The organism is Nocardia sp. NPDC023852, assembly GCF_040639505.1.
Classification (GTDB): Bacteria; Actinomycetota; Actinomycetes; order Mycobacteriales; family Mycobacteriaceae; genus Nocardia.
Map to the genome: position 1 here is coordinate 127,047 of NZ_JBFAAB010000004.1, position 115,343 is coordinate 242,389.

The 115,343-nt window shown below is 67.8% G+C and carries 89 protein-coding genes and 2 pseudogenes (1 of these 91 only partly in view); 48 read left to right on the forward strand and 43 right to left on the reverse strand.

The genetic code is table 11. The annotated features are described in order from the left end of the window. The 3 genes from AB0H00_RS10080 to AB0H00_RS10090 all read right to left on the reverse strand — a co-directional run. Positions 1–1,554 (reverse strand): hypothetical protein (locus AB0H00_RS10080; RefSeq protein WP_357263821.1); only part of this gene is annotated, 1,554 nt, incomplete at its 3' end. Positions 1,555–1,560: 6 nt separating this feature from the next. Continuing rightward, a complete protein-coding gene (locus AB0H00_RS10085; RefSeq protein ID WP_357263824.1) occupies positions 1,561–1,860 on the reverse strand; it encodes a hypothetical protein in 300 nt (99 codons plus the stop codon). Beyond that, a complete protein-coding gene (locus tag AB0H00_RS10090; RefSeq protein ID WP_357263827.1) occupies positions 1,857–3,536 on the reverse strand; it encodes a hypothetical protein in 1,680 nt (559 codons plus the stop codon). The genes AB0H00_RS10085 and AB0H00_RS10090 overlap by 4 nt, the downstream gene beginning before the upstream one ends. A gap of 488 nt (positions 3,537–4,024) precedes the next feature. On the opposite strand from AB0H00_RS10090, the gene mgtE reads away from it, so the two are divergent. Next, positions 4,025–5,389, forward strand: a complete 1,365-nt coding sequence (gene mgtE / locus AB0H00_RS10095) for a magnesium transporter (protein WP_357263830.1) — start codon at positions 4,025–4,027, stop codon at positions 5,387–5,389. Between the two features lie 71 nt (positions 5,390–5,460). Here mgtE and nrdF read toward each other — a convergent pair whose 3' ends face one another. Beyond that, positions 5,461–6,423 (reverse strand): class 1b ribonucleoside-diphosphate reductase subunit beta, encoded by a 963-nt coding sequence (nrdF, locus tag AB0H00_RS10100; RefSeq protein WP_357263833.1) that lies wholly within the window; start codon positions 6,421–6,423, stop codon positions 5,461–5,463. 635 nt (positions 6,424–7,058) lie between these two features. Between nrdF and AB0H00_RS10105 the strand changes: the two genes are divergently transcribed. Then, complete coding sequence (locus AB0H00_RS10105; protein ID WP_357263836.1) at positions 7,059–7,457, forward strand: hypothetical protein; 399 nt, start codon at positions 7,059–7,061, stop codon at positions 7,455–7,457. A gap of 58 nt (positions 7,458–7,515) precedes the next feature. Here the strand turns inward: AB0H00_RS10105 and AB0H00_RS10110 are convergent. Then, positions 7,516–7,689 (reverse strand): annotated as a pseudogene (locus tag AB0H00_RS10110) (dioxygenase); the annotation flags it as partial. A 266-nt stretch (positions 7,690–7,955) separates the two neighbouring features. Here AB0H00_RS10110 and AB0H00_RS10115 point away from each other — a divergent pair. Continuing rightward, a complete protein-coding gene (locus tag AB0H00_RS10115) occupies positions 7,956–11,297 on the forward strand; it encodes a hypothetical protein (RefSeq protein WP_357263838.1) in 3,342 nt (1,113 codons plus the stop codon). A gap of 64 nt (positions 11,298–11,361) precedes the next feature. After that, positions 11,362–13,101 carry an Isoniazid-inducible protein iniA gene (locus tag AB0H00_RS10120; RefSeq protein WP_357263840.1) on the forward strand — a complete coding sequence of 580 codons (1,740 nt, stop codon included), beginning with the start codon at positions 11,362–11,364 and terminating at the stop codon, positions 13,099–13,101. A gap of 120 nt (positions 13,102–13,221) precedes the next feature. Here AB0H00_RS10120 and AB0H00_RS10125 read toward each other — a convergent pair whose 3' ends face one another. The 7 genes from AB0H00_RS10125 to AB0H00_RS10155 form a co-directional block, all read right to left on the reverse strand. Then, the gene (locus AB0H00_RS10125) at positions 13,222–14,040 is read right to left on the reverse strand and encodes an ABC transporter permease (protein WP_357263843.1); all 819 of its coding nucleotides are present in this window, start codon (positions 14,038–14,040) and stop codon (positions 13,222–13,224) included. Continuing rightward, positions 14,040–14,858, reverse strand: a complete 819-nt coding sequence (locus AB0H00_RS10130; protein ID WP_357263846.1) for an ABC transporter permease — start codon at positions 14,856–14,858, stop codon at positions 14,040–14,042. The genes AB0H00_RS10125 and AB0H00_RS10130 overlap by 1 nt, the downstream gene beginning before the upstream one ends. Continuing rightward, complete coding sequence (locus tag AB0H00_RS10135) at positions 14,855–15,841, reverse strand: ATP-binding cassette domain-containing protein (protein WP_357263849.1); 987 nt, start codon at positions 15,839–15,841, stop codon at positions 14,855–14,857. The genes AB0H00_RS10130 and AB0H00_RS10135 overlap by 4 nt, the downstream gene beginning before the upstream one ends. Next, complete coding sequence (locus AB0H00_RS10140) at positions 15,838–29,124, reverse strand: amino acid adenylation domain-containing protein (protein ID WP_357263852.1); 13,287 nt, start codon at positions 29,122–29,124, stop codon at positions 15,838–15,840. The genes AB0H00_RS10135 and AB0H00_RS10140 overlap by 4 nt, the downstream gene beginning before the upstream one ends. A gap of 199 nt (positions 29,125–29,323) precedes the next feature. After that, on the reverse strand, positions 29,324–29,779 hold the full coding sequence (locus AB0H00_RS10145) for an AMP-binding protein (RefSeq protein WP_357263854.1): 456 nt from the start codon (positions 29,777–29,779) through the stop codon (positions 29,324–29,326). Between the two features lie 149 nt (positions 29,780–29,928). Beyond that, complete coding sequence (locus AB0H00_RS10150; RefSeq protein ID WP_357263857.1) at positions 29,929–31,020, reverse strand: ABC transporter substrate-binding protein; 1,092 nt, start codon at positions 31,018–31,020, stop codon at positions 29,929–29,931. 21 nt (positions 31,021–31,041) lie between these two features. Continuing rightward, entirely contained in the window at positions 31,042–31,839 is a 798-nt protein-coding gene (locus AB0H00_RS10155; protein WP_357263860.1) for a VOC family protein, read from the reverse strand. 379 nt (positions 31,840–32,218) lie between these two features. Here AB0H00_RS10155 and ctaD point away from each other — a divergent pair, with 379 nt between their 5' ends. From ctaD to AB0H00_RS10200, 9 genes are all read left to right on the forward strand, one after another. Continuing rightward, positions 32,219–33,961: a cytochrome c oxidase subunit I gene (ctaD, locus tag AB0H00_RS10160; RefSeq protein ID WP_357263863.1), complete on the forward strand. Its 1,743-nt coding sequence runs from the start codon at positions 32,219–32,221 to the stop codon at positions 33,959–33,961. A 289-nt stretch (positions 33,962–34,250) separates the two neighbouring features. After that, positions 34,251–35,468, forward strand: coding sequence for a phosphoserine phosphatase SerB (serB, locus tag AB0H00_RS10165; protein ID WP_357263866.1), 1,218 nt, complete (start codon positions 34,251–34,253; stop codon positions 35,466–35,468). A 33-nt stretch (positions 35,469–35,501) separates the two neighbouring features. After that, a complete protein-coding gene (locus tag AB0H00_RS10170; protein WP_357263869.1) occupies positions 35,502–35,909 on the forward strand; it encodes a protease inhibitor I42 family protein in 408 nt (135 codons plus the stop codon). After that, on the forward strand, positions 35,909–36,715 hold the full coding sequence (locus tag AB0H00_RS10175; protein WP_357263872.1) for an aminoacyl-tRNA hydrolase: 807 nt from the start codon (positions 35,909–35,911) through the stop codon (positions 36,713–36,715). The genes AB0H00_RS10170 and AB0H00_RS10175 overlap by 1 nt, the downstream gene beginning before the upstream one ends. A 158-nt stretch (positions 36,716–36,873) precedes the next feature. Then, positions 36,874–37,707: an ABC transporter ATP-binding protein gene (locus tag AB0H00_RS10180; protein WP_357263875.1), complete on the forward strand. Its 834-nt coding sequence runs from the start codon at positions 36,874–36,876 to the stop codon at positions 37,705–37,707. A gap of 117 nt (positions 37,708–37,824) precedes the next feature. Further along, a complete protein-coding gene (locus AB0H00_RS10185; protein ID WP_357264371.1) occupies positions 37,825–38,595 on the forward strand; it encodes an NUDIX hydrolase in 771 nt (256 codons plus the stop codon). A gap of 34 nt (positions 38,596–38,629) precedes the next feature. Continuing rightward, a complete protein-coding gene (locus AB0H00_RS10190) occupies positions 38,630–39,406 on the forward strand; it encodes an enoyl-CoA hydratase-related protein (protein WP_357263878.1) in 777 nt (258 codons plus the stop codon). Between the two features lie 37 nt (positions 39,407–39,443). Further along, positions 39,444–40,421, forward strand: coding sequence for a class I SAM-dependent methyltransferase (locus tag AB0H00_RS10195; RefSeq protein WP_357263881.1), 978 nt, complete (start codon positions 39,444–39,446; stop codon positions 40,419–40,421). Continuing rightward, positions 40,421–41,617 (forward strand): class I SAM-dependent methyltransferase, encoded by a 1,197-nt coding sequence (locus AB0H00_RS10200; RefSeq protein ID WP_357263884.1) that lies wholly within the window; start codon positions 40,421–40,423, stop codon positions 41,615–41,617. Before AB0H00_RS10195 ends, AB0H00_RS10200 begins: the two co-directional genes overlap by 1 nt. Positions 41,618–41,664: 47 nt before the next feature. On the opposite strand, the gene AB0H00_RS10205 is transcribed toward AB0H00_RS10200, so the two are convergent. Then, on the reverse strand, positions 41,665–42,996 hold the full coding sequence (locus AB0H00_RS10205) for a PQQ-binding-like beta-propeller repeat protein (protein ID WP_357263887.1): 1,332 nt from the start codon (positions 42,994–42,996) through the stop codon (positions 41,665–41,667). A gap of 258 nt (positions 42,997–43,254) precedes the next feature. Here AB0H00_RS10205 and AB0H00_RS10210 point away from each other — a divergent pair, with 258 nt between their 5' ends. Together AB0H00_RS10210 and AB0H00_RS10215 are read left to right on the forward strand one after the other, a co-directional pair. Then, on the forward strand, positions 43,255–44,004 hold the full coding sequence (locus AB0H00_RS10210) for an acyltransferase (protein WP_357263889.1): 750 nt from the start codon (positions 43,255–43,257) through the stop codon (positions 44,002–44,004). Positions 44,005–44,056: 52 nt separating this feature from the next. Beyond that, a complete protein-coding gene (locus tag AB0H00_RS10215; protein ID WP_357263892.1) occupies positions 44,057–44,602 on the forward strand; it encodes a DUF1697 domain-containing protein in 546 nt (181 codons plus the stop codon). A 176-nt stretch (positions 44,603–44,778) separates the two neighbouring features. Here AB0H00_RS10215 and AB0H00_RS10220 read toward each other — a convergent pair whose 3' ends face one another. From AB0H00_RS10220 to AB0H00_RS10230, 3 genes are read right to left on the reverse strand one after another with little or no spacing between them, the layout of a single operon-like run. Beyond that, a complete protein-coding gene (locus AB0H00_RS10220) occupies positions 44,779–46,032 on the reverse strand; it encodes a glycosyltransferase family 4 protein (protein ID WP_357263895.1) in 1,254 nt (417 codons plus the stop codon). Beyond that, the gene (locus AB0H00_RS10225) at positions 46,029–47,675 is read right to left on the reverse strand and encodes a glycoside hydrolase family 57 protein (protein WP_357263897.1); all 1,647 of its coding nucleotides are present in this window, start codon (positions 47,673–47,675) and stop codon (positions 46,029–46,031) included. The genes AB0H00_RS10220 and AB0H00_RS10225 overlap by 4 nt, the downstream gene beginning before the upstream one ends. Continuing rightward, on the reverse strand, positions 47,672–48,490 hold the full coding sequence (locus AB0H00_RS10230; RefSeq protein WP_357263900.1) for a class I SAM-dependent methyltransferase: 819 nt from the start codon (positions 48,488–48,490) through the stop codon (positions 47,672–47,674). Before AB0H00_RS10230 ends, AB0H00_RS10225 begins: the two co-directional genes overlap by 4 nt. A gap of 294 nt (positions 48,491–48,784) precedes the next feature. On the opposite strand from AB0H00_RS10230, the gene AB0H00_RS10235 reads away from it, so the two are divergent. Both AB0H00_RS10235 and AB0H00_RS10240 read left to right on the forward strand, forming a co-directional pair. Further along, positions 48,785–49,570 (forward strand): electron transfer flavoprotein subunit beta/FixA family protein, encoded by a 786-nt coding sequence (locus AB0H00_RS10235; protein WP_357263903.1) that lies wholly within the window; start codon positions 48,785–48,787, stop codon positions 49,568–49,570. Between the two features lie 110 nt (positions 49,571–49,680). Then, a complete protein-coding gene (locus tag AB0H00_RS10240) occupies positions 49,681–50,637 on the forward strand; it encodes an electron transfer flavoprotein subunit alpha/FixB family protein (protein ID WP_357263906.1) in 957 nt (318 codons plus the stop codon). Between the two features lie 151 nt (positions 50,638–50,788). Here AB0H00_RS10240 and AB0H00_RS10245 read toward each other — a convergent pair whose 3' ends face one another. Then, positions 50,789–51,646, reverse strand: coding sequence for a LysR family transcriptional regulator (locus tag AB0H00_RS10245; RefSeq protein ID WP_357263909.1), 858 nt, complete (start codon positions 51,644–51,646; stop codon positions 50,789–50,791). A 111-nt stretch (positions 51,647–51,757) separates the two neighbouring features. Between AB0H00_RS10245 and AB0H00_RS10250 the strand changes: the two genes are divergently transcribed. From AB0H00_RS10250 to AB0H00_RS10260, 3 genes are all read left to right on the forward strand, one after another. Continuing rightward, positions 51,758–53,050, forward strand: a complete 1,293-nt coding sequence (locus tag AB0H00_RS10250; RefSeq protein ID WP_357263912.1) for an NAD(P)/FAD-dependent oxidoreductase — start codon at positions 51,758–51,760, stop codon at positions 53,048–53,050. Positions 53,051–53,537: 487 nt separating this feature from the next. Next, the gene (locus tag AB0H00_RS10255) at positions 53,538–54,365 is read left to right on the forward strand and encodes a GNAT family N-acyltransferase (protein ID WP_357263915.1); all 828 of its coding nucleotides are present in this window, start codon (positions 53,538–53,540) and stop codon (positions 54,363–54,365) included. Then, the gene (locus AB0H00_RS10260) at positions 54,362–55,456 is read left to right on the forward strand and encodes a lysophospholipid acyltransferase family protein (RefSeq protein WP_357263918.1); all 1,095 of its coding nucleotides are present in this window, start codon (positions 54,362–54,364) and stop codon (positions 55,454–55,456) included. The genes AB0H00_RS10255 and AB0H00_RS10260 overlap by 4 nt, the downstream gene beginning before the upstream one ends. A 147-nt stretch (positions 55,457–55,603) precedes the next feature. Here the strand turns inward: AB0H00_RS10260 and AB0H00_RS10265 are convergent, their stop codons facing one another. From AB0H00_RS10265 to AB0H00_RS10300, 8 genes are all read right to left on the reverse strand, one after another. Beyond that, entirely contained in the window at positions 55,604–55,975 is a 372-nt protein-coding gene (locus AB0H00_RS10265) for a hypothetical protein (protein ID WP_357263921.1), read from the reverse strand. Positions 55,976–56,137: 162 nt separating this feature from the next. Next, the gene (locus tag AB0H00_RS10270; RefSeq protein WP_357263924.1) at positions 56,138–57,850 is read right to left on the reverse strand and encodes an ABC transporter ATP-binding protein; all 1,713 of its coding nucleotides are present in this window, start codon (positions 57,848–57,850) and stop codon (positions 56,138–56,140) included. Then, complete coding sequence (locus AB0H00_RS10275) at positions 57,847–59,676, reverse strand: ABC transporter ATP-binding protein (protein ID WP_357263927.1); 1,830 nt, start codon at positions 59,674–59,676, stop codon at positions 57,847–57,849. Before AB0H00_RS10275 ends, AB0H00_RS10270 begins: the two co-directional genes overlap by 4 nt. After that, positions 59,673–60,629: an alpha/beta hydrolase gene (locus AB0H00_RS10280; protein ID WP_357263930.1), complete on the reverse strand. Its 957-nt coding sequence runs from the start codon at positions 60,627–60,629 to the stop codon at positions 59,673–59,675. The genes AB0H00_RS10275 and AB0H00_RS10280 overlap by 4 nt, the downstream gene beginning before the upstream one ends. Positions 60,630–61,067: 438 nt before the next feature. Continuing rightward, a complete protein-coding gene (locus AB0H00_RS10285; protein ID WP_357263933.1) occupies positions 61,068–61,745 on the reverse strand; it encodes a response regulator transcription factor in 678 nt (225 codons plus the stop codon). Continuing rightward, on the reverse strand, positions 61,742–62,962 hold the full coding sequence (locus AB0H00_RS10290) for a sensor histidine kinase (protein ID WP_357263936.1): 1,221 nt from the start codon (positions 62,960–62,962) through the stop codon (positions 61,742–61,744). The genes AB0H00_RS10285 and AB0H00_RS10290 overlap by 4 nt, the downstream gene beginning before the upstream one ends. Before the next feature lie 321 nt (positions 62,963–63,283). Continuing rightward, complete coding sequence (locus tag AB0H00_RS10295; protein ID WP_357263939.1) at positions 63,284–64,075, reverse strand: SDR family NAD(P)-dependent oxidoreductase; 792 nt, start codon at positions 64,073–64,075, stop codon at positions 63,284–63,286. 179 nt (positions 64,076–64,254) lie between these two features. After that, positions 64,255–65,118 carry a helix-turn-helix domain-containing protein gene (locus AB0H00_RS10300; protein WP_357263942.1) on the reverse strand — a complete coding sequence of 288 codons (864 nt, stop codon included), beginning with the start codon at positions 65,116–65,118 and terminating at the stop codon, positions 64,255–64,257. Positions 65,119–65,309: 191 nt separating this feature from the next. On the opposite strand from AB0H00_RS10300, the gene AB0H00_RS10305 reads away from it, so the two are divergent. The 4 genes from AB0H00_RS10305 (at position 65,310) to ligA (ending at position 71,096) form a co-directional block, all read left to right on the forward strand. Continuing rightward, on the forward strand, positions 65,310–66,539 hold the full coding sequence (locus tag AB0H00_RS10305) for a cysteine desulfurase family protein (protein WP_357263945.1): 1,230 nt from the start codon (positions 65,310–65,312) through the stop codon (positions 66,537–66,539). After that, positions 66,539–67,654, forward strand: a complete 1,116-nt coding sequence (gene mnmA, locus AB0H00_RS10310) for a tRNA 2-thiouridine(34) synthase MnmA (RefSeq protein ID WP_357263948.1) — start codon at positions 66,539–66,541, stop codon at positions 67,652–67,654. Before AB0H00_RS10305 ends, mnmA begins: the two co-directional genes overlap by 1 nt. Positions 67,655–67,814: 160 nt before the next feature. Beyond that, the gene (locus tag AB0H00_RS10315; RefSeq protein WP_357264374.1) at positions 67,815–68,849 is read left to right on the forward strand and encodes a methionine synthase; all 1,035 of its coding nucleotides are present in this window, start codon (positions 67,815–67,817) and stop codon (positions 68,847–68,849) included. Between the two features lie 135 nt (positions 68,850–68,984). Then, entirely contained in the window at positions 68,985–71,096 is a 2,112-nt protein-coding gene (ligA, locus tag AB0H00_RS10320; RefSeq protein WP_357263951.1) for an NAD-dependent DNA ligase LigA, read from the forward strand. A gap of 69 nt (positions 71,097–71,165) precedes the next feature. Here the strand turns inward: ligA and AB0H00_RS10325 are convergent, their stop codons facing one another. Together AB0H00_RS10325 and AB0H00_RS10330 are read right to left on the reverse strand one after the other, a co-directional pair. Next, positions 71,166–71,519, reverse strand: a complete 354-nt coding sequence (locus AB0H00_RS10325) for a hypothetical protein (protein WP_357263953.1) — start codon at positions 71,517–71,519, stop codon at positions 71,166–71,168. Positions 71,520–71,619: 100 nt separating this feature from the next. After that, complete coding sequence (locus tag AB0H00_RS10330) at positions 71,620–72,168, reverse strand: Uma2 family endonuclease (RefSeq protein WP_357263956.1); 549 nt, start codon at positions 72,166–72,168, stop codon at positions 71,620–71,622. Between the two features lie 241 nt (positions 72,169–72,409). Here AB0H00_RS10330 and AB0H00_RS10335 point away from each other — a divergent pair, with 241 nt between their 5' ends. From AB0H00_RS10335 to AB0H00_RS10345, 3 genes are all read left to right on the forward strand, one after another. Further along, positions 72,410–73,636, forward strand: coding sequence for an ATP-binding protein (locus AB0H00_RS10335; RefSeq protein ID WP_357263959.1), 1,227 nt, complete (start codon positions 72,410–72,412; stop codon positions 73,634–73,636). Between the two features lie 21 nt (positions 73,637–73,657). Further along, a complete protein-coding gene (locus AB0H00_RS10340) occupies positions 73,658–73,981 on the forward strand; it encodes a hypothetical protein (RefSeq protein ID WP_357263962.1) in 324 nt (107 codons plus the stop codon). A gap of 137 nt (positions 73,982–74,118) precedes the next feature. Beyond that, on the forward strand, positions 74,119–74,613 hold the full coding sequence (locus tag AB0H00_RS10345; RefSeq protein ID WP_357264377.1) for a GNAT family N-acetyltransferase: 495 nt from the start codon (positions 74,119–74,121) through the stop codon (positions 74,611–74,613). A gap of 99 nt (positions 74,614–74,712) precedes the next feature. On the opposite strand, the gene AB0H00_RS10350 is transcribed toward AB0H00_RS10345, so the two are convergent. Beyond that, positions 74,713–75,363, reverse strand: a complete 651-nt coding sequence (locus AB0H00_RS10350) for an amino acid-binding protein (RefSeq protein ID WP_357263965.1) — start codon at positions 75,361–75,363, stop codon at positions 74,713–74,715. Between the two features lie 344 nt (positions 75,364–75,707). Here AB0H00_RS10350 and gatC point away from each other — a divergent pair, with 344 nt between their 5' ends. Together gatC and gatA are read left to right on the forward strand one after the other, a co-directional pair. Next, a complete protein-coding gene (gene gatC / locus AB0H00_RS10355) occupies positions 75,708–76,007 on the forward strand; it encodes an Asp-tRNA(Asn)/Glu-tRNA(Gln) amidotransferase subunit GatC (RefSeq protein WP_357263968.1) in 300 nt (99 codons plus the stop codon). After that, positions 76,004–77,530, forward strand: coding sequence for an Asp-tRNA(Asn)/Glu-tRNA(Gln) amidotransferase subunit GatA (gene gatA, locus AB0H00_RS10360; protein ID WP_357263971.1), 1,527 nt, complete (start codon positions 76,004–76,006; stop codon positions 77,528–77,530). The genes gatC and gatA overlap by 4 nt, the downstream gene beginning before the upstream one ends. A 282-nt stretch (positions 77,531–77,812) precedes the next feature. Here gatA and AB0H00_RS10365 read toward each other — a convergent pair whose 3' ends face one another. After that, positions 77,813–78,697, reverse strand: a complete 885-nt coding sequence (locus tag AB0H00_RS10365) for an SDR family NAD(P)-dependent oxidoreductase (protein ID WP_357263974.1) — start codon at positions 78,695–78,697, stop codon at positions 77,813–77,815. Positions 78,698–78,806: 109 nt separating this feature from the next. On the opposite strand from AB0H00_RS10365, the gene AB0H00_RS10370 reads away from it, so the two are divergent. Continuing rightward, the gene (locus AB0H00_RS10370) at positions 78,807–79,397 is read left to right on the forward strand and encodes a TetR/AcrR family transcriptional regulator (protein WP_357263977.1); all 591 of its coding nucleotides are present in this window, start codon (positions 78,807–78,809) and stop codon (positions 79,395–79,397) included. Here the strand turns inward: AB0H00_RS10370 and AB0H00_RS10375 are convergent, their stop codons facing one another. From AB0H00_RS10375 to AB0H00_RS10385, 3 genes are read right to left on the reverse strand one after another with little or no spacing between them, the layout of a single operon-like run. Next, positions 79,398–79,841: an SRPBCC domain-containing protein gene (locus tag AB0H00_RS10375; protein ID WP_357263980.1), complete on the reverse strand. Its 444-nt coding sequence runs from the start codon at positions 79,839–79,841 to the stop codon at positions 79,398–79,400. Between the two features lie 56 nt (positions 79,842–79,897). Then, positions 79,898–81,328, reverse strand: a complete 1,431-nt coding sequence (locus AB0H00_RS10380) for an alpha/beta-hydrolase family protein (protein ID WP_357263983.1) — start codon at positions 81,326–81,328, stop codon at positions 79,898–79,900. Between the two features lie 43 nt (positions 81,329–81,371). Further along, the gene (locus AB0H00_RS10385) at positions 81,372–82,157 is read right to left on the reverse strand and encodes a hypothetical protein (protein WP_357263986.1); all 786 of its coding nucleotides are present in this window, start codon (positions 82,155–82,157) and stop codon (positions 81,372–81,374) included. A gap of 165 nt (positions 82,158–82,322) precedes the next feature. Between AB0H00_RS10385 and AB0H00_RS10390 the strand changes: the two genes are divergently transcribed. Both AB0H00_RS10390 and AB0H00_RS10395 read left to right on the forward strand, forming a co-directional pair. Continuing rightward, positions 82,323–83,546, forward strand: coding sequence for a histidine kinase (locus AB0H00_RS10390; protein WP_357263989.1), 1,224 nt, complete (start codon positions 82,323–82,325; stop codon positions 83,544–83,546). 362 nt (positions 83,547–83,908) lie between these two features. Then, a complete protein-coding gene (locus tag AB0H00_RS10395) occupies positions 83,909–84,574 on the forward strand; it encodes a response regulator transcription factor (protein WP_357263992.1) in 666 nt (221 codons plus the stop codon). A 7-nt stretch (positions 84,575–84,581) separates the two neighbouring features. On the opposite strand, the gene AB0H00_RS10400 is transcribed toward AB0H00_RS10395, so the two are convergent. Next, positions 84,582–85,487: a hypothetical protein gene (locus AB0H00_RS10400; protein ID WP_357263995.1), complete on the reverse strand. Its 906-nt coding sequence runs from the start codon at positions 85,485–85,487 to the stop codon at positions 84,582–84,584. 214 nt (positions 85,488–85,701) lie between these two features. Here AB0H00_RS10400 and AB0H00_RS10405 point away from each other — a divergent pair, with 214 nt between their 5' ends. Continuing rightward, positions 85,702–87,552 (forward strand): protein kinase, encoded by a 1,851-nt coding sequence (locus AB0H00_RS10405; protein WP_357263997.1) that lies wholly within the window; start codon positions 85,702–85,704, stop codon positions 87,550–87,552. A gap of 25 nt (positions 87,553–87,577) precedes the next feature. Here the strand turns inward: AB0H00_RS10405 and AB0H00_RS10410 are convergent, their stop codons facing one another. Continuing rightward, entirely contained in the window at positions 87,578–87,781 is a 204-nt protein-coding gene (locus tag AB0H00_RS10410; RefSeq protein ID WP_357264000.1) for a hypothetical protein, read from the reverse strand. Between the two features lie 378 nt (positions 87,782–88,159). On the opposite strand from AB0H00_RS10410, the pseudogene AB0H00_RS10415 reads away from it, so the two are divergent. The 8 genes and pseudogenes from AB0H00_RS10415 to AB0H00_RS10450 form a co-directional block, all read left to right on the forward strand. Further along, positions 88,160–88,369: pseudogene (locus AB0H00_RS10415) on the forward strand (histidine kinase); the annotation flags it as partial. Positions 88,370–88,625: 256 nt separating this feature from the next. Further along, on the forward strand, positions 88,626–90,782 hold the full coding sequence (locus tag AB0H00_RS10420; RefSeq protein ID WP_357264003.1) for a protein kinase: 2,157 nt from the start codon (positions 88,626–88,628) through the stop codon (positions 90,780–90,782). Between the two features lie 396 nt (positions 90,783–91,178). Then, on the forward strand, positions 91,179–91,682 hold the full coding sequence (locus tag AB0H00_RS10425; protein ID WP_357264005.1) for a hypothetical protein: 504 nt from the start codon (positions 91,179–91,181) through the stop codon (positions 91,680–91,682). A gap of 90 nt (positions 91,683–91,772) precedes the next feature. After that, positions 91,773–92,081 (forward strand): DUF3467 domain-containing protein, encoded by a 309-nt coding sequence (locus AB0H00_RS10430; RefSeq protein ID WP_357264008.1) that lies wholly within the window; start codon positions 91,773–91,775, stop codon positions 92,079–92,081. 18 nt (positions 92,082–92,099) lie between these two features. Then, positions 92,100–92,258, forward strand: a complete 159-nt coding sequence (locus tag AB0H00_RS10435) for a hypothetical protein (protein WP_357264011.1) — start codon at positions 92,100–92,102, stop codon at positions 92,256–92,258. Between the two features lie 248 nt (positions 92,259–92,506). After that, complete coding sequence (locus AB0H00_RS10440; protein ID WP_357264013.1) at positions 92,507–94,447, forward strand: potassium transporter Kup; 1,941 nt, start codon at positions 92,507–92,509, stop codon at positions 94,445–94,447. Between the two features lie 109 nt (positions 94,448–94,556). Further along, positions 94,557–95,633 carry a magnesium and cobalt transport protein CorA gene (locus AB0H00_RS10445; protein WP_357264016.1) on the forward strand — a complete coding sequence of 359 codons (1,077 nt, stop codon included), beginning with the start codon at positions 94,557–94,559 and terminating at the stop codon, positions 95,631–95,633. Between the two features lie 351 nt (positions 95,634–95,984). Then, positions 95,985–96,458: a hypothetical protein gene (locus AB0H00_RS10450; RefSeq protein ID WP_357264018.1), complete on the forward strand. Its 474-nt coding sequence runs from the start codon at positions 95,985–95,987 to the stop codon at positions 96,456–96,458. A 74-nt stretch (positions 96,459–96,532) separates the two neighbouring features. Here the strand turns inward: AB0H00_RS10450 and AB0H00_RS10455 are convergent, their stop codons facing one another. Further along, a complete protein-coding gene (locus tag AB0H00_RS10455) occupies positions 96,533–98,530 on the reverse strand; it encodes a heavy metal translocating P-type ATPase (RefSeq protein ID WP_357264021.1) in 1,998 nt (665 codons plus the stop codon). A gap of 92 nt (positions 98,531–98,622) precedes the next feature. Between AB0H00_RS10455 and AB0H00_RS10460 the strand changes: the two genes are divergently transcribed. Continuing rightward, the gene (locus tag AB0H00_RS10460; RefSeq protein WP_357264024.1) at positions 98,623–98,985 is read left to right on the forward strand and encodes a metalloregulator ArsR/SmtB family transcription factor; all 363 of its coding nucleotides are present in this window, start codon (positions 98,623–98,625) and stop codon (positions 98,983–98,985) included. A 176-nt stretch (positions 98,986–99,161) separates the two neighbouring features. Here AB0H00_RS10460 and AB0H00_RS10465 read toward each other — a convergent pair whose 3' ends face one another. The 7 genes from AB0H00_RS10465 to AB0H00_RS10495 form a co-directional block, all read right to left on the reverse strand. Further along, entirely contained in the window at positions 99,162–100,781 is a 1,620-nt protein-coding gene (locus AB0H00_RS10465) for a CocE/NonD family hydrolase (protein ID WP_357264027.1), read from the reverse strand. Further along, positions 100,778–101,386: a TetR/AcrR family transcriptional regulator gene (locus AB0H00_RS10470; RefSeq protein ID WP_357264030.1), complete on the reverse strand. Its 609-nt coding sequence runs from the start codon at positions 101,384–101,386 to the stop codon at positions 100,778–100,780. Before AB0H00_RS10470 ends, AB0H00_RS10465 begins: the two co-directional genes overlap by 4 nt. An 88-nt stretch (positions 101,387–101,474) precedes the next feature. Further along, positions 101,475–102,701, reverse strand: coding sequence for a dihydrolipoamide acetyltransferase family protein (locus AB0H00_RS10475; protein ID WP_357264032.1), 1,227 nt, complete (start codon positions 102,699–102,701; stop codon positions 101,475–101,477). Positions 102,702–102,719: 18 nt separating this feature from the next. After that, on the reverse strand, positions 102,720–103,706 hold the full coding sequence (locus AB0H00_RS10480; protein ID WP_357264380.1) for an alpha-ketoacid dehydrogenase subunit beta: 987 nt from the start codon (positions 103,704–103,706) through the stop codon (positions 102,720–102,722). A gap of 40 nt (positions 103,707–103,746) precedes the next feature. Further along, positions 103,747–104,790 (reverse strand): pyruvate dehydrogenase (acetyl-transferring) E1 component subunit alpha, encoded by a 1,044-nt coding sequence (pdhA, locus tag AB0H00_RS10485; protein ID WP_357264035.1) that lies wholly within the window; start codon positions 104,788–104,790, stop codon positions 103,747–103,749. A gap of 11 nt (positions 104,791–104,801) precedes the next feature. Then, positions 104,802–106,250, reverse strand: coding sequence for a dihydrolipoyl dehydrogenase (lpdA, locus tag AB0H00_RS10490; RefSeq protein ID WP_357264038.1), 1,449 nt, complete (start codon positions 106,248–106,250; stop codon positions 104,802–104,804). Between the two features lie 144 nt (positions 106,251–106,394). Further along, on the reverse strand, positions 106,395–107,600 hold the full coding sequence (locus tag AB0H00_RS10495) for a helix-turn-helix domain-containing protein (protein WP_357264041.1): 1,206 nt from the start codon (positions 107,598–107,600) through the stop codon (positions 106,395–106,397). Here AB0H00_RS10495 and AB0H00_RS10500 point away from each other — a divergent pair. The 5 genes from AB0H00_RS10500 (at position 107,599) to gatB (ending at position 113,615) form a co-directional block, all read left to right on the forward strand. Beyond that, on the forward strand, positions 107,599–108,672 hold the full coding sequence (locus tag AB0H00_RS10500) for a hypothetical protein (protein ID WP_357264044.1): 1,074 nt from the start codon (positions 107,599–107,601) through the stop codon (positions 108,670–108,672). The genes AB0H00_RS10495 and AB0H00_RS10500 overlap by 2 nt on opposite strands. Before the next feature lie 124 nt (positions 108,673–108,796). Continuing rightward, positions 108,797–109,831, forward strand: a complete 1,035-nt coding sequence (locus AB0H00_RS10505; protein ID WP_357264047.1) for an ATP-dependent 6-phosphofructokinase — start codon at positions 108,797–108,799, stop codon at positions 109,829–109,831. A gap of 357 nt (positions 109,832–110,188) precedes the next feature. Then, a complete protein-coding gene (locus tag AB0H00_RS10510; protein WP_357264050.1) occupies positions 110,189–110,632 on the forward strand; it encodes a hypothetical protein in 444 nt (147 codons plus the stop codon). Between the two features lie 35 nt (positions 110,633–110,667). Next, positions 110,668–112,044, forward strand: a complete 1,377-nt coding sequence (locus tag AB0H00_RS10515; protein WP_357264053.1) for an alpha/beta fold hydrolase — start codon at positions 110,668–110,670, stop codon at positions 112,042–112,044. Positions 112,045–112,109: 65 nt separating this feature from the next. Beyond that, positions 112,110–113,615, forward strand: coding sequence for an Asp-tRNA(Asn)/Glu-tRNA(Gln) amidotransferase subunit GatB (gatB, locus tag AB0H00_RS10520; RefSeq protein ID WP_357264056.1), 1,506 nt, complete (start codon positions 112,110–112,112; stop codon positions 113,613–113,615). A 45-nt stretch (positions 113,616–113,660) separates the two neighbouring features. On the opposite strand, the gene AB0H00_RS10525 is transcribed toward gatB, so the two are convergent. Then, entirely contained in the window at positions 113,661–114,767 is a 1,107-nt protein-coding gene (locus AB0H00_RS10525; RefSeq protein WP_357264059.1) for a PQQ-dependent sugar dehydrogenase, read from the reverse strand. 120 nt (positions 114,768–114,887) lie between these two features. On the opposite strand from AB0H00_RS10525, the gene AB0H00_RS10530 reads away from it, so the two are divergent. Further along, positions 114,888–115,343, forward strand: the 5' portion of a protein-coding gene (locus AB0H00_RS10530; RefSeq protein ID WP_357264062.1) for a DoxX family protein. The gene runs 414 nt beyond the window's last position; 456 of the gene's 870 nt are visible here — the first part of the coding sequence; the start codon lies at positions 114,888–114,890; the stop codon falls past the right edge of the window.

The following is a 115,343-nucleotide window of genomic DNA, read 5'->3' on the forward strand; positions in this document are numbered from 1 at the left end:
TTGGGCTAGTGCATCGTGCAGTCGGGCTGCTGTGTCATCGCGTAGCCGTGTCATCGCATCGCGTAGCCGGGTTGCCTCGTCTGCGCGTGAGGTGGTCGGCGCATCGACGCGGGGCCGGGCTGCCGCATCCTCGCCTGGCTGGGTCACCACGTCGCGTAGCCGGGCTGCGGCGTCGTGGCCTGGTTGGGCTAGTGCATCGTGCAGTCGGGCTGCTGTGTCATCGCGTAGCCGTGTCATCGCATCGCGTAGCCGGGTTGCCTCGTCTGCGCGTGAGGTGGCCGGTGCATCGACGCGTGGCGGGGTCGCATCCGGGTGTTGCGGGGTCACTTCCTGGCGAGGCCCAGACGAGGTCCCGTCTTCGCCGGGCTGTGACTCCTCTTTACGTGCCACAGACGATGTCCCCTCTTCGTCTCCTCCTGCTTTGGTTCCCGGCGTCGGTTCGTCGGGTGATCGGGTGGTGCCGGCACCTTCCGGCGATGATGGCGACGAGTCGCCAGGCTGCCCGTCGTTCGGCGATCCGTTCGTTTCACCGTCCGGCGATCCGTTCGTTCCACCGTCCGACGATTCGCTTGTTGGGGTTTTGGCAGGGGCGTGTGGCAACACCGGCCGGGCGAAGACGGAGGCGGCGCCGACGAATCCACCGGCGATGCCGGTGATGAGAGCTCCCTTGATTTCCTGCTCGGACGGTATGTGGCCGGAGACCACCATCTGCGCCCCGACGCCTGCGACGCCACCCGCGACCCCGCCGACCCCGCCGATCAGTAGCCCCGCGCTGACCTGGGCGCCGTATCTCGCCCCATTCGATGTCGGATTCCGGAAGACCTTGGAGACGGCGTTGTTGATGCGAGGTGCGAAACGTGAAGCCACGCGAACACCCACACCACCGGCGATGCCACCGACGATCGCGGCGTCACCCACTTGATCCCACTCGATATCGCCGTCGCCGTGGCCGAGCACCATTTCCTGATAGAACTGCGCGCCGGCGTTGACTATCGCATTGGTCCCCGCGCCGATCGCGACGCCGATCGCCGTGACCTTGGCAAGGGGTATACCTTTGCGGTGGGCCATGGCTTGCGCCCCGGCCCCCTTGATCTTGTTGAGCAGTTCGTTGCGGCCGATCCGCATTGTCGTGTCGGCGGCGGCTTTGTCCTCAGCGGCTTTGAGCGCACCGGGGGCGAGGAGCGCGACGTCCACAGCCAGTTGCGCGAGCAGAGCGAATCCTGTGCCGATTATCAGCAGTTTGGTGAATTCGATGTTGTTCGCGTTCTCGTAGAGCTGTTGGGCCATGTTGTCGGCATACGCGGCCTGGTTACGCAAATCGTCGCCGAGCTGCGAGTTCCGACCTGCTTTGGCCTCGCCGGTGACGCCTTCGGCCGCTGCCTTCTCGGCTTGCGCCACGGTGTCGTGGCGGTGCGCGAGCTCGGTGCAGGTGTTGGACGTATCCGACCAACTGTCACCGAGTCGGCGGCAGGCATCCTCGTCGCCCTTGGGGAAATACCCGAGCACGCTGTTGACCAGCCAGTCTGGGAACTCCTGTGGAATCTGCAGCGTCACGACGGTTTACTCCGGCAGCGCGGTGCGCTCCACGGCCACGGCGGCACCCTCCGGAAGGGCATCCGAATCGTCTGCCGCCGCGACATCGGCGGCGACAGCCAGTTCCATGGCGAACGTGCGCCGCGCTGTCGCGACCAGATCACTCGGGATGTCCGGGTGGGCGAAGGCGATTGCGATCAGCGACTTGTCGGTGTTCGGTCCGAATCCCACGTGTGCGCGTAGTGGTCTGCCTTCGACCGCTGCGGCAAGTTCGGCCTCGAACGTGTCGCGCCGTTCGTCTATGGTGTATCGGTTACCGAGTCTCACGACCTCGCCCCCGAGGGTTTCCGTGCCGTGTCGATGAGTAACTGGTGCAACACTTTCGCGGGTTGCCGCGCGCCTGGTCCGTTCAGCTGGACCTCGGCGAACGCGTCGGCCAAGGCCATACCAGGGTCGAAACGGCCCTCATAGAATCCGTAGCTACTCAACTGGCCGCGCCACTGCCGGTCGCCGCCGACCGCTCCGCCCTCGTGCTCGGCACCGTGAGTTCGCGTGTAGTCGGCGATCAATACTTTCTCCGCCGTCCGGCGGGCCCCGAAGCCGCCGGCGACATCGAGCGCATGTCCGAGTTCACGGACGATCGTCGAGTACACCGGTCGTCTGTCCGATCCTGGCGCGAGCGCTCCCGATAGCGTTGCGGCACGGACATATTCTGCGAACTTCCCTGGATCGCGGGCGACAAGAGTGTTGAGTGTGATCCGGCGGGTGAACGCTTCCGGGCCGGCGGAACCCGCGACCCAATCCCACTCGAGCCGAGCGACCTCCTCGCCGCAGTCCGCGACCGCGATCTGGCGAACGTCGAGGTAGGGATGTCCGCCGAGTACATCATCGATCGCGGCGGCGATCTCGCGAACGGTGTGCTCATCGACACCGGGAGTATCGAAACCGACGACTTCCAGATCGTGCCGATCCGACAACTCTCGCGCGATTCCGGCGTTGTTGTCGTCGCCGGTGCCGTTGATCACCCACGGGTGCGGCGATACGGATTTCGGTTCGATGACACGGGATTTCGACTTCCGCGCCGAGGCGGACGGCGCGAAATTCCGGGCGGGGGAGTCGGGCATTCTCGGCAGGCCGGGATTGGACCCCTGATTATTAGGTGCGGAAACCCGCGGTGGAGTGTTGTTTTCGGGCGCGGTTTTCGACCATGGCGTATTCGCCTGTTTGCGGTCGGTCGACGCACCATCGCCCGATGCGGCAGTGATATTCGGCCGGGGCGCGGCCGGGCGTGCGGTATCGCGGGCAGCGGGTGGGGCGGTCGAGCCCGGTGCAGGCGCGAGGTTGTTCGGATTCCCACCGGTCGGGTTGTCGGCGGTGTCATCTGGTGTAGGAGCAGCAGGTTCAGCGTTCCCGGGCGCAGTCGGAGTCTGTGGCGTGCCGGATGGCTGCGAACTGTCCGGGGAACCGTTCGGCCCGCCTGTCGTACCGGAAGAGTTTGTATCGAACGGATGAGGGTCTGTATCGAACGGATAAGGGGTTGTGTCGGACGGGCTCGGAGCGGCCTCGGCGCCTGGGTCCGAACCAGCTGGAGCAGGCGTGGGTTCGGGGGAGGCGATCGGGGAATCCGGATATCCGGACCCATCGAGGCCCTGATCCGTCGGCGAGACCGAACGGAGGCCGTTTCTCTGGTCTGCCGCATCACGTATCAGGCGGCCGCCGTCCTGATCATTGTCATGGAAGTCGTCGGCGATGCCTGCGACGACCTTTCCCTCTTCCCGGAGACTCTGAACCGTCTTCTCCAGGCTCTCTACTGCTTTCTCCGCATCGGCAAGGTATGTCTCCTCGAATGAGCGACCCGGGTCGTCTTCGCCCCAGCATTTTCCCTCGCGCTCGATACTGGCTTTCAGCCGCGCGAGGGCCTGGTGCGCTAGGTCGCCGATGTTCTCGTACTCCGGGACCAGCGATCGAAGCTGATCGTCGTCGATCCGCAGAGACTGCCCCACGCTCGCCTCCTCCCTTGTCCTCAGCTCATTTTCGCGCCCGCCGACGTGGTTTCCCGAGAGTGGGAAGGCGCCGTGCGCTGCGTGATGTGGTGCCGTACCGGCAGTTGTTCGGCGCGCAGCCTGATCCGATTCCCGAGTGGGTGCGCCACGTCCCAACCCGGGGCGACGTCGCACTTGCGGTGGCGGCGACCGCCGAGCCCGCGAAATCGGTGTGCGTAACGGCGATCGCCGTGGCGAGACTGCCGCCGAAGCCATGTATCCTGCGTAGGGACGGTTCTCGTCCTTAGGGCGTTTTCTTGAATGGCGCGGGCATCCAAGTCCGCGGCAGCGACGAGAAGGAGGTGGGGTTGCGATGCGCAGCGAACCTCCCAGTCGAACGCCGCGCGGCGCCGCCCCTTCGCATTTCTAGATAGTCGCGTCGGTGGGGGCCGGCGCCCGCGGTGTGAATCTCGCGTTCTCCATTCACTCACGCATGTGCTGAGGTCCCCATGTCGCAGACCGACATCATCGAAGTACGTCCGACGCTGTCCGAATCCCTGCAGGACATCGTCGAAAGCCACCGTGTGGCCGCTGCGCTCGACTGGCTCGACAACCATCCGCCGCACGTCATCGCCGACCAACTCGCCCGCATGGACGCGGTGCGGGCCGGCATGGCATTCCGGCTGCTCGACAAAGACCTGGCGCTGGCCGTCTTCGAGGAACTCGAGCCGGTGGACCAGCAGCAGATCTTGCAGAGCCTGCGCGACCAGAGTTTCCGCGACTTGGTCGAAGGCATGGCACCCGACGACCGGGCCCGCATGTTGCGCGAAGCGCCCGCCAAAGTCGCCAAGAAGGCGCTGGCCGGGCTGAGCCCGCGCGAGCGACGGATCACCGCGAGCCTGCTCGGCTACCCGGAGGGCTCCGCGGGGCAGTACATGACGCCCGAGGTGGTGGCGCTGCCGCGCGCCCTGACCGTCGCCGAGGCGCTCGGCATGGTTCGGGCCAAGGGCGGCAACGCCGAGACGGTGTACACGCTGCCCGTCGTCGACTCCGGCCGGCGCCTGACCGGCATCGTCGAACTACGCGAGCTGGTGCTCAGCGAGCCGGACACGATGGTGTCGGAACTGGTCGTCACGGAACCGGCTTTCGCGCGCGCCACCGACTCCGCGGAGAAGGCCGCCCGGTTGATGCGCGAGACCAATGACATCAACCTGCCGGTCGTCGACAGCGAGGACCGGCTGGTCGGGCTGCTCACCATCGATGACGCGGTCGAGGTGATCGAAGCCGCCGACAGCGAGGACGTGGCTCGGCAGGCGGGCTCGGCGCCGTGGGAGGGCCACTACATGGCGGCCGGGGTGTTCCAGCTGGCCCGCTATCGCGCGCTGTGGCTGCTGCTGTTGCTGTTCGCCGCGACCCTCACGGTGAGCGTGACCGACTTCTTCGAGGGCACCCTGCGGCAGGCCGCGCACCTCGCGCTGTTCATTCCGCTGCTGATCGGGGCGGGCGGCAACGCGGGCGCGCAGGCCGCCACCGCCTGCGTGCGTGCGCTGGCCGTCGGCGAGGTCAGGGTGTCGGACCTGCTCAAGGTGATCTGGCGGGAATGCCGGGTCGGGCTGGTGCTCGGAGCGCTGCTGGCCGCCGCGGGCCTGGTGATCGGCGCCCTGTTCGTCGGACCGCGCATCGCCCTGGTCGTCGGCATCACGCTGGTCCTGATCTGTGGCTGGGCCGCCACCATCGGCGGCACCATGCCGCTGCTGGCCAAGAAGCTGCGGATCGATCCCGCGGTCGTCTCCGCGCCGATGGTCACCACTCTGGTGGACGCCACCGGCCTGATCATCTACTTCACCACAGCAAAGCTCGTCCTCGGGATCTGAGGCGAATCATCGCCGCGGACATCCGGCCCGGTCCCGAGCGGGCCGAGCCGGATGCGGTCGGTGCGGAAGGCTCAGAACTCCCAATCCTCGTCTTCGGTGTTGACGGCCTTGCCGATCACGTAGCTCGAGCCCGAGCCGGAGAAGAAGTCGTGGTTCTCGTCGGCGTTGGGGGACAGCGCCGAGAGGATGGCCGGGTTCACGTCGGTTTCGTCCTTCGGGAACAGGCCCTCGTAGCCGAGGTTCATCAGCGCCTTGTTCGCGTTGTAGCGCAGGAACTTCTTGACGTCCTCGGTGAGGCCCACCTCGTCGTAGAGGTCCTGGGTGTATTCGACCTCGTTGTCGTAGAGCTCGAACAGCAGCTCGAAGGTGTAGTTCTTCAGCTCGTCGCGCTCGGTCTGGCTGACCAGTTCCAGGCCCTTCTGGTACTTGTAGCCGATGTAGTAACCATGGACTGCTTCGTCTCGGATGATCAGCCGGATCATGTCGGCGGTGTTGGTGAGCTTGGCCCGCGACGACCAGTGCATCGGCAGGTAGAAGCCGGAGTAGAACAGAAAGCTTTCCAGCAGGGTGGAGGCAACCTTGCGCTTGAGCGGATCGTCGCCGTTGTAGTACGCCAGCACGATCTCCGCCTTGCGCTGCAGGTTGCGGTTCTCCTCCGACCAGCGGAACGCCTCGTCGATCTCGCGGGTGGAGCACAGCGTGGAGAAGATCGAGCTGTAGCTCTTGGCGTGCACCGACTCCATGAACGCGATGTTGGTGAGCACCGCCTCTTCGTGCGGGGTGAGCGCGTCCGGGATCAGGCTCACCGCGCCGACCGTGCCCTGAATGGTGTCCAGCAGGGTGAGTCCGGTGAAGACCCGCATGGTCAGTTGCTTCTCGTCGGCGGTCAGGGTGTTCCACGAGGGAATATCGTTGGAGACCGGGACCTTTTCCGGCAGCCAGAAGTTGCCGGTCAGCCGGTCCCAGACCTCGGCATCCTTTTCGTCGGGCACCCGATTCCAGTTGATGGCCGACACCCGATCGATCAGTTTCATCCTGCCTCCACGCCTTTCCCGAGCATGCTTCTGTTAGGGGATGCCTACCCTTGGAACACTACTCCTTGTGGGTGACGAGTCCATGTAGCACAACACCTTGTGTCGCCACGGTATGCGTCCGCGTGCAGAACAACGGAAGTCGTCTCCTACCCAGTCGGGTGCGGGTCTTGCGAGGGCCGCGAACACGCAGCACCGCAGGCGCTGCGAAAGCCGACACAGCGCCGCACGCGGCCCCTATTGTGCGGCATGCCGTGTGCGACGACAGCATCGGTCCCGGCCGCTCATGTCGATCGCTAAAAGTTTGCCCATCGGCGATAGTCGGCCTGATTCGACGCGCCGCCGACACCCGGCGCAGGTGCGGATGTTCCGCTCGGATCGGCCGCGAAACCGTTGCCGGACGCGATGATTTCTCGATTCGGCCTCCGCGCCGGGAACTGGCAGTGCCGGAAGTCACCCGGCCGCGATCGACGCCCCGCGACCGACCGCCGCGTCCCGGCAGACCCTGGCTTTGCGCCTCGCCGACGTGGCGACAGTACGGTCGCGCCGGTGACCCACCCCGCCACCTGCACTGATTCGGCCAAGTGAGCGGCTACGTCGGGCCGACAGGTGTACCGCCCGTTACGGAAGGAGTGGCAATGACCAGTCCCGGCCCGATCAGCACCCGTCCGGTGCTCAGCGATATGACGATCTTCGCGGGCGTGCTCATTCTCGTCGCCGGTGTCCTGCACCTGTTGACGGCCATCGCGGCGATCGCGGGGCGTGCCATCTTCGTGGTGACCGAGGACCAGGTGTTCCTGATCGACGTCGCCGCGTGGGGATGGCTCCACCTGGTGATCGCTGTGCTCTTCGTCGGTGCGGGCGCCGGCATCGTGACCGGCAAGACCTGGGGTTACCTCTCGGGCATCGTGATGGCGGCGATCAGCATTCTGGACAACTTCTTGTTCGCGTCGATCTATCCGTTCTGGGCACTGGTGATGATCGCCATCGACGTGCTGGTGATTTGGGCGCTGGCCCGGCAGCTCGCCATCGAATAGTTGTGAGTTCGAACGAGTTTCGGCCCCTGCCCCGTCGAAACCGGCTGGGGCCGAATTTCTACCTGGGCTGCGGACCGCCGGGTGCGCCGCTGCTGGACGGTCGGCCGCCGGGCTGCGGACCTGATTCGGTGCCCGACTGCGTGTTCTGCGCTCTCTCGGCGACGCCGACGGTGAGTGAGACCGTCATCCCTGTGGCGGGTGCGCCCGCTACCGCGGCCAGCTCCGCGTCCCATGTACCGGGCCACACGCCGCCACTGCTCGACCGGTCACCGCTGCTGGATTCGTTGAGGGTCGAGAACGAGCATCGGCGCCAATCCACCGGCTGAATATTCGCCGGGCAAATCTGGGGCGTCTCCTGTGTTCCGGGGAATTCACGGCCGATTCACAGCTTGCTCGGATCAAGCCACCAGATCGAATTCTGTAAATTCGCTGCTTGGGCCGGTGATTAGGTCGGTCAGAGGCAATAGTGGCGATCAAGATCAGGAAAAGGCAGCTCTCATGGCGTTCGGCACCAATTTCGGCAAAGAGACCGTCTTCGGCTTCGGCAACGGAGCGGCGAATGATCGTCCGACTCCCGACGGCCCTCATGGCGACCCGCTCGCCGAGACCGGCGCCGGCGCGCACGCGGAGGTTCACGACCGAGCCGGCTTCGGCGTCGGTGAGCACGTCGCCGTCGATGCCACGTCAGCGCCTATCGGCGGCGGTTTCGCTGACGACAGCGTTCATCTGGCCGGATCGGTGACCCCGTTCGGCTCCGACCTCTCCGACTCCGAGACTACGTACACCGAGGACGCCGGTCGCCACGTCGCGACCGGAAGCGCCTGGTTCGGCACGGGCTACGAGAACGTCGACGATTCGTACCGGGAGACCGACACCCAGGACAGCAGCCACTCCATCACCGGACTGTTCGGCTCGGCACAGCAGTCGGCGGACGCCTTCCACAGCGACTTCGACGCCAGGCACGTCGCCGAGGAGCGCGGCTTGTTCGGCAGCTCCGAGACCGTCGACGCCAGCCACCACGAGGCCGACGGCTACCACGCTATGAATGCGGTGAGCACCCCGTTCGCCTCGGCCTCGGAGACGGATGACCGCACCCACACTGTGGATGACAGCCTGCAGGTCGATCGAGGCAACGGCTGGTTCGGTACCGACTACGAGAACGTCGACGCCTCGCACAGCGAGACCGACTACCAGCAGGCGACCCACGTGGTCAACACCCCGTTCGGCGCAGGCTTCGATGCCGTCGACCAGTCGTACGCCGAATCGGAGAACGTGCACGTCTCGGAACAGACCGGCTTTCTCGGCAGCTCGGAGAGCGTTGACGTGGACCATCAAGAGGCCGACGGCTTCCACGCTGTCGACGTGGTCAACACGCCCTTCGACTCCGTCTCGGAAGTGGTGGACCGCACCCACAGCGAGCACGACAGCCTGCAGGTGAACAGCGAGACCGGCATGTTCGGCGGCTCGCAGACCATCGACTCGGCACACAGCGAGACCGACGACCGACTGGTCGCGCACGCGGTGAACACCCCATACGGCGGAAGTTTCGACGCCGTCGAGCAGTCTCACGCGGAGTCGGACAACCTGCACGTCTCGCAGGAGACCGGCCTGTTCGGATCCAGTCAGGAGACCGTCGACGCCTCGCACACCGAGACCGACAACCAGCAAGTCACCCACGCGGTGAACACCCCATTCGGCTCGGCCTACGAGTCGGTGGAGGAATCGCACTCCGAGTCCGACACCGTGCACGAAGCCGATACCTCTCTGACCGGGTTCGGGCCCAGCTTCCAGACCGTGGACGAGCAGCGGGTAACCGAGGACAGCGTCCGGGCCGGCGGCGGCGTCTCCACCCCGCTCGGCGGCGGAGACGAATCCGTCCAGGAGACCAGGGTGGAGCAGGACGACATGCATTCGTTCAGCGCGTCGCTCGGCCAGGGCGCGCCTGCGTTCTCGGCGACCGTGGAGACCAGCGTCGTCCAGGACAGCGTGTCCGCCGACGAAGGGCCGGGCGTCCCGGTCGGCGGCGCGACGGGCTTCGAGGTCGGCGTCGACATCGGCGACGTCGGTTTCGAGTTCGGCACGAACGTCGGCGGGATCGGCGCCGAGGGCCCTGGTTCGCCCGGCGTCTTCGGTGACTCCCGCGACCAGTTCGGTGTCGGCGGCTCCCGCTACGGTGACCATGCCTTGGGTGACCACCACGACAGCACCGGTTTCGACAACTCCCACCACCGCGACCACAACCTCGACGGCCACCACGACAGCACAGGATTCGGCGGGCGGCTCGGTTCCGAGGAGCACGGTAGGGCGCCGGCCGCCGACTTGGGGCATGCGGGCGTCAACCTCGGCCTCGGCGGCCAGTTCGGCGCCGGGGCAGGGCTCGGCTTCGACGGACACGACGGTGTGAGCCTGGGTGTTGGAGGCCATGCCGACGGCGATTTCGACGGCGGCCGGTCGGGCTTCGGCGACGAGGATCGCGGTGGCCGGTCGGGCTTCGGCGACGAGGATCGCGGCGGCCGGTCGGGCTTCGGCGACGAGGATCGCGGCGGCCGGTCCGGCTTCGGCGACCAGGATCGCGCCGACCACGACCGCGATCGAGACAATCGGTCCGGCTTGCACGATGGCGACAACCGCGGCGATAAGCAGGACATTCGCCATGGTTCGTACCAGGGCGGCGGTCAGCTCGGCGATTCCCGGCCTGCGCCGACCATCGGCGGCAACGCGCCGTCCGCGGGTACCGGCAACGCCCCATCGGCCGACATCCGTTCGGCGTTCTCGCAGAGCACCGCGAACAGCGCGGCGCCGAACGCCGGATTCTCGGCGAACGTGGCGACCGGCTCGTCGGCGAATCTGGGTGCGACCGGCAGCACCTCTCTCACCCAGTCCCTGGGCCAGTCCACTGGTCCGGCCGCGCACACCGCGGCCGCCGTCACCACGGTGGCGGCCGCGGGCGCGTCGGCGGCCGTGCAGCCGGTGGTGGCGACCCCGGTGGCGGCGTCGGCGTCGAACGCCGCCAGCACCTCGCTGGCATCCACGGTGTCGCAGGCGACCAGCACCGATGCCCGGGTGGCCGCGACGATCGGCGCCTCGACCACCGGCGCTTCACACACGTCGACCACCGGCCCCACCGGCCCCACCGGCACCGGCTCGGCGACCACTGGCGCTGCGCATACGCCGACCACCGGTCCCACCGGCACCACAGTTCCGACTGACACCCCCCAGACCACGGCGGCAGTTACGACGGACGGCTCGCACTCCGCCACCACCGGCACGGGGGAGACCTCGGGTTCGACGACAACCACAGGGGCCACGGTGCCCACCCACTCCACCGCTCCGACCACGAGCGGCAGCACCGGCGCGACGCCGGGCAGCTCCGGTGCTGCCCCAAAGGCGGATCTGGGCACCAGCGCCGGCGGCAACGTGAGCTCGCACACCACCGACAACGTGACCCAAATGCAGTCCGGCGGCACCGCGTCGACCTCAGCGAATCCGTCGAACTCGACGGGCACCGGGACCGACATGTCGCACAGCGGCTCGGCAGCGACGGCGCCGACCACCGCGGCGAGCGCGCCAGCGGCCGGCACGACCGCCACGACCGGTGCGGGCGCATCGGGATCGACCCCCGCCCACACCGATGTGACCAGTTCGACCGACACCGGCCACGCTGCGGCGCCCACGGCTACCCATACCGATGTCACGGCAGGCACGAGCAGTACCACCGACCACAGCGGACTGACCGACTCGCATTCGAGCCCCCTGTCCAGTGGACTGACGTCCGGCACCGAGTCGACGGTTCACCCGACCACCGACGCGAGCCACGACAGCACCCTTCTCCAGCACTGATTCATCCCGGTCTCGCAACCGCCGCGACCCGGCGGTGAGGCCCTAGAGAGGTACTTCCTTCACCGTGAGCACGCCAGCACCGGTCGCCAAAGTGTCCGACGCGACCACATCGATGACCGAAATTCTCACCGAATTGCAGTCGGCGACCGAGGCTGTCGGCCGCACCGACCTGGCCCGGCGGCTGACCACGGCCCGCCGCCGCATCTGCGATAACCACCTGCGCATCGTCGTGACAGGAGAATCCCGCAAGGGGCTCAGCTCGATCGTCAATGCTCTGGTGGCCGCGGATGTGTGCCCGGTCGGGCAACGCACGCCGGCGCCGGCGGTGATCGAGCACGGCGAGGCGTTCCGCACGGTCGCCCGGCGCGGCGGCCAGTTGACGGTAACCTCGCCGGCGCAACTACTCGCCGACGGTGTGGTCTTGGTCGACCTCCCCGGTCTCACCGGAATCGAGTTCCACTCCGGGTCGGCGATCCTGGACTTGCTCGGGACCGCCGACGCGGTGCTGTTCGTCTCCGACGCAGCACGCGAGTACAGCCCCGCGGAGATCCGCTCGCTGCAGCAGATCCACCAGGTGTGCCCGGTGGTGACCGGCGTGATCAACAAGATCGACACCAACCCGCGGTGGGGCGACGTGCAGAAGGCCAACCGGAAGCTGCTCACCGAGGCGGGCCTGGACCTGCCGCTGCTGCCGGTGTCCACCAACCTGCACCGGTCCGGTCACCGTGGCGCCCACGCGAATGGAATCGTCGAATCCGGCATCCCGCAGCTCGTCGACTACATCCGTGACTATCTGCTGGCCCGCGCCGACGTGGTGGCGCGGGAGTCGGTGATCCACGAGGTCCGGGTGGTGTCGGATCAGGTGACGCTGGCGCTGAATGCGAAGCTGTCCCGGCTGCAGGACCCGCAGCTGGGCATGGCGGCCCGCGGGCATCTGGAGCGTGCCCGCCAAGCCGCAGAGGCGCTGGGTAAGCGGACCTCCAACTGGCCGTACGCGCTCGGCGACGGGATCACCGAACTCAACGTGGCCGTCGAGCACGATCTTCGTACCCGGCTGCGCGCGCTGATCCGCGAGGCGGAGCAGGACATCGCGAAATCGGATCCGGGCAAACGCTGGGCGCGGTTCGGCACCTGGCTGGACGACCGCATCGCCACCGAGGTGGCTGAGAACTTCCAGCTGGCGCAACGCCTTTCGGTAGAGCTGGCGGACACCGTGGCGGTCAAGTTCGCCGATGAGGAGCGGCAGTCGGTGCCGCACTTCCGCATCGCCGGCACCGAGTCGGGGCTCGGCGGCTACGGGCGGCTGGAGGAAATCGACAGTGCCAAGGGCTCGGTGGCGCAGCGGGCGGTGAACGCGCTGCGTGGCTCCTATAGCGGCGTGCTCATGATCGGCGTGGCCACCACGCTGGCCGGCTTGGCGCTGGTGAACCCGTGGTCGATCATCGCCGGTGTGCTACTGGGTGGGCACACGGTGTGGGAGGACTTCAAATCAGTGCGGCAGCGTCGCCGGCTGGAGGCGAAGATCGCCGTCGGAAAGCTGATGGACGAAGTCTCCCTCCAGGTCGGCAAGGAATCCAAGCAACGGTTGCGCGAGGTGCAGCGCACGCTGCGCGACCACTTCACCGACGTCGCGGAGGCTCGCACTCGAAAGGCAAACGACGCCATCGCCGACGCCGCCCACACCGTCGACCGCCATGAGGCCGACCGCCGCGACCAGCTCTCCGCGATCGCCGCGGACCTGGAACACCTTCAGCGTATCCGTGTTCGCGCCACCGGCCTGCTGGAATCGGCGCCCGTCGGCTAGATCGTGCGCCCACTGTCTGTCCTTCCGTCGGTGGCCCCTGTCACCGCTGACGGAAGTAACGGGTGCTCGCGGTCGGGTGGGCTTTCGCCGGGAGTCCGCTGTGAGCCGGGAAATGCCTGTTCACTGCCTGCTGGCGCGGCGATACCCGATGGTCGCCGGAATGGCGAAGAGGATGATCGCGCCGAAGGACCAGGCGAAGGTGAGTGTCAGGAGATGGGCTAAGGGTCCGCCTTGGGTGAGGGCCCGCATGGTGTCGACGGCCACCGACAGCGGTTGGTTGCGCACCACCGGCTGGATCCAGCTCGGGTAGGCGAACAGCGGGACGAAGCCGGTGCTGAAGAACATCATCAGGGAGGTGAGGATGGCGATCCCTTCCACCAGCGTCGCCTTCGCCGTGAACACGGCGACCGCGGTGACGATGGTGGCGAAGGCCAAACCGAAGATGATCGGAATGAACAGGAAGACGATCGTCGCCATGACGCCCTGGTGGAAGCGGAACCCGAGCAGGTAGCCGACCAGGACGATGGCGATGGTGCCTGCGAAGATCCGGCAGCCCTCGGCGAGGATTCGTGAGGCAAGGCCGGAGGCGCGGTGCACCGGCAAGACCCAGAAGCGAGCGAGCAGACCCGCATCGCGCTCCCGGCCGAGCAAGACGCCACCGGCGACCGCACCGGACAGCGCACCGACGATGGTGACCATCGGCACCGAGCCGTAGAGCGCGCTTTCGCCGGTGAACTTCTTGATCTGGTTGCCGACCACGGTATTCAGCATGATCAGCAGCAGGCAAGGGACGATCAGCGTCTCCAACAAGGTGACCGGGGTGCGGGCCCAGCGCAGCAGAAGACGCTGCGTCTGGATCAGAGTGTGCCGCACCAGCGCCGACACCGACACCTCCGAGCCGGTGTGGGACCCCTCCGTGCGATCGGCGAGCAGCGCCATCACGCCCTCCTCGAGTTCAACCGGATGGACAGCGGGACGCAGAGAGCCAAAGTGCCGATCGCCCAGGCCAGCGGCGGACCCATCAGCGACCAGGTCACCTGCCCCGCGTTCGGCATGGTGTCACCGGCAAGCGCCCGTAACGCGATGACATACTGCGAGACCGGCTGGTTGCGCACGAACGACTGCACCCAGTCCGGAAACTGTTGCGCCGGCGCGAGCCCTGTCGAGAGCATGCCCAAGATCAACGGCGGTAACACCAGTGCCTGCGTGGTCGCCTCCGGGCTGCGCGACGCCGTCCCGATCACGTCCGCGCCCAAGGTCAGCACGATCCCGATGAGCAAGGAGAACAGCAGGAAGCCGATCGTGTGCGCGGTGTCGAGGTAGAAGCGGAAACCGATGATCTGCCCACAGATCAACGCGGTAATGAGCGCGACAACCAGACGGAAGACGTTGCCGGACATACGCGCGGCGACCGGGACGAGCGGGCCGACCGGCATGGAGCCGAACCGCCGGTTGAGCCCGGCGACGGAATCGGTGGCGGCGCGGAAGGCCGCCGAAACGGCGGTGAACGCGGCGGCCTGCATAATCACGATGGGCATCATGAACTGCGCGTAGCTGCTGAACCCGGTACCGGAGAAAGTCATCACGGTCTTCAGCGGGATGTAGAAACTGGCGGTGAACGCGACCGGCGCCAGCACGGAGGCGAGCACTTCGCCGGTCCGCACGGATGGCATGATCAGCCTTGTGGTGAGCACCCACCACTGCTGCGTGCGCATCGGCGCGGCGCGGACCTGGGTGAGCCAGGTCGCGGCCGTCATGACACGACCTCCGGCTCCCCGATGGTCTCCACCGTCGCAAGGTGCCCGGTCAGCTGGAGGAATACGTCGTCGAGCGAGGGTCTGCGCAGCGCGATGTCGACGAGCTCGACTCCTGCGCTGTCGAGTCTGCGCAGCGCTTCGGCGAGTGTTTTGGCGCCGTCCGGCGCCGGGATGGCGATCCGATCGGCATCGGCGGTCAGCGCGGCCCGATTCTCCTGCGGCAGCAGCGAGCCCAGCGCCGCCGCGATCGCGGGCAGATCCTTCAGATTCAGCGGCACCACCTCGCAGTAACTGCCGCCGGTCCGCGACTTCAGCTCGTCAGCGGTGCCCTGCGCGATCACCACACCGTGGTCGATGACGATGATCCGGTCGCTGAGCGCGTCGGCCTCCTCCAGGTACTGGCTGGTGAGCAGGGTCGTGATGCCGGCCTTCTTGAAGCCGGCGACCAAATCCCAGACCCCCTGCCTGCTGCGCGGATCCAGCCCGGTGGTGGGTTCGTCCAGGAACACCACGTCCGGCCGGACGACGAGCCCGCATGCGATGTCGATGCGCCTGCGCATGCCGCCGGAGTAGGTGCCGACCCGGCGGCCCGCCGCGTCTTCGAGATCGAACTCGCCGATCAGCTCGTCGGCGCGGGCGCGGGCGGCCCGTTTGCGCAGGCCCATCAGCCTGCCGAACATCACGAGGTTCTCGTAACCGCTGAGCACGTCGTCCAGCGCCGCGTATTGGCCGGTCAGCATGATGCTGCGGCGCACCGCCGCCGGGTCGGCGATCACATCGTGCCCGGCGACCAGCGCGCGACCGCGATCCGGCGCTATCAGCGTGGACAGGATGTTCACCGCGGTCGTCTTACCTGCACCGTTCGGTCCGAGGATACCGAGCACCTCGCCCGGTTCCGCCACGAAATCGACGCCGCGCAATGCTTTGACGGCGCCGAACGACTTCTCGATTCCCTCGACGACGACTCCTTGTTCGGAATTCATCCTCGGCCTCCCAGATGTTCGTCGAGTACACGCGCGATGATCGGCAGCGCCTGCGGCGCCGTCAGCTCGTCGTGCGTGACATCGACGTCGTGGTTGATGATCTCGCCGGTCACATACGGCCGCCAGCCGTCGGGACCGAAAATGTCCGAGGTGTCGACGGTCGCGCTGAAATACACGATGTCGCCGTCGAACACCGGGCGTCGATAGCCGGTTCTGGTCCGGGCCGACGCGTTGAACGACCCGGCCATCCGCTCCAGAGTGGTCGCGTCGATCAGTGATACGCCGCCGAGCCGCTCGCGGATCAGATCGGCCGCTTCCTGGGCCGTCGCTTCGGCGGGCACGTCGTGGATGCCGAAGACCGAGCCGAACGCGTTCACGAAGGCGCCGGGGGTGAGCCGTTCGATGCTGTCGCCGTCGATGTCGGTCGTGTCGGCGTCCAGCAGCGCGACGACGCCGACCGTGGCACCCTCCGCTTTCAGCTTGGTCGCCATCGCGTGGGCGATGAGTCCGCCGAACGACCAGCCGAGCAGGTGGTAGGGCCCCTCGGGTTGCAGGGCGCGGATCTCACGCACGTAGCGGTCGGCGAAATCCTCGATCGAGCGCGCGGGTTCGTGGCCGCTGAGGTCCGGCGCTTGCAAACCGTAGATCGGCCTGCCCGGCGCCAGCGCGTCCGCGAATCCCATATAGGTCCACGATATTCCGGCCGACGGATGGACGCAGAACAGCGCAGGCTCGGTGCCGCCGCGCCTGATCGGGAGCACGATGTCCAGTCCTAGCCCGCCGGGCGCGGTGGACACCGGGGTCGTGGCAGCGGCCTCCTCGGCGGCGGCGGTGCGCGCCGCCGCGGTCTGCGTGAAATGAGCTGCCGCGCCGAGCGTCTCGACCCACAGGTCGGCCAGCTCGGCCACCTCATCCTGCGCGAGCAGGGTGGAGGGGAAGCCGAAGCTCGCGCGCAGCCGGTCGCCGATCACCACGGCGTTCACATCGATCGCCGACTGCAAGGGCACGTCGGCATGCTCGGCGACATGCAGATCGCCGAGTTCGTCGGTCGGCAGCCAGCCGAGACCCTCCAGGCCGGCCGGAATGTCACCGGTCGAGTACCTGCCGAGGTAGTTGAAGCCGATGCGGCCCGGCAAAATCGCCGGAAGATGTTGCGCCGCTTCACGATTCAGATAGCGCAGCAGGCCGAATCCGATGCCCTTGTCCGGCACGGCGAGCAGCTGGTGCTTGACCGCGCGGATCGCCGTGCCCATCGCGGGCCCACCGGCGAGCGCATCGTCGACGTCGATGTTCGACAGGTCGAGCCGCACCGGGTAGAGGCTGGTGAACCAGCCGATGGTGCGGGACAGGTCGGCGCCGGGGACCACCTCCTCCTGCCTGCCATGGCCTTCCAGTCGCACCAGTGCCGTCGGTTCGGTGCTGTCGCGCCAGCGCACCAGCGCGAGCGCCAGGGTCGCCAGCAACGCGTCGTTGACGCCGCCCTGGAACAGCCCGGGCAATGTGGTGAGCAACGCGGCGGTGACCTCGGCGGACACCTCCCGTTCCACCATGAGCAGCGTGTCGGTCCGGTCGACCGCGGGATCCAGCTCGCGGGCGCCGATCAGCGGATCGGGTCCGGCGAGCACGTCCCGCCAGTACGCCAGCTCGGACACCCTGTGGTCGGAGAGCGCCTCCTCGGCCAGCGCGTGCGACCAGCGCCGCATCGAAGTTCCGGTCTCGGCGAGAACCGGCAGGTTGCCGGCCGATACCTGAGCCCACACGGCGACCAGATCCGGCACCAGGATGCGCCAGGACACGCCGTCGATCACCAGATGGTGGGCCACCACGATCAACCGTCCCGCCCCGGTCCGCGTACCCGCGTCACCCACCGGGTCGAGCCAAATGAATTGCAGCACGATGCCATTCGCCGGATCGAGCCGGTTTGCCGCGGCGTCCAGCTCGGTCGTCGCGTATTCGCGCAGCTCGATCGGGTCGGCCACATCGAATTCGACACGGTGCACGAGCGCGTCCACGTCGATCGAGCCGGGCGGGCCGACCAGCAGGCGCGAGCCGTCGTCGTCGGTGATCAGCCGGGCCCGCAACATATCGTGCCGATCCACCGCCGCGGTGAGGACCGCGACGATCTGCGACCGTTCGATCCCGACCGGCAGTTCCAGCACCGCGTTCTGGGCGAACCGGTCGTAATTGCCACCGCGCTCCAGCATGTAATGCACGATCGGCGTCAGCGGTAGTTCGCCGACGCCGCCACCGGGCAGTTCATCGAGTGTCACCGCCGTGCCCGCGGCGTCGGCGGCCGCCCCCAGCGCCGCCACCGTGCGGTACTCGAACACCTGCAGCGGAGTACAAGTGATGCCCTGCTGCTTCGCCCGCGACACCAGCTGGATCGCCAGGATGCTGTCGCCGCCGAGCCCGAAGAACGAATCGTCGGTGCCCACCTTCTCCAGGCCGAGCAGCTCGCCGAAGATTTCGGCAAGCACCTGTTCGGTCGGCGTGTCCGGCGCACGGTACTCGGTGCGGTCCACGGTGAATTCCGGTGTGGGTAGCGCCTTCCGGTCGAGCTTGCCGACCGCGGTGAGCGGGATCTCGTCCAGCACGACGAACGCGGACGGCACCATGTAGCCGGGCATGATGTCCGCGGCGAACGCGCGCACCCGCGCGATGTCGAGGTCGACGCCGGGCGTGGGGACCAGGTAGGCGGCCAGTGCGGTCGCCCCGGTGGGGCCGGGCACACCGAGCGTGATCGCGAAGTCCACGCCCTCGGCGCGGCCGAGCACCGCATCGATCTCGCCGAGTTCGATGCGCTGGCCGCGCACCTTGACCTGGAAGTCGGTGCGGCCCAGGTACTCCAGTTCCAGCCCCGACCCGGCGCGGATCCACCGCACCAGATCGCCGGTGCGGTATATCCGTTCGCCCGCCGCGCCGAACGGGTTGGCGTGAAAGCGGGCCGCGGTGAGACCCGGCCGCGCGTGGTAGCCGCGGGCGAGCGCGGGGCCGGCGAGATACAGCTCGCCCGCCACTCCCACCGGGACCGGGCGCAGCCGGTCGTCGAGCACCAGGGTGGCCGCGCCGTGCACCGGCGTGCCGATGGAGACCGGCGTGCCGACCGCCAGCGCGGAGCCCGTCGCCCAGATGGTGAACTCGGTCGGGCCGTACAGGTTGACCATTGTTCGATCCGCGGCCCAGCGTTCGACCAGCTCGGCGCCGACCGCCTCACCGGCCACCGAGAGCACCCGTACGCTCGTCACCTCGTCTGGGTCGAGGGTGGCCAGCGCCGAGGGGGTGATGACCAGGTGCGTCACCTGTTCGGCGTCGATCAGCTCGGCGAGTGCGCCGCCGCCGAACACCTCCGGCGGCGACACCACCGCCGCGCCGCCGGAACCGAACGCCATGATGGCCTCGAACAGCGACGCGTCGAAGCTCGGGGATGCCACCTGGAGCACCCGGGAGTGCTCGTCCAGGCCGAGCGAGGTGCGCTGCGCTGTGACCATGTCGGTGATGCCGCGGTGGGAGACCGAGACACCTTTGGGAGTTCCGGTGGAGCCCGAGGTGTAGATCATCCATGCCGGATTGTCCAGTCGTATGGGTCCGAGCAGTTCGCTCTCGCACGGCGCGCGGTCGCTCGCGGCACCCCAGCGTTCGACGAGGGCAAGGTCGTCGAGCACCAGCCACTCGGTGCTGTCGGGCAGCATCGGCCGGTACCCGGCGAGGGTGAGGCCGACCGTGACACCGGAATCGGTGAGTATGTGGTCGATGCGCTCGACCGGGTGCTTGGGGTCGACCGGAAGGAACGCCGCGCCGGCTTTCGCGGCGGCCCACATGCCGGTGAGCAGCTCCGCCGAGCGCGGAAGACCAAGAGCCACCACGGTTTCCGGGCCAGCTCCTGCTTCGATCAGCACCCGCGCCAGGCGATTGGCATGTGCGTCGATCTCCCGGTAAGTGGTGGTGTTCCCGCCGACCACCAACGCCGGGCGATCCGGATACCGCTGGGCGGTCTCGGCGAGCAGCTGCGGAAGTATTGTCGTCCCTTCGGTTTCGGGACCGCGCACCGGAATCAGTGTCGCGCGTTCGGCGTCGTCGAGGATGTCGATGTCGCAGATGCGCACCTCGGGCTGCGTGAGAACGCCCGCCAGCACCCGCAACCACCGGAACGCGAACGAGGCCACCGAGGCCTCGTCGAACAGGTCGGTCGCGTAGGTCAGCACGGCGTCCATCCCCGCCGGCCCGGACTCGGTAACATGCTCCCGCAATTCGAGGGTCAGATCGAACTGCGAGGCATTGCGGTCGAAATCTTCCACCTCGAAACGCAATCCGGGCAGTTCCAGCACCGGTTCGACGAAGTTCTGCAGGCTCAGTGTCACCTGGAACAGCGGATGGTGCGCCGTCGAGCGGTCGGGGTCGAGTACCTGAACCAGCCGCTCGAACGGGACGTCGGCGTTGGCGAAGGCGTCCAGATCCGCGGATCGGACGGTGTCCAGGAACGCCGCGAATCCGAGACCGAGATCGACGGGGGTGCGCAGCGCCAAGGTGTTGACGAACATGCCGACCAGCTCGTCCAACGCCTCTTCGCCGCGTCCCGCGACCGGCGTGCCGATCAACACGTCGTCGGTGCCGCCGAGCCGAGCGAGCAGCACCGCCAGCGCGGCGTGCACGACCATGAACGGGCTGATGTTCCGTGCGGCGGCGAATTCCACCAGAGCGCTGTGTATTTCGGAGTCGACGGTGAAGCTGAAGTCCGCACTGTGCATGGTCTGCACGGCCGGGCGCGGGCGGTCGGTGGGGAGTTCGATCACATCGGGCGCACCCGCCAGCGTCTCCCGCCAATAGTGAATCTGATGTGCTGCGGTCGATTCCGGGTCCGCTTCGTCGCCGAGCACCTCCCGGTGCCAGAGCGCGAAGTCGGCATACTGCACCGCGAGCGGGACACGCGTGTCGGGCGCACCGGTCGTGCGTTCCGCATACGCGGCAACCAGGTCGGCGGCCAGCGGCGCCATCGACGCGCCGTCGGCGCTGATGTGATGCACCACCAGCACGACGACGTGCACCGGCGTCGGCTGAGGTGCATGGTCCACCGAGTAACCGGAGGAGACCGGCGCGATTCCCGCGGCGGGGCCGGACGAGACGGGTGCGGCTCCGGTAGCGGGAGCCGACGACACCGGTCCGGCACCGGTGAGCGCCTCCGTCGCACTGTGGACCCGGAACAGACCCACCCGCAGCGGCGGTTGGGTGGTGACGTCGAACCCGCTGCCGGCGAGCGCGGTGATCCGCTCGCGCAGCGCGGCGCCGTCCTCGGTATCGAGCACCGGCATGGCGGGCGCGGCCACATCGACGCCGACCACCACTTGGCGCGGCCCCTCGGCGTCGGCGGGATACAGGGTGCGTAGGCTCTCGTGCCGGTCGACCACGTCGGCGAGCGCGGCGCGCATGGCGTCGACGTCCAGCTCGCCGGTGAGCCGCAACGCCACTGCGATGTTGTAGGCGGGCGAGGACGGATCCATGCGGTTGAGCACCCACATGCGCTGCTGCGCGGGGGACAGCGGAACGCGGTCCGGCCGGATCCGCGGCGCGAGCGCGAACCGGCCCGGCGCGTCGACGGTGCCGGGAACCACCCGGGCGGACAGCTGAGCGACGGTCGGTGCGTCGAACAGATCGCGCAGCGCGATCCGCGACCCGAGTCCCGCGTTCACCCGCGCGACCACCTTGGTAGCGGTCAAGGAGTTGCCGCCGAGCTCGAAGAACGACTGATCGACGCTGACCCGCTCACTGCCGAGCACCTCGCCGAACACGGCGGCCACCGCCTCCTCGACCGGCGTGCGCGGCGCGAGATAGGGCCGGTTCGTGTCGGAGAAGTCCGGTACCGGCAGGGCTTTACGGTCCAGCTTGCCGACCGGGGTGAGCGGAATCGAGTCGAGCACGACGAGGTAGCCGGGCACCATGTAGCCGGGCAGCTCGGCGGCAGCCTGCGCACGCAGCCGCTCGACATCCAGCCGCACACCCTCGGCGGGCAGCACGTAGGACACCAGCACGGTGCTCCCAGCCGGACCCGCGCGGCCGATGGTCACCGCGTACTCGATCTCGTCGTCGCGCGACAGCACCGCGTCGATCTCGCCGAGCTCGATGCGCAACCCGCGGATCTTGACCTGGAAGTCGCTGCGGCCCAGGTACTCCAGCTCGAGATCGCCATCGCGGCCGATCACCCAGCGCACCATGTCACCGGTGCGATACATTCGCTCGCCGGGTTCGCCGAACGCGTCGGCGACGAAGCGGCTCGCCGTCATCTCGAATCGGTTGAAGTAGCCGCGCGCGAGTGCGGGACCCGCCAGGTACAGCTCACCGGCCACGCCCACCGGCACCGGGCGCAGCCAGGTGTCGAGCACCATGATGGCCGCGCCGCGGATCGGTCCGCCGATCGTGATCGGCTCGCCCGCGACGAGCTCGCCAGGGCCGGTCGCCCAGATGCTGAACTCGGTGGGGCCGTAGAGGTTCACCATGCGCCTGCCCACCGACCACCGTTCGATCAGCTCCGGCGTGGCGGCTTCACCCGCGACCGACAGCACGCGCAGCTGGTCGAGTTCGGTGGGATCCATGGTGGTCAGCGCCGAGGGCGTGATCACCGCGTGCGTGACCCGTTCGGTGCGCAGCAGGCGTTCGAGTTCCGCGCCGCCGTAGACGTCCGGCGGCGATACGACCAGCCTGCCGCCCGCGCCGTGCGCGGTCAGCAGCTCGAAGACCGACGCGTCGAAGCTGGGCGAGGCCACCTGCAGTGTGCTCGCAGTGTGGTCGAGACCGAGCGTTTCGCGTTGGGCGGTCACGAGATTCGCGACGCCGCGGTGGCTGAGCAGCACGGCCTTCGGCTTGCCGGTCGAGCCGGAGGTGTAGATCAGGTAGGCGGTCTGGTCGATGTCGATGGGCCCGCCACGCTCCTCGTCGGTGATCGGTGCATCGGAGATGGTCAACGCTCGGCGCATGGTGTTGAGGTCGTCGAGCAGCAGCCAGTCGACGGTGCTCGGCAGCGTCTCGCCGGTCGCGGTCACCGTCACACCGATCGGCGCCTTCGAGTCGGTGAGCATGTGCTCGATCCGCTCCACCGGGTAGTTCGGGTCGAGGGGAGCGAACGCGGCGCCGGTCTTGGCCAGCGCCCACACCGCGACCACCGATTCCAGTGATCTGGTGAGCGCGAGCACGACGAACACCTCGCGCCCGACCCCGCGGCGCAGCAGTACCCGCGCGAAGCGGTTGGACCAGGCGTCGAGTTCACGGTAGGACATGGTCAGCTCACCCGCGGTGACCGCGATGGCGTCGCTGTCGATCCGCGCGCCGTCGGTGAGGATCTCGGGCAGCGTGCGCGGCGGCACCGACTGCGGGCCGCGGGCCGGAAGCAGCGCCGCGCGCTCGGCGTCGTCGCAGTATTGCAGCTGGGAGACCAGCGCGCGGGGATTGTCGGCGAGCTGGGTGAGCAGCCGGACGAAGCGATCCAGCAGCGACCGCGCCGCCTCGGGCGCGAGCTGGTCGGCCAGATATTTCACCGTGATCTGCAGCGTGTCCTGGCCGTCGGGGCCGTGCAGGGGAATCACCATGAGGTTCAACGGATACGGCGCCGCGTCGGTGACCTCGACGTCGAGCACCCGCATCCCCGCGATGTCCAATGCCTGCGACAGCGCCTCGCGATCGATCGGATAGGACTCGAAAACGGTGAGGGTGTCGAACAATTCGGCGAGTCCGACCGCCTGGTGGATGGCGGCGAGGCCGACGTGCTGGTGGTCCATCAGCCGCGCCTGCTCGGACTGCAGGCGCGTGAGCAGGTCGACCACCTTCTCCGTCGGGTCGAGCCGGACCCGCACCGGCAGCGTGTTGATGAACAGGCCGATCATCTCCTCGACCCCGGCAAGCTCTGGTGGCCTGCCGGAGACGGTGCCGCCGAACACCACGTCGGTGCGGCCGGTGAGCATCGCGAGCAGCATCGCCCAGGCGGCCTGCACCAGGGTGTTCACCGTGGCGCCCGCTTCGCGGGCAGTGGTTTCCAGCCGGACCACCGTCGCACGGGTCAGATCGGTGGAGACCATGCCGGTTTCGGTCGATTCGATGCCGGCGAGAGTGGGCACCGCTCGGGTCGGCGTGTCCACGCCGGCCAGCGAACTCGTCCACGCCGCGAGTGATTCCGCGTCGTCCCCGGACTGCAGCCAGGTCAGGAACTCGCGGTAGGAGTGCGCGGGCGGCAGCGCGGACGCGTCGCTCTCGGTGACGTAGAGAGTGAGCAGTTCGCGCACGAGCAGCGGCGCCGACCAGCCGTCCAGCACCAGGTGGTGGTTGGTCAGGACGAACCGGTAGGCCTCGGGGCCGGTGCGGATGAGCGTGCAGCGCAGCAGCGGGGGGCGGGTGAGCTCGAATCGGGTGCGGGCGTCGACGGCGATCACTCGCTCGAGTTCGCGACCGCGCTCTTCGTCGGCGAACCCGGTGAGATCCACGTCGTGCCACTGGATCTCGGCGTCGGCGAGGACGAGCTGACGCGGACCGTCCTCGGCCTCCACGAAGGCGACGCGCAAATTTTCGTGCCGCGCCACCAAAGCCTCTGCGGCGCGGCGCAATCGGGCCGAATCGACCGCGCCCACCAGGGTGAGCATGGATTGAACCGTGTAGGTGTCGGCGGTGTCGGAGTCGTAGAGGGCGTGGAAGAGCAGGCCGTACTGCAGCGGCGAGAGCGGCCAGACGTCGGTGAGGTTCGGGTAGTCGCGTTCCCAGGTGTCGACCTGCTCCTGGGTGACCGCCACCAAATCGAAGTCCGAGGGTGTCCGTCCGCCCGACCCCGCGGACCCCGCGTGCGCGGCGATCGCGCCGAGCGCCTGTGTCCAGAGCGCGGCGAGTTCGGCGAGGTCGGCCTCGTCGAGGAGGCGGGAGGCGTAGGCCCAGGTCACGTCGAGACCGGAGTCGGTGAGGACGGCGGTGACGTCCACCACGGCGGCCAACGGCGCGCGATCGTCCTGGGTCGCCACGAAACGTCGCTGCCGCCAGGGCGCAGTGTCGCCGCCGGTGGTCGCGCGGCCGAGGTAGTTGAAGCTGAGCTGCGGTGTCGGCGCGTCCGCGAGCGCCGCCGCGCCTTCGGGGTCGAGGTAGCGCAGCATCCCGAACCCGACGCCCTTGTCCGGCAGGGCCCGCAGCTGTTCCTTGGTGGCCTTGATCGCGGCGCCCGCCGCGGCGCCGCCCCCGAACGCATCGGCGAGATCGATGCCGGCCAGGTCGACGGCGGCGGGATAGAGGCTGGTGAACCAGCCGACTGTGCGTGCGAGGTCGGCGCCCGGCAGGATGGTCTCCGAGCGTCCGTGGCCCTCGAGGTTGAACAGTGTCGACGTCCGCCCGCGCCAGCGGGCCACCGCCATCGCGAGCCCGGCGAGCAGCACATCGTCGGCGCCGCAGTGGAATCGGTCTGGTGCGGTGGTGAGCACGGTGTCCGCGATCTCCGGAGCGATGACGGTTGTCAGGTGCGCCACAGTGGCCACCATGTCGACATCGGGGTCCATCGGCGCCGAGCCGAGCGCGGGGTCGGGTGTGGCGAGAACCCGTTGCCACAATGGCAGTTCCGCGATGCGACCGGCCGCGTGTGCCCGCTGGCCGTGCGCCCAGCGCCGGAACGAGGTGCCGACCGGTGCGAGTACGCCGCCCAGCGCGGCGGTGGCCAGATCCGGCAATAGGATGCGCCAGGAGACGCCGTCGGTCACGAGATGGTGCAGCACCAGCCACAACAGTGGATCGCCGTCCGCGGGCTCGATCAGCACGAAGCGCGCGACCACGCCCGACTCGGGGTCGAGCTGGTCGGCGGCGCGCTGGAACTCGCGTTCACAGGTTTGTTCGGTATCCGCGCCCACGGTGACGACCTCCAGCAGGCCGTCGGCGTCCACCGTGCCCGGCTCGCCGACCACCCAGCTCCAGCCGTCACTGGTACGCCGCAGGGTGGAGCGCAGCACGTCATGCTGGTCGAGCAGCGCCTGAATCGCCGCGACCAGCCGGCCGCGTTCGGTCCGGCCGGGCAGCCCGATCAGCGCCGCCTGGGCGAACCGTCGCCAGGTGTCGCCCTGCTCCAGCATGGCGTGCACGATCGGGGTGAGTTCCACCTCACCTACCCCGCCGCCGGGCAGTTCGTGCACCACCCTGGTCGGCACATCGGTGGCGACCGCGGCCAGCGCGGCGACGGTCTTGCGCTCGAACACGTCCCGTGCGCTGAAGCCGATCCCGGCCGCCTTCGCCCGCGACACCAGCTGGATGGCGACGATGCTGTCCCCGCCGAGCGCGAAGAAGCTCTCGTCGACGCCCACCGACTCCAGCCCGAGCACCTCCGCGAACAGCGCGGCCAGTGTCTCCTCGCGCGGCGTGGACGGCGGCCTGCTCACGATCGTGCGCGTGCCTAGATCCGGGGCAGGCAGGGCTTTGCGGTCCACTTTGCCGAGCGGCGTCAGCGGAACACTGTCCAGCACCATCACCGCCGACGGGACCATGTAGGCGGGAAGCATTTCTCCCGCCGCCGCTTTCAGCGCCTCGGGATGGACCTCGGTCCCCGGCTTCGGCAGGACATAGGACACCAGTGCGGTGGCGCCCGAACCAGTTTCGACGCCGAGCGTGAGCGCGAAATCGATGTCGGGCTGCCGCTGCAGCGCGGCGTCGATCTCGCCCAGCTCGATGCGGAAGCCGCGCACCTTCACCTGGAAGTCACTGCGGCCCTGATACTCCAGTTCGGCGCGGCCGTCCGACTCGACCCAGCGCACCAGATCGCCGGTGCGGTACATGCGCTCACCCGTCGCGTACGGGTTGGCGACGAACCGATCGGCGGTGAGTCCGTTGCGCCGGTGGTAGCCGCGGGCGACGCCGGGGCCCGCGAGGTAGAGCTCACCGGTGGTGCCCGGAGGCAGCGGGCGCAGCCACGGATCCAGGACGATGGCCGATACACCCCGCGTGAGGCCCCCGATGGTGACCGGTGCGCCGGATGTCAGCGGCGCGCTCAAGGTCACGGTCACGGTGGTTTCGGTCGGACCGTAACCGTTCAACAGGGTGCGGCCGGACCACTTGGCGACCAGTTCCGGCGGGCATGCGTCGCCCCCGACGATCACGGTGCGCAGATCGGGCAGGGTGGCCGGTTCCAGTGACCCGACGACGGTCGGAGTGACGTTGAGGTGGGTCACTCCGTGGGCGCGCAGCACCTGCGCCATCTCCTCGCCCGCGTACGCCGAGGGCGGAACGACAACCAGGGTCGCGCCTGCCGCGAGCGTGACGAGGATTTCCTCAACCGAGATATCAAAGCTGGGCGAAACAGCATGGGCGACAACGGAATCGGCGGCAACGCCGAATCCGGCGGCGGAGCCGGCGACCAAATTGGCCAGCCCGCGGTGCGCGACCAGCACGCCCTTGGGCAGCCCCGTCGAGCCGGAGGTGTAGATGATGTACGCGACTTGGTCGGGGTGCACCGCGGTCCGCCGGTCCGCATCGGTGATCGCCGCCGCGTCCTGTTCGGCCACCGCGCGCTCGGTGGTCTCGTCGTCGAGGATCAGCCAGTTCACCCGGTTCGGCAGGGACTTTCGCGCCGCCGCGATCGTGACACCCGCGACAACCCCACTGTCGCCGACCATGTGCTCGATCCGGTCGGCCGGATAGGTCGGGTCGATCGGCACGAACGCCGCGCCGGTCTTGGCCACCGCTAGCATTGCGAGCACCGATCGGACCGAACGCGGAATCGAGATCGCCACGGTGCGCTCGGGTCCGGCGCCGGATGCGATCAGCGCCCTGGCCAGGCGATTGGTGTAGTCGTCGACCTCCCGATAGGTCAGCGCGGCCGCGCCGTCGACAAGTGCGATCGCCTGTGGATCGAGCGCTGCGCCGTCGGCCAGGATGCCAGGCAAGGTCCGCGGCGCGACGCCCGCCGGCCCGCGGGCGGGGGCATAGTCGCTGCGTTCGCCGTCGGAGAGCACCGGCACCGTCGCGAGCGGCGCGTCCGGTCCGGCAGAGAGGAATCGGTGCAGGAACGACAGGAAACGCCGATGCTGTGCCGCCAGTTCGGCGTCGGTGTAGAGATTGCCGTTGGCTTGGAAGTCGATGTGTGTGCTCTCGCCGCCGACACCCGGATACAGATTGACGAACAGGTCGTCGATCGGCCCGGAAGTCAGCACGTGCAGTCGCCCGATGACCGTGCCGAGCTGGATTCTGGTGTCGACCATCATCAGATTGACCGTGGGGCCGAACGACGCGAACTCGTCCATCGGCCAGCCGAGGTCGCGGACGATGTCCTCCTGGCGGTACCGCTGCCGTCGCAGCGCCCCGGTCAGCTCGCCCTGGGCGGCCCGGATCACGTCGCCGACCGTCGTGGTCGGCGCCAAGCGCAGGCGCAGCGGGACGACGTTGGCGATCATGCCGCCGGAATGCCGCAGCGTCGCGGTGGTTCGCGCGGAAACCGGAAGACTCAGCACCACCTCCGGCGCGCCGGTCATCGCGGACAGGTATGCGCCGAAGGCCGCGACTACAGTCGGCGCGACGCCCGAGGACACCTCTTTCGCCACGCTGTCCAGCAGCTCGGCTGTATCGGCGGGCAGCGCGCCCGCGACCCGGTTCGGGTGTGCGTCCACGGCTGCGGCGCGGCCGGCGAGGCTCACCGGGTCGGCCATGCCGTCGAGGTGCTCGAGCCAGTACTCCCGGTCGGCGGCGAACCGATCCGAGCTGCGGTAGGCCAGGTCCGCATCGACGATCTTGCGCAAATCCGACGCTTTCGGCTGCGGCGGTTGTCTGCCCTCGACGGCGGCGTTGTAGAGCTCTCCGGTGCGCTGCACCACCGTCAGTGCGCCCATGCCGTCGAGCACGATGTGGTGCATGCGCGAATACCAGAACCAGTGGTTCGCGCCGATCCGCAGCATCGCGAGCCGCACCAGCCGATCGTGGGTCAGATCCAGCGGCGCCTCGTACTCCGCGCGCATCCACGCGTGCGCGGCGGCCTCCGGGTCCGGCTCGGTGCGGAAGTCGATGGTCTCCAGGCCGTCGTCGAGGGTGGTGTCGACGAACTGGAACGGATGCCCGTCGACCTCGGTCAGGCGCAGGTAGCCGGTGCCGAACTCGCGCCCGGTCTGGCGCGCCGCGCGCGCGAGCAGATCCAGGTTGATCGGTCCGGTCAGCTCGACGTATTGGGCGATCGAGATCGGGGTGTCGCCCGCGATGTGCTGCGCGAACCAGATGCCGCGCTGGGCCGCCGACAGGGCGAAGGCGCCGTCGGGGAGAACTGTGTCGGTTTCGGTCATCGAGAGGGAAGGCTGTTGCATGAGGTGTCCTACGTTCTGACCGCGCTCCAGCTACCCGCGGAAGTGCCCGCCCGTAGCCACCGCGGTAGTGGTAGTACCGGCCGCCGCACAGCATGCGACAAGTCAATTCTGAACCGGTGCGGTCCGCGCCGAGGGGTATTGCCCACACTGCGCGACCCGAACATTCCTGTCCGGGTCGCGCAGGGGGTTTCGTACTTGGTCAGGCCGCCTTCGGCAGGGGGTACAGGTCCGCGTCGCCGAGCGGTGCGTCAGAGCTGGTCAGGTAGCCCTGGAGGGTGGAGCGGCCATCCAGCGTCAGCCAGTCGATCTTGTCGGTCAGCTCGGGACGGAGGGCCTCTGTCGTGATCCCCACCGTGGTGCCCGGGGCGAAGAAGCTGTCATCGGTGACCGGGATCGTGATGGCGCCGATCTTGACGGCGGCCCGCTCGGCCACCACGGACTCGATCGGCTGGTCGATAGCTATCGCGATGCGGGAGCCGGGGCCCGCGCCGATGCCGAGCAGCAGTCTGGCGAGGCGGTTGGACCAGCGATCCAGTTCGGCGTAGGTGAGCGCGCAGTCGTCGGTGGACACCACGACCGCGTTCGGATCGACCTCGGCGACGGGCCGCGGCAGCACGAAGAGGTTGTCGGCGAGCGAGTCGGTCAGCGAGTGCATATCGTGTCCCTCGGGTCGGAGAAGAGGTGAATTGCTTACCTCTGAATCTCGTCCTCGAGAGGGACTTTCGACAGCAACCCCAGCGTTGGTCGGCGCACTCCCAGGGTGGGTAAAACCTCACCCAAGGGTGTGTTCGGCGCCGAAGTCGGTCAGTCGGTGACGAAGCCGTTGAGCGTGTTACGCAGGTCGGTGAGCAACGCGCGGGCCGCGGTGAGCCCGTTGCCGTGCCAGACCGTGTCCTCGACGGCGAACACCCGGTGATCGGTGGCGGCGCCGAGATCCTTCCACTCGTCGGTGCGTAGCACGGACTCACCGTGCTGCTTCCCCTCGGCGCCCGCGAAGATCACGTAGATCAGATCGCCCTCCACCGCGGTGGCGAACTCGCCCGCAGGCACGTCGAACGAGGTGTCGCGCTGGGCCGCGGGACGCCGCACCCCCGCATCGCCTAGTACCTGCCCGGAGAAGCTGTCGCTGCCCTGGATCCGGTTGGTATCGGCGGTGAATCGGATGACCGAGGCTTGGGTCTGGTTCGCGGCGATCGTGGTGCCGGTGTCACGCGCCTCGGTGCGGTAATCCCGCAGCGCGGCTTCCGCGGCGTCAGTGCGCCCCAAACCGGCTGCCAGCGCCATGAATTCAGCCTGCCAGCCGTTGTCCGCGCCGACCAGCACGGTGGGAGCGATGGCGCGCAGCGCATCGAAACCGGCCGCGCCGGTGGGGATGTCACCCAGAATCAGGTCGGGGCGCAGATCGGCGATCCTGGCCGGATCGGGTTGCGCGGCCGATCCGACGCCAGGAATCTTCAGCACCCCGGTGCCCAGATAGGCCGGTTGCGGGCTCGGCCCGTCGATGGTGACTGCACCGATCACCCGCTCCCACAGGCCGAGCGCGCACACCGCGTCCAGCGCGGACGTACTGAGCACGACGATGCGCTGCGGATCGGCAGGCACCTCCGAGACGCCCGCGGCGTGCGTGACAGTACGGGTGTTGCCGCTCGTCGGGTCCGGTGCGCTCGGAAGCGCGCACGCCCGTGCGGTGTCGCGTTCCAGCCCGACCACACCGGCACCGGCGATATTGGTCGTGGTGCGCACGATGGACGCGTCGTCACCGCTTTCGCCGCCGCACCCCGCCGCTAGAACGGTCGCGCACACGGCCGCGACGGCGACCACCCGACGGCCGGCCGTGGCGACGGGTGCGGAAAAGGATGTGCTGTTTCGAAGGCGAACGAAGGCGCTCAGCGACATGCGGGTGAGGGTACAGCGTTCTCAGCCGCCGATGCTGAATCGGGCGCCGGTGGGATCGGCGATCGAGGCCATCCGGCCGTACGGGGTGTCCTGGGCTGGGGACAGCACCGAACCGCCCAGATCGCCGACCCGCTCGACGGTCTTGTCCACGTCGTCGGCGCCGAAGTAGACGGTCCACCCCCCGGGTGAGTCGTCGGGCAGGAACACCGAGGCGTCCATGACACCGCCGAGCATCGGGCTCCGCGCGTGGATCGTGGTGTAGCGGAATTCTGGAGCGTCGGAGACGGTGAAGGTGTCCGACCAGCCGAATACGTCCCGGTAGAACGTCAGCGCGGCGCCGTAGGCGCGAGTGTGCAGCTCGAACCAGGACGGTGCGCCCGCGTGGTCGCGCCACTGCCCGGCCGAAACCGAACCGATCGTCTCGAACCCGCCGAACGTCCCGGCCTGCCAGATCCCGATGCCCGCCCCGCCGACGTCGCCGAGGACGGCCATGATGCCCAGCTCACCGACCGGCATCGGAGGCACGACCACCGTCGCACCGGCGGCGACGGCCGCGTCGGCGGTGGCTTTCGCGTCAGGGCTGGCGAGGTACACCGTCCACTGCTCCGGACTGTCGGTGTCGCCTTCCATCCGCGCCATGGCGCCCGCCACCGCGCGCCCGTCGTTACGGAAGGTGACGTAGCCACCGAATTCCGCGCCCGCGCGCTCGGCGGTCCAGCCGAACAGCTCGCGGTAGAACGCGATGCTGCGGTCGAGGTCGGAGGTGTAGAGCTCGACCCAGCAGGGATCGCCGGGCTGGGTGCTGTGCGGATTGGTCATCGGTGGTCTCCTGGGTGTGGTGAACCGTTTGTCATCGGTAGAGACGGTCGCCGCACGGCGAACTCATCGGTACGAGGACACACCACTCGACGCCCGCCCTCGTGCGGCGCACGAGCACCCATTCGCCGCAGACATTGCCGAAAGAACGCGTTTACTGCCCAAAACGACCGCATCGTCCCCCACTCCGGTTTCCGAGCGCAGCGAGATCGAGCATTCCCTCCAAACAAATACGACAGAGAGTAGGACCCGTTCGGCTCGCTGCCGCGGCACGGTTTACGATTCGAAGAGCGCAAGCGAACTGTCGTCTGTTCCGGCACCGGGATGGATTGCGAGCAGCGGAGCCTGCGGAGCGACCTAAAGGCACCTTTCAGGAGGATCAGTGACTGCCGTAGAGCCCCAGCCAGTCCCTCAGTTGGAAGCGACTCGGCCGTATCCGGCTCGGACCGGGCCGAAGGGCTCGTTCATCTACAAGTTGGTCACCACCACGGATCCGAAGGTCCTGGGTGTCATGTACTTGACCACCTCGATGGGCTTCTTCATGATCGGTGGCCTCATGGCGCTGATGATGCGTGGTGAGCTCGCGCGTCCCGGCCTGCAGTTCCTCTCGCCCGAGCAGTTCAACCAGCTGTTCACCATGCACGGCACGATCATGCTGCTGTTCTACGCGACCGCGATCGTGTTCGGCTTCGCCAACATCATCCTGCCGTTGCAGATCGGTGCCCCCGACGTCGCCTTCCCGCGCCTGAACGCGTTCAGCTACTGGCTGTACGCGTTCGGCGCCAGCATGGCGACCGCGGGTTTCATCACCCCCGGCGGTGCCGCGGACTTCGGCTGGACGGCGTATGTGCCGCTGACCGACATCCTGCACTCGCCCGGCGTGGGCACCGACCTGTGGATTCTCGGCCTCGCCGTCTCCGGTCTCGGCACCATCCTCGGTGGCGTCAACATGCTCACCACCGTCGTCTGCCTGCGCGCTCCGGGCATGACCATGTTCCGGATGCCGATCTTCACCTGGAACATCGCCGTCACCAGTGTGCTTGTGTTGCTCGCCTTCCCGTTGCTGACCGCCGCGCTGTTCGGCCTGGCCTACGACCGCCACCTCGGTGGCCACATCTACGACCCCGCGACCGGCGGCATCCTGCTCTACCAGCACCTGTTCTGGTTCTTCGGCCACCCCGAGGTGTACATCATCGCGCTGCCGTTCTTCGGCATCGTGTCGGAGATCTTCCCGGTGTTCTCGCGTAAGCCGATCTTCGGTTACACCACGCTGGTCTACGCGACCTTGGGCATCGCCGCTCTGTCCATCGCGGTGTGGGCGCACCACATGTACGCCACCGGCGCGGTGCTGCTGCCGTACTTCTCGTTCATGACCTTCCTGATCGCGGTCCCGACCGGCGTGAAGTTCTTCAACTGGATCGGCACCATGTGGCGCGGTCAGCTGACCTTCGAGTCGCCGATGCTGTTCTCGATCGGCTTCATCGTCACGTTCCTCTTCGGTGGTCTGTCGGGTGTCATCCTGGCCAGCCCGCCGCTGGACTTCCACGTCACCGACTCCTACTTCGTCGTGGCGCACTTCCACTACGTGCTGTTCGGCACCATCGTGTTCGCCACCTTCGCGGGCATCTACTTCTGGTTCCCCAAGATGACCGGACGCATGCTGGACGAGCGTTTGGCCAAATGGCACTTCTGGGCGACCTTCCTCGGTTTCCACACCACGTTCCTGGTCCAGCACTGGCTCGGTGCCGAGGGCATGCCGCGCCGCTACGCCGACTACCTGCCCAGCGACGGCTTCACCGGGTTGAACACGATCTCGACGATCGGTGCGTTCATCCTCGGCGCGTCGATGCTGCCGTTCCTGTGGAACGTCTTCAAGAGCTACCGCTACGGTGAGGTCGTCACCGTCGACGATCCGTGGGGTTACGGCAATTCGCTGGAGTGGGCCACGACCTGCCCGCCGCCGCGGCACAACTTCTACGAGTTGCCGCGGATCCGCTCCGAGCGTCCCGCCTTCGAGCTGCACTACCCGCACATGGTCGACCGCATGCGCGCCGAAGCCCACGTGGGTTGGGGTTCGGGCAAGCATGCCACCGAGCTCCACGAAGGCGCCGTGGCAACGAAGTAGGCGGCTGCCTCGCCTTCGCTCGGCCCGGCGCGGGGCTGGGGACGGACTTCGTCCGGCTGTGCTGAAGGTGCGGCTGCCTCGCCTTCGCTCGGCCCGGCGCGGGGCTGGGGACGGACTTCGTCCGGCTGTCGTGAAGGGCACCTGCGCCGTAGGATTCACCGTGGTGAGTGTGCACCTGCTGGTCACCAGCGGGTGCACACTCGTTTTGTGCAGAATGCAGTAGGCACCGTGGCGTTACGACAACGAGGTCCCCGCAGCGGCGGCAAACACCGAACATGGAGCGCATCAGTTGGCCGACACCACAGTCCTCGTCACCGTCACCGGACCCGACCGGCCCGGTGTGACGTCCGTGCTGCTCGCGGCGATGTCGCGGCATCGGGTGAGCCTGCTGGACGTGGAACAGGTCGTGATCCGGGGCAGGCTGACCCTAGGCGTCCTGGTCACCTGTCCACATGATCCCGAAGCGTTGCAGGACGAGCTCGAAGAGGCGATGAACACCGTCGGCATGCACGTCGACGTCGAGGTCGGCGCCGAGGTCGGCAGGCATCCGATGTCCACGCACGCGGTGGTGATCCTCGGTAGTCCGGTCACCGCGCGTGCCTTCAGCGCTGTGTCGCGGCAGTTGGCCACGCTCGGCGCCAATATCGACACCATCCGCGGTATCGCGGACTATCCAGTGACCGGCATGGAGCTGATGGTCACCGCGACCGACCCGAGCACGGACGCCGACTCGCGGCTGCGCACGGCGCTGGCGAAGGTCGCGGTGGCCGAGCAGGTCGACGTCGCGGTGGAGCGCGCCGGGCTGGCCCGCCGCGGCAAGCGGCTCATCGTGTTCGACGTCGACTCGACGCTGATCCAGGGGGAGGTCATCGAGATGCTCGCCGCGCACGCGGGCGTGGAGGAAGAGGTCGCCAAGGTCACCGAAGCCGCCATGCGCGGCGAGATCGACTTCGCCGAATCGCTGCGGCAGCGGGTCGCGACGCTCGAGGGCCTCGACGAGTCGGTGATCGAGGCGGTGGCCGACCGGATCGAGCTGACGCCCGGCGCCCGCACCACCATCCGCACGCTGCGCAGGATCGGGTTCCGCTGTGGGGTGGTGTCCGGTGGTTTCCGTCAGGTGATCGAGCCGCTGGCACATGAGCTGGAGCTGGACTTCGTCCAGGCGAACACCCTGGAGATCCGGGACGGAAAGCTCACCGGACGCGTTGTCGGCGAGATCGTGGACCGGGCGGCCAAGGCCACGGCGCTGCGCAAGTTCGCGGCGGAGGCCGGAGTGCCGATGGAGCAGACCGTCGCGGTCGGCGACGGAGCCAATGACATCGACATGCTCAACGTCGCCGGGCTGGGCGTGGCGTTCAACGCCAAGCCCGCGTTGCGCGAGGTCGCCGACGCCGCCCTTTCATATCCATACCTGGACGCGGTGCTGTTCATCCTCGGCGTCACCCGGGACGAGGTCGAGGCGGCTGACGCCAGGGACGGCCTGTTGCGCCGAGTACCTTTGGCCTGACGGCTTTTCGGACGAGGAGATCGGAGGGCTTCGATGCGGAAGTTCCTGCTCGTGCTGTTGCTCGGGTTGGCAGCGGTCGGATGTGGCAGCAACGGCTCGTCTGTGGCGAATCCCGTTGTGCGCGTCACCGACGCCGACAACGGTCAGGAGCGCGGATTGCACGCGGGGCAACGGCTCATGGTCACTCTTCCATCGAACCCGTCGACCGGGTATTCCTGGCGCATAGCGGAATTGGATGACGCACTGGTGAAGCAGGACGGTGTGGCAGACTTCGAACCTGATCCGACGGTGCCCGTGGCCCCCGGCTCGGGTGGCAGTGCCGTGTGGACCTTCGTCGGTGTCGGGACGGGCGTCACCCAGCTGACGATGGACTACGCACGGCCGTGGGAGCAAGGTATGGAGCCGGCCGAGAGGTTTTCGTTGACGCTCGAGGTGGAGTGATGACGAGCATGCCGGAATGTGGTGCCGAAGTCAGCGGCAGCGGGGAGACCGCGCGGGCCGCGACGATGTCGGACGCCGCGGGATTTCTGGTCAGGCATGCGGCGCTGGGCGAAGGCTATGGTCATGTGGGCGATCCGGACGATCCGGCCATGGTTCAGGCGATGCAGATGGTGCTACATCTTCCCAAGATCGATCCGCCACCCCGCACCTCGCTGCTCGCGGCGGCTGCCGCCGCCGCGGTGGCGCTGTGCCTGGACGAGCGGGTATCGCCGGGCGGCGAATGGGAAGAGCGCTATCTGGCGTGGAGGCGGTCGCGGATCCGTAAGGTGGCCAGACGTGCCCGCGGTGCCCAGTGGAGCGCGACCTGCGCGGTGGACGGCGTCACTGTCGAGATCGACGGCGCGCAGGCGCGGGCGCTGGTGCCCGGACCGGTGGGCCAGGTCGATCCGCGGATCAAGCGCCTGCAGATCGGCGGCACCGATCTCGACCACGACGATCCCGGCCCGCCCGACCCGAAGCTGCCCGTGCTGTGGGTGAACACATCACTCGGTATGACCCTGGGCAAAGCCGCCGCGCAGGTCGGCCACGCGAGCATGCTGCTGGCCGGTGCGCTCACCGCCCAGCACGCGTGGCGCTGGTCCGAGCGTGGATTCCACTGCTCGGTGCGCGAAGCCGACGCCGAGCGGTGGACGGCCCTCGTCGGCCAGGCGGCCGACGGCACCGCGGTCGCTGTGCGAGACGCGGGGTTCACCGAGGTGGCGCCCGGTTCGATGACCGTCATCGCGGTGCCTGCCCTGGCCTGGTGAACCAGCCGCGGCGACTGTTCGGCAATCGGAGGGGGCGAGTCGGACGCGGCTGCGCTGGCTATTCCGACCGACAGGACCGCAGCGTGCCGCGCTGATCCGACCGACCCGGCCCGGACATCCCTCCCTGCGCTGGCAAATGTCCCCACGGGTGGGCCAAGATGGACCGCGTGCCGCAACCGGATCCCGATCTGCTCATCGATTTCACCGACGTGACCATCCGCCGTTCGGGCCACACCCTCGTCGGGCCGGTCACCTGGCAGGTCGAGCTCGACGAACGCTGGGTCGTCCTCGGCCCCAACGGCGCGGGCAAGACCTCCCTGCTGCGGATGGCCGCCGCCGAGACACACCCCACCTCGGGCATCGCCCATCTGCTCGGGGAGCGGATCGGCAAGGTGGACGTCAGCGAGCTGCGCCCGCGCATCGGCCTGTCCTCGGCCGCGGTGGCCAGCCGGGTTCCGCTCGACGAGAAGGTCAGCGACCTGGTGGTTTCCGCCGGGTACGCGGTGCTGGGGCGGTGGCGGGAGCGCTACGACGACGTCGACACCGACCGTGCCATCGACATGCTGGAAAGCCTGGGTGCCGAACATCTCTCGGACCGCACCTACGGCACGCTGTCGGAGGGCGAGCGCAAGCGGGTGCTCATCGCTCGCGCGCTGATGCCCGATCCCGAGCTGCTGCTGCTGGACGAGCCCGCCGCCGGCCTGGATCTGGGCGGTCGGGAGGAGCTGGTGGAACGGCTCGGTGATCTCGCCGCCGATCCGGACTCGCCCGCGATCGTGCTCGTCACCCACCACGTGGAGGAGATCCCGCCCGGATTCACCCATGGCCTGCTGCTCAACGAGGGCGAGGTGGTCGCGCAGGGCCTGCTCGGCGACGTGCTCACCGCGGCCAACCTGAGCGATGCGTTCCGTCAGTCGATCGCGTTGAGCCGGGTGGGTGGTCGATACTTCGCGCGCCGTGCGCGCCGCGCGGGCCGGCATCGCACCCGCTGACCCGCACGCGGTGACTGCGCTCACCCAGCGCGCGTTTAGGGTGCAGAGGTGAGTGAGACACAATCGGAGGCCGACTCTCAGCCGCGGATACCGTCGCCCAAGGACGCGTCGACGGTGATGCTGGTGCGCGACGGCGCCGAGGGCCCCGAGATCTTCTTGCAGCGCAGGGTCGGGGCAATGGCATTCGCCGCGGGAATGACCGTATTCCCCGGCGGCGGCGTCGACCCGTCCGACGCCATCACGGACATCACCTGGGCCGGTCCCGAACCAGCCTGGTGGGCCGAGCGGTTCGCGACGACAGAGCCGACGGCTAAGGCATTGGTCTGCGCGGCGGTACGCGAGACGTTCGAGGAATGTGGCGTGCTGCTGGCCGGTCCGACGGCGGACAGCGTCGTCTCCGACACGACCCGGTACCGGGCCGCTCGTGGAAAGCTGGAGCGCAGGGAACTGTCGCTGGCGTCGTTCCTCGCCGAGGAGAATCTCGTGCTGCGTGCGGACCTGCTTCGGCCGTGGGCGAATTGGATCACTCCGGTGATCGAGCCGCGCCGCTACGACACCCGGTTCTTCGTCGCGGTGCTGCCGGAGGGGCAGCGCGCCGACGGCGCCACCTCGGAGGCGGCGGAGGTTCAGTGGCGCACCCCGGAGGAGGCGCTGGCGCGCTGGCGGGCAGGCACCGATGTCCTTTTGCCGCCGACGTGGGCACAGCTGGTCGCGCTCGGCGGGTTCGGCTCGACCGCCGATTTGCTGGTCGCCCGGCCCGCGATCGATCCGATCATGCCGGTGCTCGTCGACCTCGACGGCAAGCAGGTGCTGTCCTTCCCGGACAACCAGCGCTACTTCGCCGATCTCCCGGATGCCGGTCGGCTCAGGGGATCTGTGCGCAAGTGAGCGGGCACGTGGGCACCCGGTAGCGTGGCTCACCATGGCCGAATTCGTGACCCTGGATCAGTCCGAGGGCGATGCCGCGCGCCGCGTGGCCGTTCTCCGGATCGTCCGCCCGCCGCTGAACCTGCTGAACGTTCAGCTGGCGCGTGAGCTGGCCGAGGCGGCCGACGCGGTTGCCGCGGACGCGAGCGTCGCGGCCGTGGTCGTGTACGGCGACGAGCGGGTGTTCTCGGCGGGTGACGACGTGGCCGAGCTGTCCCAGCTGAGCGCGGACCAGGCGAGCGCCGTGGCGGGCGATCTGCAGCGCATCCTCGGTTGCCTGGCCCGGCTCCCGCAGCCGACCGTCGCGGCGATCAGCGGCTACTGCCTCGGCGGCGGGCTGGAGCTGGCGCTCGGCGCCGACCGGCGCGTCGTCGGTGACAACGTCAAGTTGGGTCTTCCGCAGATCAAGGCCGGCCTGATCCCGCTCGCCGGAATCCGGCGGCTCGCGCTGCTCATCGGGCCAGGCCCGGCCAAGGACCTGGTCTACACCGGCCGGTTCATCGAGCCGGACGAGGCGAAGGCGCTCGGCCTGGTCGACGAGGTCGTCGCTCCCGACGACGTGTTCACCGCGGCGATGCGATGGGCGCGGCAGTTCGTCAACGGACCGGCGCGCGCACTGGCCGCCGCGAAAGCGGTCTTCGAAGCAGGACCACACGGCCTGGACCGCGCACGGACGGAGTGGTCGGATTTGTTCACGACCGAAGATCGCCTGATAGGAACAGGTTCCTATCTCGCGGACGGCCCGGGGTCCGCCGAATTCGTGGGCCGATAGCGGGCGTCAACTGCGGATTTGGGTAGGCTTGCCGACCATGACGGTACGTCCCGACGACCCCGCGCCGAACCCGCACGCCACCGAGGCGGAGGTCGCAGCAGCGCTCGAGGATACGAAGCTGGCCCAGGTGCTCTACCACGACTGGGAAGCCGAGACCTACGACGACAAGTGGTCCATCTCGTATGACGAGCGCTGTATCGAATACGCCCGCGGCCGGTTCGACGCCGCGGTCGGCCCGGCGCCGCTGCCCTACGGCAAGGCGCTCGAACTCGGCTGTGGTACCGGCTTTTTCCTGCTCAACCTGATGCAGGCGGGCGTGGCGAAATCCGGCTCGGTTACCGACCTGTCGCCGGGCATGGTCAAGGTCGCGCTGCGCAACGCACAACATCTCGGGCTGGACGTGGACGGGCGGGTCGCCGACGCGGAGACCATCCCCTACGAGGACGACACCTTCGACCTGGTGGTCGGCCACGCGGTGCTGCACCACATTCCTGACGTCGAGCTGGCGCTCAAGGAATGCCTGCGCGTGCTCAAGCCGGGCGGCCGTTTCGTATTCGCCGGCGAGCCGACCACGGCAGGCAACTTCTACGCACGCTGGCTGGGCCGGATCACCTGGGCGGCCACCACCACGGTCACCAAGCTGCCGATCCTGAGCGGTTGGCGGCGTCCGCAGGAGGAACTGGACGAGTCCTCGCGCGCGGCTGCCCTGGAGGCTGTCGTCGATCTGCACACGTTCGATCCCCGCGACCTGGAGGCCATGGCGCGTTCGGCAGGTGCCGTCGACGTGGCCGCCACCACCGAGGAATTCACGGCCGCACTGTGGGGCTGGCCGGTGCGCACGTTCGAGGCCGCGGTGCCCGCCGAGAAGCTCACCTGGCCCTACCGGGTTGCGATGTACCGCGCCTGGCTCGGCCTGAGCTGGGTGGACGAGAAAGTCATGCGCCGTGTGGTGCCGCGCCAGTTCTTCTACAACGCCATGATCACCGGCGTCAAGCCCAGCGTTTCTGCCAAGTAGTGGGGTACGGCTTCCGCCGCGCGGACGTCGCCTTTCTCGGCAGTGCGGCGGGCGCCGCCGCGCTGGCCGAGGTGGACCGGCTGGAGCTGACCCCGGCGACGCACCTGCGCGACCTGGAGCGGGTGCGTCGCGACCACGGCGCGTGGGCGGCTGCTCTCGTCGAGACGGTGCGATTGCGCCGCAGGGCGGCCGCCAAGCTGGCCGACGCCGTGGAATGGCTGTTCACCGAGGACGCGCTGCAGCAGGCGACTCCGACAATGGTGGCCCGGCAACGGGCTGCCCGGTTGGCCGACCGGACCGTGCACGACGTCACATGCTCGATCGGTGCGGAACTTGCCGAGCTGGCGCGTGTCTGCCCCTCGGTGATCGGGAGCGATCTGGACGACGTACGGTTGTCGATGGCCGCACACAATACGTCGGGAAACCGAAACGTGTTGCTGGCCAAGGCCGACGCGCTCGTCCCGGTCAGCAGGGACACGGTTGTGGTCGCCGACCCGGCCCGCCGCGCCGACGGGCGCCGCACCCACGATCCAGCGAAACTCCAACCGCCCCTTCCAGATCTGCTCGCCGCGTACGCCGGCCGCGATCTGGTCGTGAAGTGCGCTCCCGGACTGGACTTCGACCGCATGGGCTGGCCTGGGGAAATCGAAGTGGTCTCGCTCGACGGCGCCGTCCGCGAGGCATGCCTGTGGTCGCCCGGTCTCGCCGAGGCCGGCGTCACCCGCAGAGCGACCGTGCTCACCGCCGGCGAAGCGGCCCGCACCTATACCGGCGCCGATCCGGACGACATCCCGGAACGGGACCCGGGCGAGTGGATCATCGACCCGGACGGCGCCGTGGTCCGCGCGGGCCTGGTTCGCCACTACGCCGCGAAACATGGCCTGTGGCAACTCGATCCGCGAATCGCCTACCTGACCGGCGACCATCGCCCCGGCGGAATCCGCGGGTTCCGTATCGTTGATCGCCTCGAATTCCGCGAGAAGACCCTTCGTTCGGAACTGCGCCGCCGTGACTGCGGCGCACTCGAGATCCTGGTGCGAGGAGTCGACGTAGACCCCGATCAGCTCCGCCGTCGCTTGAAACCCGCTGGCACCCAGCCCTACACGTTGGTGATCACGCGAATCGGCCGTGCGGCAACCGTATTTCTCTGTGTTGCTTTCGCGGACCAACTGTCCGCTTCTTCGGCAGTGCGGTGACGGTCGACGAGTCGGTTCGACGCGGAAGACACCGGAAATATCGGAGGTCAGGTTTCCGGTTTGAAGACGAAGAGCTCACCGATTCGAGTGGCCACGACGACTTCGCCCTTGGCGCCGATGGAGGTCCCGGTGGTTGTGCCTTCAGCGCCAGGAAGGATATCGGAGTCGATAGTGGCGCCGCTCCTCGTATCGAAGGTGATGAGGTTGAGGCCATCGCCGATGGCGGCAGTGGTGTAGCCGGTGCTACCCGCGGTTTGGACCGGCAGGCCGCGAAGGGCGAGATCCTTGCGTTCCCAGGCGATTTCCGGGACATCGCCCTTGTCACGCAGAGCGAGAAGATGGCCTTCGTCGCCGGCCGGAATGATCAGGCCGTCGCTGGAAACCGAAATACCTCCGCGCGGAGCCCATTCCAGGGACTTGACCCATTTGGTACGTCCGTCGGAGGTGTCGACGGCGATCAATCGCTTGCTGTTGTCACCCACGTAGACGGTTGTGCCGTCTGCCGACAGGGCGGGACTGGTGGCACTGCCCCCTGACAGCAGTTCGGCACTCCAATCCCGCTGGATCTTGTTACCCGCATAGTGGAGGGCGACCAGAGCGGCGGTCGGCTTGCCCGGCTGCCACAACGTGACGAAGAAGCGGCCGGTCGCGGCGTCGACAGCGGAGATATTCGCAACCGGGCACTGCGGTCCACCAGTGGCGCACTCGTCCAAGCCCTGCCCGGCGGCGGGCCAGGCGAGGTTCGGGTTGTCGAGAAAGTCCGGCTCGCCGAGCAACTGCACCGTTGGCACAGCGCGTTCGCCGGTCTGACGCGACAGCACATCGACCTGGCCGGTTTGGGTGATCGTCAACAGATTTCCGTCGCCGGTGAATTGCACTGAGACCGGCGTTCCGGCAACTGTTGTGCGCCAGCGCGGCTGCCCTAAGTAGTTGAACGAATTCACATGACTGTCGTCACCGACATAGACGTTGGTCATGCCGTCGACCAACGAGGGCGCCGAGATCGCGCTCGGCTCGAGCGCGTTGCAGAACCGCTTGCGCCCGGTGGCCATCTGAAACGAGAAGATCGCGCAGTTCGGTAGGCGCGTGGTGACGAACAGCTGACCGTCGGGACCCAGCGTGACCGCCTCGGCGATCGGCCCGCCCACCGGACGTGTCCAGCTCAGCGCGATCTTCTTGGCGCCGGTGACGGGGCTGGTCGCGCCGTTGCGGCCGTCGTGGTACGCGGCGGGCCAGCCCTTGCCCGGACCGACGGTGATGTCGTCGACATCGGTGCCGCAGCCCGCCAAGGCCAGCGCACCGACCGCGGCCAGTACGGCCGCAGCACGGATCCGGGACGGTCGCCACCTGGAAGTAGCCAGTACGCCGCCGCTTCGCACCTGCCGCACTCCTGTCGTCGATGGCTCGCACGAGACTGAGGGTGTCGAACCACGGTCCCCGTTCGGTCTTTTCGCCCGCGGGTTCGGGGGCGCCGTCGCCGGCGCACGAGTCACTGTACGGGAGCGTTGTGTGCGGGTGCACGAGTCCCGTCGTTGTCGTCGCGGGTGCTCGTTGCCGTCCTCGCCGCGGGCGATAGGCTCTAACCGTCGCCGCCCAGGTGGGCGACAGCCCATAGGACCACGACAGGAGAGCCGTTCGTGACGAGCATGTGGGGCGCACCGTTGCGTTCGCGCTGGCGCGGATCGCGCCGCCGGGATCCGCAGCAGGCGCGTTTTCTGACGCGGGCTTCGCTGCGCTGGGTGCTCGCGAACCGGGCGTACACGCCCTGGTACCTGGTGCGGTACTACCGGCTGTTCAAGTTCCGCTTGGCGAACCCGCACATCGTGCTGCGCGGCATGGTATTCCTCGGTCGTCGCGTCGAGATCCACGCCACGCCCGAATTGAGCCGGATGGAGATCGGCCGCTGGGTGCACATCGGCGACGGCAACGCGATCCGCTGCCACGAGGGTTCGCTTCGCATCGGCGACAAGGTGGTGTTCGGCAAGGACAACGTGGTCAACACCTACCTCGACATCGAGATCGGCGAATCGACCCTGGTCGCGGACTGGTGCTACATCTGCGACTTCGACCACAAGATGGACGACATCACGATGCCGATCAAGGATCAGGGCATCGTGAAGAGCCCGGTCCGCATCGGCCCTGACACGTGGATCGCCGCCAAGGTCACCGTGCTGCGCGAGACCCGTGTGGGCCGCGGCTGCGTGCTCGGCGCCCACGCCGTGGTCAAGGGCGAGATCCCGGACTACAGCATCGCCGTCGGGGCGCCGGCCAAGGTGGTCAGGAATCGCAAGGAGGTTTGGGAGGCAGGCGCCGAGGAGCGCGCGAAATACTTTGCGGCGCTGGAGGATATCGCGCGCAAGAAGAACGGTTCCACCCAGATGGCCTAGCCGCTCCGTGGGTCCAGCCGATCTGTCGGGGCAAGCGAGTAGGTTCCCCGGCATGAACAGGTACGCCGCACTGCTGCGCGGCATCACGCCGAGCAATCCGAATATGAGCAACGCGAAATTGCGGGCGGTGTTCGAGGGGTTGGGGTTCGAGGGGGTCGCGTCGGTGCTCGCCAGCGGCAACATCGTGTTCCGCAGCCAGGACACCGACATTCCCGCGCTGGAGGACCGCATCCAGCAGGCGTTGAACCAGGAACTCGGGATCGGCGGCGGGACGATCATCCGCAGTGACGAAGAACTGCGCGCGCTGCTGGACACCGACCCGTTCCCCGGACTCACGCACGGGCGCGGAACATATCTGATCGCGACGTTCCTCAAAGACACCGCCAAGGCGCCGGGCACGCTGCCCGCTCAACCCGATCCGCGCACCCGCATCATCGGCTACGACGAGGCAGCTCGCGCCTTCCTCGCGGTGATCGACAACAGTGAGCCGGGCAAGACGCCGGACTTCATGGCCTGGTTGGACAAGACCTACGGCAAGGACATCACAACCCGCACCTGGCTCACCGTCGAGCGCATCGTGAAGAAGCTCGCGGCATGAGCGGGTCAAGGCCCGGAGGAGGCAGCCTGCGTAACCACGGAGTGCCTCCCGCTCATGCCAGAGAGGACACCGCATGAGCGGTCAAGCCCGGAGGTGGCAGCGAAGCGTAACCACGGAGGGCTCCGCTCATGCGAGAGGGGATACGGCCTGAGCCGGGCACCGATCGCGGTCGTGCGTTACTTCGGATCGCGTTCCGGTAGCGGGCGGTCGACGATCGCCGGGCGGCCCAGCGGATTGCGCACCCGGCGTTTGGCCGACTGGTACACCTGGGCGGTTTCCATGGCCACCATGTCCCACGCGAAATCGGCGGTGAGCCGTTCGCGGGCAGCGTGGGCCCGCTGCTGCGCTTCGGCGGGGTCGTCGAGGGTGGCGCGGACCGCCTCGACCAGGCCGTCGACGTCGGCGGGCGCGAAGGACGCGCCGGTCACCCCGTCGATCACGGCCTCACCGAGGCCACCCGCCGTCGAAGTGATCAGCGGAGTGCCCGCCGCCGCCGCCTCCAGGGCGACGATGCCGAAGGGCTCGTACCGGCTGGGCAGCACTATCGCGTCGGCGCCATGCAGCCAGCCGAGCAACTCCTTGTGGTGCAGCTGCCCGGCGAAGATCACCGCGCGGGCGACCCGATGCACGCGGGCACGCTCGCGCAGCCACTCGAACTGGGTGCCGACACCGGCGATGGTCAGGGTCGTACCGGGGTGGGCGCGGCGGATGCGGGGCAGCGCCGCGATCGCGTCCTGCACGCCTTTCTCATACTCCAGCCTGCCCACGTACAGCAGCCGGGGCGGACCGGTGCGCGGCGAACGTGGACGGAAGGTCCAGGCGCCCACATCGATTCCATTGCGGATCACCGTCATCGGGATCCGTTCCGGCCCGTACAGCCGTTCCACCTCGTCCTGCATGGACGACGAGCAGGTGATCAGCGCGTCGGACTCGTTGGCGAGCCACCATTCGACCGAATGCACCTGCTTGTTGACCTTGCCCGCGACCCAGCCGCTGTGGCGTCCGGCTTCGGTCGCGTGAATGGTCGACACCAGCGGCACATCGTAGTACTCGGCCAGTGCGATACCAGGGTGGGCGACCAGCCAGTCGTGCGCGTGCACCACGTCGGGGATCCATCCGTCCCCGATGCCCGGCTTCCCGAGAGCGACGCCCGCGCGCACCATGGCATGGCCCATGGCCAGCGTCCAGGCGAGCATGTCCTCGCCGAAGTCGAACACCGGCGGGTCCTCCGCGACCGCGACGACCAGCACCCCGTCGGCGATGAAGGAGTGTGTGGGGTGGGTCGAGGAGTCGGTGCCCGAAGGACGTCGGGACAAGACCACCACCTCGTGGCCCGCCGCGGCCAGTTCGGTGGCGAGGTGATGCACGTGCATGCCGAGACCACCGACCACGACCGGTGGGTACTCCCACGACACCATCAAAATCTTCATGTATGTCCTTCTGCGGCGGAGCCTTGGTGCGCGTAGGCGGGGCCCGATCCTGGCGGGCTGGCGGGCGCTGCTTCGGGGGTGCCGGGTACAAAACCCGCGGAGCCGAGTCGCCGCGCGTCCATACTGGGGAAGAGTCCGTCAGCCGTCCCCCATCCTGCCGCCAACTGCCGTGCTTTGGCGACTTGGCCCGCTCCGACGGCAGCGGCGATCTCCCGTACAGCGTGTGCGTGCTGGTGCGCGCGGTCGCGTGCGTAGCCGGCGGCGGAGTCCTTGCTGACCATGAATGCCCAATCGCTGGACACGGTCAGGATCGCTTCGCGTAGCAACTGGTCGGCCACGTGATCGCGCAGGCCGGGCGGTCCGCCCTGGGCCGCGCGCATCTTGTCGATCGTGTCCAGCGTCAGCCGCACGATGTCGTCGTCGAGCTCGACCAGGTCGCGCACCTGGTCGCCGGCCCACACCCGCCAGTCCTTGCCCGAGCCCCAGGACGAGTCGGCCAGCGGCACAGGTTCACCCAGGTAACCCCGGTCACGCGCGTCGGCCAGCGTGCCGACGCTGACGCCCGCTTCCGGCAGCGCGCGCAGCACTTGGGCCAGCCATTGCGGACCCTCGTGCCACCAGTGTCCGAGCAGTTCGGTGTCGAACGCCGCGACGACCAGCGCGGGGCGCTCGATCCGGGCGGACTCGGCGATCAACCGCTCGCGCACGGTCCGCACGAAGTCGTCCACGTGGCGGGCGACTGCCGCGGCGGCCAGCTCCGGGTCGTAGGGGGCCTTGTCCGGTCCGGCGACCGTCTTGCCGGTGACCCGGGCGGGCTTGAGACCTGTCGCGTGGTCGTAGTGATGGAAGTCACGGTAGGCGCTGTGGCCGGGATAACCGGACTTCGGTGACCAGACGCGGTAGCTCACCTGCAGGTCGCGTCCGAACGCGACCACATCGGACTCGCGCACCGGGCGCCCGAGGGTGGTGTCGCCGCGCAGTGCGGGCCCGTCGACCATGAAATGCGTCACGCCGGCATCGGCGTATCCGACCTCCATGCCGGGTGTGTACCCGCATTCGGGCGCCCAGATCCCAGTGGGCGTGTGGCCCCAGCGGTGCCGCGCGTCTGCCAGTCCTTCGGTGAGCTGGAACTGCCGCAGCCGCGGATCGAGCAGCGGCTGGAACGGGTGGGCGAGTGGCCCGCCGAGCAGCTCGATGGTTTCGGCGTCGACCAATTCACGCCAGACCGGCGCCGCGCCGTGCCGCCAACGCTGCTCGAATCCAGCGAGTGCCGCGGCGGCCAAGCGGTGCTCGTGCCTGCCGAGCGCGACGTTGCCCGCCATGGCGGCCTCGTCGGCGCGCAGCTGCCAGTTGCCCAGCCAGTGGTGCATGCCGGCCAGGCAGTGCGGGTCGTCCAGTTGGGCCGCGAGCACCGGCGTGATTCCGAGGCTGACCAAATGCGAATAGCCCTCGGCCGCAAGTATTCTCAGTACTTCCACGACCGGAAGATAGGACGCCGCCCAGGACTGGTAGAGCCATTCCTCGCCGACCGGCCAGCGGCCGTGATGAGCCAGCCAGGGCAGGTGGGAGTGCAGGACCAACGTGAACTGGCCCGGCACCGGAGTTGCGGAGTGCCCGCCGGGCACGGCACTGCGGTCGGTCAAGGCTTCACCGCGATGGCGACCAGGTCGAGGCTCGCGTCGATGTCCTCGGCGACGAGCACGAAGTCCTCGACCGTGACGCTCGCGACGTCCGCGGTCAGTTCCGCGGGCCAGGGCTCACCAGCCAGCGCCCGTTCGATCTGTGCGTCGATGAACGAACCGCCGTGCTTGGCGTCCAACGCCTTCAGGCTCGGCCCGTGGTGCACGCCGACCATCTGCGCGACCTCGAATCCGGTGTGGACCAGCAGTTCGGTCAGCTCGGCGGCGTTCAGCTCCCTGGTGTGGAAGGGATTGAGCGGGGTATCGCGGCCGGGGGAGAAGGTGATCCGGTTGGGGGTGCTGATCAGTAGCTCGCCGCCGGGACGAAGCACGCGCAGGCACTCCCGCAGGAACTGCGACTGGTCCCAGAGATGTTCGATCACTTGGAAGTTCACTACGACGTCGACCGAGGTGTCCTCCAGCGGCAGCGCGGCGAGGTTGCCCTGCAGCATTTCGACGCGGGGGTAGCGCGCGCGCACGTGCTCCACGGCGCTGGTGTCGTAGTCCAGGCCGATCACTGTGGTGGCCACGTCGGCGATCATGTCGGCGCCGTAGCCCTCGCCGGAACCGGCTTCCAGTACGGTCTTTCCCGCGCAGCGATCCAGCAGGCGGACGTAGGCGATCTCGTGCCTGCGGAACCAGTAGTTCTCCTCGGCGATGCCGGGGACGGTGCGCTCGCCGGTCAGCGGCAGCGGTTCGGCGATGCCGATGGTCGTCTCGGGTTCCGCGGTAATGCCCGTCGGGTCGTCCACTGCGGCAGGGATCACAGCCTCGCTCATCACTCCGACGTTACTGGCTCTTCGGGGGAAACCCGCACCGGGTCGGCCCCGATGTGCGGCTGCCTCGCCTGCGCTCGGCCCGGCGCGGGCAATGGGCGGACTTCGTCCGGCGGGGTCGTCTATGCGGCTGCCTCGCCTGCGCCGGTTTGGGGTTGTGAGAGAGAAACCACTAAGTTACCCGTGAGTAACTTAACGTAGGGTAATGTCACGGCCTGAGCCACTCAGACGGACGTACGGCCATGCTCGTGCGACCACCACATACGTGTACCTAGAACAGGAGGTCGACGAAGACCGATGCCGAACATCGTCGTACTCATCAAGCAGGTTCCCGACACCTGGTCCGAGCGCAAGCTGACCGACGGTGACTTCACCCTCGATCGCGAAGCCGCCGACGCCGTGCTCGACGAGATCAACGAGCGCGCCGTCGAAGAGGCGCTGCTGATCAAGGAGGCTCAGGGCGGCGAGGTCACCGTGCTGGCCGCCGGCCCCAATCGCGCCACCGAGGCCATCCGCAAGGCGCTGTCCATGGGTGCCGACAAGGCTATCCACATCAACGACCCAGCCATCCACGGCTCCGACGCCGTGCAGACCGCCTGGGTGCTGGCCAGCGCGCTCGGCCAGGTCGAGGGTGTCGAGCTGGTCATCGCGGGCAACGAGGCGACCGACGGCCGCGCGGGCGCCGTGCCCGCGATCATCGCCGAGTACCTCGGGCTGCCGCAGCTGACGCACCTGCGCAAGCTGACTGTCAACGGCGACAAGGTCACCGGCGAGCGCGAAACCGACGACGGCGTGTTCAAGCTGGAGGCCACCCTCCCTGCGATCGTGAGCGTCACCGAGAAGATCAACGAGCCGCGCTTCCCGTCCTTCAAGGGCATCATGGCCGCGAAGAAAAAGGAAGTGCAGACCTTCACGTTGGCCGACCTCGGCGTCGACCCGTCGACCGTGGGTGTCGCGAACGCCGGCACCGCCGTCACCGCCGCCACCCCGAAGCCGCCGCGCACCGCGGGCGAGAAGGTGGCGGACGAGGGTGACGGCGGCACCAAGGTCGCCCAGTACCTGATCGGCCAGAAGATCATCTGATCTCGGCAGTGCTAGTGCGGGACACCGCACCCGGTCGGGCGGGGCGAGCCGCTTCGCGATTGTCGCTCGTTTCGTCCTCCAGATCTGAGACTTCTTAGGAGAGAACACAAATGGCAGAAGTACTTGTGCTCGTCGAGCACGCCGACGGTGCGATCAAGAAAGTCAGCACCGAACTGCTCACCGCCGCCCGCGCTCTCGGCGAGCCGGCCGCCGTCGTGCTCGGCGCGGCGGGCACCGGCGAGAAGCTGGCCGACGCGCTGGCCGCCGCGGGCGCCGAGAAGATCTACATCGCCGAGTCCGACGATGTGGAGAACTTCCTGGTGACCCCGAAGGTCGACGTGCTGGCCGGGCTGACCGAGTCGGCCTCCCCGGCCGCGGTCATCGTCGCCGCCACCGCCGAGGGCAAGGAGGTGTCGGGTCGCCTGGCTGCCCGCATCGGCTCCGGCCTGCTGATCGACGTCATCGACGTGAAGTCGGACGGCAGCGCGGTCCACTCCATCTTCGGTGGCGCGTTCACCGTCGAAGCCAAGGCCACCGGCGACGTGCCGGTAATTTCTGTCCGCCCGGGCGCCGTCGAGGCGTCGGCGCAGGCGGGCGCGGGTGAGAAAGTGACCGTCGAGGTGCCCGCACAGGAAGAGGGCGTCGTCAAGGTGACCTCGCGCGAGCCGGTCGTCGCCGGTGACCGTCCGGAACTCACCGAGGCCGCCGTCGTGGTTTCCGGTGGCCGTGGCGTCGGTTCCGCCGACAACTTCGCCGTTGTCGAGGCGCTGGCCGACTCGCTCGGCGCCGCCGTCGGTGCCTCGCGTGCCGCCGTCGACTCGGGCTACTACCCTGGCCAGTTCCAGGTCGGCCAGACCGGTAAGACCGTCTCGCCGCAGCTCTACATCGCCCTCGGCATCTCCGGCGCGATCCAGCACCGCGCGGGTATGCAGACCTCGAAGACCATCGTCGCGGTCAACAAGGACGAAGAGGCCCCGATCTTCGAGATCGCGGACTACGGCATCGTGGGCGACTTGTTCAAGGTCGCCCCGCAGCTGACCGAAGCGGTCAAGGCACACAAGGGCTGAGGCCCCTCGCGCCGAGCAATGACGGTGGCCCCGACCGTTTCCGGTCGGGGCCACCGTCATTCGCAGGATGATCGGCTGGAAGAACTCGGACGGGAAGCCCTCCCGCTGCTGTTCTTCGCGGCTATCAGCGTGCCGCAACGACAGATCATCCTCAGGTGCGGTGCATCGAGTTGAGCAGCGTGGTCAGGATCGGTGAGCGCCGGGCGTCGGCGCGCAGCACCGCCGACACCGGGATGCGCAGCTTGGGTTCGGCCAGCTGTAGCACCACCAGTCCCTCGGTCGTGCTCTCCGCGTAAAGGACTGTCCACGCGTCGGGCCGATTGATCAGCTCCAGTGTCGCGGTGTGGTCCGGCGGAATCGGTGGTCCGAAGGTGGGGCCGGTGGGCAGCTCGGCGAACGCGTTACGAATCACGGTGTGCAGCAACACTTGTTCCTGCTCCGGCGGCAACAGCAGCGGATACGAGCTCAGATCCGCCAGTGTCACCACGTCTTCAAGGGCCAGCGGGTGGGCGCTGGAGGTGGCGATCACCAGATCCTCGACCCAGAGTTGTTCCACCACGAGGCCCGGCTGGTCGACGCGGCCGCGGATCAGCGCGAGATCGCAGTCCCCGTCGGCGACCGCGGTGATGCGCTGGCGGAACGGTTTGATCACGAACTCGATCTCCGCTTCCGGATGCGCCGCGCGGGCGCCCGCGATCGCCGACAGCGAGCGGGTGGCGAAGGACATGTTCGCGGCGAGCCGGATTCGCGGACCCACCGTGCGCACCGCGGCGCGGATCGCCGACTCCAGGCTCAGCATCTGTTTCGCGAGGGGAAGTAGCCGTGCGGTGGCGTCGGTGGGCACGACCGACCGGGTGGAGCGCTCGAACAGCTGCACGCCGAGGTCGCGTTCGAGCCGGGAGATCTGATGGCTGATCGCCGACTGTGAGATAAAGCACCGTGCGGCGGCGCCACTGAAGCTGAGCTCCTCGCACACCGCCACGAAGTAGGTGAGCTGCCGAAGTTCCACAGCACCTCCTATTGATTAGGAATCGAGATAAGAGTCATCTGTAGTATGCGCCCTAACACCTGAAATATCTTCCCCTCGGATGACGGTTCGTAATGAGAGAAGGAGGCTGTCATGGAGTACGTGGACGCGGGGATCGAAACCGCGGGTGTTGTCATTGTCGGATCGGGGTTCGGTGGGCTTGCCGCCGCTAAACAGCTTGCCAAGTCGGGGGTGGGCTATGTGCTGATCTCCAGCACGCCCGAGCATCTGTTCCAACCGCTGTTGTACCAGGTAGCGACCGGTGTGCTGGCATCGGAGGAGATCGCACCGCCGATCGCGGGCATCCTGCGTCGCCACCGCGAGGCCGATGTGCGCCTCGGCAGGGTGGTCGCCATCGACCCCGACAAGGCCGTCGTCACCTACGAGAACGAGGGCGGCCGGCACCGGATCCGGTATGGCTCGCTGATCGCGGCCACAGGAGCCAGCCAGTCCTACTTCGGCCGCGACGATTTCGCCGAGAAGACCTTCTCGCTCAAGACGATCGATGACGCGCGACGGCTGCGCACGCAGATCGAACGGGTCTTCGCCGAGGCCGCGAACGCCGACGAGCAGACAAGCCGCAGGCTGCGGAGCTTCGTCGTGGTCGGCGCGGGCGCAACCGGCGTCGAGGTGGCGGGCCAGCTGAAAGAACTGGCGAAACGGCATTACCACCAGGAGGTTTCGGTCACTCTCGTGGAAGGTGCGGGTGAGGTGCTGCCACCATTCGGCGGAGGGCTGTCGGAGTACGCGAAAAAGTCGTTGACCCGCAGCGGTGTCGACGTGCTGCTCGGCACCTTCGTCACCGACATCGAGCAGGGCAAAGTCACCGTCAAGGCCGTCGACGGCGTCGAGCAGGGCATCGCGGCCGAGACCGTGGTCTGGTCGGCGGGTGTGCAGGCGGGCGGATTCGCGAAGATCTTGGCCGAGGCCACCGGCGTCGAGACCGACCGGGCTGGACGGCTGCTGATCAACCAGGACCTCACCGTCGGTGGTTACGCCGACATCTACGCCATCGGCGACATGACCTCGCTCAACGGTTACCCCGGCCAGTCGCCAGTGGCCATGCAAGAGGGTAGGCACGCCGCCGACATCATCCGTCGCAAGAAGCAGCCCGGCACCGCGTTCAAGTACTGGGACAAGGGCAGCATGGCGGTGATCAGCCGGTTCAGCGCGGTGGTGAAACTCAACGAGCACATCACCTTCCGCGGCGTGATCGCCTGGTTCATGTGGCTCGCGGTGCACCTGCTCTACCTGGTCGGCTTCCGCAACCGCTTCGCCGCGGTCGCCTCGTGGTTGGTCGCGTTCATCGGTACCGGGCGCCCTGGCTTCGCAGAGGAGGAGAAGACCCCGACGAAGGTACGAGCTCGGGAGCAGCGTGCGGCGTGATCGGCTGTGTTTTCGGCCGCGCGGGCGCGGCGTGTTCGCGGCCCCCTCATGGCTCGCGGGCCGCGAACGGGCAATGCTCGGTCTCGCTTCGCTCGGAAGTGGAGGTGGGGCCGGTGTCGTTGCGGTGGGAGGCAAAGGCGCTGTTGGTTGTTCGCTCTTCGCGCTGAGCGTTCGCGGTCCTTCTGTAGCTCGTGTCGTGTGTGACGGCCGCTGGTGAGTTCGTCGCGGAGGTGGCGGTCTCGGGCGTGAGTCGGGTCGCGAAGGGGTATGTTCGGACTCGCTTCGTTCGGAAGCGGGGTGGGGCCGGTGTGGGTTGTGTCGGAAGGCAAGCGCGAATTCCTGGTGGCACAGACGCTTTCGGATGGGCGAACACGGTGGAACCGCTCGGTGAACGCTTGGTGTGACCGCCGTCTCGTTCACCGAAGCGGCATCGCCGCGACACTTCGAGGTTGCTCCCGCGCAGTGTCGAGCTGGCTTCATCATCGATATGACTATTTCGTCCGTGTTGACAGCCCCGGCTCGACCGACGGACTCCGGCGAGGAACGGTCGCGCTATTCGCTGGTGGTCTCCTCCGACGCCGGGCACCGCGTGGCCGCGCAGTGCCTGCGTTACGGCGTGTTCGCCAACGAGCCGGGCTTCCGGATCCCGGACACCGGCACCGGACTCGATGCCGACCGATTCGACGAGCACTGCGATCACCTGCTCGTCCGTGACGACGCCAGTGGCGAGTTCGTCGGCTGTTACCGGATGCTGCCGCCGGACAAGGTGGCGGCCGCGGGTGGCTACTACACGGCGACGGAATTCGATCTCGCCCAGCTGGATCCGGTGGGCATGCGGATCGTGGAGATGGGCCGCGCGTGTGTGGTGCCCGACCACCGCAACGGTTCGGTGCTGACGCTCATGTGGGCGGGCATCCTGCACTACATCCAGCTCACCGGCTACGACTGGGTGATGGGCTGCGTGTCGGTGCCGATGCAGGACACCCCGACCGAACCGCCCGGCGTGAACGTGCGCGGCGTGCGCGACATGCTGCTCGGCAGACACGCTTCCGACCCGGAGCGACGGGTGCGCCCTATTCGCCCTGTGATCGTCGACGGCAAGACTCTGGACGAACTGGAACCGCCGTCGCGCCCGAAGCTGCCTCCACTGGTGCGTGGCTACCTACGCCTCGGCGCCGAGATCTGTGGTGAACCCGCGCATGATCCCGATTTCGCGGTCGCCGACTTCGTCGCACTGCTCGGCCTGGACACCATCAATACCCGCTACCTCAACCGGTTACGCGACGCCGCCGCCACCTTCGACGGAGCACGGTGAGGACTGTGGTCTTCGACGCTCTGCCCGCGCAGGCCGCCGCACACGCGTGGATGCCGTCGAGCCCCTGCGGGCCCGGCTGCATCGAGCCGATCGACCAGGTCGGCATCCGCAGGATGGCCGCGAGGCTGGTCGGAGTCGTCGGACTGCTGGTCAGCTTCCCGGCCGCGCACCTCGTGACTCCGCACGGCAAGCGCGAACTGCTGCAGCGCCGATACGCGCGCATGCTGCTGGGCTGCCTCGGTATGCGATTGCGGATTGTCGACAACCGGGCCGTGGACGAGCACGGCGTCGACGACGAGGGTGGCGCCACACTTGCGCGGGGACGCTTCGGCGTGCCCGGCCGCGGTGTTCTGGTCGTTACAGGACACATCAGCTGGACCGACATTGTCGCACTGGCGTCGGTGCAGCCGCTCGGGTTCGTGGCGCGCGCGGACATGGTGGACTGGCCGTTGCTCGGCGGGCTCGCGAAGCTGATGCGAGTGGTCCCGATCGAGCGCGAACGCCTGCGGGCACTCCCCGACGTGGTGGCCGCGATCGGCGCGCGGCTGGCCGCCGGTGAACGGATCGGCGTGTTCCCCGAAGGCACCACGTGGTGCGGCCGTGCCTACGGAACCATGCGGCCCGCGTTGTTCCAGGCGGCGGTGGATACCGGAACACCGGTGCAACCGGTGCGGTTGCGATATCTGGACCGGCATGGCGCGCCGTGCACGGTGCCCGGGTTCGTCGGCGTCGATACCTTCGTCTCGTCCGCGCGCCGGGTGTTGCGTTCGCGCGGGATGATCGCCGAAGTGGTGCTCGAACCCACGCAGTCACCGGGCACGGATCGGCGCCACCTCGCCCGCCGCTGCGAGGCCGCCGTGCGCGGCACCGAGCGGTCGCGGCACGACGCGCTGGACGCCGCAGTGTGGATCGAGGCGGCGAACACCCGAGTTCAGGATCCGTCGGTCGCGGCGGATGCACCGAAGGGGCGGAGGCCGCGTCTTCGCCCTACGCTGCGCGGTCGTCGGAACTCCGGCAACACAAACGCAACCGGCTGGCCGACAAATCGGCCAGCCGGTTCAGCACGCTATACGGCCGAGCCCAAAGCCTGAGCGAGCGGCAGAATCCGATCGAAGTCGTGGGCAGTGGGCCAGCTGCGGAAGCTCAGACGATCGCGTCCTCGTGAACCGCTGCTCTTCGGAGCTGTAGAAGTCGAGATCGGATGCCGGTGCGCATCGTCGGGTGATCCCGGCAGCCGCTCAGAACGCGCTTCCGCTGAACGGCAGGGGGAACAACCCATTCCACCCGTTGCCGCCCCGATTCCAGTTGCCGTTGCCGTTCCAGTCGTCGTTGCGTCCGCGGTTCCAGTTGTCGTTGCGTCCGCGATTCCAGTCGTTGCGTCCGCGGTTCCAGTCGTCGTTGCGCCTGCGGTTCCAGTTGTCGTGCCCGTGCCCACCGTTGCCAGGACGATCATGGACCAACTCGATCTGATCGGCAGGCTCGAGCACCACCGCGTCGGCGAGCGCCGGCACCGCGAGGGCGGTGATCGGCATCAGGGCAAGCGCGGAGGTGACCGCAACGCGTGCGACCGCTCGCCGGGTACGTCCGTGATGGTGCGTGTCTGGGTTCATCGGGAACTTCCTCACTCGATAACGTCGTCCGGTCGGTGACCAGCCGGTAGTCCGGCCCGATATCTGTTCCACTCACGCGCCGGAGGAATCCAATACGTCCGCCAGCGTACCGTTGTCTAACGGTACATTCAATAGGTAACCAAAGCTGGTCGCTGTTCCTGGCTACCGGTTTCCCGGTGTCATGGACACTTCCCAGAAATCGGCGTAGCGGCCGCCGTGGCGCAGCAGCTCGTCATGGCTGCCTTCCTCCACGATCCGGCCGCCGTCCAGGAAGACGACGCGGTCGGCGCGTCGGATGGTCCGCATCCGGTGCGCCACCATCACTACCGTCCGGCCCGCCATCAGGTGCTCGACACCCTCGTGGATGGCCGCCTCGTTCACCGGGTCCAGTGCGGAAGTCACCTCGTCCAGCAGCACGATGGGAGCATTTTTCAAGAGTGCTCGCGCGATCGAGACGCGCTGGCGCTCACCACCGGACAGGAGTGCGCCGCCCTCGCCGACGTTCGTCGCCCATCCGCCGGGCAATCGGTCGATCACTTCGTCCAACTGCGCCGCGGTCGCTGCCGCCCGTACTTCGGCTTCGCTGGCGTCGGGACGGCCGAGAAGAATGTTTTCCTCGATGGTGCCGTCGAAGAGATAGACCTTCTGGAAGACGATGGCGATCTGCGCCATCAACACCTCGGTGCTGATCGCGCGCACGTCCACACCCCCAACGCGCACCACGCCCTCGTCCACGTCGTAGAACCGCGCGAGCAGCTGAAGCAGTGTGCTCTTACCCGCACCCGACGGTCCGACCACGGCAAGCCGCTGCCCCGCCGGCACGGACAATGACAGGTTGTCGATCACCGTGCGGCCGTCCTGCCGGAAGGCTACGGACTCGAACTCCAGGTCGCGATGTACCGGCTGTATCGGTTCCAGGGCCTCCGGCAGCGGCTCGGTGCTCAACACCGTGTCCAGTCTCGTCAGCTCGGAACGTGCGCCGCGCAGGTTGCCACTCATATCCGCCAGCGACAGCAGCGGGTCGGCGCAGCGGGCGGCCAGCACCAGGATCGCCAAAATCTCTGCCGCACCGACCTTCTCGCCGAGCGCGAGATAGGTGCCCAGGATCAACAACACGGTGAACATCGTCTGCACCGTAAGCGTCAAGCCCAATACGCCGGGCAGCGCCGACAGCGTCGAACGGCGGGACGCGCGCTGGAGTTCACGCAGCGAGTCGTCGAGCAACCGGAAGCGTTCAACAGTCCGACGCCCTGCGCGCAGCACCGGCTGGGCCTGGAGATACTCGATGACTCGCCCGGTGGCCTCGTGGCCTCGTTCGGCACTCTCCGCATCGCTGGCGGCCATCGAGCGTCCCGCCCAGATCTGGATAGCCGCGACGATCGGTGCGGCAGCCAACGCGGCCAGCCCCATGTGCCAATTGAAGGCAAGCATCACGACAACGATCGTCAGTGGAGTCACCGCGGCGGAGATGAACGGTGCAAGCAGATGCGCGATCACGCTCATTGCCTCCAGTACGCCGCGGCTGGCCAGGACGGACACCTCCCCAACGCGACCGGCGCTGTGCCAGCCGAGGGGTAATCGGGCAAGATGATCGCCGAGTCGGTGATACATACCCCGCAACAGCGTCGTGCCGACACGGAAACCGGACAGATCGCTGATGTAGCGCAGCACCGCGTAGACCGCAACGGCGGTCCCGAATGCGACCAGCCAAGGCCGCGCATCTGCGGGTGTGCTCCCGAACAGAGCCCGCAGCACTGGAACCAGCAGTGCGTAGGACAATCCTTCGACTATCGCGGTCGCCGTCATCAGGGCCACGGTGCGACGCACCGGCTGGGCGTACTCGTGTCCCAGCACGCGCAGCAGCATTCGAATCATCGGGACTCGTCTCCTCGAAGTACGTCACCGATTTCGTCGGCGATCGCCGTTCGGTGCGATTGCCAGAACGCGGCGAACTTTCCGTTCTGTGCCAGCAGCTCGGCGGGCCTACCGCGCTCGACGATTGCCCCGTTCTCCAGCATCACGACGGTGTCGGCGTCGGCGACCGTTTCCCAGCGATGGGCGATGACCAGAATCGTCCGATCGCCCCCCAGCGTCCCCAGGGCCCGGCGCACCGCCTGTTCGGTCTGCGGGTCAGCGAAGGAGGTCGCCTCGTCGAGCACCAGAACGGGCGTGGCGGCGAGCAGTGCGCGGGCGAGCGAGATCCGTTGTGCCTCACCGCCTGATAGTCCGGCGTCGGCGCCGAGCATCGTCTCGTATCCGCGCGGCAGCTCGAGAATTCGATCATGAATATCGGCCAGCCGGGCGGCGCGAACCACGTCGTCGAGGTCGGCTTGCGGTACCGCCAGCGCGATATTGTCCGCGACGGACGCGCGTAGCAGGCGAACATCCTGGAAGACGAAGGAGACCATCCGGTAGAGCTCACTGCTGCCGAGCTCCCGCAGATCGACTCCGCCCAGGACGATCGAACCGTGGGTAGGGTCGAAGAACCGCGGCAACAGCTGAACCAGTGTGGACTTCCCGCTTCCCGACGGCCCGACGATCGCGGTGGTCGTTCCCTGCTCGAGCACCAGGTCGATCCCGCGCAGCACCTCGTGATCAGCGTCGTAACCGAATCGGACGTCATGCAGTTCCACTCGGTGCCCCCGTGGTGCGACCGGGTGCGCAGGCTCCGGGAGCGACGGCACGGCTAGCACGTCCCGGACCCGGCCGACCGCGCGCCGGGCGGCCTGCAGATCGTCGAATCCGTGGCCGAGGGCCGCTACTGGAGCGGTCAGACCCAATCCGAGCAGCAGGAACGGCAGCAGGTCGGCCGGGGCCATGGAACCGGTCGTGATCAGAGCCGAACCGCCGATCAGCACGACCAGCAGCACGAACGGCGGCGACAGCGCCAGTTGCATCCCCGCGGCGATCCCGGCGAGACCGCGCACCATCCGGTAAAAGCTGCTGACGAACTCGTCTACGGCCGTGAGGAATTTGCGGTGCGCGCGCCCGGATCCGCCGAACGCCTTGACCACCGAGATACCCTGCACGAACTCGACGACCGAACTCGCGATCCGGCCCATGGCCCCGTCGAACTCCTCCTGCTCACGCAACCGGGTCGGGGTCATCATGAGCGGGACCAGCGCCACAGCCAGCACCACCGGTATCAGCGTGATCAACGTGAGCCGCCAGTCGACGGTGAACAAGTAGCTCAGCGACACCAGCGGCACGACGAATGCGGAGACGAGTTCGCCTGGAGCGTGGGCGATGAACGGGTGCACGGCACTCACATCCTCGCCCACTACCTTCGCCAGCTCACCGGTTCGGCGCCGGGAGAACCACCCGATCGGTACCCGCCCCAGCCGCGCGGTGAGTTGCCGACGAAACGACAGTTGCACCTGGCCGTCGAGAAGATGCCCGATTCCGGAGGACGCGGCCGTGAACAGGAGTCGGACGAACAAGCCGACCGCACCCGCGATCACCACGATCCAGACATGACCGTGATCGATCGGGTTGGGCGACAACAGAGCTCGACCCAACGCGACAACTGCCAGCAGCGGCGCCAACCCCGCGACAGCGCCGACGACCTGCAGGATCACCACGGCGGCGAAACCCCCTAGGTGTGGGCGCAGTAGCCCTGCCATGCTCGGTCCCGCCGCGAAGTGGGCATCCGATGATGGTGGGGACTGCTCCCTCGCCTCGGCAAGATCAATAGTGGTCATCGCGCCGATGCCCCCGAGCGCTTCAGCAGATGGCTGCGCAGGTGGGCGAGTATCTCGGCGCGTGCGGGCCGGGCCGCGGGGACCAATCCCGGCATGCTCAGGAAAGCGTGCGTCGCTTCCGGGTATCGCGTCAGCGTCACTTCGACTCCCGCCTGTCGCAGGCGGTCGGCATAGGCCGGAGCCTGATCTTCCAGCGGGTCGAGACCCGCGGCTTGGATGAGGGTCGGAGCGAGCCCCGCGATATTTTCGCTCTGCAATGGTGAAATCGCACGGGCGTCGAAGGATTCGGGGAGCGCGATGCGCTGCACCGCGCGGCAATTGGCCGGTGAGGCGGTCGGACTGTCCGCGTTCTCGGTGAACGAGGGGTATCGAAACGTGCGGTCGGTCCAGTCGAGCTGCGGATTGATCAGTACCTGGGTGTGCACCGGTAGTCCGAGTCGAGCTGCCCTGATCGCGGTGAGAGCCGCGAGCGAGGCTCCCGCGCTGGCACCGAGCAGGGCGATCCGCGTGGCATCAGCCCCCCACTCAGCGGCCTGCTCGGCGAGGCGGGGTACGGCATCGTAGGCATCCTCGACGGGTGCGGGCACGGGGTGCTCGGGCGCCAGCCGATAGTCGACCGAGGCGACAACGGCCGGACAGTTGGCCGCCAGGTGACTGAGGAGCCAGTCGTCCTGGTCAGGGACGCCGGTGATGAATCCGCCGCCGTGGAACGCGACGATCAGCGGCAGCGCCGAACCTCCCCGCTCGGGCCGGTACACGCGGACATTCAGCCGACGCCCAGGGAGATCGAGTGCGTATGTAGCGATTCGTGCGCCACGATCGGGCCTGCCGGTGATGAGCCCGCCCAGCACGGACCGGCGCGTGCGATCCTGTGCTTCGCGGATTTCGATGACCTGATCCGGGGTGATCGAATCCCAGTCCACCTCGGGCGTCAGTGCGGCCAGGATCCGCATTCGAAATGGAACTTTTCCTCGCATAATGTGCCCTCCGGGCTCGTCGTAGCGCTCTTTGTCGACCGCTGGGTTCCGGCGGATTACCGGCGCCCCTCGCAGGGCAACCGTCGGTGCGCTTCCGGAAATATGCGGTCCGGCACGATCGCCGATGGTGTGGATCCGGCACGGTGATGTCGGGTGTACGAAAATGCTTCCGGGTCGGAATCCATGATCACGCCGTCGATTGTTCCGGCGGCCAGGCGTGTTTCGCTTCCGCCGACGGATGACACCGTCTACGTGAATACGCGTACGACAATCCTGCTCGGCTGCGTCGGTCGTCGTAGCCGAGCACGCGTCCGAGCGACCGTCGCCTGCCCGGATGAACGATTCCTATTCATCGAGCGCAGTACATCGTGCTCACAGTTGTCGATTCCGCTGGAACGGATGAACCGCTCAACGCTATGGGGTGATATCGCACAGCCCGGTCTGGTAGGCGATCACGACCAGCTGCGCACGGTCGCGTGCACCCAGTTTCACCATCGCGCGGCTGACATGCGTGCGTGCGGTGGCCGGACTGAGGAACAACGCGGCACCGATCTCGCCGTTGCTCATCCCCTGCCCTACCAGTGCGACTACCTCGCGTTCACGATCGGTCAGTACTGCGAGCCGATCCTCGGCGGACTTGGCAGCCCTGCGCTGCGCGGTGAATTGACTGATGAGACGGCGCGTGATCCGGGGTGCGAGCAGCGCGTCACCGGCGGCGATCACTCGGATCGCGTGCAAGAGTTCTGCCGGGCCCGCGTCCTTGAGCAGGAATCCGCTCGCGCCCGCCTGTAATGCCTCGAAGACGTTCTCGTCGGTGTCGTAGGTGGTGAGGATTAGGACCTTGACCTGCTCCAATCCGTGTGCCTCTGCGATCTGGCCGGTGGCGCGTATCCCATCCAGCCGTGGCATGCGGATGTCCATGAGGACAACATCGGGGCGGGTGGCGCGGGCAAGTTCGACAGCTTCTGCGCCATTGGTGGCTTCACCGACCACCGTGATGTCGTCTTCCAGGTCGAGCAGAACTTTGAAGCCGGAACGGACCAGACGTTCATCGTCGGCGAGCAGCACCTTGATCGGCAGTGGGGAGTTCACCAGCGCGATCCCACCGGAAGGAGGGGCAAACGGGCAATGACCTCGAACCCACCCTCGGGACGCGCCTTCGCGTCGAGGTCACCGCCGAGCAGTTGACAACGTTCGCGCATTCCGACGATCCCGTGGCCGGATGGGGGGGAGCTGCCGGTGCCAGCCGGAGCGTGCGTGGGGTCGCGGCGGCCCTCGTCGACCACCCGTATCAGCAGGGCATCGATACTGTGGTCGAGCGCCACCGTCACCCGGGTCGTGCCGACGTGGCGGATCACGTTGGTGATCGATTCCTGCAGGATGCGGTACGCGGCGCTGCCTATCGCGCTCGGTACCGGTGTCACCGGCGAGGTCTGCTCGAAACAGATGTCGAGGCCGGCATCGCGAGCCTTGGTGATGAGTTCATCGATCTGGCCGCCACCTGGGTAGGGTTCGCGCTCATCGCCGTCGCGCAGGACACCGAGGATGGCACGCATCTCGCGCAGTGCTCGCGAACTGGTTTGCTCGATGGTGTGCAATGCTTCGCGGGCCTGTTCCGGTCGCTTGTCGAGCACGTGTGCGGTGACACCGGACTGCACGTTGATGATGGCGATCGCGTGGGCGACGGTGTCGTGGACTTCGCGGGCGATCCGCAGCCGTTCGGCGTCGACCCGAGCCCTGGCCTCCCCGTCACGGGACCGTTCCGCCAGTTCTGCGCGCTCTTGCGCATCGATGGCGATGACCCGGCGGGATCGGACCGACTCGCCGAGTGTCGTGCTGATCACCGACGCGCCGATTCGGAAGAACACCCAGCCGATGGCCACGAGCGGCTCGATATCCGCCGCGGCGATCAGCCAGCCGACGGCAAGGACCGCGGTGCCGACACCGGCGATCAGCAGCGATCGGCGCCCGTCGCCGTAGGCGGCCAGTGTGTACAGGGCGACGAAGAGTCCAAGATAGGAAAGCCGGTCGGGGAAGTCGAGACCGAAATAGATCAGACTGGCCGACGCGGTGATCGTGAACACCAGGACCGGCCGCCGGCGGCGGGCGACGATGGCCACACCACTCACGATCAAGAGGGCATATCCGAACGCCGACACCGGCCTCGGGACCGGCTCGAGCGGCACCGGGATCGCGGCACTCTGAACCTGGATCGCGGTGACGAACAGCGCCAGCAAAACATCTGAGACCCAGGCGGGCTGACGTGAGAACCAGGCAGACAGCTGCCGCGACACCGCCGTCAGATCCATGCCGTGACAGTACGGCATCCGCGGAGGCGTACGCGCCCGCTCGGAGGCGCGATCGGCTACGACGACCGACGCAGCCCAGCGCAAATTTCGTACGCCTATTCACGTAGCCGGCGACGCTGCCGGAAGCCGAACTCGCTTGGTCAGCGCGCCGATCGACATCATCAAAATTCTTCATCGGAACTGGTCAGCCACGTATCGATGACGGAGCAACCCTGCACGGCGTAGCTGGTGCGGTGAGGGCCCCGTACTCCTTGACGCTCATCGAGTTCGCCGCCTACCGGTGCAGCAGGGTGGACTCGAGCAGAAGTCCGAGCGATGGTGTCAGCGCTTGTAGCGCTGGCCTTCTGCGAGCTGTTCGGTGATCTTGTCGCCGCCGATGCGGCGTTGGACGGAGGCGGCCAGGCTGGGGGCGGCGCCGCCGACCAAGGCGACCAGGCGCAGGCTGAGCGGTGCCACGTCCACCTCGGCGAGGTTGTTTTCGATGGCTCGTACGGTTGCGCGGGCCACGTCCTGCGGCGAGCGGGTACCGATCCCGCGGGGCAGCGTCGCGCCGGAGTCCGCGAACATGCCTGCGCCCCTGATGTAGCCGGGGAACACTGTCGAGACACCGACCTGGTGGGGCCGCATGTCCTCGCGCAGCGCGAGGGCGAATCCGCGCATGCCGAACTTGGTGGCGTTGTAGAGGGATGCCTGCCCGGAAGCGGTCTTTCCGGACAGCGAGGATATGAAGGCCAGGTGCCCGCGGCGCCGGGCTGCCATGCGTTGCCCCGCCAGCTTCGCCATCACGATAGGCGCGCGGAGATTGACGTCGAGCGCACGGTCGATTTCGTCGATGGAATAGTCGGCCAGCAGGCCCGTCGCCGGCAGTGCGGCGTTCGCGACGAGCACGTCGATGTCGCCGATCGTGTTCAGAAGTTCCTCGATCCCTGCCCGGTCGGTCAGGTCAGCAGGTACGGCCCGGCCGCCCAGCTTCTCGGCCAGCGGCTCGAGCATATCCGTACGTCGCCCGGAAAGGACCATGTCGCCGCCGCGGGCGGCCAGCGCCAGCGCCAGCGCCTGCCCGATCCCACCGGTCGCTCCTGTCAACAGCACCTTCGCGCCGCGCAGATCCATGTCACATACTCCTATCTCGCGTGTTCTGCATGCAGATCTCATGCGGCCACCACAGCCGAAGGAGGAACGCGAGGGTCGTGGGGGTAGATGCCACGGTGGCGCCTTGGGTGAAAAACCACCCGACAACGGCGCGCACCTCGATGTGGCAGTGGCTGCGCATGACCCCATCCTCACGTGCATCACGGCCGCCGGTCTTGTACGAATGTTCCGTGACTCGCCCACGCGATGTCGTATTCGGCCAGCCCCGGATCACTGGCCAGTCTCGCCGGAGTCGTTCCGGTAAACGCCATGACGTCTCGGTGGAAGTGCGACTGGTCGACGTAACCACCCTCAGCCGCGACCCGGGCCGCACTTTCGCCCGTGGCCAAGCGGCGCGCGGCATGGTCGAAGCGGACCAGCTTCGCAGCGCGTTTGGGTGGCACACCGATCTGCGACCGGAACCGCGACCACAGACGCTTGCGGCTCCAACCGAGCTCGACTGCCAGATCCTCGACCCGGACACTGCCGCCGCTGACGATGATCCGGTCCCACACCCAGGCCACCTCTGGGTCCACAGGTGGTCCCGTCTCGTGCCGGCGGGCGAACAATGCGTCTGTCAACGCGAAACGGTCTCCCCACGAGAGAGCATCACCGAGCTGCTGGCGGATCCGTGCGGTATCCGGGCCCCACAGGTCCTCGACGGCGACCACGGCGCAGTCCAGCTCCGCGGGGGAGACACCCAGCACGGCGTGCGCGACCACCGGAGACACGCGCACCTCCAGGCACTCGATGTTCTCGCTTCGCATACGAACCGCGCCGAGCCCGAGCCCGGCGACGAGACTTCCCCGTTGCTGCCACCCGGTCGCGTCGTCTACGACGAGTGAGCCGTCACCGAACTGTAGAACCACTGTGAAGGCCGGGTGCGGGACCACCAGCCCATCGACGGGGCCCGCGCTCCGATCACTGAACCCAGCCATGCTGACACCGGCCACCCGGCTGGGCCGCGACGGTCGCGCGATATCCCACACAGCCGCGACGTCACACTCGTGCACGGTGGGTCGCATCGCCCCATGGTATGAGCCGAAGATCGTCTCATGCGCACGTACCCGATCACGCGGCGGATCCAGCGTTCAGCGGCGCGTGCTCCGGGAATACCTGAAGGCCGTCAGCGGGTTGCGGATCGTAGATACATCGTAGACAGCAGCGGGGCACCCACAAGATGTGCAGGTCAACGCTGGGATAGGCTTTGTTGGTCATGAAGTCGGCTTTTTCGGGTCCGGTCAACGGTGCGGCGCCCCAGACGGTCTACCTCGATCATGCGGCGACCACACCGATGCTGCCTGCCGCCATCGAGGCGATGACGGCTGCCATGAGCATGGCGGGCAACGCGTCCTCGCTGCACGGATCCGGGCGCGCCGCTCGACGGTTGCTGGAGGAGGCGCGCGAGTCGATCGCCGCTGACTTGGGCGCCCGTCCCTCGGAGGTCGTGTTCACCTCCGGCGGCACCGAGAGCGACAATCTGGCGGTCAAGGGCATCTTCTGGGCGCGCCGCGACGCCGAGCCGCGCAGGAACCGGATCATCGTCGGCTCGGTCGAGCACCATGCGGTGCTCGACGCGGTGGAGTGGCTGCAGCAGCACGAGGGCGCCGAGGTGACGTGGCTGCCGGTGGACGCCGAGGGCGTGGTCGCGCCAGGCGCGCTGCGCGCCGCGCTGGCCGAGGACCCGGGTGACGTCGCGCTTGTCACCGTCATGTGGGCGAACAACGAGGTCGGCACCATTCAGCCGATCGGTGAACTAGCCGCTGTGGCACAGGAATTCGGCGTGCCGATGCACAGCGATGCGGTGCAGGCCGCGGCGCAGCTGCCGATCGATTTCGGCGCCGGTGGTCTTTCCGCGGCGAGCTTCGCCGGACACAAGGTCGGTGGTCCGCACGGTGTCGGCGTGCTGCTGCTCGGCAGACAGGTGCCGTGTGTGCCGCTGCTACACGGTGGCGGGCACGAGCGCGATCTGCGGTCCGGTACCGCGGACACGGCGGCCGCCGTCGGACTCGCCACCGCGTTGCACCAGACCAGGATCGAATTGCCCGCGCGCACAGCTGAATTGACCGTGTTGCGAGACACCATGATCGAGGGCATCCACACGACAGTGCCGGACCCGGTGCTCAACGGACCGATCGGCGACCGGCGCCTGCCCGGCAACGCGCATTTCACGTTCCCGGGCTGCGAAGGCGATTCGCTGCTGATGCTGCTGGACGCGGCGGGCATCGAGTGCTCGACCGGTTCGGCGTGCACCGCTGGGGTCGCCACGCCGAGCCACGTGCTCATCGCCATGGGTATCGAACCGTGGCAGGCGCGCGGATCACTGCGATTCTCGTTGGGGCACACCTCTACCCGTGCCGACGTGGACGCGTTATTGGAAGTGCTGCCGCAGGTAGTGGAGCGGGCCAGGGCTGCGGGCCTGGCCGGTGCGAAGGGAGGTGTTTGATGCGGGTACTCGCCGCGATGAGCGGTGGTGTGGATTCAGCCGTGGCGGCGGCACGTGCCGTCGACGCCGGTCACGAGGTGGTCGGTGTACATCTGGCGCTGTCCGCCACACCGGGTACGCTGCGCACCGGGTCGCGCGGCTGCTGCTCGAAGGAGGACGCCGGTGACGCCAGGCGTGCCGCCGACGTGCTCGGAATCCCTTTCTATGTCTGGGATTTCGCCGACCGCTTCAAGGAAGACGTCATCGACGATTTCGTCGCCGCCTACGCGGCAGGCGAGACGCCCAACCCGTGCCTGCGTTGCAACGAGAAGATCAAGTTCTCCGCGCTGGCGGATCGCGCGGTCGCGCTCGGCTTCGACGCGGTGGTCACCGGTCACTACGCGCGGCTCGAGGATGGCGTGCTGCGCCGCGCCGTCGACGCGGACAAGGACCAGTCCTACGTGCTCGCGGTGCTGACCGCGCAGCAGCTTTCCCGTGCGATGTTCCCGGTGGGAGACACCCCCAAGCCGCGCATTCGCGAAGAGGCCGCCGAGCGCGGGCTCGCCGTCGCGAACAAGCCGGACAGCCACGATATCTGCTTCATTCCCTCCGGCGACACCCGCGCCTTCCTCGGCGCGAAGATCGGTATCCGGCCCGGTGCGGTCGTCGACGCCGCCGGTCAGGAACTGGCGAGGCACGAGGGAGTGCACGGGTTCACCATCGGCCAGCGCAAGGGCCTCGGGTTGCCGGGTCCCGCCGCCGACGGCAAGCCCCGATATGTGACCGCCATCGATCCCGACTCCGGTACGGTCCGTGTCGGTTCGGCCGAGGACCTGCGGGTGTTGGTGGTCGAGGCGGATCGCGCGATCTGGACCTCGGATACCGCGCCGGACGGGCCGATCGAATGTGTCGCGCAGGTTCGCGCACACGGCGGCACCGCACCCGCGGTCGCCGAAGCGGTGGGCGACGGGCTGGTGGTGCGACTGCGCGAGCCGCTGACCGGCGTCGCGCGCGGCCAGGCTGTGGTGCTCTACCGTCCGGATCCACAGGGTGACGAGGTGATCGGCAGCGGAACCATCGCGGGCACCGCGCGCGAGGCCGTCACGAACGATGCGGGGTCAGAAGCGGCGCGGTGAGGCGGGCCGGGCGACCGCCGCGCGGGATGAGGAACGGAATCGCCGGTACGCCCGCGTGCTCGATGCTGGTGGGATCCGGCAACGGAGGATCGAACGGACGGGAGTGACGGTGTTCGAGACCGGTACGGATGACGTGGCACACAACGGCGAGACGGACGTGGTGACCGAGCCCGCGCGCATCCGCGGCGGAATCGCGACCGGGGTCGGTTCCTGGCCCGGTGTCGATCCGCGCGAGGCCGCCGCGACGATCGTCGGCGAACTCGGCGACCTGCCACACCTGGTGGAGCTGCCGAATCGTGGTGCGGGCGCGGACCTGATCGGCCGTGTCTCGGCACTCCTGGTCGACCTGCGTTTCGACACCACGACCAGGGGCTACCGGCTAGCTCCCCGCCCGGGAGCGGTCTCGCGGCGCGCCCACGATCTGCTGCGCGCGGACTTGGACGCGCTCGAAGAAGCGTGGGAGAGCGCCGGTCTGTCCGGCCGTGGCCAGGTGATCAAGGTGCAGGTGGCGGGGCCGCTGACCTTGGCCGCGCAGGTGGAGTTGCCCGGAGGGCATCGTGTGCTCACCGATTCCGGTGCGGTACGCGACCTTTCGGAATCCCTGGTCGAGGGGCTGGCCCAGCATGTCGCCGAGGTGCGCAAACGGCTCGGCGCGCAGGTCGTGCTGCAATTGGACGAACCGTCGCTGACCGCGGTGCTGGACGGCTCGCTGCGCGGTGTGAGCGTACTGAACACCGTGCGCGCCCTGCCCGAGCCCGAGGCGCTCGCCGTCCTGGACTCGGTGATCACCGGCCAACCGGCGCCGGTGCTGGTACACAGCTGCGCCGAGCTGCCCGCGTTGGCTCTGCTGCGGCGCAGCGCCGCCGCCGCGGTCGGCTTCGACCTGGCCATGATCGGTACCCGCGAGCTCGACGAGATCGGTGAAATCCTGGAAGCGGGAAAGCAGCTGGTGCTCGGCGTCGTCCCGACCGTCGCACCGGCCACCTCGGTCACGTGGCGCGACGTCGCCGAGCCGGGCGTCCGGCTGGTCGATCGGCTCGGCTTCGGCCGCAGGACGCTGGCGGAACGGGTCGCGGTCAGTCCCGTCTGTGGTTTGGCCGGTGCTGGGCTGGAGTGGAGTCGCAGGGCCCTGCGTCTGGTCGATGAGGTCGCGCGGGCGTATGCCGAAGAACCAGAAGAGCTTTCATTCTCCTGACCTCCGGCGTCCGGATTCGCGCCTGGGAGTAGTGCGCGAGGCCGCCGCTTCGTAGCCGGAATCCATGCTGTCGAGTGCGGCGACGTGCGCGAACGCGACGGTGTGCTGTCGGGGGCCTCCGCTAATGTGCGAGGCGTGGACAGCGACAGCGCGGCGGCCCCGGCGACGGCAGAGCAGCGGGTGGAGTGGCAGCAGCTCGCGGACGAGGTGCGCGAGCACCAGTTCCGCTACTACGTGCGGGATGCGCCGATCATCTCCGACGGTGAGTTCGACGCGTTGTTGCGGCGGTTGCAGGCCATGGAGGAGCAGCATCCCGACCTGCTCACTCCGGATTCGCCGACCCAGCTCGTCGGCGGCGGATTCGCTACCGATTTCACCGCGGTCGACCACCTCGAGCGGATGCTCTCACTGGACAACGTTTTCGACGTCGATGAGCTGCGCGCCTGGGCGAGCAGGGTGGAGGCGGAGACCGGGCCGGACCTGCATTATCTGTGTGAGGTGAAGATCGACGGTGTAGCGCTGAATCTCGTCTACCAGAACGGGCGCCTGGTCCGCGGCGCCACCCGCGGCGACGGGCGCACCGGCGAGGACGTCACGCTCAATGCCCGCACCATCGACGACATTCCCGGCGAGCTGGCGCCCAGCGACGAGTTCCCGATCCCGTACCTGCTCGAGGTCCGCGGCGAGGTGTACTTCAGACTGGAGGACTTCGAGACCCTCAACGCGGCAATAGTGGCCGAGGGCAAGCCGCCATACGCCAATCCGCGCAACACCGCGGCCGGTTCGCTGCGGCAGAAGGACCCGTCGGTCACCGCGCGACGCAGGCTACGAATGATCTGTCACGGCTTCGGCCGCATCGAGGGATACACTCCCACCTCGCAATACGAGGCGTACCGCGCACTCGCCGCATGGGGTCTGCCGGTGTCCGAGCACACCAGGCGGGTGCAGGGCATCGACGCGGTGATCGAGCGGGTCGCCCACTGGGGCGAGCACCGGCACGACATCGAGCACGAGATCGACGGCCAGGTGATCAAGGTCGATGAGACGGCGCTGCAGCGCCGCCTCGGTTCCACCTCGCGCGCGCCGCGCTGGGCGATCGCCTACAAGTACCCGCCCGAGGAGGCGACAACCAAGCTGCTGAAAATCGAGGTGAATGTCGGCCGCACCGGCCGGGTCACCCCGTTCGCGGTGATGGAGCCGGTGTCCATCGCGGGATCCACGGTCGCGATGGCGACCCTGCACAACGCCGCCGAAGTGAAGCGCAAGGGTGTGCTGATCGGCGATACGGTCACCATCCGCAAGGCGGGCGACGTGATTCCCGAGGTGCTCGGCCCGGTGGTGGACGCGCGCCCGGACGACGCGCGCGAGTTCGTCATGCCGACGCACTGCCCCGAGTGCGGCACCGAACTGCGGCCGGAGAAGGAGGGTGATGCCGACATCCGCTGCCCGAACCAGCAGTTCTGTCCGGCGCAGTTGCGCGAGCGCGTGTTCCACGTGGCCGGGCGCGGCGCCTTCGACATCGAGTCGCTCGGTTACGAGGGCGCGATCGATCTGCTGAAGTCCGGCGCGATCGCCGACGAGGGCGACCTGTTTTTTCTCGACGCGGCGGCGCTGCTGACCACCTCGCTGTATGCCAACAAGAACGGCAGCCTCTCCGCCAATGGCAAACGGCTGCTGGACAACCTGGAAGCCGCCAAGGATCGGCCGCTGTGGCGGGTGCTGGTCGGGCTGTCCATCCGGCACGTCGGCCCCACCGCGGCGCGTGCGCTCGCCGCGGAGTTCGCCAGTCTGGACCGCATCCAAGAGGCGTCGGTCGAGGAGCTGGCCGCCGCCGACGGTGTAGGCCCGACCATTGCGGCCGCCGTGGCGGAATGGTTCACCGTCGACTGGCACCGCGCGGTGGTGGCGAAGTGGCGGGCCGCCGGTGTGCGGATGGAGGACGAGCGTGACGAGTCCATCGAGCGCAACCTGGAGGGCCTGTCCATCGTGGTGACCGGCTCGCTGCAGGGATTCACCCGCGACGGTGCCAAAGAAGCGATCTTGGTGCGCGGTGGCAAGGCCGCGAGTTCGGTGTCGAAGAAGACCGCGTTCGTGGTGATCGGTGATTCGCCGGGGTCCAAGGCCGCAAAGGCGGAGGAACTCGGGGTGCCGATCCTCGACGAGGAGGGCTTCCGGCTGCTGTTGGCAGGCGGACCCGGCGCGGTGTCACCGGCTACCGCCGCCGAAGACGCCGACGCCGAGGAGTGAGCGCACCCCGCCGAGTGTGAGCGGCGCCGTGGTCCCGCCGCGCGCTGTTCGGCGCCGGTCGACAAAGCCTCAGCTGACCGTCACCGTCGCGCTCAACTGTCCTGGGATATCGAACCGTCCGCAGCGACCGTCGCTCAAGTCGAGTTTCTGGGTCACCAGTTTGCCGCGGGAGTTCTTGAACGTCGCCTCGGCGGTCACATCCGCGGTCGGCGTCGAGCACACCTTCGATACCGGCGCCGACGGGTCGTAGCCGACCGTCCCTCCGCCCTGGCACGTGTTCGTGCTGTTGGCGAGAAACACCCGCGCGGTGCCCTCCGGACACGGCGCGTCGGCGACCGCCTCGGGCGCCACTGCCAACGACCCGAGTGCGAGTGCGGAGACAATGGAGCTTCGGACTACAAGACGACGAACCGGCAGTTTCATCGTTACCTATCCCATCGAGCGGCTACAGCAAATCCGGCCGCGAACGGCGTCCAGGCATGCTAACTCGCTCCCACCACACTTGTCCTGGTGATCGGGCGGGCTACTCGGGAAACAGCAGATCATCCACAGCGAGCGTGGTATCGGCGTAGTGCACCGGGATGTAGTCGCCGGGCCGGTATTCCTTGCGCGTTCGGTACCCGGCAGGTGTCGGCTCGGTGTGCTCGTAGATCACAGTTCGGGTGACCACCCAGTACGCCGAGTATCCGGCCCGCCCATACAATTTCGCCTTCACGCCGAGGTCTTGCGTAACTGTCTCGTCGGAGATTTCGACGACCAGGAGTACGTCGGACGGGTGCCACACTGCGAGCTTGGAGCCGATCGTTTCGACCTGGTCGGCATCGGCGCGCAGGACCCAGCAATCGGGATCGGGCAGAGACTGGGCGGTGGGTAGTGTCTCGCTGGTCACTTCGACACCTTCGGTCGGAAGCTTCCGCGCGATGCGGAATACCGCTCGGCCGTGCCAGGACCCGATGACCACCGGCCATACCTCCCCCTCGACGAGTTCGACACGATGGTCGAACGCGCCCGCCTCCCACGCGCGCAGGAACTCGCTGCGCGTCCAGCGGTAGGCGATCGAAGCCTCGGTCATGCGCTCAGGGTACCGTGCCGCCGAGCACCGAACCATTGTTCGCTTACCTGTTCTGCCAGGTAGCGGTCATGATCGGGTGCTGGCGTCGAGGAACGGTTCGCGCGTTGGCGAGTCGGTGCGAGTGGTCGAAGTGCGCGCCGCGTGGACGTCCGATCGCACGGAGTGTTCCCGGTACTACGGGCTGGTGTCGCCGGGCTGTGGTGGAGACGGAAGTATGGCGGGCATGCTGCGCAGTTTTCGTGTGACCAATCACAGATCGCTGGCCGAGGGGCAGGAGTTGCGGCTGACCAAGGGGAGCGGGCCGGTGGCCGTGCCGGTGACCGCGATCCACGGCGGCGCCGCGGCGGGCAAGACGAACCTGATCGATGCGCTCTCGCAGATGCGCGATGCGGTGTTGCACTCGGTTACCGGGTGGGATCCGTACGCCGGACCGGTGCGAGCGCCTCATCTCGGATTCCCCGATCAGCCTTCGGAATTCGTGGCGGCGTTCGTCGCCGAGGGGGTGCCGTACACCTACGGGTTCCGGCTGGACAACGCCGACGTTGCGGCCGAATGGCTGCACACGCATCCGCGCTCGCGCAAGCGAATCGTGTTCGAGCGCATCGGGGAGCAGATCAAGATCGGCCCGATGTTCGAGGCCGCGCGGTACGGGATCGCCGCGCTGGTGCCGCTGGTTCGTCCGAACGCCTTGCTGCTCGGCCTCGCCGGGCAGATGTACTCCGACGCGCTCGTGCCCGCGTACCGCTGGTTCCAGTCGATGCTCGAAGTACAGCGCGGGCCCGCCGACCCGGACGCCATCGCACATCGGCTGGGCAGCCACGTCTCGCGCTCCCCGGAGAGCGCGGCCCGCCTGCTGATGCTGCTGCGCACCGCCGAACTGGGCATCACCGACCTGCTGATCGCCGAGAACGATCCGATGTACGCCGACTACCTGCGCGATCTGGACGCCGACATCGCGGGAATCGGCAAACAGATCGACCTGTGCGCCGCCTCGCCCGGTTACGCCGACCAACTCCTGCAGGACAACGGCCTGACCGCCGTCCTGCTGGAGCGGGAGCTGACCAACCTGAAAGCCGCCCGCGACGCCCTGTACGCGCGGATGGTCGCCCGGCGCGGTGTCGGCCTCGGCCTGGTGCACGACGGCATCGCCAACCCGTTCGACATTCGCGACGAATCCTCCGCGACGCTGTCGCTACTGCGAGTACTGCCGACCATGCTCGACGCGCTGGACGCCGGCCGCGTGCTTGCCGTGGACGACATCGGCGCGCGCCTGCCCGCGGAGGAGACCGATCGGCTGATCCAGCTTTTCCAGAACCCGGAAACCAATTCCCGTGGCGCCCAACTGATCTTCACCACCGATAGCCGCGCTCTGATCGACCGGGGCAACGGGCGGTCACAGCGCACCCGCACCGCGGTCTGGCAGATCCGCCGCACCGGCAAGGGGACCAGCGAGCTCACGGCGGTGTAACGCGCTCCTAGCATGGTGGACATGCTGGAGTTCGCCTCGCTGGTGATCTTGACCGCCGTGCTGGTTTCGCTGATCGTTTTCGCCATCCGTGGCCGCCGTGGCTTCCGGCTCGCGGACCCGGAGAACGGAACGCTGCACGTCACCGGCGTGAGCCCACGCCCCGACGCACTAGGTGAGCAGTACGTGACGATCACCGGCAACCTCACCGGTCCTTCGGTTCCCGGCACTGTCGTTTACGGCCGCTTCGCCTGCGATACGAACTCCTGGCCGGAGATCGGCGATTTCTATACCGTGGTCTATCCGCCGGGCAAACCCGACCGCTGGCAGATCTCCCAACCGGGCTGACGAGTCCGCTCGGGCGCAATCGTCTCGGTCGAATAGCCGTGCCGCCGTGAGTAAGCGTTCCGGTGAGCAGATCGTCCGGATGGCGATGTGATGTAGCCCGTGTGATGGCCGGTGGCATCATGCGGGGTATGGATGTGATGGACACCGGTGTAGTCGTGCGGACGGCGCGGCCGGACGAGTACGACGCGGTCGGTGAGTTGACCGTGGAGGTCTATGTCGGTGCGGGCTATGTGCAGGCGGGCAGTTGGTACGCGGGCGAGTTGGCCGACACCGCCCGCCGCGCGGCGGGCGCGGAGGTCCTCGTCGCCGTCCACGCCGAACGAATCGTCGGCTCGCTCACCGTCGCACGTCCCGGTACCCCCTACGCGGAGATCGCGCAGCAAGGTGAGTTGGAGTTCCGCATGCTCGCCGTCGCGAAGTCGGCGCGCGGCCTCGGCGCAGGAACAGCGTTGGTGCGCACCGTGATCGACCTGGCCCGCGCGGAGGGCTTCGCCGCCGTCGTCCTCACTACCGCGTCCGCCATGGTCGATGCCCGCCGGATCTACGACCGCTTCGGCTTCCGTCCCGTCCCCGCCCGGGACTGGCGCACCAGCGTCGGTGAACTCCTGAACGTCCTCCGGCTACCCGTCTGAGTTCTGCTGGGCGGGGTTCTGCTGGGCGAGCCTCCCGAGCGCGGCTGCTCGAAGTGGCGACGAGGCCGTTCGCCGCCTCGGGACGCGAGGGGCCGAGTGCTAGCCGAGGACGGTCGCGACGATTCCCGCGAGATAGCCGAGCCGGGCCACTTCGGAGGGCCGGAAGTCGGGGCCGCCCGGGCGGCCGAGCAGGAGCACCTTGCCGGTGTTGCCGAGCGGAGCGGCGGCGAGTTTGGTGTCCATATCGCGCCAGAATTCCGGGACCCAGTCAGCTTCGGGGTCGAGGACGGTGGGCTTCTCCAGCGGCATCCAGGGCGTCGAAGCCGCCTGTGTGTGCGGCGCACTCGGGCTCCCGACCACCCGGTACCCGCCCTGCGGCCCGATGTCGATGATCGTGCTCCAGCCGACCCGCAGCACGCGCGGGACGCCGTCGACCAGCACCTGCATCCGGTCGTCGTGGGCGCTGGCCACCTGGTCGATGAGTTCGAGTTCGCGGTGGGTGTCCAGCACGCCGGAGTAGGGGCGGATGGAGTCCACGTGCACATCGCCGATGGATTCGGCGGCGGTGATGAGGGTGTCGGGCAGTGCGCCCGAGGGCACCTCGACGACCAGATCGTCGACGGCGTAGCCCGCTTCGCGTTCCACCACATCCAGCGAGAGGATGTCGGCGCCGACAGAGCCCAGTGCGAGGGCGAGCGCACCGAGACTTCCCGGTCGATCCGGAAGTAGCACGCGGAGCAGATACGACACGCGCGTTCCTTTCCTTCGGCGGCCGAGGTTCTGAACGGATACCCGGGTGAGGCAATATTTACACCCCTGTGGGCGGGTTATCGAGTCGAAGCATGGCCAGTGACGCACGCCACCCCGCAAATTCGTGCGAAAACGGCGTGTTGGATTGTTTCCGGGCGCCCGTGTCGCGGTAGCGGGCGGGTGCGAGGAGTTCGCTCGGAATCGATCGAGCCGCACGGCGGAGGAAGCACGGGTGCCGGGGTGGAGGCGTCGTAACAGGTGGCTAGGCTAGTGCACGTCGACGCCGTCCTCCGCAAGCGGAACCGGTGTGAATTGTTGAAACCGAAGCCGAAAGGGGTCCTGCGGTGCCCGCCATCTCCCGCGACGAGGTCGCACACCTCGCCCGGCTGTCCCGGCTCGCGCTGTCCGATGTCGAACTGGATCAGTTCGCAGGCCAGCTGGATTCGATCCTGAGCCACGTGCGGACCATCTCCGAGGTCGCCGCCGCCGATGTCCCGGCCACCGCGTCGCCGGACCCCGCGACCAACGTGACCCGGCCCGACGAGGTCGTGCCCTGCCTGACCCCGGACCAGGCGCTGTCCGGCGCGCCCGCGGTCGACGAGCAGCGGTTCATGGTTCCGCAGATCCTGGGAGAGGGCGAATGAGCGCAGCGTCGCATAGCGATTCGACCGGGGGCAGTGGTCGGGCCACGGGCAGGTCGGACCTGACCACGCTGTCGGCGGCCGAGCTGGCCGACAAAATCCACGGTGGCGAGCTGTCCTCGGTGGAGGTCACCCAGGCGCACCTGGATCGGATCGCCGAGGTCGACGGTGAGTACCACGCCTTCCTGCACGTCGCGGGGGAGCAAGCGCTGGCGACCGCGGCCGCGGTGGACTCCGCGTTCGCTTCCGGCGCGAGGCCCGCCTCGCCGCTGGCCGGAGTTCCTTTGGCGCTCAAGGACGTATTCACCACCACGGACATGCCGACCACCTGTGCGTCGAAGATTCTCGAGGGTTGGGTGTCGCCGTACGACGCGACGGTCACCACGCGGTTGCGCGACGCGGGCATCCCCATCCTCGGCAAGACCAACATGGACGAGTTCGCCATGGGCTCCTCCACCGAGAACTCGGCCTACGGCCCGACCCGCAACCCCTGGGACACCACCAGGATCCCGGGCGGCTCAGGCGGCGGTTCCGCGGCTGCGCTGGCCTCCCATCAGGCGCCGCTGGCCATCGGCACCGATACCGGCGGTTCGATTCGCCAGCCCGCCGCCGTCACCGCGACCGTCGGGACCAAGCCGACCTACGGGACGGTGTCCCGCTTCGGCTTGGTCGCCTGTGCGTCGTCGCTGGACCAGGGCGGTCCGTGTGGGCGCACCGTGCTGGACACCGCGTTGCTGCACGAGGTGATCGCCGGATACGACCCGCGCGACTCCACCTCGCGCGATGTGCCGGTGCCGCCGGTGGTGGCCGCCGCGCGCGCGGGTGCGCAAGGTGATCTGCGCGGCGTGCGAATCGGTGTGGTGAAGGAGTTGCACTCCGACAGCTACCAGCCGGGCGTGCTCGCCTCCTTCGACGCCGCCGTCGCGGTGCTGAAGGAACTCGGCGCCGAGGTGATCGAAGTGTCATGTCCGCACTTCGAATACGCGCTGTCGTCCTACTACCTCGTGATGCCGTCGGAGGTGTCGTCGAACCTCGCGCGGTTCGACGCGATGCGCTATGGCCTGCGCGTCGCCGATGATGGGCAGCACAGCGCCGAGCAGGTCATGGCGGCCACGCGCGCGGCAGGATTCGGCCCGGAAGTCAAGCGGCGCATCATGATCGGCACCTACGCGCTCTCGGCGGGCTACTACGACGCCTACTACGGCCAGGCGCTCAAGGTGCGCACGCTCATCGCACGCGACTTCGACAACGCCTACGAACAGGTCGACGTGCTCGTCTCGCCGACAAGCCCGTTCACCCCGTGGAAGCTGGGCGAAAAGGTCGACGACCCGCTCGCCATGTACCTCTCCGACCTGTGCACCCTCCCCACCAACTTGGCCGGTCACCCGGCCATGTCGGTCCCGTCCGGCCTGAGCGAGGACGACGGCATGCCGGTCGGTCTGCAGATCATGGCCCCCGGCCTTGCCGACGACCGCCTCTACCGAGTGGGTGCCGCTTACGAGGCCGCCCGCGGACCCATCGCCTGACCCACCGGCACTTCGCACACTCGCTTCACGCCCCAACCCTCGCGTGTGCGAAGTGCCGCCCGGATCCCGCCCGTTCGGCCGATAGCAGCGCAGCAGGGCTCTTGCGGGTGCGACTGAACCGGGCGGTAAGGATCTTCAGCCGGCCTACGGAAACGAGCCGTGTGTCCGCGGACGTCAATGCCCGACCGCCATGGTTCTTCGCACCAAGTGGAGGCTGCGGTCAGCGAGTGTGGGTCGGATACTCGGCCAGGACACGGGTTCTGGGTGGTTGCATGTCGGTTCCTATGCGGGCCAGGTGAATTCGGGATCGGTTGTGTAGTCCTGGCGGCGCTGGTCGAGGGCGATCGCCACCATGTCATGTGCGCCTGGGCCGATGATCTTGCGCAGTGGTGGGTTCGACATGTTCACCAATGCGATCAGGCCTGCGGCTCCGATTTCCGGGGGCGCTTCGGTCCATTCCGGCTCGGTGTCGGGCGATGTGGCTTCGGTCGGGTTCGCGTCGGTGGGGGAGGGCGTCGGGTTGGCCGAACCCGCCGTCGGGTAGTTCGGCATGCCGAGGATCGCGGTGCGCAACTCCTCATAGGCCGGGTTGCCGGTGGCGAACCGCATACTCGACTTGGCCCAGTCGGTGTCGAAGCCACCCATCTGGGCGAGGGTGACGGAGATGCCGAACGGCCGTAGTTCGTCGGCGAGGGAGGCGCTGAAACCTTCCAGTGCCCATTTACTCGCGTTGTACATGCTGAACAGGGGGAGGCTGCCGACGGCGCCGACCGTCGAGATCTGCACGATGTGCCCGGAACCCTGTGCGCGAAGGTGTGGTACCGCTGCCTGGGAAACCCAGAGGGCACCATAAAAATTGGTGTCCATCTGGTCCCGGATCTGGGCTTCGGTGAGTTCCTCGACGGCACCGACCAATCCGTAGCCCGCGTTGTTCACGATCACGTCGATCGTGTCCATCAGCGCGAAAGCCTTGTCGACGGTGGCGATCACGCTCTCGCGTTCGCGGATATCCAACGGCAGCACGGTCAATCGGTCGTGGGCGAGCTCCGTCATGGCTTTCGGGTCCCTGGCGGTCGCGACGACGCGGTCGCCCTCGGCGAGCGCGGCCGAGGTGAACGCGCGGCCGAGTCCGCGGTTGGCGCCGGTGATGAACCAGGTTCTGGTCACAAAAGGTCCTTTCGTCAACGAGACGCTTCGTCTCGTTGACGAGAATGGCGAACCGATGCGGTCTTGTCAAGACGAGACGTTTCGTCTTGTTACCTGCTACAGTCGCGGCATGGCCGACACTCCTGCCGCGGCGCGGCGTAGCGAACGGGCCCGGGCGGCGATCCTCGCCGCCGCCACCGAGCTGATCCGCGAGCTCTCCTACCCGAAACTGAGCATCGAGGCGATCGCCGGTCGCGCTGGTGTCGGCAAGCAGACGATCTACCGCTGGTGGCCGTCCAAGGGTGCGGTCGTGTTCGACGCGATGCTCGAATCCGATTCCGGCCCGAGGGGTCTCGCGCTGCCGAACACCGGTGACATCGCCGCCGACCTGCGTGAGCTGCTGCGCGGATCGGCCGCCGCCCTGATCGACCCTGGCTTCGAATCTTTCCTTCGTGCCATGTACATCGAGATCCAGCAGGATCCCGCGTTGGCGGCTGCCTATCGCGAACGCTTACTGCTTCCGCAGCGCGCGGCTATCGCGGACCGCCTCTCCGCCGGCGTCGGCTCGGGCGAACTCCGCGCCGATCTGGACATCGAACTCGCCATCGACCTGCTGCTCGGCCCGATTCAGATGCGATGGTCACTCGGTCTCGGTGGACTCACCGAGGCATACGCCGACGCGGTTCTCGATGCCGCGCTGGCATATTCGCGTGCGTGCTGATCAGGAGCCCCGTAGCGACTCGGCTTGTTTCTGGATTCCGTCGGTCATGCCCGCGAAGCCGTGACGCAATTTCTTGCCGAGAAGCGCGACGACCACAGGGTGCAGCCAGCCCGCGAGCTCGAAGTGCGACTCGTAACGGGTGCGGTTGTCGGCGAGCGGCGTGACGGTGTGTGAGCGCAGGCTGTGCAGAGCGCCTGGCGGGACCGGCTTCATCGAGTAGCTGAGCTCGTGGCCGGGAGTGTGTGAACGGATCCATTCGCGCTGCTTGCGCGGGGAGTCCGAGAGGTGGACGAGCATGTCGATCGGCTCACCCGGCACCAGCGAACTGTGGCACTCCGAGACGAAGGGATTCCACTCCCCGTAGCGCGGGAAGTCGGTGATCACCTGCCATACGAGCTCTGTGGGGGCATTGATGTCGACGGCAAGGTCGATGACAAAAGCCATGTGGAAATTAGAACATGTTCTATGGAAAGCCGCCCAGCGGACGTGAGACGAGCGGGTCAGCACGTCCCCATGGCGGTGCCCTGATCGGTGCCGTAGCGGTGGCCGTGGCCAGGAGGAGCGTTCAGTGCGGCGAGCAGATCCGCGGTGGTCTGCACGAAGGCGACCACCGGAAGCCATTGGGGGACAGGAGCATCCACCCGAGTGCCACTCAGGTCGGGCGCGCGCCACAGCTGGGCGGGTGACCAGTGGACCACCGGGTCGGAACTGTTGGCCAGTACGGTAGCGCTGCCGCGGTGCCCACTGTTCGCCGGAGGTCCGGCCCACAGGACAGCACACGTTCGGCTGTCCTGCTCGGCGTCGTCGGCGAAGACCGCATTGCCGCCCAGTGCGCCGAGACTCTGGCCGTACAGGTACAGCTTCGGCTTGTTCGTCAGCCCGCGCAGGTGTTTCTCCACGGCGGTGAACAGGGTGCGCGCGGCGGTCACCGCGTCGTCGCGGCCGAACACGAACGTCGCCCAGCTCGGCAGGTAGGAATACTGCAGCCCGACCACCGCGACGTCACCGTCGAAGCGCTGATCGAAACCAGCGACGGCGTTCGCGTCGATCCACCCTGATCCGGTCGGCACCGCGACGACCAGATTCGAGCGATCGAATCCACCAGAGCGCTCCAATTCCCGGATCGCCAGGGCGACCCGGCTGTCCAGGTCCGGCGCTGACGCCACCCCGACGTACACGCGCACCGCACGCACGGGCACACCGCTGACGAACTTGCGCCCCTCGGCGCCCAGCGACGACCAGCTCACCGCCGACCCGGCACTCCCCGAGCCGGCATGGGAAACCGGCTGTACCAGAGTGGGATCCAGTTCGGCGTTCGCGCTCGCGTACGCGGCCTCGCGCCAGCCGACCACCGCGGGAATGCCGACGAGCGACAGCAGCACCGCGGCCACGAGGGCCGATGACACCCCCCGCGCCCAGCCCAGTTTGCCGAGCGCCCAGGCGATCGAGCGAATAATACCGGTCAACAGTCCGATGATCAACGCCACACCGAGTGCCCAACGCACCCAATAGCCCGCTTCGATCTGCGGTGTCCCCATCGCCGCGCGCAGACGGTTCTGCCAGTGCCCTGCGTTCGCCGCTGCGCCGACCACCAATACCGACGTGGCGATCGTCAGAGGAAGCCGGGCCCACGAGTGACGCTGATTGATATCGCAACCCAGGCGGCGCGACAGGAATCCGACAACTCCCGCGATGCCGAAGGTCGCGGTGGCGACCAGTCCGGTCACTACGGCCTGAGCGCTCGGCGTCCGGGGAAGCAGCCCAGGGGTCAACGACGCCAACGTCCCGATCCCGAGTCCGAGGGTCGTGCCGATGCGTGGCGGCCCGACCGGCCGCACGGCATATCGCAGTGCGATCGTAGCTCGACGACGAATGGTTGTGCGCGCCATGCCCTTCGCGGTCACGACGCTTCCCACACCCTTCGCGGTCACGACGCTTCCCACGGATCGGCGGCTCCGGACGTCGGCGTGCCGGTCATGGCTGAACCCCCAGCACTCCCGCGCTATTCGACAACGTACCCGTGGCATCCCGCCGCCGATTCCGCACGACGAGCACGGCGCCGAGCCCCACGACGCCGGCGGCGAGCACCCCGAGCAACGTTCGGCTCACCGCCGGTTCGGAATTCTCCGCACCGAGCAGGGATTCGACCACCGGTGCGCCGTAGTCCTGCCGGCGCGAGTTCAGGTCGACGGCGGTGTTCGCGATCGTCGCCATGGCATCGCAGCGTGCGCGCGAGAACGGTTCGATGCGGGTGGCACAGGCCTCGTGCATGTGCCGGTCCAACGTCGCGTCGAGTGCCTGACGTGCCCACGGTCCGAGCGGCTGGCCGCGCCGATCGGCGTAGCGCAGCAGGTCGTAGCCGAGGTCGTGGGCTTTGCACGCGGTGTCGAACTCGGGAGGCAAGGTTACCGGCGAGGAACAGTCACCTCGTGGATTGACCACAAGTCCGTCCATCGTGCTCGGTCGGTAACCGAACGAGGCGGCGAAGTCCGGCGGAATGGTGGTGAGCGAGCCGGGGCCGCCCGCGGTCAGATCGGTGACAGCGGTGACGGCCTGCGCGCTTTCGACCGGCGCGGACGCGGCGGCGGCATGCGGCGCGGGCGCGAGGAACACGGTGGCCGCCATGGTGGTCAGGGCCGTCGCGGTCAATGCCGCGTAGCGACGCGTGTATGCGGCGGAAGAGGTTGTGGCGGAAGGGGTTCGGGCGCCTGCGGCCGATGCGGACCGGGTCGTGGGTCCTGCGCTGGTCGGTGTGCTCATGGCGTCGACGTTAGGCAACCGGTTCGCGCGGTCGCCTCACGCCCGGGCATGTTTCGCGCGCCATGCTGCCGGGGGAGCCGCCGCGCCGTCTCGCACCGGGGTATGGGGCCGAAATCACCCGGGGGTATGAGGGCGCGCTGACCTGGAGTTTCTAGTGTCGTAGGCATGAAGCAGAAGAGTCGTGCCTGGCTGGGGCGGCTGGACGCGCGGACATGGTTCGACCTGTGCACAGTCCTGGTCGCTCTGATCTGCTACGCGGTGGCCTGGCCGACGTTGCACCTGACCCACGCGGTGCCCACCGCGGCGCAGCCGTTCATCGCGGCACTGGCCGCTTTCCCGGTGCTGCTCGTCCGGATCAATCCGGCGCTGGGCTGGGCCATCTCGGCGGGCTCGGCGCTGGTGATCGCGCTGGCGATCCCGCATCAGCCGAACAACGAGCTGCCATTCGAGGTCGTGCACGTGCTCAGCTTGCTCCTGCTGCTGTTCGCGGTGGCGCTGCGTGCGCAGGGGCAGATCGTCGCGGTCGCCTGGGCTGCGACGGCATTGCTGTTCTCGACCACCATGCCCGGTGAAGGCGACGCGTTCGCGAACGCCGCCTGGGGCTGGCCGGTCGCCTTGGCCGCGCTGGTGCTGTTCGGACTACTCATCCGATGGCTGGTGTTGTCGCGGCGGCAGCTGGTTCGCCAGGAGGAGGAGAACGAAGTCGAGCGCGCCCGCCGCGCGATCCTCGAGGAGAAGGCCCGCATCGCCCGAGACCTACATGACGTGGTGGCCCATCACATGTCGCTCGTGGTGGTGCAGGCGCAGACCGCGCCCTACCGGGTGGAGGGCGTGACGCCGGCCGCGCGCGCCGAGTTCGAGTCGATCGGCGCCACGGCGCGCGAGGCGCTCAACGAGATCCGCGGCATGCTCGGCGTCCTGCGTAGCGACGGGCAACTGCCCGAACACGCGCCGCAACCGAAGGCCGCCGACGTGATCGGACTGTTCGAGGGCGCCCAGCGCGCTGGAGTTCGGATCGCATGGACGGTCGACGGCCCGCTGGACACTGTCTCCGAACTCATCGGCCTCGCCCTCTACCGGATCGCCCAGGAGTCGTTGTCCAACGCCTCCCGCCACGCCCCCGACGCCCCGGTCCAGGTGCATATCGCGCGCGGTGCGGAACTGCTGCTCACCGTCACCAACGGCCCAGGAGTCACGGTCGCCCGCACGATCGGCAACGGCGGCCACGGCATAGCGGGCATGCAGGCACGGGCCTTGGCCGTCGGAGGGGACGTCTCGGCCGGCCCCCGTGCCGACGGCGGCTTCGAAGTGCGCGTTAGCCTCCCGCTCGCCGCACCGGGTAACACCGGCCAGATCACCGCGGTATTCGACGCCGCGACGAACCGGTGAGGGTCAAGGCCCCGACGGCATCCGGAGAGCCTTCGGCCGCTGTGCGAGGAACCGCGGGAATCAGCACCGCTTTTGTCTCCCCACCGCAACGATCGGTCCCACTGCCGTTTCTGAGCGAAGGGTCCAAGGCGGCTTCGCTCGCGACGCGACCGCGTTGGTCCCACTGCGGTTTCTGAGCGCACGGGCCAAGGCGGCTTCGCTCGCGACGCGACCGCGTTGGTCCCACTGCGGTTTCTGAGCGCACGGGCCAAGGCGGCTTCGCTCGCGACGCGACCGCGTCGGTCCCACTCCCGGTTCCGAGCGCAGCGAGACAAAAGGGGGTCGCGAACACGCCGCGCCGAAGACGCGGCCAAAATTACACAGTGGCAATTACCGTATTGATCGCCGACGACCAGGCGATGGTTCGACAGGGGTTCGGAGCGCTGCTCGCGGCTCAGCCGGACATCAGCGTGGTGGGCGACGCGGCGGATGGGAAGGTCGCGGTGACCGAGGCCAAGCGGCTGCGCCCGGACGTGGTGCTGATGGATGTGCGGATGCCGGAGATGAATGGGCTCGACGCGGCCCGCGCCATCCTGTCCGCCGGTTTCGATCCTCCGGTGCGGGTGCTGATGCTCACCACCTTCGACATCGACGACTATGTCTATGAGGCACTCAGCCTCGGCGCCAGCGGGTTCCTGCTGAAGGACGCGCCCGCCGAGGAACTGGTGCGCGCGGTGCGCGTCGTCGCCGACGGTCAGGCCTTGCTCGCGCCGACCGTCACCCGCAGGCTCATCGCCGACGTCACTCGCCGTCGTAGCGCTGCCCGCGCGAAGCCGGCACCCGCGCTCACCTCGCTGACCCCACGTGAGCGGGAGGTGCTCGAGCTGATCGCCAAGGGTATGTCGAACACCGAGATCGCCGAAACTCTCTTCGTGGCCGAGCAGACCGTGAAAACCCATGTGTCCAAGGTGTTCTCGAAGCTGAACCTACGGGACCGCGCGCAGGCGGTGGTGCTGGGCTACGAATCCGGCCTGGTCACTCCGGGCTGAGCTGGAGTCACTGGGGCGTGCAGGTCCCACCGTGCAGGTTGGTGACATGACGGCCGATCAGCTGCGCCAGCCGGCTCAGGATCGCGGTGGCGTCGTCGAAACTTCCCGAATCGGCCTGCGCGGCGAGGGCGACGGCGATCATCCCGGAGCGGACCGGCACCAGTCCGAACTGGCGGACGGTGTAGATGCCGGTCTGATCGTCCGGCCCCCAGCCACCCTTGTATGCCGTGCCCTCCAGCACGCCGAGCCCCCACGCCTGCTCGGGCGTGATCGACGACATCAGCTCGGTCACCTTGGACGTCTCGGGCAGGCATGGTAGCCGTGACGCGAACCGGACCTGGTTCGCCAGCGACCACTCGGTGCCGCCGAAGGACTGGTAGTCCAGCGTGGTCCGCGGTCCCGCCACGCCGGTGGTGGCGTCGCCCGCCTCGTCCAATACGTCCTGCACCGCCTTGGCGGCCTCCAGACCGTCTCCGAGGGACTCCCACAGCATCTCGGCGGCATAGTTGTCCGACACCGTGATGGCAGCCTGGGCCTCTTCGAGGGTGCCTCCCTGCGGATCGCGCCGCAGTGCTGCGATCGCGAGTGGGACCTTGATGGTCGACCATGCGATGCCGCTGACCCAATCGCCGAAGACGGTCATCCGGCCGCCGCCGACGGGCATGATCGCCATGCCGACCTGTCCGGCAAGTTGCGGTTGCAGCTGGGTGAAGTCGGCGGCCAGCGAGTCGGGCATGGACACCGACAGGCCCGGCCGCCACGCTCCCGCGGTGTTGACGACCACGGTGGGCGCCTGGGCGGCGGACTTGTCTCCGGGAATCAAGGAGCATGAGGCAAGAGTGATCAAGACCACCACGACGGCCGTGCCCAGCACCGAGCGACATGCGAATCCGGTTCCCGTCGACCTCACCACCGAGTCCTCCCCACCACCAGTGACGCGTGTTCGCTGTTCGTCGGCGGTGCAATAGCTCACGTGCCCGTCCGGTCGGTGACCGGACAGGAGACATCATTGCCGCACAACGGGGACGGTGTCGCGACGAGGATGTCTCGTACATAGTTTTGCGGATCTTCCCGGAGAATTCGAAACCCCGTGGCCACGGCATCACCCGGTAGGCTCCAGGATTTGTATGGAGAGGCCGGACGCCCGCGTCCGGCCGCCGCGGTCACCTGAAGGGGGCGTGTTGCTCAACAGCGGTGCGGTGTTCGCTGGGTTCACCATCGAGAAGCTGCTCGGACAGGGTGGCATGGGATCGGTGTACCTGGCCCGCCACCCCAGGCTGCCCCGGCAGACGGCACTCAAGCTGCTCAACCGGGAGCTGTTCGCCGACACCGAGGTCAGGGCGCGGTTCGAGCGAGAGGCGGATCTGGCCGCGCAGTTGGATCATCCGAATATCGTCGCGGTCTACGACCGCGGCACCGAGGACGAGCAGCTGTGGATCTCCATGCAGTACGTCGACGGCGTCGACGCCGCGACGGTGAACCCGCAGAGCCTGCCGCCGGAGCGGGCTGTGCAGATCATCGACGGTGTCGCGGCGGCACTGGATTACGCGCACGGGATGGGCGTGCTGCACCGGGACGTGAAGCCCGCGAACATCATGCTGGCCCGCGCGATGGGCGGGCAGGGTGAACGCATCTTCCTCACCGATTTCGGGATCGCCCGGCTGCGTGAGGATTCCACGCATCTGACCCAGACCGGCATGTTCACCGCGACGCTCGCCTATGCCTCGCCGGAACAGATGACCGGCGCGCACCTGGATCACCGTTCCGACCAGTATTCGCTGGCGTGCGCGCTGTACTGGTTGCTGACCGGCGTCGCTCCGTTCGATTCTCCCGCACCGGCCGAGATCATCCGCGGCCATCTCCAGCTGCCGCCGCCCTCGGTCGCGGCAAGACGCGCCGGTCTTTCCCCCGCACTCGACGCGGTGATCTCGAAGGCGATGGCGAAGCGTCCCGACGAGCGGTACGCGTCATGCGTCGAATTCGCCACGGCCGCACGGCAGGCGCTGACCGCACCCGCGCTGCCCGTGTCGCCGTACCCATCGCAGCCCGCACCGACCGTGATCGCGCAGCCGTCGCAGGCGAATCCGGCGTATCCCGGGCCGGTGTCGAGCCCGCCGACCTACGTCGCCGCGGCGTCCGGCCCCGCCTACACCGCGCCGCCGCAGTACACACCGAATCCAACGGGCGGGCAACAGTTTCCGGCATCCGAGGGATATGCCGCGCCGACCCCGAATTACCCTGCGGCACAGCCTCTTCCGTTGAGCGCCCCGCCGCCGACGGCCTATCCGCCGCACCAGCCGCTCGGCTACCGACCCGAACGGCGCTCGAACACCGGCCTGATCGTGGTCATCGTGCTGATCGTGGTGGTCCTGCTCGTCGCAGGCGGGATCGCCATCGCCGAGTTCGGGTCGTCGTCGAATCCGTCGTCCGCCCTCGACATCACCACCGAGGCACCGCAGGGATCTGCCGATCCCGGCACGCTCGCCACGGCGTTCCCGAAGTTGCTGCCGCAGGGCGTCGACGTCCGACACAACATCGGCTCCGGCCCGGGGTACCGCGGCAAGATGTGCTTCCTCGACACCGCCGACAACGGCGGCAAGGTGTCCAGCGCCTCCGACGTGCCCGACTTCCCGAAATGGGCGACGGCGTGGAACTGCTGGGGCACGCCGATCAACGAGCCCGACTACGTCGTCATCGCGTTCCAGTCGCCGCAGGACGCGCAGGCAGCGGTGCATGATCTGCCGTCGAATACCTCAGGAACGGAACAGAACAACGGGAAGTCGTACTCGACCTACCGGTGGCAGCGGACGTCCGGCGGGCTCCCAGACGGCTACCTCGTCATCGATTTCCACGACGACCCGGCCCGATCGAGCTACCTGCTGTATGCCAAGGTGACGCTCACCGACAGCATGCCCAGCTCCGGATTCGGTTTGACCACTCCGAAATTCAAGGCGTGGTTCACCGGCTTGCCGCTGTAGGCCATGGCGCTCAGCCGGCCGCGCGCTACCGCGCCATGGCCTTCGAGGGGTAGTGGCGGCGGCGATACTGTGCGTCGAGCACCGCGCGCAGCAAACCCTCTTCGCCACCGAACAGTCGCTCCAGCTCCGGTATCCCGGCGAACAGGTCGGGACCGGCTGGATCGACCGCCGCTCGGCGGAGCACAGTGTGCATGATGTCGGTGCGAGCGTGCTGATCTTCCCAGGTCATGGCCATCGCCTTCCTTCCGTGGACTACAGCTCAACAGCTCACGCGACGGACGCGATGGTCGGACGTCGTCGTGCCGGGGACCCGAATACTTCTCCGATCACGGTAGGAGGAGTTGCCCGCTCGCGGAACGATGCACCGGGCCGGACGAGGCGGCTAGCCTTACAGAATGGGTGTGACCGGCGTCTCCGATCCGGGTATCGGTATGCGGCCGGGCGCGTACGGGCCGCACTGCTGCACACCAGCTGCTGCACACCAGGCAGCGGTGTACCGAATTCGGACGCGATCCCGTGGCCGCGTTCCGGCGCAACGTCGAGCAGTTGCCGTTCGACTACCCCCCGTCGATCATCATCAGCGTCGATCTCGCGGTGCTCGTCGTCGCGGCGCACCGTCGGGCTGCTGGACGCGCGGCCGGGGAAAATAGTCCCGGAGCCGGGCGTGGAGGACATCGAGGATCTGGTCGGGGATTTCGTGCGGGCGGGGCTGGATGTGCGCTACAAGTGCGACGGCGACCTCGGCGTCGTGTCGCCCGCGGTCGGACTCGCGCTGTACCGGATCGGGCAGGAGTCGCTGGCGAACGTCGTCAAACACGGGCACGGCGCGTCCGCGACGGTGCAGCTCGCGGTAGACGCGACCGAGGTGACGTTGACGGTGGAGAACACGCGGCCGGCCGGGCTGCGTCCGCAGCGCGGCGCGGGCATGGGGCGGGATCGAGCCGCGGCGATCGTGTTCGCGTTTGACCACGGGGTGGTGACACCCGGAGAATCCACTCTGTGACGGGCAGGCTCCGGTCGCGAATCGCGTGATTCTGGTGTGCTATCCCCGCCTGGGATGTGGAGGATGACGAGTGCAGGAAGCTGGGCCGAGAACCGGGACGCGGTTCGGGTCGTACGAACTGCGGTCGTTGCTGGGCAAAGGCGGTATGAGCGAGGTCTACGAGGCCTATGACACGGTGAAAGACCGGGTGGTCGCGGTCAAACTGCTGTCGGAAGAGCTCGCCAAGGACCCGATGTACCAGGTGCGTTTCCGGCGTGAGTCGCAGGCTGCCGCGCGGCTGGCCGAGCCGCACGTCATCCCGATCCACGACTGGGGCGTGGTCGACGGTGTGTTGTTCATCGACATGCGGCTGGTCCATGGCGTCGACCTCCGCACCATCCTGCGCGGCCAGGGGCCGCTCAGTCCCGCTCGCGCCGTCGGCATCATCGAACAGATCGCCTCCGCGCTGGACGCCGCGCACGCGGGCAACCTGGTGCACCGCGACGTCAAGCCGGCGAACATCCTGGTCACAGACTCGGATTTCGCCTACCTCGCCGATTTCGGCATCGCGCATACCGAGGGCGACAGCGCGGTAACCCTGGTCGGTATGGCCATCGGCTCCTACATCTATATGGCCCCGGAACGCTTCGACGTCGGGCCGGTGACCGGGCGCGCGGACATCTACTCGCTGGCCTGTGTACTGCACGAATGCCTGACCGGAGCAACGCCGTTCCCGGCGGCCAGCATGAATGTGCTGATCAAGTCGCATCTGTCCGATCCCCCGCCGCGACCGAGCGCGCAGGCCAACGGCATTCCGGCCGCATTGGATGCGGTGATCGATCGCGGCATGGCCAAAGACCCGGCCGACCGCTTTCCGACCGCGACCGCGCTGGCCAGGGCCGCCCGTGCCGCCCTCGGAGCGGTCGCACCGGCCGCACCGACGCTGGTGGTGCGCGCGCCCGCCTCGGCGCGGCGTCCAGGGAATCCGACCGTGCGTGGTGCCGTACCGCCGGAGTCGACGGGGGAACTGTCGCTTTCGGCGGTGATCCGTCCGAGCGGGCCGACGGTGGTGCGTCCAACGGAAACCCAGTTCACGCCGCTCCCGTCGCCGGACGAGCCACCATCGACACCGTTCAGGGCGCCTGCGGCGTACACGCCCGCGGTAGGACTGCCTCCGATGCGGCCCTTCCCGGACGCGCATCTGTACCCGGAGACCCAGGCGTATGCGGAGTCGGCGGGACACACGCCGCTTCAGGCGTATTCGGAACAGCCGACGCAGGGATATCCGGAGGTAGCGCCACAGGCGTATTCGGAGTCGGGCTCGTGGGCGTATTCCGAGTCCTCGCCGGAGGCGTATTCCGAGACTGCTTCGCGGGCGTATTCCGAGTCCCCGTCGCGGGCGTATTCGCAGACATCAACCTACCCAGGGTTCTCCGAGACACCACGGCATCCAGGGGCAGCGAACTATCCGGAGACCACACAGCATGCGGATCAGGCACTCGCACCGGGCTCGCCCGACCCACAGGGTCCCACCGCGCACGACTATTCGCCACCGACCGAGTACCTGACCCCGGCGACGCATCCGGTGCGGGACGGTCGTGCCACCCGCACCGACTATCCGCCGCAGGACGACTATCCGGTGCGTACCGACTACCCGCCGCCTCATCGCGACGATCCGGGGCACGGCTACGACGACTACGAGGAGGAGGACGAGGACCCCTACTACCCGTCGCGCAGGGGCCGCTCCATCGCGCTGCCCGTCATGGTCGCCGTGCTCGCCATCGTCGTGCTCGCCGTCGGCGGCGCGATCGGTTGGCAGATGTTCGGCTCCGGAGGCTCCGCGACGACCGCCGCCGACCGCGCATCCGAGGCGCCCGTGGCGCCGACGGCGAGCACGGGCGGCCGATCGCCGGTCAGCCCGTCCGCCGCTCCATCCACGTCCACCACGGCCAAACCGACGCCGGTCACGCTGCCCGCGGGGGCCAGTCCCTGCGGCCAGGGCCAGCCGGTCCCCGGTGCGTTCACCCAGTCGGCCACGGGCACGGCAGTGACCAGCTGCGCGTTCGCCGAAGAAGTGCGAAGGGCCTACGCCGAACTCGGCCCGGCGCAGAACGCCGCACGCGACGCGTCGCGCGCGGTGGTGGCGACCAGTCCGGTCACCGGCCAGCGTTACACGATGAATTGCCAGGCCAAAGGCCAGATGGTCACATGCAGTGGCGGTGAGAACGCGGTGGTGTACGTCTACTGACACAGAACTCGCAGCGAGCGCTGGTCAGGGGATGATCCCCGTGACACCGGGTAGTCGGAAGCGGCGCCGGCGAGGCCGTCCAGCCGCGCCTGGTGCCCTATGCGCATCGGGTTCGGCCGCTTTGCGGTCGGCTAGGGCTTGGACTCCATAACTCTGGGCATCCAGAGGCGAAAGCCGACCCAGATAGCTGCAAAATTGCTTCCTACTCCGATGGAGTTGCGGTGGTTGCCCATGCGGGCTGTGGACGCGGTAAGCACCAGTGGGACCGGGGATTTGGTATGTTTCGCGGCCGTTGGCAAATGTTGCGTAAAAGTTGCTGACATCTGCTGGCGGGTCGGTAAGAATGGGTTCGGTCACACGACGCTGTCCACTCAACCAATTTTGGAGGGAAGCTCAATGGCACAAGACACGATGAGCGATGCGAAGCGCGGCGACGTCCAGGACATCCCCCGGGACATCGATATGCTGCGGCTCGGTGTCGACGAGGCGCGGCAGGAAGCGCAGAGCGCTCGTCAGTACGCCCAGCAGGCGCAGAACCTTGCCCGGCAGGCGCAGAGCCAGACCCGTCAGGTTCAGCACCAGGCGCAGATCGCGCAGCATGAGGCCAACCAGGCCAACCAGCAGGCCCAGCAGGCCCGCCAACAAGCCATCCAGGCGCAGAACCAGGCCCAGCAGGCTCAGGGCGAGGCCGACCGGGCGCAGAACCAGGCCCAGCAGGCACAGGGCGAGGCCAACCAGTCCAACCAGCGGGCTCAGTCGGCGCAGGATCAGGCCGACCAGGCCAGTCAGTTGGCCCAGCAGGCCGAGGATCAGGCCAGCCGTTCCCAGGAGCGTTCCATGCAGTGGGAAATGCAGCTGCATCACCTTCGTCAGCAGGCACGCCAGATGCAGTCACGCTAACCAATCTGCCGTCACTGAATGATGTGTCGACGAAAGGGGCCGTGGCCCAGCCGAGTGTGCTCCTTTCGTCGACCATGAAAGGCGGTCGCGGTGAGCGAACCGACTCCAACCCCGACCAACGTCGAGGTGATCGTGCCGGAGGCAATGAGTATCGGTGCCTACGCCAACGGATTCACCTGCTGGTACAACCGCACCGACTTCACCCTCGACTTCCTCGTGTACTTGCCGACCGATCAGGGCGTCGACGACGACGGTCGGCCGACGGTGCGCCAACCGGCTCAGGTGGTGTCCAGGGTGAAGTTCCCCCCGGCGATGATCTTCCGCCTGATGCAGATCTTGAACGACAGCATGAGCAACTATGAACACCAGTTCGGCGCGATCGTCCACCTCGGGGAGTAACCGAACAGGAGAAATGCGATGCTCGTATCCAGCCCCATCGCAATCCTCGCGAGCCCGCAGGACCGGGCCGTCGTGACCGACCCCGTCATCCGCTATCGGCCCGACAAGATCGACGGCCGCCGCTATCACCTCACTGCCACTACGCCACAACCCGCGGATAAAGCGGCCACCCGATAAGCGCTCTGCGATTCGATGTCGCTATTGGGTCGTAGCGGCGGATCCGCAGCACGGCCCATCGTCGGAAATCTTGCGCAACCTCGAATGTCTCCGTGGTTGGGGCTCCTCGTCACCATTCCGCTTCTTCGTTTTGGCGCTGACTGTCAGCGTCGACGCGGTGCGCCCCCCAGCTCGGACTCGGCGAAGCCGCGACTCGGCGGCGGCTCACGGCACGATAGAGTGCGGAGCCGCAAACGAGGAGTACGCCAATGGGTACAGGGTCCGGAGTCGGTTCACCGATCAGCGTGGTGGGTGGTCGGGAAACGGTTCGATCCGCGGTCGTGGTCGGCGCGCTCGGCGTGGTGTTCGGCGACATCGGCACCAGCCCGATTTACACCATTCAAACGGTTTTCAACCCGGCTGATCCGCACCCGGTGCCGATCAGCACGGACAACGTCTACGGCGTGGTGTCGCTGATCTTCTGGTCGGTGATGATCATCGTCACGCTGACTTACGTCTCCCTGGTGATGCGCGCCGACAACGACGGCGAGGGCGGGATCATGGCGCTGATCACGCTGCTGCGGCGGCTCGGTGGGGGAGGAGGTCGTCGTGCCGCAGCGGTCCTGGCAGGTCTCGGCATCTTCGGTGCCGCGCTGTTCTTCGGCGACAGCATGATCACTCCCGCTATTTCGGTGCTGTCCGCGGTGGAGGGCCTGAAGGTCGTGCAGCCGCGGTTCGACGGGGTGATCGTGCCGATCACAGCGGTGATCATCGTCGGGCTGTTCTCGGTTCAGCGCCACGGCACGGCGGCGGTCGGTCGGCTGTTCGGGCCGGTGATGATCGCTTGGTTCGTGACGATCGGCGCCTTGGGCGTCAGCGGTATTGCCAAGCATCCGGAAATCTTGAAGGCACTGTCGCCAACCTATGCGCTGAGCTTCATGTTCGGGCACTTCGGCATTGCGTTTTTCGCGCTGGCCGCGGTGGTGCTCGCGGTGACGGGTGCGGAGGCGCTGTACGCCGACATGGGCCACTTCGGTCGGCGGGCGATCACTCGCGGCTGGCTGGGGCTGGTGCTGCCTGCGTGCGTACTGAGTTACCTCGGCCAGGGTGCCCTGCTTCTCGGTGACCAGGCCGCCGTGAGCAGCCCGTTCTTCCTACTCGCTCCTGGATGGGCGCGGTTGCCGCTGGTGCTTCTGGCAACCGCTGCGACGGTGATCGCCTCCCAAGCGGTGATCACCGGCGCCTATTCGGTGGCCTCGCAGGCCGCCCAGCTCGGTTACCTGCCGAGATTGCGGGTTGCGCACACTTCGGAGTCGACGATCGGACAGATCTACGTACCGTGGATCAACTGGGTGCTGATGGTGTCGGTACTCACGCTGGTGTTCGCCTTCCAAAGTTCGGCGGCGTTGGCGTACGCGTTCGGTATGGCGGTGACCGCGACGATCTCCATCACGACGCTGTTGTTCTTCTATGTTGCCCGTGCCAAGTGGGGCACTCCGCTGTGGCTCGTCGTCCTCGGCGCCGTCCCCCTACTGGTGGTCGACGTGCTGTTCCTGGCGGCGAATATGACGAAGCTGGTGCACGGAGCGTGGTTGCCGCTGCTGATCGGGCTCACGGCGTTCACCGTGATGACCACCTGGGCGCGTGGTCGCGAAGTCGTTACCAGTGCGCGGGTACAGGCGGAGGGGCCGCTGCGTGCGTTTGTCGATCAGTTGCAGGATTATCGGCCGTCGCTGCTGCGGGTACCGGGCACCGCGGTATTCCTCAACCGCGGTAAACAGACCGCGCCGCTGGCGATGCGGGCAAACGTCGAGCACAACCACATGCTGCATGAACACGTAGTGATCATGTCGATCGACACGCTGCCTGTGCCTCGCGTACCGGATGCGGAACGTACGGAGATCGATGCGCTCGGCTACGCCGAAGACGGAATCGTCCACGTGACAGCGTATTTCGGGTATATGGAAACACCGAACATCCCCGACGCGCTGCGCCTGCTCGACCCCGCGCACACCGAAGGCCGGATAGCGATCGATGACGCCTCGTACTTCCTGTCGAAGATCGAGTTGAAGAAGGGTACGGCACGGACGATGGCACCCTGGCGCAAGCGCCTGTTCATCGCCACGTCCCACATCACCGCCGACGCTGCCGAGTATTTCGGCTTGCCGGGCGAGCGGACCGTAATCATGGGTTCACGAGTCGACGTGTAGTAATCGGCCGCGACCGGATAACTCGTGAGGTCACCGCCGCTGCTGTCGACCCGGTACCCGCTGGTCTGTTCTGGGAGCCCCCGAGTGGGTTGCGACGTAGCATCGTGCGATGCCATCTCTTCCGTCGCTGCCTTCGTTTCGTCATTCCGGGCGGTCGGGGAGGTCATTGCCGCATATCCGTGTTCCGACTGCCCGGGCGATTGTCGATTGCGCCGTGTACGTCGACGGGTGTCGGTTGCCGGGCCGTTTCACCCATGCGGCCGCGTTGGCACAGGTGCGTGAGCGGGGCGCGGGTTTCGTGTGGGTCGGGTTGCATGATCCCGACGAGGAGCAGATGGCCGATATCGCGCAGACTTTCGGGCTCCACGCACTGGCCGTCGAGGACGCGGTCAAGGCGAATCAGCGCCCGAAACTCGAGCGCTACGACGACACGCTGGTGCTGGTGATGCGCACGGTCGCGTACGTGGAGCACGAATTACACAGTGTCAGCGAAATCGTCGAGACCGGCGAAATACTGATCTTCACGGCGCCCGATTTCGTAGTCGCGGTACGACACGGTGAACATTCCGGGCTGGCCACCGTGCGTAAGCAGTTGGAGGCCGACTCGGACCGGCTGCGTCTCGGGCCCGGCGCTGTGTTGCATGCGATCGCCGATTACGTGGTGGATTCGTATATCGAGGTCACTCAGTCGGTGGAGCTCGATGTCGATGCGATGGAGGAGGAAATCTTCACCCCGCGCAGCAAGGTGGCCATCGAGTCGATCTACCAGCTCAAGCGTGAGGTCGTCGAGTTACGGCGATCGGTGAATCCGCTCGCGGTTCCACTCGAGACACTCGGCCGCGGCATCGAGTTGCCGTTGCCGAAGGAGGTCCGGCGGTATATGCGAGATGTCGCCGACCATCACACGGCCGTGGCTGATCGGATCAACGATTTCGACGAGTCGCTCAGTGCGCTGATCGGAGCGGCGCTGGCCAAGACCGCGGTGCAGCAGAATACCGACATGCGCAAAATCACGGCGTATATCTCGATCGCTGCCGTGCCGACGATGGTCGCGGGGATCTACGGCATGAATTTCGAGCACATGCCGGAATTGCGGCAGGTGTGGGGTTATCCGCTCGTTCTCGTCGTGATCGTGGTGATCTGCACGGGCTTGTATATAAATCTGCGCCGCAACAACTGGCTGTAGGGAAAATTTGACGAAATCTTGCCGTGCACAGCCTTATTCCTTGACGGAATCCATACAACCGAACTCATAGGCTAGCGAATTGTGCGGCCTACTCCCTGGCAGAAAAGAGAAGCTCTCCGTGAGCAGGTCGACTCGGCCGGTGGGGCGCGGCGACGTCGATGGGCTGACGCACGGCCGCAGATCATGCTCGGCGGAAACCGTCTGCAGACCGCACTCGGCGGAAGGTTGGGTTACCTTTGCGCTGCGGTCGGCTGCATCATCACATTCGTCCTGCTGTTCCAGCCATGGCTGACCACAGACACAGGCGGGACCGACGGTGCGATTCACACGAACGCCTTCGGTCGGCTCCACGTGACTACCTCCTTGGTAGAGCTCTGGGCGCAATCACCACCGCCCGCCGCGACGGTCAGCGGGGTGTGGGGCGTCCTCACCAGCGTCGCGATCGTCATTGCTGTCTGCAGCGTTGCTGTCTGCAGCGTGATCCGCACCGAGGCGCTCACGCGCCTGGCGACCATCGCCACGGTCTTCGTTGCCGTTTTCACGATCGCCACCGTGGTCCACCTCTCCAGCAGAGGCGACGAACTGACCCGGTTGGTCTCGTTCGGGTCGGCCCGAGATCCGGGCACACAGGTCGGATTGCTGCTCCGCTGGGCCACAGGCCACGACACCTATCCGGTACCCGGGCTTCGCACTGTTTCCTGGGCCACCGCCAGTCTCACGTGGTATGCGTTCCTCGCCAGCGCGATTTCGCTGGCTTCGGCCATGGCTGCTATCACCGAGTGGATTCATGGACGCGAGAACCGCCCCACACCGCCAGAGACCTGAACTCGGCGATCGGCATGCGAGCCCTTCCGGGTAACGGTTCGCCAGGCGGCCGACCTGCCGACACCCGGCAGTCGTTACGGACAGTTGCGCGGGGCAGGTGTCCGGACACGCTGCCACGCCGCCGATCGCAGCAGACGCAGACCGTTGAGGCCGACGATGACGGTGGAGCCTTCGTGTCCGGCGACGCCGAGGGGGAGGGGAAGGTGTCCGACGAGGTCCCAGATAACGAGGACGGTGATGAACGTGGCCGCGATGATCAGGTTGGCGACCACGACGCGGCGGGCTCGCCGCGAGAGCGCGATCACGGTCGGGATCGTCGTGAGATCGTCGCGGACGACTACGGCGTCGGCGGTCTGCAAGGTGAGATCGGAACCGGCGCCGCCCATCGCGATACCGGTGTGCGCGGCGGCGAGCGCGGGCGCGTCGTTTATGCCGTCGCCGACAACGGACACCCGCTCACCGTCTGCCTCGAGGTCGCGCACGGCGGCGACCTTGTCGTCGGGCAGCAAGCCCGCCCGCACATCGGTGATCCCGACCTGTCCGGCTAGCTGGGTCGCGGTGACGAGGTTGTCTCCGGTGAGCATCACCGGTGCGGCACCGGTCAATTCGGTGACGGCGGCGATGGTGGCGGCGGCTTCGCGACGGACCTGATCGGTGATGCCGAGCACGGCGATCGGAGTGTGTTCGCAGAGCACGACAACCGCGGTTCGTCCGCGCGTCTGCAATGCCTCGACGGCGGCTGTCGCTGTGGTGGCGGCTGCTGCCGTCGTGGTGCCCGGCCGCAACAACTCCGCGGGGGAACCGACGTGGATGAAGTGGCCCTCGATCAGGGCGGAGACGCCTCGACCGGGCTGGGCGGTGAATTCGTCCGTGGTGGGCAACCCGAGGCCGCGGTGGCGGGCGGCACGCACGATGGCGGCGGCCAACGGGTGCTCGCTGGGGTGTTCGGCCGCCGCGGCCAGGCGCAGGATCTGGTCTTCGGTGAAACGCGTGCCCGGTAGAACCCGGATGTCGGCGAGTTCCGGGATGCCACGGGTGAGGGTGCCGGTCTTGTCGAACGCGACGCGGGTGGTCGTGCCGAGTTGTTCCATGACCACCGCGGATTTCACGAGCACGCCGTGGCGTCCGGCGTTGGCGATCGCGGCCAGCAGCGGTGGCATCGTCGCAAGCACCACCGCGCACGGGGAGGCGACGATCATGAAGGTCATGGCTCGCAGCAGTGAATCCTGCAATGCCGCGCCGAACGACAGCGGGATGAGGAACACCGCGAGGGTGGCCACGACCATGGCGATCGAGTAGCGCTGTTCGACCTTCTCGATGAACAACTGTGTCTTGGCTTTGGTCTCGCTCGCTTGCTCGACCAGACCGGCGATGCGGGCGGCGACGGAGTCTTCGGAGCGGCGGTCGACTCGCACCCGCAGTGCGCCGGTACCGTTGAGCGTGCCGGCGAACACCTCATCGCCCACGGTCTTGTCCACCGGAAGGGGCTCTCCGGTGATGGTGGCTTGGTCGACTTCGCTTGCCCCGCCCACGACCGCACCGTCGGCGGCGATCCGGTCGCCGGGCCGGATCAGGATCACCTCTCCGATCTTCAGCTCCGTGGCCTTGACGGTCTGCTCGTCGCCGTCGGGGGCGAGCCGGGTCGCGGTGTCCGGAGTCAGGTCCAGCAGGCCGCGCACCGAGTCCTCGGTGCGAGCGGTGGCCAGTGCTTCGAGCGCGCCGGAGGTGGCGAAGATGACGATCAGCAGCCCACCGTCCATCACCTGCCCGATTGCCGCCGCACCGATTGCCGCGACGACCATCAGGAGATCGACATCGAGGGTCTTGTCTCGCAGCGCTTGCAGTCCCGCCAGCCCTGGTTCCCAGCCGCCGCTGACGTAGCAGGCCAGATAGAGCCCCCACCACGACCACGAAGGAGCACCGGATAGCTGTGCCATCAGTCCAAGCAGAAACAGCACCAATGCTGCTGCCGCCCAGCGTATCTCGGGCAGCGTGAACAATCGTGTCCGCCGCACCGGTAGTGCTGCCCGCCCGGTTGTGGGGCGGGTGGGCGTGGCGGTGGACGAGGCCATGAGGCACCTCCGGAGACAGGAAACAAATCACCCGAGAATAACAGAACATATGAACATGTCTTCACATTAATGGTGCGGCTATACTGCGCGACATGGGACACGGTGTGGAAGGCCGCGATCGGCCGGTCACCCGGCTGGACGCCACCGCCGCCGCGCACGTCGCGACCACACTGCAGGCCCTGGCCACCCCGAGTCGGCTGCTCATTCTCACCGAACTGCGCCACGGCCCCCGACCGGTCACCGAGCTCGCCGAAGCGGTGGGTATGGAGCAGTCGGCGGTCTCGCATCAACTCCGGCTGCTGCGCAACCTCGGCCTGGTCACCGGTACCCGCGCGGGACGTAGCATCGTGTACAGCCTCTACGACAACCACGTCGCCCAACTTCTGGACGAAGCGGTCTACCACAGCGAGCACCTGCGTCTCGGGCTCGCCGATCGTCCCGACGCGGTGAGCTGAACTCGGCGGCCCGTACCGGTCGCGGCGCCGCTTCTTTCGACCACAGCCTCGGCCGATTGCGAGCTTTGCGCACGCCGCCCGTAGGTGATCACGCGGCAGGCGCGGACACCCGAATGATCCAGCGAAATTCGCCTTGCAAGGCCGAGCCCGCCGCGGCGGCAGGTAGCACCGTTCTCCTATGGCGCCGCAGTACCTTCCGCGGTGGGCAGGATCACCGCTGATGGACGTGCGGGGTCGTGGTACACGGTTTGTTCGGCGACCAGCAGGGTGGTGGCGGTAGCGCGAGGTTCACCGGTGCCCGGGTTGCGGGCGTAGCGGGGGAAGGCGCCGCTGGAGACCTGCACGCGGATGCGGTGGCCGCGCTTGAACCGATGCGCGGTCGGCCACAGTCGCACTGTGGCGCAACCGATTTCGTCGGCGCTCGACAAACTGGTAAGTCCATCGCAGATGTTGTGCGAGCGGCCGCGGGGGTCGACGTCGCAGAGCCGGACGAACACGTCGGCGTGGCGCAGGCTGGAGCGGAACCAGATCTCGGCACGCACCTCGCCGACCACCTCGACGTCGTGGTCGAGAACGTCGGTGGTGTAGGTGAGGACGTCGGCGCGCGCCTCCAGTTTCCGGTTGTCTACGCTGCCTCCGCCGAACGCTCCGCGTACGCCCCCGAGCGCTGGGGTGGGATCGGCGGGGTCGTACCGGTAGTGGTCCGGCTGCGAGGCTGTCGGCGGCCGGGTGTGCAGCTGCCCTCCGGGTTGCATTCGAAACCGTTGCGGTGCATAGCCTTTCGGCGGCCAGGTCTCGAAGTCCCGCCAAGCTTCCTCGCCCGTCACGTACAGCCGTACCGGCGCGCGCCGCGCCGGCTGCTCACCTCGGGCGTGGGCGAGCCCGAACTCCAGCGCTTCCAGCACCCCGGTGTTCGGCATCTGCAAGTGTGTCCACGGACCGATCGTCAGCCGCGCGGGCCGACCTGCCTGCTGCAAGGCCTGGAAGTCGCGAAGCTGGCCGGGCAGGAAGATGTCGTACCAGCCGCCGATCGAGCTGACCGGTACGGTCACGTCGGCCACCCGATGCCGATGGTCGGCGTCGGCCCAGTACGGGTCGTCTTCGTCGTGGGTGAGCACATCCTGGATATAGCCAGAGGGGGTGCCGATGGCTACGACGTCGGCACGGCTCAGTGGCAGCGTGTTCATCGCTCGCCGTGTCCTGCGCATCTGCAGCGGCTGACGCAGTGCCGCCCACCGGCGTTCCTGGACCGCGGTCAGCACACCCCATTGGAACGGCGCTTCCAGTGAGAACCCGTCGCCGCGCAACTGCTCCAGACTGAGCGCCGACTCGGTGACCTGCGGGATCATCGCTTTGACTTGAGGAGGCACCTGGTCGGCCACTGCCCACTGGACGTATCCCATATAGCTGACGCCGACCAGGACGATCGCTTCACCGAACCATGGCTGCCGCACGACCCAGTCGAGGGTGGACAGGCCATCGGCTCGTTCCTGTCGTAGCGGGGCGAACGTCCCGCCGGAGCCGAATCCGCCGCGGACGCTCTGCAGCAGAACCTGATATCCGCGTTCGGCCAGTGGTCTGGCCATGGCCACGCCATAGATGCCGCGGCGGCCGTAAGGTGTGCGGATCAGCGCGGTCGGCAATCCCTCGCTCCCGGTCCGCGGCGCCCATCGGTCGGCCAGCAGCTCCACCCCATCCGACATCGGTATCCGCAGATCCCGCTGCACGGCGACATCCCGCGTCACCGGCGGGGGCAGTTTCCACTGACGTTGCAGGAGATGGCTGATCAGGTTCACCGTGGCTCCTCGAGGTCGTGCGATGTGGCGGCCCCAGCTATGAGGACGGACATGATCCGCATGAGCCGGTCGGCGAATTGCTCGGGATCCAGCGGATCTTCGGCCTCGACCAGCCAGGTGTTGATGAACGCCGCGGCGCCACCGGTCAGGTAGGTGGCGAGATCGTCGACGGCGCCCTCATCCAGCCGCGATCCGTACAACTGGCGCACGATCTGGCGGTTGACCGGAACCAGCAGGCCGCTGAGCCCCTTGTTCAGCGCGAATGCACAGGAACCGGTCAACAGCGCCCGGTAGAACACCCGATGCTCGGCGAAGTGCCGTGCCGCGGCCAGCGCCTGATCGCGGCCGACTCCCGATGTCCGGTCCGCCAGCAGCTCGTGCCGAGCCAGGTCCAGTGCGGCCTCGAGTAGGAGCGTGTCCCGATCCCCGAACTGCTGGTACACCACCGGACGGCTGACGTCCGCGGCCTCGGCGATATCGGTGATCGAGACTGCTGCCGTGCCGCGTTCGGTCACCAGAGCGACCGCCGCCCGCGTGAGCGCCGCTCGGGACCGGCGCACCCGGCGGTCCTGAACAGGCTCGTCTACGTTCCGATCGAACTCCACACCCGCATTATTTACAGGCGTCAGTAAATTTACAAGTGTAAGGAAATGCTCTGCCGCGGCGGGTCTCCGGGCCGGATACCGCGAGTACTCAGGTCACGATGCGCAGCGGGTGTTCCAGTAGGTCCTTCAGCTGCTGGAGGAACGTCGCGGCGGTAGCTCCGTCGATGGCGCGGTGATCGGCGGAAAGGGTGACGCGGAGAATCTTGCGAGTGACGACCTCGCCGTCGATGAGGTGCAACTGGTCGGTGGCGGCACCGATGGCGAGGATGGCGGCTTCGGGCGGGTTGATGACGGCGGCGAATTGCTCGATGCCGAACATGCCGAGGTTGGAGATGGTGAAGGTGCCGCCGGTCATTTCGTCCGCGCGCAGTTTTCGGGCGCGGGCACGCTCGGCCTTCTCACGGCTCTCGGCGGCGATCGCGGAAATGCTCTTTCGGTCGGCGTCGCGGATGACCGGCACGACGAGACCGGCCGGGATCGCGACGGCGACGCCGAGGTGAATACCGCGGTGCCGCAACAACTTGTCACCGTCGAAGGAGACGTTCACCGCCGGGTCGGCGCGCAGGGTGACGGCGACGGCCTTGACGATCAGGTCGTTGATGCTCACCTTTCCGGTGCCTGCCGACTGCAGTGTCTGGTTGACGTCGGTACGGAAGGCCAGCAGGTCCGTGACGTCGATCGCGCTCGTCAGGTAGATGTGCGGGGCCTGCTGCTTGCTCTCGGTCAGGCGTTTGGCCGCTACCTGCTGGACGGTGGTCAGCGGCACCTCCTCGTAGTCGCCGGAGGCAGCGACCACCGGGGCGGTCGAGGGTGCGGGGACCGGGGGTACGCTCGCGGGCTGCGCGGATTCCACGTCGTGGCGGGTGATCCGCCCGCCGGGGCCGGTGCCGGTCACGCTGTCGAGGTCGATGCCCAGCTCGCGCGCGACCTTGCGGGCCAGGGGAGAGGACTTCCGACGGTCGTCCGGTGCCGCGCCCGCGGTGACCGTCGAGGGGGTCTGGTTCGACAGCGGAACCGACGTGAAGTCGGTGGAGGTGGCCGGGGCGGCAACGGCTGGGGCGGGTTTCGCCGGTGTGCCGCTACCGTCGCCGAGCATCGCGATCGGGCTGCCGATCGGCACTCGCGTTCCGGGTTCGGCGAGGATCTGGTCGAGCACTCCGTCGTCGTAGGCTTCCAACTCCATCAGCGCCTTGTCGGTCTCGATCTCGGCGAGAATCTCGCCTCGAGTGACCTTGTCGCCGACCTGTTTGAGCCAGGCGACGACGACGCCGTCTTCCATCGTGTCGGAGAGCCGGGGCATGGTGATCTCTGGCATGACATTGTCCTCGGGTTCTCAGCGGCGCCGGCCCACGGCCGCCAGCGTTTCCAACGCGGCGGTGTGCAGGGAGTCGGCGGATGGAAGGGCGATCTGTTCGAGTGTTTTGGCGTAAGGCAGCGGCACTTCCGCCGCGGCGACCCGCCGCACCGGCGCGTCCAGGTAGTCGAACGCTCCGTCGGAAATGGTGGCGGCGACCTCGGCGCCGATCCCGTAGGTCAGCCAATCGTCTTCCGCCACCACCGCGCAGCCGGTCTTACGCACCGAGGTCACGATGGTGTCCCGATCCAAGGGCCGCAGGCTGCGCAGATCGATGACCTCGGCCGAGATGCCGGATTCGGCGTGCAGTTTCTCGGCGACCTGGGTGGCGATGGTCGCCATCCGTGAGTAGCCGATGAGGGTGATATCGGTGCCTTCCCGGGTAACGGCGGCCTTGCCGATCTCGGCAGGCGGAAGAACGTCGGGCACTTCGCCTTTGGTGTTGTAGAGGGCGAGATTTTCCAGGAAGAGCACGGGGTCGTCGTCCTCGATCGCGGCGCGCAGCAGGGCTCGGGCGTCGGCGGGGGTGCTCGGCGCGACCACCTTGAGCCCGGGCACGAAGGCGTAGTAGAGCTCGATGTTCTGCGAGTGGGTGGCGCCGAGTTGCTGGCCGCCGCCGCCCGGGGTGCGGATGACCAGCGGCACGCTGGTCTGGCCGCCGAACATGCCGTAGATCTTGGCCGCGTGGTTGACGATCTGATCCAGCGCGAGCAGCGAGAAGTTGATCGTCATGAGTTCCACGACCGGGCGCAGCCCGAGCATCGCGGCGCCGACGGCGGCGCCGACGAAACCCTCCTCGGCGATCGGGGTGTCGCGCACGCGCTTCTCGCCGAATTCGGCGAGCAGGCCCGCGGTGATCTTGTAGGAGCCTTCGAAGACGCCGATCTCTTCCCCGATCAGGAAGACATCCTCGTCGCGCCGCATTTCCTCGCGCAAGGTTTCGCGAAGTGCTTCGCGATAGGTGATGACGGGCACGGTTGTCCTTAGCAGTCTGAAACTACGGCGGTCAGAAGAGCGGATCGGCGGGCAGCCTGCGGGATTCGCCCGCGACCGGGGTGGCGTAGGTGTAGTCGAACAGGCTCGACGGGTCCGGATGCGGGCTGGCGTCCGCGAAGGCCACCGCAGCGTCGACCTGCTCCTCGACCGAACGTTCGATCTCCGCGGCGTCGGTTTCGTCCAGGACGCCGGAGTCGATCAGGTGCGCGCGCCACCGTGCGACCGGATCGGATTCCCGTGCGGTGGCGACATCTTCGCCGCTGCGGTACTTCGCAGGGTCGACGACGGAATGGCCCTTGAGTCGATAGCTGATGGTTTCCAACAGCGCGGGTTTGCCCTCGCGTCGCGCTGTTTCCACCAGTTCGCGGGCGATATCGCGTACGGCGAGCACCTCGGTGCCGTCGACCTGTTCGCCGCGCATCCGGTATCCGGCGGCACGTTTGTACAGGTCGGGTTCGGCGGAGGAATTCTCCACCGTGGTACCCATCCCGAGCTGGTTGTTGATCACCACGAACACGACCGGCAGGTTCCACAGCGCGGCGAGGTTGAGCGACTCGTGGAAGGCGCCGATATTCGTTGTGCCGTCGCCCATCTGACACACCACCACGTCGTCGCCGCCGCGATAGTCGATGGCCAGGGCAGCGCCGACGGCGAGCGGGAGCTGGCCGCCCACGATGCCGTAACCGCCCAACAGGCGGGAGGCGGTGTCGAACATGTGCATCGAACCGCCCCAGCCCTTCGAGGTACCAGTGGAGCGCCCGTACAGTTCGGCCATGACACGGCCGGGCTCGATGCCTTTGGCGAGGGCGTAGCCGTGTTCGCGGTAGTTGGTGAACAGGTAGTCGGTGGGTCGCATCGCCGCGGCGAGCCCGACGACGGTGGCCTCCTCGCCGAGGTTGAGGTGGCAGTAGCCGCCGATCTTGGCCTGGGTGTAGCCCTGGGCGGCGCGCTCCTCGAACCGCCGGATGAACATCATGTCGCGGAAATAGCCGCGCAGGGTGGCGGGGTCTTCCGCGGTAAGGGTGATGGAAGTGTGCTCGATTGTTTCGGTCATGATGCTCTTCCTCAGCGCTTCCGTGGGGCGACATGCACAGGCAGGCCGAGCGCGGAAAGCGCGGCCTCCATGCCGATCTCGCCGAGGGTGGGGTGGGCGTGGATGGTTTCGGCGAGTTCGTCGAGGGTGGCCTCGAGTGTGATCGCCAAGGCTCCTTCGGTGATCAGGTCGCTGGCCGAGGGGCCGATGATGTGTACGCCGAGCACATCGCCGTGGTGCTGTCCGGCAACGATTTTGACGAACCCTTCGGTGTCACCGAAAGTCTTGGCCCGGCCCAGCGCCGCGAATGGGAACCGGGCGGTGATCACCTGGTGCCCGGCCGAGCGGGCAGCGGCTTCGGTCAGACCGACGCTCGCGATCTCCGGATGGGTGAAGGTGGCTGCGGGAATCGCGGTGTAGTCGATCCGGTTGTCTTGTCCGGCAATGACATCGGCGGCCGTCAGGCCCTGATGTGAAGCGACGTGAGCGAGCAGCGCTCGCCCGGTGACATCACCGATCGCGTAGACGTGGTCGACGCCGGTGCGCAACTTCTCGTCGACCGGGATGAATCCGCGCTCGTCCGTGGCCACTCCGGCGAGATCCAGTCCGAGGTCGGCGGTGTTGGGGCGACGGCCGACACCGACGAGCACCACATCGGCATCGAGCGTGCGGGCGCGCGGGCCCTCGACGGTGACCCGCAGCGCCTCGTCGTGGGCGATCGAGGCGACGGTCGATCCGGTCAGCACGGTGATGCCGCGTGTGGCGAAGGACCGGCCGAGCGCCGTGCCGATGTCGCTGTCCTCGGCAGGTACCAGGCGATCCTGCATTTCGACGATGGTGACCTCGCTGCCGAAAGTGCTGAACAGGCTCGCCCATTCGGCGCCTACCGCACTGCCTCCGACGATCACCAGCCGGTCCGGGACCGTGGTCAGCCCGAACGCGCCGTCGGAGGTGATCACGCCGGGCAGATCGGCTCCCGGGACGGGCAGCTGGGCAGGTACGGATCCGGTGGCGATGATGACATCACGCGCGGTGACTTGCCGGATGGATGTTGTGGGTGCGGCGGCATAGCGCGGGCCGTCGGGCCCGACCGGCGACGGACCCACTTCATGCACGTCGACGGCCGTGGGGCCGGTGAAGCGGGCATGCCCCTCGATCACGGTGACGCCATTGGCCGCGAGCAGACCGGCGACGCCATCGGTGAGTTCCTTGACGATGCCGTCCTTGCGCTGGCGCACGGCGGAGAAATCGAACCGGATATTGTCGGCGTATACGCCGTAATCGGCTGCGGTGCTCACGGTGTGGAAGACGTCCGCGGAGCGCAGCATCGCCTTCGTCGGGATACAGCCCCAGTTCAGGCAGACTCCGCCCGGCCGCTCCTTCTCCACCAGGCCCACCGACAGGCCACGCTGAGCCGCGCGGATGGCCGCGACGTAGCCGCCCGGGCCGCCTCCGATGACCAACAGATCGAATTCCGGCACTCGTGGTGCTCCTCAGTCTCGAACGAATCCGGCCCCGCCGAGGTTGTGGCGTGGGCATCGCGGACGAGTCTCGTCGGCATGGAATGCACAAACAATGTCCCGAAAGCCCAGAAATAGTGGTGCGGAAATAGGCGCTGCGCCCAATCAGACCGCGCGGTCGGGGAGCTTCAGGGCCGACAGCGCGAGCGAGAGTTCGAGGTAGGCCCGCTGCCCGTCCAGCGGACGACCGACCAGCCCGGCGATACGTTGCAGCCGGTTGAGCACGGTGTTGCGATGGCAGTGCAGATGCAGCGCGGCGTTGGCCGCCGAACAGTTCTCCGCCAACCAGGCAGTGAGAGTCTGTATCAGGACGTCGCGGTCCTTGGGAGGTAGCTCCAGGACCGGTCCGAGGCTGCGGGCCAGCAGTAGCCGGGCCAGGTCAGGGGACCGGACCAGCAGAGCCTCGGGGTAGCGCTCGTCCAGCGAGACCAGACCGGTCGAGCCTGTGGGCAGCGTGTCCAGCGCGATCAACGCGAGCGAATGGCCGGCACCCACCTCGGCGAGCCCCGGAACAGCGGAGGAGCACGCCGCCCTGCCGCGAGTCAGGGGGCGCAGATGACGCAGCACCGCGGAGGTGTCGCGCTGCTCCAGCGACACCAGCCCGATCATGGTGTCTACGCGGGTGTGCCAGACCGACCGGATCTGCAGCGCTGCGAGCACAGTTTCGGGCCCGGCGAGTGCCGATCTCCCGTCGGGGAGAGTGTCGGCGACCACCACCAGGTAGGCGCCGTGGGCCGGCAGATTCAACTCACGCGCTGCCCGTGCGGCAAACGTCGCGTCGTGGGCTCGTCCGGCGAGAATATCCTCTATCAGTGCGTGTCTGCGTCGCTCGTCGCGGCGTACCTGTTCGAGTTCGGTGTTGCGGTAGGACGTGGACAGTGCCGAGGACAATCCGTCGATCACCATCCACATCGCGGTACCGGCCTCGCGGATCTCGTGCGGTTCGATATCGACGGTTTCGGCGTTGTCCAACAACGCTTCCCACACGATTCGACCGCCGAGCCGGAATGTGCGCAGCATGGCCTCGAGCGGCACTCCCTGTTCGGCCCGGTGCCTGCCGATCGACGCCGCGACGTCATCGGACTCCGGATCTGTCGCCTCACCGCTCAACAATTCGAGAATCCGGGTGAGGTAACGCCGGCAACCGTCGCGCAGATTCGCGCGGGGGACCGACGTGTAGTCCGTCCATTCCGGATTGTCGGTGAAGATCGCCGCCATCAGGCGCTGGGTGAGTACCGCGACATCCGCGCGGCACATTTCGGCAAGCTTCCGTGTGCCCGCTGTGGAGAAAGGGGATCGCGGCGCTCCCATGCCGCTCGACGCTACTCCCCGCAACCGGCCCGGCACGATCAGCGGGTCCATCACGTTGCCCTGGTGCACCGAGGCGTCGCGTTTTCCCAGGAAGTGGGCAGGCGACAAGAAGGGCAAGTACGGTGTCGAAACGCCGTATCGAGATAGAGAGTGCAACGAGGTCGCTGCGAAAATGGGCCAATACATATTTACTGATCGATTCCGCAAAGCTCGAAAAATATTGATCTGCGCGGCGCTTGTCGCATTTCTCGTGTCGGGATGCGGAGCCGACCGCGCCGATGATCCGGCGTCGAGCGCGCCGACGATCACAGAAGCCGCCGCGCGCACCGATCAAAAGGGGCTGTCCATCACCGTGCCAGGCACGCTTGCCGCGGGCTTCGCCGAGCTGGCGGCTGGTGTGCGTGGACATATCGGGATGGCGGTCATGCCGGTCGGCGGCGATCAGCTGGTTTCCTTCGGCGACTGGACCAGCGGTCCCGCGTGGTCGACGATGAAGGTGCCGTTGACCATCGCCGCGCTGCGGCACAATCCGGGCGCTTCCACCTACGCCGCGTCGGCGGCGATCACCGCCTCCGACAACGCCGCCGCCGACGTGCTGTGGCAGTCGCTCGGCACCGCACAGGAGGCGGCCGAGGCGGTGCAGGCGGTGCTGCGGGAAGGCGGCGACACCAAGACCACCGTGCCCGCCACCCGTGCCCGTCCCGAGCATTCGGCCTTCGGCCAGACCGAGTGGTCACTGGTCGACCAGGTGCGGTTCGCCGCACGGCTGCCCTGTCTGTCGCAGTCCGCGCGAGTGACCAGCCTGATGGAGCAGATCGTCACCAGCCAGCGCTGGGGTCTCGGCGAGTTGAACGGCGCCGAGTTCAAGGGCGGCTGGGGGCCGGACACCTCGGGCGCCTACCTGGTGCGGCAGTTCGGGATCATCACCGCCCCGTCGGGGCAGATCGCGATCGCGTTGGCGGCGCAGCCGGATTCGGGAGCGTTCGGTGACGGCATGAACGCACTGGACAAGCTGGCCACGGTCGTTTCCCAGCACCTCGACGAGCTGTCCGGCGGTAACTGCACGGCCTGATCCCGGGTTGCCGCACCCGTAAACGGCGAGGCGGCCGTCTGCTGGGCATCGGACAGGCCGCTGTTACTCGGCGTTCATGGGGGCGAGGCTGCCTGGATCGGACATAGGGGGCAAGATATCGGCCATGCGCATCGGAGTCTTGACCGGAGGCGGAGACTGCCCAGGACTGAACGCGGTCATCCGCGCCGTCGTTCGCACCGCGAACGGCCGCTACGGAGACGCGATCGTCGGCTTCGAGGACGGCTGGCGCGGCCTACTGGAAGACCGAAAGATCCAGATCCACAACGACGACCGCACCGACCGTCTGCTGACCAAGGGCGGCACCATCCTCGGCACCGCCCGCACCAATCCCGACGTGCTGTTGGCGGGCCTCGGCCGGATCAAACAAACCCTGGACGACAACGGCATCGAAGCACTGATCCCGATCGGCGGCGAAGGCACCCTCACCGCCGCGAGCTGGTTGGCCGACGAGGGAGTCCCGGTGGTCGGCGTCCCGAAGACCATCGACAACGACATCGACTGCACCGACGTCACTTTCGGCCACGACACCGCGCTGAGCATCGCCAGTGAGGCGATCGACCGGCTGCACACCACGGCGGAATCGCACCAGCGCGTGATGCTCGTCGAGGTGATGGGCCGCCACGCGGGCTGGATCGCGATCAACGCGGGCATGGCGGCGGGCGCGCACCTCACCCTTGTGCCTGAGGTCCCGTTCGACGTGGACGAGGTGTGCGGCATGATCAAGCGGCGGTTCCAGCGCGGCGACAAGCATTTCATCTGCGTTGTCGCCGAGGGCTCGCACCCGGCGCCGGATTCCGGCTTCACGTTGCGCGAGGGCGGTATCGACGAATTCGGCCACGAGCGTTTCACCGGCGTCGCCCAGCAGCTCGGCGTGGAGATCGAACGGCGCATCGGCAAGGAAGTGCGCACCACCGTGCTCGGTCATGTGCAGCGCGGCGGCAGCCCGACCCCCTACGACCGCGTGCTGGCCACCCGTTTCGGCCTGCACGCCGCCGAGGCGGTGCACGCAGGCCACTTCGGCCAGATGGTCGCGCTGCACGGCACCACCATCGATCTCGTTCCGCTGTCGGAAGCCACCAAGCAGCTCAAGCGGGTACCCGCGGAGCGGTATCGCGAGGCAGAGGCGTTCTTTGGATAGCGCGGCGCTGTCCAGGTGTGGGATCCCAGCGGGGCACAGTTTCTGGTGCTATCCAGGAGTCGTGACCAAGACCATTAGCCAAGCCGAACTGTGCAACGGAAGTGCCGATGTTATGGATGCACTCGAGGCGGGCGAAGACTTCATCATTACCCCGCAATGGTCGTCCTGTGGGTGAGCTGCGGCCGTTGTCTCCGACGTATGGGCTCACTACCTCCGAGCTGAAGCGACGGTTCGCTCGCTTTGGCGGCGCGGGCTCCAGTGCCGAGGAACGGGTACAGGTGGACGCTGTCTTCGGCGAGGACCGGCTCGATGACAAGCGAGCGAATGGACCACGGCGTCCCCGCTATCCTCATCGGTATGGCTGACCTCCACGTGCACGACCTGCCGGATTCCGCCATCGACGTGCTGCGCCGCCGTGCGCGCGCGGCCGGGCTCCCGCTACCGGACTACATCTGCCGGGAGCTGATCGCGCTGGCCCGGCGGCGCACGTCCGACGACACGGTCGTGGAGTTTCTGGAGTCCGAGGGACACAATCTGGAGCCGGAGATCGACGGGGACGCCGTGGCGCTTTTCGAGGTCTACGACCTGCCCATCGACGTGCTGGGCGTCTTCGGCCGCCGCGCGCGCTCCGCCGGGCTGCCGCTCGGGCAGTACGTGCGCCACGAACTGGTGCGGCTCGCCAGGCAGACTACCGTCGACGACGCGCTTCTGGAGTTTCGCGAGGCGCAGGAGCGAGATCCGGGCCTGGATATCGACATGGCAGCCGTCGCCGCGGCCGTGCGGTACGCGCGCGGCGAATAGTCCGAGCCGGTTCGAATCGTCGGTACTGTGGCAACATGCGCAGTGGGCGACTGATCGCGTTGGCTCTGTTCGTGATTGCCGCATTGGTGGCCGGGTGCTCGGAGTCGAATCCGCCCGATCCGATCACCGGCGACTGGCATGGCGCCATCGAGGTCCCCGGTCAGCCGCTCCAGGTCGGAGTGAGTTTCCACGCTGACGGGACGGCCACCATCGATATCCCGGTACAGGGAGTGACGGGCGCGCAGCTGAAGGACGTCAACTCCGATCGCAACGGAGTGTCGTTCGCGATTCCCGACATCCCGGGCGATCCGGTGTTCCGCGGCAAGTACGAGTCCGGACCCGACCGGATCACTGGGGATTTCACGCAGGCCGGCCAGAGCTTCCCGCTGGCGCTGCGACGCGGCAAGGTCGCCGCACTCGCGCGTCCGCAGGAGCCGAAGCCGCCGTTCGAGTACAAGTCCGAGGACGTCACCTACCGCAGCGGCGACATCACCATCGCGGGCACGCTGACCGAGCCCCAGGGCACCGGCCCGTTCCCCGCCATCCTGATGATCACCGGAAGCGGCCCGCAGGACCGCGACGAGGAACTCATGGGCCACAAGCCGTTCCTGCTGCTGGCCGACACATTCACCCGCGCGGGCTACGCCGTGCTGCGCACCGACGACCGCGGCGTCGGCAGTACCGGCGGCAAGCTGGACGACGCGAATTACACGGATCTGGCCAACGATGCCGCTGCGGGCGTGAGCTACCTGCGCGCCCGCCCGGACATCGACCCGGGCCGGGTCGGACTCTTCGGCCACAGCGAGGGCGGCTACCTCGCGCCGCTTGTCGCCTCACGTTCGGACAGCGGCGTCGCGTTCGTCGTCCTCATGGCCGGTCCAGGCGTCCCCGGCTCGGATGTGCTCGTCGAACAGACCCGCCTGATCGCCGCCGCGAACGGCACGCCCGCCGAAAAGGCGGATACCCAGCTGCGCCAGACCATCGAGGTGGCCGCCCTGCTGAAGGTGGGCGACATGGCGGGTGCCAAGGAACAGGCTCGCAAGTACAACGAGTCCCTCCCTGCCGACCAGCGGCGCCCTGCGGACCAGGTAGGCGCCGAGATCACGCCGAACCTGGCGGCCCTCGTCGCCTACGATCCCGCTCCCGCCCTGACCGCCCTGCGCGTCCCCGTGCTCGCGTTCTTCGGCGGCAAAGACCTGCAGGTGCCGGCCGCTCAGAGCGAGCAGCCGATGCGCGACCACCTCGCCGCAGACCCGGACGCGACCGTTTACGTCTTCCCGGGACTCAACCACCTGATGCAGCCCACCGAAACCGGCCTCCCCGGCGAGTACCGTTCGATCGAAACGACCATCTCCCCGGAGGTGCTGACCTACGTCACCGGTTGGCTCCACCAGCGGGTTCCGACGAAGTAGCGCTTCGCCTCCAGACGCCGAGAGCCCCTGCGAAACAGCGGGAGCGCTTACCTAGACTGATGGCCATGAGCGCACCCACGGTCGACCTGATGGATTACTCGGATGTCCTCTCCCGGTTCGAGCCGGTGCTCGGCATGGAGGTCCATGTCGAGCTGTCCACCGCGACGAAGATGTTCTGTGGTTGCCCGACCGAGTTCGGTGCACAGCCCAACACTCAAGTTTGCCCTGTGTGCCTCGGTCTGCCGGGCTCGCTGCCGGTGGTGAACGAGAAGGCCGTCGAGTCCGCGATCCGGATCGGGCTCGCGCTGAACTGCTCGATCACCCCGTGGGGCCGGTTCGCCCGCAAGAACTACTTCTACCCGGATCAGCCGAAGAACTACCAGATCTCCCAGTACGACGAGCCGATAGCCACGAACGGGCACCTGGACGTGGCACTCGACGACGGAAGCGTTTTCCGTGTGGAGATCGAGCGCGCGCACATGGAGGAAGACACCGGCAAGTCGGTGCACGTCGGTGGCGCGACCGGCCGCATCCACGGCGCCAGCCACTCACTGCTGGACTACAACCGGGCGGGCGTTCCGCTGATCGAGATCGTCACCAAGCCGATCACCGGTGCGGGGGAGCGCGCTCCCGAGGTGGCGCGGGCGTACGTGACCGCTTTGCGCGATCTGCTGAAGGCACTCGGCGTGTCCGACGTCAAGATGGAACAGGGCTCGCTGCGCTGCGACGCGAACGTTTCGCTGATGCCGGTCGGCGCGACGGAATTCGGCACCCGCACCGAGACCAAGAACGTCAACTCGCTCAGGAGTGTCGAGGTGGCGGTGCGTTTCGAAATGCGCCGCCAGGCGGCGATTCTCGCAGGCGGCGGCACGATCGTTCAGGAGACCCGGCACTTCCACGAGGCCGACGGCAGCACCTCGCCGGGACGTCGCAAGGAGACCGCCGAGGACTACCGTTACTTTCCGGAACCCGACCTGGAGCCGGTCGCGCCCGCGGCGGATTGGGTGGAACAGCTGCGCGGCACCATCCCCGAGTACCCGTGGCTGCGCCGCGCCCGCATCCAGTCCGAGTGGGGCCTGTCCGCCGAGGTGATGCGCGACCTGGTCAACGCGGGCGCGCTCGACCTCATCATCGCGACCGTCGACGCGGGCGCTCCGGCCAACGAAGCGCGCTCCTGGTGGGTCGCCTACCTCACCGAGAAGGCCAAGGAGCGCGACGTGGCGCTGGAGGACCTGCCGATCAGCCCGGCTCAGGTCGCCGAGGTGATCACGTTGGTCGAGGCCAAGACGGTCAACAACAAGGTCGCCAAGCAGGTCGTCGACTACGTGCTGGCCGGAGAGGGCGACCCGGCGCAGATCGTCGAGGCCAAGGGTCTCGGCATGGTCAGCGACGACAGCGCCCTGCAGGCCGAGGTCGAAAAGGCCCTCGCCGCCAACCCCGACATCGCCGACAAGATCCGCTCCGGCAAGGTGCAGGCGGCGGGCAAGATCGTCGGCGACGTCATGAAGGCGACCCGGGGCCAAGCCGACGCCGCCCGGGTCCGCGAGCTGGTGCTCGCTTGCTGTGTTTAATTTGCAGCGCCTGCGGCACTGCCAATCGAACATCGCACATCGAGCTCAGTCCGGTCCGCCGCCACCGGCCTGTGGCGGTGGGATGCGGACGACGCGGTCGTCGAACGGGCCCGGCTGTCCGTCGGTTTTGTTGACCGTGGTTACCCAGACGGTGCCGTCGGCGCCGGCCGCCGCGCCGCCGAGCTGCCCGTACTTATCCTGCGCCAGCAAGGTCGGCGCCGCGGTGACCGCATGGGTATTCGGGTCCGCGGCCGCGATGGCGAGGGCTTTCGCGCGGGTCAGCGAGATCGCGACACCGTCGACGGCTGCCGCGCAACCGGCGACACCGGGCCGGTCGGGCCAGGTCCATGCGGTGGTGACCGCGCCCGCGCCGTCGACCCGCTGCAGCCGGTCCTCGGTGGGGGTGCGGTCGGTGATCCAGATGCTGTCCGCGCCGGCGTGGCATACGTCCCCGACGATCCCGATACCGGAGACGGCGATCTCGGGAGCCGGCGTACGGCCTGCTGCCGGAGAGTTCACACGCAGCAGTTTGCCCGCGAGCGAGGAGGTGGAGGCCGCGGCACCCGGGTCGCCCGCGTTACCGGTCAGCACGAGCATCTGGTCGGGCGAGGCGAACTCGATCGCGCCACGATTTCCGCTGGAGCCCTTCGGGATTCCGGTCAGAATGTCCTTCGGCGGACCGCCCTCCGCGATGCGGACCACCCGGTTGTCGCTGGCAGTGGTGATGTAGGCGTACATCAGCCCGTCTTCCCGATAGGTGGGGGAGAGTGCGATGTCGCTGAGCCCGCCGTCGGTCGAACCGTCCACGTCCAGTTCGGCGATCTCCACTGGTTGCTGCTCCGGGGCCACCTTGAGAATGCGTCCGGTCCGTCGCTCCGCGACCAGGGCGCCGTCGCCGAGGATGACCAGCCCGCCAGTGGTATCCAGGCAGGTGGCCACCACCGCCGGGTCCGGATCGATGCACGGCCCGCTCGGCCGGGTGGTCGAGGTGGGTGGCTGGCTCGGTTTCTTCGGGTCGATTTCGGCCCCGTGCAATGTCGGTTCCGGCGTGAACGGGCTGGACGCCGAATCGTCGAACCGGGCGCAACCGGTCAACAGGGCGGAGCCGAGCGCCAAGCTCGCCGCGACGCGGCCCACGACAACCAAACTCATAGCTCAGACGTTACGGAAATACCGTCACGCGCGCCCGCGCCGGGGGGTGTTGCGCGCGCACTGACACGCCGTGCCTCGCACACGCCCCGCGGTAGCGCGCCGCGGCATAGGGTGTTGGCCGTGACCGACAAGCCGAAAGACACCCCCGAACCTTCGCGGGTCGAGGACGCCACGCCGTCCACGGCCCCTCAGTCGGCGGCGTCGTCCACCGGTCGAGGAGTGAGCAGCCCGTTCGATTCGCCGACCGAGCAGTTCCCTCCGGTGGATCCGTCCCAGCGCCCCTTGCTCACCAAGGATGTCCCGCGCACCGACGACGAACTCGGGCTCGACCCGGAGGTCCCGACACCGGGCGAAAGAGCCAAAGCGCCCGCGTCCTACGGGTACGCGAGCATCCCGCCTGCCCCGAACCCGCCGAACGACACCGGCAGGCTGCGTCGGCGCACCGACGAGGACCGCCGTGGCACACTCGATCTCGGCTTGTTCCTGTTGCGGTTGGTAGTCGGTGGCACCTTCCTCTACCACGGGCTGCAGAAGCTCACCGGCTGGTTCCACGGCCCTGGCCTGGACGGGACCCGC

Excerpts from the sequence above, each read along its gene's own strand:
- mgtE (WP_357263830.1), top strand. The coding sequence starts at position 4,025 with ATGTCGCAGACCGACATCATCGAAGTACGTCCGACGCTGTCCGAATCC.
- nrdF (WP_357263833.1), bottom strand. The coding sequence starts at position 6,423 with ATGAAACTGATCGATCGGGTGTCGGCCATCAACTGGAATCGGGTGCCC.
- AB0H00_RS10105 (WP_357263836.1), top strand. The coding sequence starts at position 7,059 with ATGACCAGTCCCGGCCCGATCAGCACCCGTCCGGTGCTCAGCGATATG.
- AB0H00_RS10115 (WP_357263838.1), top strand. The coding sequence starts at position 7,956 with ATGGCGTTCGGCACCAATTTCGGCAAAGAGACCGTCTTCGGCTTCGGC.
- AB0H00_RS10125 (WP_357263843.1), bottom strand. The coding sequence starts at position 14,040 with ATGGCGCTGCTCGCCGATCGCACGGAGGGGTCCCACACCGGCTCGGAG.
- AB0H00_RS10130 (WP_357263846.1), bottom strand. The coding sequence starts at position 14,858 with ATGACGGCCGCGACCTGGCTCACCCAGGTCCGCGCCGCGCCGATGCGC.
- AB0H00_RS10135 (WP_357263849.1), bottom strand. The coding sequence starts at position 15,841 with ATGAATTCCGAACAAGGAGTCGTCGTCGAGGGAATCGAGAAGTCGTTC.
- AB0H00_RS10140 (WP_357263852.1), bottom strand. The coding sequence starts at position 29,124 with ATGCAACAGCCTTCCCTCTCGATGACCGAAACCGACACAGTTCTCCCC.
- AB0H00_RS10145 (WP_357263854.1), bottom strand. The coding sequence starts at position 29,779 with ATGCACTCGCTGACCGACTCGCTCGCCGACAACCTCTTCGTGCTGCCG.
- AB0H00_RS10150 (WP_357263857.1), bottom strand. The coding sequence starts at position 31,020 with ATGTCGCTGAGCGCCTTCGTTCGCCTTCGAAACAGCACATCCTTTTCC.
- AB0H00_RS10155 (WP_357263860.1), bottom strand. The coding sequence starts at position 31,839 with ATGACCAATCCGCACAGCACCCAGCCCGGCGATCCCTGCTGGGTCGAG.
- AB0H00_RS10170 (WP_357263869.1), top strand. The coding sequence starts at position 35,502 with ATGCGGAAGTTCCTGCTCGTGCTGTTGCTCGGGTTGGCAGCGGTCGGA.
- AB0H00_RS10175 (WP_357263872.1), top strand. The coding sequence starts at position 35,909 with ATGACGAGCATGCCGGAATGTGGTGCCGAAGTCAGCGGCAGCGGGGAG.
- AB0H00_RS10180 (WP_357263875.1), top strand. The coding sequence starts at position 36,874 with ATGGACCGCGTGCCGCAACCGGATCCCGATCTGCTCATCGATTTCACC.
- AB0H00_RS10185 (WP_357264371.1), top strand. The coding sequence starts at position 37,825 with ATGCTGGTGCGCGACGGCGCCGAGGGCCCCGAGATCTTCTTGCAGCGC.
- AB0H00_RS10190 (WP_357263878.1), top strand. The coding sequence starts at position 38,630 with ATGGCCGAATTCGTGACCCTGGATCAGTCCGAGGGCGATGCCGCGCGC.
- AB0H00_RS10195 (WP_357263881.1), top strand. The coding sequence starts at position 39,444 with ATGACGGTACGTCCCGACGACCCCGCGCCGAACCCGCACGCCACCGAG.
- AB0H00_RS10215 (WP_357263892.1), top strand. The coding sequence starts at position 44,057 with ATGAACAGGTACGCCGCACTGCTGCGCGGCATCACGCCGAGCAATCCG.
- AB0H00_RS10220 (WP_357263895.1), bottom strand. The coding sequence starts at position 46,032 with ATGAAGATTTTGATGGTGTCGTGGGAGTACCCACCGGTCGTGGTCGGT.
- AB0H00_RS10230 (WP_357263900.1), bottom strand. The coding sequence starts at position 48,490 with ATGAGCGAGGCTGTGATCCCTGCCGCAGTGGACGACCCGACGGGCATT.
- AB0H00_RS10235 (WP_357263903.1), top strand. The coding sequence starts at position 48,785 with ATGCCGAACATCGTCGTACTCATCAAGCAGGTTCCCGACACCTGGTCC.
- AB0H00_RS10240 (WP_357263906.1), top strand. The coding sequence starts at position 49,681 with ATGGCAGAAGTACTTGTGCTCGTCGAGCACGCCGACGGTGCGATCAAG.
- AB0H00_RS10250 (WP_357263912.1), top strand. The coding sequence starts at position 51,758 with ATGGAGTACGTGGACGCGGGGATCGAAACCGCGGGTGTTGTCATTGTC.
- AB0H00_RS10255 (WP_357263915.1), top strand. The coding sequence starts at position 53,538 with ATGACTATTTCGTCCGTGTTGACAGCCCCGGCTCGACCGACGGACTCC.
- AB0H00_RS10265 (WP_357263921.1), bottom strand. The coding sequence starts at position 55,975 with ATGAACCCAGACACGCACCATCACGGACGTACCCGGCGAGCGGTCGCA.
- AB0H00_RS10270 (WP_357263924.1), bottom strand. The coding sequence starts at position 57,850 with ATGATTCGAATGCTGCTGCGCGTGCTGGGACACGAGTACGCCCAGCCG.
- AB0H00_RS10275 (WP_357263927.1), bottom strand. The coding sequence starts at position 59,676 with ATGACCACTATTGATCTTGCCGAGGCGAGGGAGCAGTCCCCACCATCA.
- AB0H00_RS10280 (WP_357263930.1), bottom strand. The coding sequence starts at position 60,629 with ATGCGGATCCTGGCCGCACTGACGCCCGAGGTGGACTGGGATTCGATC.
- AB0H00_RS10290 (WP_357263936.1), bottom strand. The coding sequence starts at position 62,962 with ATGGATCTGACGGCGGTGTCGCGGCAGCTGTCTGCCTGGTTCTCACGT.
- AB0H00_RS10295 (WP_357263939.1), bottom strand. The coding sequence starts at position 64,075 with ATGGATCTGCGCGGCGCGAAGGTGCTGTTGACAGGAGCGACCGGTGGG.
- AB0H00_RS10300 (WP_357263942.1), bottom strand. The coding sequence starts at position 65,118 with ATGCGACCCACCGTGCACGAGTGTGACGTCGCGGCTGTGTGGGATATC.
- AB0H00_RS10305 (WP_357263945.1), top strand. The coding sequence starts at position 65,310 with ATGAAGTCGGCTTTTTCGGGTCCGGTCAACGGTGCGGCGCCCCAGACG.
- mnmA (WP_357263948.1), top strand. The coding sequence starts at position 66,539 with ATGCGGGTACTCGCCGCGATGAGCGGTGGTGTGGATTCAGCCGTGGCG.
- AB0H00_RS10325 (WP_357263953.1), bottom strand. The coding sequence starts at position 71,519 with ATGAAACTGCCGGTTCGTCGTCTTGTAGTCCGAAGCTCCATTGTCTCC.
- AB0H00_RS10330 (WP_357263956.1), bottom strand. The coding sequence starts at position 72,168 with ATGACCGAGGCTTCGATCGCCTACCGCTGGACGCGCAGCGAGTTCCTG.
- AB0H00_RS10340 (WP_357263962.1), top strand. The coding sequence starts at position 73,658 with ATGCTGGAGTTCGCCTCGCTGGTGATCTTGACCGCCGTGCTGGTTTCG.
- AB0H00_RS10345 (WP_357264377.1), top strand. The coding sequence starts at position 74,119 with ATGGACACCGGTGTAGTCGTGCGGACGGCGCGGCCGGACGAGTACGAC.
- gatA (WP_357263971.1), top strand. The coding sequence starts at position 76,004 with ATGAGCGCAGCGTCGCATAGCGATTCGACCGGGGGCAGTGGTCGGGCC.
- AB0H00_RS10370 (WP_357263977.1), top strand. The coding sequence starts at position 78,807 with ATGGCCGACACTCCTGCCGCGGCGCGGCGTAGCGAACGGGCCCGGGCG.
- AB0H00_RS10375 (WP_357263980.1), bottom strand. The coding sequence starts at position 79,841 with ATGGCTTTTGTCATCGACCTTGCCGTCGACATCAATGCCCCCACAGAG.
- AB0H00_RS10385 (WP_357263986.1), bottom strand. The coding sequence starts at position 82,157 with ATGAGCACACCGACCAGCGCAGGACCCACGACCCGGTCCGCATCGGCC.
- AB0H00_RS10390 (WP_357263989.1), top strand. The coding sequence starts at position 82,323 with ATGAAGCAGAAGAGTCGTGCCTGGCTGGGGCGGCTGGACGCGCGGACA.
- AB0H00_RS10405 (WP_357263997.1), top strand. The coding sequence starts at position 85,702 with ATGGAGAGGCCGGACGCCCGCGTCCGGCCGCCGCGGTCACCTGAAGGG.
- AB0H00_RS10410 (WP_357264000.1), bottom strand. The coding sequence starts at position 87,781 with ATGACCTGGGAAGATCAGCACGCTCGCACCGACATCATGCACACTGTG.
- AB0H00_RS10425 (WP_357264005.1), top strand. The coding sequence starts at position 91,179 with ATGGCACAAGACACGATGAGCGATGCGAAGCGCGGCGACGTCCAGGAC.
- AB0H00_RS10435 (WP_357264011.1), top strand. The coding sequence starts at position 92,100 with ATGCTCGTATCCAGCCCCATCGCAATCCTCGCGAGCCCGCAGGACCGG.
- AB0H00_RS10440 (WP_357264013.1), top strand. The coding sequence starts at position 92,507 with ATGGGTACAGGGTCCGGAGTCGGTTCACCGATCAGCGTGGTGGGTGGT.
- AB0H00_RS10445 (WP_357264016.1), top strand. The coding sequence starts at position 94,557 with ATGCCATCTCTTCCGTCGCTGCCTTCGTTTCGTCATTCCGGGCGGTCG.
- AB0H00_RS10455 (WP_357264021.1), bottom strand. The coding sequence starts at position 98,530 with ATGGCCTCGTCCACCGCCACGCCCACCCGCCCCACAACCGGGCGGGCA.
- AB0H00_RS10460 (WP_357264024.1), top strand. The coding sequence starts at position 98,623 with ATGGGACACGGTGTGGAAGGCCGCGATCGGCCGGTCACCCGGCTGGAC.
- AB0H00_RS10475 (WP_357264032.1), bottom strand. The coding sequence starts at position 102,701 with ATGCCAGAGATCACCATGCCCCGGCTCTCCGACACGATGGAAGACGGC.
- pdhA (WP_357264035.1), bottom strand. The coding sequence starts at position 104,790 with ATGACCGAAACAATCGAGCACACTTCCATCACCCTTACCGCGGAAGAC.
- AB0H00_RS10500 (WP_357264044.1), top strand. The coding sequence starts at position 107,599 with ATGCCGCTCGACGCTACTCCCCGCAACCGGCCCGGCACGATCAGCGGG.
- AB0H00_RS10495 (WP_357264041.1), bottom strand. The coding sequence starts at position 107,600 with ATGGGAGCGCCGCGATCCCCTTTCTCCACAGCGGGCACACGGAAGCTT.
- AB0H00_RS10505 (WP_357264047.1), top strand. The coding sequence starts at position 108,797 with ATGCGCATCGGAGTCTTGACCGGAGGCGGAGACTGCCCAGGACTGAAC.
- AB0H00_RS10510 (WP_357264050.1), top strand. The coding sequence starts at position 110,189 with ATGGCTGACCTCCACGTGCACGACCTGCCGGATTCCGCCATCGACGTG.
- AB0H00_RS10515 (WP_357264053.1), top strand. The coding sequence starts at position 110,668 with ATGCGCAGTGGGCGACTGATCGCGTTGGCTCTGTTCGTGATTGCCGCA.
- gatB (WP_357264056.1), top strand. The coding sequence starts at position 112,110 with ATGAGCGCACCCACGGTCGACCTGATGGATTACTCGGATGTCCTCTCC.
- AB0H00_RS10525 (WP_357264059.1), bottom strand. The coding sequence starts at position 114,767 with ATGAGTTTGGTTGTCGTGGGCCGCGTCGCGGCGAGCTTGGCGCTCGGC.